The following is a 101240-nucleotide window of genomic DNA, read 5'->3' as shown; positions in this document are numbered from 1 at the left end:
GGATTAACCGGGTGGCCCGCGAGGCGGCCCGGAAACAGAATTTGCCTGGCGGCTGTAGCGCGGTGGTCCCACCTGACCCCATGCCGAACTCAGAAGTGAAACGCCGTAGCGCCGATGGTAGTGTGGGGTCTCCCCATGCGAGAGTAGGGAACTGCCAGGCATCAAATCGGAAACCCCGTACCGCAAGGTACGGGGTTTTTTGTCGTCTGCACGAAACCCTCAGGCCCTGAAACCCTCAGGCCCTGAAACCCTGAAACCCTGAAACCCTGAAACCCTGAAACCCTGAAACCCTGCAACCCTGCAACCCTGAAACCCTGAAACCCTGAAACCCTGCAACCCTCAAACCCTCAAACCCTCAAACCCTGAAACCCTGAAACCCTGCAACCCTCAAACCCTCAAACCCTCAAACCCTCAAACCCTGAAGCCATAAAACCCAAAAACCGACCGGATGGCGGGCAATTAAGGCTTTTCTTTCGGCATATCTCCTGCTTTCAATGTAAATGAGATTTATTATCAGTAATCCTTTACAGCTGGAATTCAAAGTTGTATTTTATATGCATGTTTTAAGTCGGAGGTATTTATGAGCCATCACAGAATCCCTAAAAACTGGACCATCAAACGTTCAACTCCCTTTTTTACGAAAGACAATGTTCCAGCAGCGCTTCTGAGCCACCACAACACCGCAGCCGGTATCTTTGGCCAGCTCTGCGTGATGGAAGGGACAGTGACTTACTACGGCTTCGCCAATGAAGAGGCGACAGAGCCAGAAGTGAAAGTGGTGATTAACGCGGGAACCTTTGCGACCAGCCCACCGCAGTACTGGCACCGTATTGAGATGACCGATGATGCACAATTTAATATCAATTTCTGGGCCGAACCGGCGTTTTCCGGTGATGAAGTTTACAGCGCGAAAAAGGCATAATCTCAATGCTCCCTTATCATTAATAAGGGAGCTCCTTCATACAGTGTGAAAGCATTATGATCCATTTCCTCAGACACTCTTCAACGCGGGTAGACTACGGCGAGCAGGAATCCTGCGGGGAGCTACTTCTGCTTCACGTGGCTGAATATCAGGAGTATCTTTCCTGCAAAGCGCCTTTGTGACCGGATCTTCATCAGGATCAACAGGCTGATACGGGATCAAATGATCCCTCCGCCGGAAGATCGCTATGAAGATCGTCGCTATTGAGGCCAATATCGCTGCAGGAAAAAGCACTCTGCTGGAGCCTCTGGCGGCAGCGTTATCAGATAAAACAGGCGCATACTGGAATGTGCTAAAGGAACCCGTAGATGAAGATCCGGTGTTCCTTGAGTTACTGCAGGTCTTCGTTGAGAACCCGCACGACGCAGACGCCAGGGTGGCTTTTCAGCTCTATATAACCGATTCCCGACAGCGCCTGTTAAACAATCTCCCGGAAGGCAACTACGTTATTGAGCGCTCTCTGTACAGCGATATCGTGTTCTGCCATGTGAATTTTCTAACGACTGAACAGCCATCGGCCCGTTATATGTCCTATTTCTACCAGGTTAAGGAACACCTTAAGAGCTACCCACATATCGATCTGGTGGTCTATATCGATCGTGATGCAGAGTCCTGTTATAACGACTGTATGGCGCGAGGGCGGTCTGGAGAGGATAAGTATACGCTGGACTACTTTGAGGACGTTAAAGCCTTCCACGACGCCTGTCTGCCGCAAATTACCCGCCAGTATGGCTCAAAGCTGCTGACGCATCATGTCCAGTCGGGTTTTGCATGCCCAAAAAAGCTGGCAGATGCGGTGACTGCAAAGCTGGAAGAGAGAGTGCCGTAGTAGTACTGTTTCTCCAAAAGCAAAAAACCACCTTTCGGGCGGACTCTTTAAATAGTGGTGCCCGGACCCGGACTAACGCCGAAGGCGTTGAACAGCGCGCTTGTCGCGCTGGCCCCGAAGGGGTGAGCCACTGGCGGCGAATAATCGAACGTAGTTCGATGAAGAGTTCGGAACCCCAGAAAGCAAAAAACCAGCCCTAAGGCTGGTTTTTCTAAATAGTAGTGCCCGGACCCGGACTAACGCCGAAGGCGTTGAACAGCGCGCTTGTCGCGCTGGCTCCGAAAGGGTAAGCCGCTGGCGGCGAATAATCGAACGTAGTTCGATGGAGAGTTCTGAACCCCAGAAAGCAAAAAACCAGCCCTAAGGCTGGTTTTTCTAAATAGTGGTGCCCGGACTCGGAATCGAACCAAGGACACGGGGATTTTCAATCCCCTGCTCTACCGACTGAGCTATCCGGGCAACGGGGCGAATTAAACCCGATCCGCCTCGTGCCGTCAACGGAATTTGTTGAATTCGCTACCGACCGCACACTCTCTCACCAGTTTGCTGCTATCTCAGGCAAAAAACGCGGTCCACAGGGCAGAAAGAGGCATGGCGATCATCAGCGCTGGCAGCATATTTACCACGGCAAACATCTTAATACCGCATATCCGCAGCCCTGTTGCCAGCAGCAGCAAACCGCCGACAGCGGTGAAGTCTGCCATCATCGCTGGCGTGGTCAGCGGTAAGATTAGCGTGGCGCAGGTTGCGAGGGCGAGCTGAATAAGCAGCATCGGCACGCAAATCGCGGCAACGGCGATACCCAGCGTGGTCGCAAAAATCGTCGCAGTGAAGAAATCCAGGAAGGCTTTGGCGATAAGGATGCTGGGGTCGCCGGTCATCCCCTCCTGCATCGAACCAAAGATCCCCGTGCCGCTGGCGCAAAAAAGAATGATAATGGCAACATAATTCTGGATATAGAAGTCATGAGCGCCGCCCTTATGCTGACCGCGCGAGAGCAGGTTTTTCGCTCTGCTGACGGCGCCGTTAATTCCCTTCTCCAGATAGCAGAACTCGCCAATCAGTGCCCCGAGCAGCGTTGCCAGCACCATCACTGGCAGGTTGGCGCACTTGATGACCAGCAAAATACCAATTCCCAATGAGGCTAGGCCAAAGATAGAGGGCATTGAAGAGCGAATAAGCTCCGGTAATCGCTGGCTGAGCACGGCGCCAAGTACGCCGCCCAGCAGCACGGCTCCCGCATTAATAAACGGTCCAATAACCACTGTGAACTCCTGTTATTTACTCATTGATCTTGCATTATTATTACTCTTTTCAGTGAGTAATCGCCAAGTGTTATCCCGTTTTTTGCATAATGATTCTTTCTTGCGCCCCCTGGCGAAAGGTGACATTATTGCGCGAATTTTCTCCTCTCAGATACGGGGCCGCCGATGAACAGACTCTCTTTTGCTGCGCGAATGGCTGGCCGTATCGACACATCTTATTCTACGCTCACCATGCGGTGAGGGTAATGCAGGCTCACTGCAGGACAACAGTAAAACCAGACGCGTTCTGTTTTTACTGATGTCTGGCTGTCGGAGCTGAACTCCGGTCAGACACATTCGTTGGACAGGGGGACTCCCTGTCCGGGGCTTTTTCTCGCCTTGCACGGGTATTTGCGCTTATGAAATCAATGAAAATTGCCGTCAGCCGTGAGCTGGCGTCCGCGTTGTCCACGCACCGGGAAGTCGTGACGCTGGATAACACCGATTTTACGGATGTGGCGGCAGTCGTCATTACCGTCGCTGACAGTCACAGCGGCATCCTCGCGTTACTGAAACGCACCGGCTTTAACCTGCCTGTATTTATGTTCTCCCCTCAGCCTGTTGAGATCCCTGCGGGCGTCGATGGCGTGATCGACGGCAAAGCGCAGGAGTGGTTAGAGCTGGAAGCCGCAGCCTGTCGCTACGAAGAGAACCTGCTGCCGCCGTTTTTCGACACTCTCAGCCAGTATGTGGCCATGGATAACAGCACCTTTGCCTGTCCTGGGCACCAGCACGGAGCGTTCTTTAAGAAACACCCGGCCGGGCGTCAGTTTTACGATTTCTTTGGTGAAAATGTTTTTCGTGCCGATATGTGCAACGCCGACGTGAAGTTGGGCGATCTGCTGATCCATGAAGGTTCCGCCAAACACGCGCAGAAGTTTGCCGCAAAGGTGTTTAACGCCGACAAGACCTATTTCGTGCTCAACGGGACTTCGGCCGCCAATAAGGTGGTGACCAACGCGCTACTCACCCGTGGCGATCTGGTGCTGTTTGACCGCAACAACCATAAATCTAACCATCACGGTGCGCTGATTCAGGCCGGGGCCACGCCCGTTTATCTCGAAGCGGCACGCAACCCGTTTGGCTTCATTGGCGGTATTGATGACCGTTGCTTTGACGAGACGTACCTGCGGGAGCTGATCCGTGAAGTTGCACCGGAAAAAGCCCGTGACGCGCGTCCGTTCCGTCTGGCAGTGATCCAGCTCGGCACCTATGACGGCACTATCTATAATGCCCGTCAGGTAATCGATAAAATCGGCCAACTGTGCGACTACATCCTGTTTGACTCCGCATGGGTAGGTTACGAGCAGTTTATCCCGATGATGGCCGACAGCTCGCCGCTGTTGCTGGAACTCAACGAGAACGATCCGGGGATCTTTGTCACCCAGTCGGTGCATAAACAGCAGGCCGGTTTCTCCCAGACCTCGCAGATCCACAAAAAGGATAACCATATCCGCGGCCAGGCGCGTTTCTGCCCGCATAAGCGGCTCAACAATGCCTTTATGCTGCATGCCTCGACCAGCCCGTTCTATCCGCTGTTTGCGGCCCTCGACGTGAATGCCAAGATCCATGAAGGGGAGAGCGGGCGTCGACTATGGGCTGAGTGCGTTGCGCTGGGTATCGAAGCGCGCAAGGCGATCATTGCTAACTGCAAAATGATTAAACCTTTTATCCCGCCGGTGGTGGCCGGGCGTCCGTGGCAGGATCATCCTACCCACGCCATTGCCAGCGAGCTGCGTTTCTTCAGCTTTGAGCCGGGTGCGAAATGGCACGGTTTTGAGGGCTATGCCGAGGAACAATACTTTGTCGACCCATGCAAGCTGCTGCTGACCACCCCGGGCATCGATGCTGAAAGCGGGGAGTACACTGACTTTGGCATCCCGGCGACCATTCTGGCGCACTACCTGCGCGAGAAAGGCATTGTGCCGGAGAAGTGCGATCTCAACTCCATTCTCTTCCTGCTCACCCCGGCAGAGAGCGCAGAGAAGATGGCGCAACTGGTGGCGATGCTGGGTCAGTTTGAACAGCACATCGAGGACGACACCCCGCTGGCGGATGTTCTGCCAACCATCTGGAAGAAATACCCGGTGCGCTATCGCGATTACACCCTGCGTCAGCTCTGCCAGGAGATGCACGATCTGTACGTCAGCTTTGACGTGAAGGATCTGCAGAAAGCGATGTTCCGCAAAGAGAGCCTGCCCACCGTGGCAATGAACCCGCAGGATGCTAACCAGGCCTTCATTCGCGGTAATGTCGAGCTGGTGCGCATCAGCGAAGCCGAAGGGCGCATTGCGGCAGAAGGGGCGTTGCCATACCCGCCGGGCGTGCTGTGTGTCGTACCGGGCGAACTGTGGGGCGGGGCGGTGCAGCGTTACTTCCTGGCGCTGGAAGAGGGCGTTAATTTGCTGCCTGGTTTTTCACCGGAATTGCAGGGCGTTTACAGCGAGAAAGATGCGGACGGGATTAAACGGTTGTACGGCTATGTACTGAAGTAAATGTATTGAAGTAAAAAAATTCCCCCCTCAGCAGGAGGGGGGAACGTAACAGATTAATGCGCGATGCTCTGCGCACCTGTTGGAGTACGAACATGTTTGTACTTGAACAACACCATGAAGGCGAAGGCCAGTACCAGTGAGTAGCCTGCAAAGATCAGCCACACCGGCTGCCAGTCAGTAATACCGTTAGTGGTATACATCTCTACAACCTTACCGCTCACCACGCCGCCGAGAATACAGCCGAAGCCGTTGGTCATCATCAGGAACATACCCTGGGCGCTGGCGCGGATTTCCGGGCGAACCTCTTTTTCCACAAACACGGAACCAGAGATGTTGAAGAAGTCGAAGGCGCAGCCATAGACAATCATCGACAGCACCAGCAGCACAGTACCGAAGGCTGACGGGTCGCCGTAGGCAAACAGACCGAAGCGCAGCATCCACGCGAAGATACTGATCATCATTACGTTCTTAATACCGTAGCGGCTCAGGAAGAACGGGATGGTCAGGATGAACAGCGTTTCGGAGATCTGCGAAATCGACATCATTACCGACGCATGCTCGACGATAAAGCTCCCGGAGAACAGCGGGTCGTTATCGAAGCTGTGCAGGAAGGTATTGCCGAACATGTTGGTGATCTGCAGTTCCGCACCCAGCAGCATGGAGAAGATAAAGAAGATCGCCATACGTTTGTTTTTAAACAGCGCGAAAGCATCCAGGCCGAGCATCGCGCTCCAGCTCTGGTTTTTCTGCTGGTTAGAAACCGGAATATGCGGCAGGGTCAGGGTGAACAGCGCCAGCAGGAGAGACAGCGCAGCACCGATATAGAGCTGCATGTGGCTCAGTTCAAAGCCTGCGAAGCTCACTGCCCACATCGCCATAATGAAGCCAATGGTGCCCCAGATACGGATCGGTGGGAAGTCGGTCACGATATCCATACCGGCGTCTTTCAGACGGTAGTAGGAGATGGTGTTAATCAGGCCCAACGTTGGCATATAGGCCAGCGAGTTAAGCAGGATCACCATAAACATCGCCCCTGGCGTAGTGACCTCGGCCGCCATAAATAGTGTACCCGCCCCTACCAGATGGCAAAGCGCGTACACCCACTTGGCGCTTATCCACTTATCCGCCACGATCCCGAGCAGAGTCGGCATCAGGACGGCGGCGATACCCAAAGAACTGTAAACGGCACCGATAGAGGCGCCATCGAACTTGAGCGTGACAAACATGTAGGAGCCGAGCGTGGTTAGCCAGCTCCCCCACAGACAGAACTGCAGAAACGACAAGATTTTAAGCTGCAGCTTAAGGTTCATGTTACTTTCCTCACAAGAGAGCGGGCTGTATGTTGGTGTAGAAACATTTAGGTTTTGTATTTGATGCAATTCTATCAGCGAGTGACGTGATGTTTTGTTACCTCCCGCAAAAAAATGCAATCCACATTAATTTGCAGTTTGGATTGTGATGCAAATAACACTTTCCTATGGATGAGGCAGCGACAGGGGAAGTGAATCTTTACCCTCTCCGGGGAGGAGAGGGTAAAAGAGAGAATGTTACTTTCTACGATAGCCCTTTTGCGCCGTATTGACCTTGTAAAGGTAGCGCCGGGACTCTGCGGAAGGGTGACGGCTGGTCAGGGTCTGGTAAACATCCCCTGGCGTCATGCTGTTGATGATGTTTGCCGCCTGGATTTTGTCGCTGGAGAAGACCCGCAGCACGCTGCCCGCGCCACCGTTATAGGCGGTGATCACCGCATAGCGACGCGAGGTCGGGTTATCGATGCCGCTCAGATAGACGTTATTCAGCATGGCCAGATAGGCGGTGCCGGTATCAATGTTGCTGGCAGGATCAAACAGATAACTGCGGCTTGGTGTGCCCGATCTTCCCTGCGAACGGAACACATCTTTCCCGGCGCTGTGCTGAACAACCTGCATCAGGCCCAGGGCGTCGGACCGGCTCACCGCGTACGGGTTAAACGAGGATTCAGTCTGCATAATCGCCAGGATCAACGATTCGTCCACCCCATATTTACGCGAGGCCTGACGTACCATCCCGACGTATTTATGCGCACGTTTATCAAGGTGGTTGGGTACCAGATTAATGGTCACGCTGTAGATAACGCGCAGACCATTGCTGCGGCTCTTCAGACGCGTTTGCAGCAGGTAGTTGGCAAAGTTATTGGCACGACCTTCCCAGCGAATCGATTGACCGGTTTGGTCCACCACCTGGCCATAGAGGAACGGCTCTTTTGAAATGGTGATGTCGTCAGCGTCGGAGTAGAGGTCGATAGAGCCAGGATCGTCACCCATCAGCAAGGTTTTCACGATCGCTTCGCGTAAACGCGCCGCAGGATCGGTCCCGGCGATGGTTTCGACGGTGATGGTACCCTCGTCAAAGTTGATGTGGCTGCGGGTCTGGTAAGCGTCGGTGTACTTAACATAGTCCTTTGGTCCGGCGATCAGAACCTCGTTAAATCCCCATATATTTTCGATGTTGTGGGCAAACTGCCCCATCAGAATGTCAAAACCGTTGGTGTCCTTGACCCAGGCTTCGTTATAGCTATCGCCTTTATTACTGGAGGAACACGAAACAAGTAACGGTGCAACAAGAGCAAGCGCTAAAAATTTTTTCATCATTCCGGGAGTGCGTGTTGTGTTTGCTTTGGCGCGAGTGGCAGGTGGCGTTACGCTTACCCGGCCTGGTTACCGTAGGCCTATGCAAGCGTAGCGCCGCCGGGCATCAGCCCGCAGGGAATTATTTTTCCGGTGGTGTATAGCCTTCGATGTGAACGTCTTTGCCTTCAAACAGGAAATTCACCATCTCCTGCTCCAGCTGCTTGCGGTGTTCAACGTTCATCATGTTGAGCTTGCGCTCGTTAATCAGCATGGTTTGCTTTTGCTGCCACTGCGCCCATGCCTCTTTTGAGATCTCGTTATAGATGCGCTTACCCAGGTCCCCCGGATAAAGCTGGAAGTCCTGGCCTTCTGCGTCGCGTTGCAGGAAGGTACAAAAAATTGTTCTGGCCATACTGATTCCTCTTTGTCGCCCGGAGCTAAACCGTTGCTCCGACACGTAATTGCTGTAAAAGGCGCTCTACAGGAGCTGCCAGCCCCACTGATGGCGGTTGCGCTAAGTTATACCAGAGAGCGGTGCCTTCATCCATGCACGAGGTGAATGAGGACACGGGAAGCCACATCGGAACAATATCCAGATGGAAGTGGCTGAAGGTATGACGAAACGCCGTGAGCTGCTGAAGAGTATCGGCAGGGATGCCGCGTTGCGCCAGCCAGTCGCGAAGGCTCTCTTCATTCTCGAACTGCGGGAAGCAGAATAAACCGCCCCACAAACCGCTTGGTGGACGCTGAGCGAGGTACACCGTCTCTTCGTGCTGCATCAGCAGAAAATAGCCTGTGCGCTCAGGCAGCGTCTGCTTCGGTTTTTTACCGGGATACTGCGCCCAGCTGTGGTTGGCATAAGCCACACACAGATTATTCAGCGGGCAGAGTTCACATTTGGGCTTCGAGCGGGTGCAGACCATCGCTCCCAGATCCATCATTGCCTGGTTAAAGCGTTCGACGCCGTGAGCGGGGGTCACTGCCTCACTGATTTCCCACAGACGCTTCTCCACCTCTTTTTTGCCCGGCCAGCCGCCAACGGCATAGCAGCGCGCCAGCACGCGTTTCACATTGCCGTCGAGAATAGGAAAGTGTTTACCCAGCGAGAGGGAGAGGATCGCCCCCGCGGTAGATCGCCCGACACCCGGCAGGGCGGCCACCTCCTCGAACGTTTCAGGGAAGATGCCACCGTGCAGCGACACCACCTGCTGGGCGGCTTTATGCAGATTGCGGGCGCGGGCGTAGTAGCCTAGCCCAGTCCACAGATGCAGTACCTCATCAAGCGGGGCGTTAGCCAGATCGGTTACCGTTGGAAAACGCGCCATAAAGCGCTCAAAGTAGGGGATAACAGTCGCGACCTGCGTTTGTTGCAACATCACCTCAGAGAGCCATACTTTGTAGGGTGTTTTTTCAATTTGCCAGGGCAGGGTTTTACGCCCGTATTTGTCGTACCAGTCCAGCACCTGGGCTGAAAATTGAGAGGCTTGCATGGTCTTCGCTTCGCGATATCAGGGACGCAGATTGCAGCACAGAGGCCTGCGGCTGTAAACCGGATCTTTCCCATGCTTGCATCCCATCATTAACTTTGGATAATGCCCGTTTCCCGAACATTCTCACAAGCAGACTACTCTTTTATGAAAAACGACGTCATATCACCGGAATTTGATGAAAACGGCCGCCCGCTGCGCCGTATTCGCAGCTTTGTCCGCCGTCAGGGGCGCCTGACAAAGGGGCAGCAACACGCGCTGGATAACTACTGGCCGGTGATGGGCGTGGAGTTCACCGAACAGCCGCTCGACTTTGTGGAACTGTTTGGCCGCGACGCGCCGATTACGCTGGAGATCGGTTTCGGCATGGGCGCCTCGCTGGTGACAATGGCAAAAGCGCGCCCGGAGCAGAATTTCCTCGGTATTGAGGTTCACTCGCCGGGCGTGGGTGCTTGCCTGGCAACGGCTCATGAAGAGGGTGTCGAGAACCTGCGGGTGATGTGTCATGACGCGGTGGAAGTGCTGCACAAGATGATCCCTGACAATTCTCTGAACATGGTTCAGCTCTTTTTCCCTGACCCATGGCACAAAGCACGCCATAATAAACGCCGTATTGTTCAGGCACCCTTTGCTGAGCTGGTAAAGAGCAAACTGAAGCTGGGTGGTGTTTTCCACATGGCGACCGACTGGGAACAGTATGCGGAGCATATGCTGGAAGTGATGTCGTCACTCGACGGGTATAAAAACCAGTCGGCGAGCAATGATTATGTGCCGCGTCCTGACTCACGTCCGGTAACGAAATTTGAACAGCGTGGCCATCGTCTTGGTCACGGCGTATGGGACTTAATGTTCGAGAGGGTGAAATAATGGCAAAGAACCGTAGCCGTCGTCTGCGTAAGAAAATGCACATCGAAGAATTCCAGGAAATTGGTTTTTCGGTTGCATGGCGTTTCCCGGAAGGCACCAGTGTAGAAAAAATTGATGAAGAGGTAGATGCCTTCATCAATGAAGTTATCGAGCCGAACAAGCTGGCGTTTGACGGCAGTGGCTACCTGGCGTGGGAAGGTTTGATCTGCAAACAAGAGATCGGCCAGTGCACCGAAGAGCATCAGGCCATCGTGCGTAAGTGGCTGGAAGACCGTAAATTCGAAGAGGTACGCATCAGCGAACTTTTCGATATTTGGTGGGACTAATAGAACATAAGGGGCCAGCAATTGCTGGCCCGTTTTGTATAAGGGAGAAGATATGATGCGCAAAACGCTGCTCGCTGCGGCTTTAATGACGACGGCTCTGACCGCTCACGCCGACTACAAATGCGAAGTCACGCCGCGTGATGACGTGATCCTGAGCCCGCAAACCGTGCAGGTAAAAGGGGAGAACGGCAATCTGGTGATCACCCCGGATGGCAATGTCATGTTCAACGGCAAGCAGTACACGCTGAGCGCAGCCCAACGTGAACAGGCAAAAGATTACCAGGCCGATCTGCGTAGCGCGCTGCCGTGGATCGATGAAGGTGCTCTGACACGCGTAGAAAAAGGCCGTGTCGCGCTGGATAAGATCATCGCTAAAGAGGTGGGGGAGAGCAGTAATATGCGCTCGCGCCTGACCAAACTGGATGCCCAGTTAAAAGAGCAGATGAACCGTATTATTGAACATCGTACCGATGGCCTGACGTTCCACTATCAGGCGATCGATCAGGTGCGTGCCGATGGCCAACAGCTGGTTAATCAGGCGATGGGCGGCATTTTGCAGGACAGCATCAACGAGATGGGTGCCAAAGCGGTGCTGAAAGGCGGTGGCAACCCGCTGCAGGGCGTACTGGGTAGCCTGGGCGGCCTGCAAACTTCAATTCAGAACGAGTGGAAAAACCAGGAAGCGGATTTCAAGGCTTTTGGCAAAGACGTGTGCAAACGCGTAGTGTCGCTGGAAGAGAGCCGCAAGGGGCTGGTGGGGTCGCTGAAGTAGTGTAGTGCGGTCTGGACCCCTCACCCTAACCCTCTCCCCAAAGGGGAGAGGGAACCGATCGCTGCCCGAGGTGAGTCCGGGAATGGTTTGGCCTCCTTTCTTCGCAGGGGAGAGGGAACAATTTGCTGCCAGAGGTGAGTCCGGGAAGGGTTTGCCTGCTTTCCCCACAAGGGAGAGGGAACAGTTTGCTGCCAGAGGCGAGTCTGGGAAGAGTTTGCCTGCTTTCCCCACAGAGGCGGGGGAACAGTTTGCTGCCAGAGGTGAGCCCGGGTATGGTTTGCTCTCTCTCCCTTTCAGGAGGAGGGTCGGGGTGAGGGTAAAAGCGTTTGCAGCTTCTCTAAAATTTCATCCAACACCCCTTCCTCGTTATGCCACATTTCGTTGTTCCAGAACCGAATTACCTGCCAGCCTTTTTGATTCAGCCAGGCGGTTCTTTGCCGGTCATATTCTTCTCTTTCATCGTGTTGTCCTCCATCCAGCTCAATAGCCAGGCGGGCTTCGCAACAAACGAAATCCAGAATGTAATTCCCAACAGGATGCTGGCGACGAAATTTATAGTGCGCGAATCGACGACTACGTAACCGATACCAGAGTCGTCTCTCTTCTGTGGTCAGCTCATGGCGGAGCTGTTTTGCATAAGAGCGAATCATGTCCATCCCGTTCTGCCAGCTTTTCCCTCAGCCAGCAGAACGGGATGCAACATCCTGAATCAGGCTTCAGGATTCTTCGGCGAGGAACAGTTCAAGAAGGGAGTTTAAGAACAATTTGCCATGCTCGGTGATCTGCCAGAACTCATCGCATTCGGTCAAATAACCTTGTGCCAGCGCTTCGTCAATCTGAGGACGAATCACCGACTCCGCTAAACCGGTATAGCGTGAAAACTCTGCGCGTGGCGCGGCTTCCAGCAGGCGGAAGCGGTTCATAAAGAACTCAAACGGTTTATCTTCGGCCTCAACGTCATGGCTGCGCTCCAGATAACGTCCTTCCATATAGCCACGCGGATGGCGCGTCTTGGCGGTTCGCAGAATACGTCCGTCCGGGAAGGTCACTTTACCGTGTGCCCCGCAGCCAATCCCCAGATAATCGCCAAAACGCCAGTAGTTCAGGTTGTGCTGACACTGGTAGCCTGGCTTCGCATAGGCCGAGGTTTCGTACTGCTGATACCCGGCGGCAGTCAGTAGCTGGTGGCCCTGCTCGAAAATATCCCACAGCGCGTCGTCATCCGGCAGCACTGGCGGGCGCGAACCAAACAGCGTGTTCGGCTCAATGGTCAGCTGATACCAGGAGAGGTGCGGCGGGTTCAGCTCAATGGCCTGGCGCAGATCGTCCAGCGCTTCGTCCAGAGACTGATCCGGCAGACCGTGCATCAGGTCGAGGTTAAAGCTGCGCAGGCCCAGCCCGGTCGCCAGATGTGCGGCGCGCTTTGCTTCACTCGGGCCATGAATGCGTCCCAGACGCTTTAGCTTCGGCTCGCTGAAGCTCTGTACCCCAATGGAGATACGGTTTACCCCGGCGCGCTGATACTCGACAAAACGGTCGGCCTCAACCGTACCCGGATTGGCCTCCATGGTAATTTCTGCATCCGCTGCCAGATTAAGGCGCGCACGCACGCCATCCAGCAGCGTCTGCATCGCCGGGCCTGAGAGCAGGCTCGGCGTACCGCCACCGATAAAAATGGTCTTAACTTCACGTCCCTGTGCGTAAGCGACGTCGGCGTCCAGATCGGCAAGCAGATGCTGAACGTAATCGTCATGAGGCACTTCGCCTTTCAGCGCATGCGAATTGAAATCGCAGTACGGGCATTTCTGCACGCACCACGGGATGTGAATATAAAGACTCAGAGGTGGCAAATTAGCCATTACGTAACGCTTCCAGTAACAGTTTCAGTGCGCGCCCACGATGGGAAATCGCGCTTTTTTCTTCGCGGGTCAGTTCCGCAGCGGTTTTGCCCTCGGTCGGGACAAAGAAAATCGGATCGTAGCCAAAGCCGCCGTTGCCTGCCGCCTCGCGGGCAATGACACCCGGCCAGCTGCCGTGGCAGACAATTGGCGTAGGATCTTCGGCATGGCGCATATAGACCAGCACGCAGTGGAACTGCGCTTTGCGCTGATCATCGGGTACGTCCTTGAGCGCTTCAAGCAGCTTTTCAAGATTCTGCTGGTCGCTGGCATCGATGCCAGAATAGCGGGCTGAGTAGATCCCCGGCGCACCGCCAAGCACGTCCACCGCCAGACCGGAGTCATCGGCGATGGCCGGCAAACCGGTAACCTGTGCCGCATGGCGCGCTTTCAGAATGGCATTTTCAATAAAGGTCAGGCCGGTCTCTTCAGCAGAGTCCACGCCAAGCTCGGTCTGGGCGACCACATCCAGACCGAAATCATTTAACAGCGAGGCCAGCTCGCGCACTTTACCGGCATTACCGGTAGCGAGAACAACTTTTTGCATGCGTTAGTCCTGTTGTATCAGTGCCGCGACTTCCGTCGGGATTTGTTGCGGATTGAGAATTTTGACCTGCTTGTGACGACCCAGTTCACCCTTCTCGAGCAGTACCTGGCTTTTCGCGACGCGAAACTGCTTTGCCAGATACTTCACCAGATGGGCGTTCGCCTGGCCATCCACAGGAGGGGCGGTGATGGCGACTTTTACTTCGTCGCCATGCAGCCCGATAATGGTGTCACGGCTGGCTTTCGGCTGAATATATAGCCGTAAAACCAGCCCGTCGGCGCAGGTGCTGACAGCACTCATAACGCCATCCACAGCCCCGGCAGCAGAATGTTGCCCGTGGACTGCAGCAGTTCAGCGATGCCCATGTTGATCACGTACAGCAGCAGCACGAGGATCATCGGGGAGAAATCGATTCCGCCCATGGCAGGCAGCAGATTACGGATCGGGCGCAGCAGCGGGTCGGCAAGCTGAATAAGTGAATATTCCACCGGGCTACGGCCCTGGCTCACCCAGCTCATAATTGCCATCAGCAACAGTACCCAGAAAATCAGCAGGCCGATCGTTTTTATCAGGATCAACACCGCCGCGATCCAGATGATCGGCTGGAAGGTAATGACCATAAACAGCACTATCGCTTTCACCACGCACAGGATCAGCGCAACCAGCAGGGAGGCGCTGTCAATCGGCCCCATCGGCGGGATCACCCGACGCAGCGGCCCGATGATGGGCTGGGTGACTTTAACGACAAACTGTGAGAAGGGGTTGTAAAAATCACAACGGGCCCACTGCATCCAGACGCGTAACAAAAGCACCATCGTATACAGTTCAATGACCGTTGAGAGCAGGAAGGTCAACGTCTTCATGGCGTTCCTCAGGTTTCCTTATTATTGGGTGTAATCGCGCGCACCGAAAATTGCTGTGCCGATGCGCACCATGGTGCTGCCAGCCGCAATCGCGGCAGCCATATCGTCCGTCATGCCCAGTGAAAGCGTGTCGACCGTTGGGAAGCGTGTTTTAAGCGCCTCAAATGCTACAGCCATTTGCCGGGCGACGGCAAACTGCCTGTCATAATCTGACTCCGGGGCCGGGATCGCCATTAACCCACGAAGCTTAAGGCCCGGTAGCGCCGCCACCTCATCCGCCAGCTGATCCAGCGCTTCAAGCGCAATGCCGGACTTGCTGTTTTCGTCGCTAATGTTGATTTGAATCAGCACGTTAAGCGGCGGCATCTCGGCCGGACGCTGCTCGCTCAGACGACTGGCGATGCGCAGACGATCGACGGTATGACACCAGTCGAAATGCTCCGCTACCAGTCGGCTTTTGTTCGACTGTAATGGCCCGATGAAATGCCATTGCAGATCCGCGGTGCCTTTCTCCCGGAAGTGGCGGATTTTTTCCACCCCCTCCTGCACGTAGTTTTCACCGAACATGCGCTGGCCTGCATCAATCGCTTCTGCGATGGCGCTCGCAGGCTTGGTTTTACTGACTGCAAGCAACGTAACTTCTTCTGAAGCACGGCCGCAACGTGTTGCCGCGGCTGAGATTTTATCCCTGACCTGTGCCAGGTTATGCGCAATGTCGTTCATTTTCCGAGGATCATTAAATGGATATGGAAGAAATTGTGGCTCTTAGTGTAAAGCATAACGTGTCGGATCTACACCTGTGCAGTAACGCACCACCTCGCTGGCGACGACAAGGAAAGATGGAATTGGCGCCTTTTCCGGGGCCGGATGTGGTGGTGCTGCTGAAAAGCTGGCTCAGCGATGAACAACAGGGGGCATGGTGTGCTCAGGGGCAGGTCGATTTTGCCGTCACTCTGGAGAGCCACCGGCTGCGGGCCAGCGCCTTCGCCCATACGCAAGGGTGTTCGCTGGCGCTCCGGCTGCTGCCAGAACAGTGCCCGCAATTGCATAGTCTGGGTACGCCGCGGGCGATCCCCGAGCTGCTGACCAGGGATAACGGCCTGATTCTGGTGACCGGGGCCACCGGCAGCGGCAAGTCCACCACGCTTGCGGCAATGGTCGACTTTCTCAATCACCACAGTGACGGACATATCCTGACCCTGGAAGATCCGGTGGAGTTTATCCATCAGAGCAAACGTTGCCTGGTGCAGCAGCGGGAGATTGGCCTGCACTGCAACGCCTTTGCCGATGCGCTGCGGGCGGCATTGCGGGAAGATCCCGATGTGATCCTGTTAGGCGAACTGCGCGATAGCGAAACGATCCGCCTTGCGCTTACCGCCGCAGAGACCGGGCATCTGGTGCTGGCGACCCTGCATACTCGTGGCGCAGCCCAGGCGATAGAGCGGCTGGTGGATGCCTTCCCGGCGGAGGAAAAAGAGCCGGTACGCAAGCAACTGGCCGGCAGTTTGCAGGCGGTGCTGGCGCAAAAACTCGAAAGGGACAACAAGCAAGGGCGCGTCGCGCTGTTTGAGTTACTCATTAACACCCCAGCTGCGGCGAATTTGATTCGTGAAGGCAAAACCTATCAACTGCCTGGCGTGATCCAGACCGGGCTGCAGGCAGGGATGCAGAACTTCGAGCAGAGCCGTGCTGAACGCAAGGCGCAGGGGCGGCTTTAAAGCACGGGCAATTTACGGCAAAGAATGATTTTCACGGCCTTGTATCCTTCTGCGCGGGCGGTAAAATCGAGCCTCCGATTGCACACCTTAAAAGCGGCTATGTCATCACAACCGAACCAAAGTCTTATCGACGGCATTCGCTGTCTGCAATATCTGGTTTCCAGCGGCCGCGCCATTGGCTGCCGTGAACTTGCGCGGCTGATGGGGATCAACACCACCCGTGTTAACCGCTTGCTGATGACCATGGCCTCCATTGGCCTGACCATGCAGGATGAGCATCGGCGTTACCTGCCTGGCCCTGGCATTCATGCCCTGGCGGCCCAGTCTATCCGCGGTTCCGAGCTTTTCTCCCGCGCCTTGCCCCGGCTGGAGCGCGATGCACCACGCGATATCGTGGTGGCGCTGGGTGTGTTGTGGGAAGACCAGGTGATCTATATCTGGCACTCCGTGCCCGGCAGCCAGACCACCCAGGCGCTGGCAGGTTTCCACATGCTGCCTGCCTGGCAATCGGTGATTGGTATGTCACTGCTGGCGAGTGAGACGGACGAGGCGCTGATGTTGCGCTTTACGCCTGAGCAGTGGCAAAACCTTGCTCCGCATGTGGCGCAGCAACGCCAGCAGGGACATGTTGTCTGGCACCATGACGACGGCGAAGTATCGATGGCACTACCCGTGGGCGCGCATCACGCCGCGCTGGCCTTTGCCGGGATGTGGAATATTGATGATGAACAGGTTCGCACGCGTCTGGCTGAACTGACGACGCTTAACGCCACCTTGCTGGAACAATAAGAGGTCTTTGCCCGGGAAGCCGGGCAAAGGGAAGGGGGATCAGTAACCCTGCTCGAAGAAGCTTTCAAGGATAATCACCGCCGAAGCGGAATCGACGCTGCCTTTGTTGAGCGCGCGAAAACCGCCGTGCTCAAACAAGCCGGCGCGGGCTTCTACCGTACTCAGTCGTTCATCGTGCAGCTTAATCGCCACGCCAAAGCGGCCATGAATTTTATTGGCAAAATTGCGTGCACGCGCAGTTAATGGCTGTTCGGTGCCATCCATATTCAGCGGCAGCCCGACAATCACCACATCCGGCTGCCACTCTTTCAGCAGGCGTTCAATCAGGTTCCAGTCCGGGGTGCCATTTTGCGCTTTTATCGCCGTCAGCGGGCGAGCGGTGCCGGTGATGCGCTGGCCAATCGCCACGCCGATACTTTTGGTGCCGAAATCAAAGGCGAGAAGCGTGCCGCTCATCAGGCATGCCCCGCTACGCCAGGCATGGTCTGGATATCAATGCCAATCAACTTTGCCGCATCACGCCAGCGATCGGCTATCGGGGTTTTAAACAGGATGTTCAAATCTGCCGGAGCCGTCAGCCAGGCGTTATCGAGGATCTCCTGCTCAAGCTGGCCTTTCTCCCATGAGGAGTAGCCCAGCGCCACCAGCACATCAGCAGGCTGTTTCTCTGTGCCCAGAGTCTCCAGCACGTCACGGGAGGTTGTAATCACGGTGTTGTCAGAGATACGGATACTGGAGGAAAACCCTGGCGGCGTATGCAGTATAAAGCCACGATCTTCTGCCAGCGGGCCACCCAGCATCACAGCTTTGTCGAGACGAATTTCAGGAACACGTTCGTCCTGGGAAATTTTTAATTTTTCCAGAATGCCTTCAACAGTAAGATTTTCCAGCGGTTTATTGATGATAATCCCCATCGCGCCATCTTCGCTGTACTCGCAGATGTAAACCACTGCACGACGGAAAATCGGATCCTGGAGAGCAGGCATGGCAATAAGAAAGTGATGCTGTAAATTCATTGTCAGAGGTTCTGTTTCCTGGTTTAAAAAGCGACAGCACCCAGTATGCGTACAAACCCGGATGCTGTCACTAACAGTATTGGCTGGGTTACTACTGCTTCAGCCGTTTTTCGATCGCATCCATCAGCATGCCGGTAATGGACACCGGGAACGCCGCTTCGATTTCACGAATACAGGTTGGGCTGGTGACGTTCACTTCTGTCAGACGATCGCCAATGATGTCGAGGCCGACGAAGATCAACCCTTTGGCTTTTAGCATCGGGCCAACGCGGCGGGCAATTTCCCAGTCGCTTTCGGTCAGCGGGCGCGGTTCGCCACGGCCACCGGCCGCCAGATTACCACGGGTTTCACCACCCTGTGGAATACGCGCCAGGCAGTATGGCACCGGCTCGCCGTCCACTACCAGCACGCGCTTATCACCATCAACAATGGCCGGAATATAGTTCTGCGCCATGCAGTAGCGAGAGCCATGCTCGGTCAGGGTCTCTGCGATCACACCGAGGTTCGGGTCACCCTCTTTGACGCGGAAGATAGATGCACCACCCATACCGTCCAGCGGTTTCAGGATGATGTCGCCGTGTTTCTGCCAGAAGGCTTTCAACTGCGTTTTGCTGCGCGTCACCAGCGTCTCTGGCGTCAGGTCAGAGAACCAGGCGGTGTAGAGCTTCTCGTTGCAGTCACGCAGGCTCTGCGGTTTGTTGACGATCAGCGTCCCTTTCTCTTCTGCACGTTCAAGGATATAGGTGCAGTAGATGTATTCGGTGTCGAACGGCGGATCTTTACGCATCAGGACGACGTCGAGTTCGGCCAGGGGCAGATCCTGCTCGGAACCAAACTCGTACCATTTATCGTAATTCTGCTCGACGTTGACAATGCGGGTGCGGGCACGCGCTTCGCCGTTAAACAGGTACAGGTCGCTCATCTCCATATAGTGGAGCTGGTAGCCGCGACGTTGCGCTTCCAGCAGCATAGCGAAGCTGGAATCTTTCTTGATATTGATGCTTGTGATGGGATCCATCACGATGCCGAGCTTGATCATTGTCTTCTCCGTTAATGCTTCAACCTAAATCGCCAAAACGCACCTGCAGGGCAGTAATGGCGGTTAGCGCGGTGGTCTCAGTACGCAGAACGCGGGGTCCCAACAGAATATCAGTAAACTGGTAGCGCGCGGTCATGGCAATCTCTTCTGCCGACAACCCGCCTTCCGGGCCAATCAACAGACGCACGCGTTCCACCGGCAGCGGCAGGGTGTTAATGCTGGCGCTGGCGCGGGGATGCAGATTGAGCTTCAGACCCTGCTCCTCTTCCGCACACCAGGCTTCGAGATCCATGACCGGTCGGATCTCCGGGACGCGATTGCGGCCACACTGTTCACAGGCGGCAACGGCGATTTTTTGCCACTGCTGGAGCTTCTTATTCAGACGTTCGGCATCCAGTTTAACGCCACAGCGTTCAGAAAAAAGTGGCGTAATGAGGCTTACACCCAGTTCGATCGATTTCTGGATAGTGAATTCCATTTTTTCGCCGCGTGACATCACCTGGCCTAAATGGATATGCAGCGGTGATTCCCGATCGTCGAGCTCGCCACGCAGGATACTCACCTGCACGCTTTTTTTATCGGCGCGGGTAATTTGTGCGTCAAACACCTGGTTTGATCCATCAAACAGCTGAATCGCCTGGCCTGCGCCCATGCGCAGCACGCGGCCGACGTGGTTGGCGGCCTCTTCAGAGAGGGCAATTTCGCTGCCTGCAACGATCATTTCGGGATGATAAATACGAGGAACACGCATAGTTAAGAAGTCCATCAAGAGCTGAGTCCCTTGCACATTCTGTCTCCTCTCCCCTGAGGGGAGAGGGCGAGGGTGAGGGGTACACAAAGAAACAATTGCCGCTAGTGTAGGTTAGCTCTTTTGCGCCTGGCAAGCGCGCTGGACGTACGGATTGTGATTCCCCTGCACTTTGGCAATACGCTCGTCGCGCAGGCACTCCCAGGCGGTCACCGGATAGAGTTTATCCCAGGCATTGAAAAGCTGGGTTTGCTGGCGGGAAAGAGTCAGTTGATAGCGATCGCGCATGTAGAAGTAGGTGCGGGCGATGCTGCCCCGGGCGCGGGCCGGCGGCTCGGCGAGTTTATCTTTGAAATCGACTTTCATGGCGCACTGGCCATACTGGCCTTCGCCGCCGTTCCACTGGCTGTACATAAAGTTGCCGCGATCGCCATTCACCTCGCCCACGGCGGGCTGCAGGTTATGCATATCGCTCTCTATCTGACGATAGACCGGATCTTTGGCGCAGTTTTTTCGTCCGCCATCCTGCCAGCACTGACGCTGGTGGCCGAACTGCCAGGCCGGTACGACATGCTCCCATTCGATGCGGCTGGCGCGGTTCTCGTTTTTACGCACTTTGTAGCCGCAGGACGCCAGATCCACGACGCCTTTTTTGCCTTGCCAGTTAATTTTACAGCCACAGTAAAAATCGCCGGGGACATCGGCATTGACCTTCACGCCTGCAGTTTTTGCCTGAGAGAAACTATGGATACCTTCGGCCAGCACATGGCCTGAGAACGCCGTCGTCAGAAAAGCGACCGCGAGAGAGAAATTACGGGACATCGTGAGCTCCGTGTCAAAACGAGCCCGCAACGTAACGAAAGTTGTTCCAGTATGCAATCAGCTAGATCAGGAATGTTCCTGTTAGTTCTGCCGCTTACTCCGCCATAAGCGGTTCACCACATTTCACGCAGCGGTAGGTGGCTTCGCCGCGTACCACCCGGTTGTGACGACGCACGGTAAGCTGGTGCTGCTGACACGAGCAACGATAAGGGAAGGTATTGCGCCGTACTGAATCAAGCTCGAACTGATGCGTGCGACGAGCCGGAACGCCCAGCACCGCTTCCATCATCCATTTCCACTCTTTGCCATGATGGGCGACGCGGCCAAAATGTTTCCACACCAGCAGGTGCGCCAGTTCATGCGGGATCACTTCCTCGATAAAAGCCTGCTGGTTTTCCAGCATCAGGATCGGGTTGAGGCGGATCTCATACGCATCCAGCCAGGCGGTGCCCGCTGCGGTGCCGCGCTGCTGCCAGACCAGTTTCGGTTCAGGATAGTTCCGGGCGAGCTTCAGATTGGCCTGCGCCAGGTTGTCACGCAGGCTGCGCATGGCGGCTTGCTGAAGCGCAATGGGGAGACGGGGTGTTTTCATAACGGCAGAGCATAGAGCCTGTCGCGGAGCGGTGCAAGCGGGTTCCTCCCGAGGGGAGGAACCCGGCGGGATCAGTCGTGAGCGCCGATTTCGCGCAGGGGACGACCTTTCATCAGGTTACGTTCAATATGTTCCAGCGACACGTGTTTGGTTTCAGGAACCAGCCACAGGGTCAGCACGATAAACAGCAGGTTCAGACCGCCGTACACCCAGAAGGTATTGGCGTTACCCAGCGTATCGAGCATGGTCAGGAAGGTTGCGCCGACGATCATGTTGGCGATCCAGTTGGTAGCGGTGGAGCAGGTGATACCGAAATCACGCCCTTTCAGCGGCTGGATCTCAGAACACAGCACCCAAATCAGAGGACCTGCGCTCATTGCAAAACCCACGATAAACATCAGCAACATCGCGACGGCGGCATACTGGCCGGTAGTGGAGTGGATGCCCATATGCATCATCGTTCCCAGCACGCCCATGCCGGCGGCCATCACCAGGAAGCCCAGCGTCAGCGTCGGTTTACGGCCCCAGCGATCCACCAGGCCGATGGCGATAAAGGTTGCCAGCACGTTGGTCAGACCGACGATCACCGTGCCCCACATCTGCTCGGTGGTATTGCTGTAGCCCGCCAGTTCAAAGATTTTTGGCGCGTAATACATGATGACGTTCATCCCGGTAAACTGCTGCATCACCTGCAGCAGCACGCCAAGGAACACCGCCCGGCGGAAGTTGCTGTTCTCTTTAAACAGCGCCCAGCCACTCTGTTTGATCTTCAGGCTTTCGCGGATCTCTTCCAGCTCGTGTTTCGCTTCTGCACTGGTATCGCGCAGGCGTAGCAGCACGCGCTCCGCATCGTTAAAGCGCCTTTTGGCCGCAAACCAGCGTGGGCTGTCAGGCAGGAAGAAGACACCGATCAGCAGCAGGATCGCCGGGATAATAATGACGCCCAGCATCCAGCGCCATGCGCCGCTATAGCTGAATGCGGTATCGGAAAGGTAAGCACCCAGAATCCCGATAGTGATCATCAGCTGATACATGGAGATCATGCTGCCGCGAATTTTCTCTGGCGCGATCTCCGACAGGTAAAGCGGCGCGGTGTAAGAGGCGACGCCTACCGCCAGGCCGAGCAGCACGCGGGAGACAATCAGCACTTCCACGTTTGGCGCTGCTGCGGAAAAGAGCGAACCGGCGACAAACAGAATGGCGCCAATCATCAGGCTTTTTTTACGCCCGAGTTTGAAGGAGAGCCAGCCGCTGCCGACTGCGCCGACGGCCGCGCCGAACATCATCGAGCTGACAACCCATTCCTGCGTGTGAGAATTGATCTGGAATTCATCCGTGATAAACGGCAATGCCCCGGCAATAACGCCGATATCAAGACCGAAGAGTAATCCTGCCAGAGCGGCAAGGAAGCAGACGAAGAACGTCATCGTCTTGTTAGACGTCCGCCCCTGTTTTTTATTGTCAGGCATTTTGCCCTCCATTTGGCTTAGCTGTTTCAACAATGTAAAGATTTTATGAGGAGACAGTAAAAATATGTCAGAGGGCCAGGAGTGACAAAGAGAGTATTCCGAAAGGGCCTGATTTTATTTGGGTGTAAGCGATTTCATGGCGGGCGTTGTAAACGCTTAAAACAAAAAGGCCAGCACGGGGCTGGCCTTTCAGAAAGACTGTCAGTCGATTATTTCAGACCGGCAGCTTCACGCAGTTGGGCGGCTTTGTCGGTTTTTTCCCATGGGAAATGTTCGCGACCAAAGTGACCGTATGCAGCGGTTTCTTTGTAGATTGGGTGCAGCAGATCCAGCATCTGGATCAGACCGTATGGACGCAGGTCGAAGAACTCGCGCACCAGCAGGGTCAGCTGCTCAGTTGCCACTTTCTCGGTGCCGAATGTTTCAACCATGATGGAGGTCGGTTCTGCCACGCCAATTGCGTAGGAAACCTGAATCTCACAACGGTCAGCCAGGCCAGCCGCAACGATGTTCTTGGCAACATAACGTGCTGCGTAGGCTGCGGAACGGTCAACTTTAGACGGATCTTTACCGGAGAACGCGCCGCCACCGTGACGGGCCATGCCGCCGTAGGTATCAACGATGATCTTACGACCGGTCAGACCGCAGTCGCCCATTGGTCCACCGATAACAAAGCGGCCGGTTGGGTTGATGAAATATTTAGTAGAAGCATTCAGCCACTCGGTCGGCAGAACCGGCTTGATGATCTCTTCCATCACTGCTTCCTGCAGGGATTTCTGATCAATATCTTCGGCATGCTGAGTGGACAGAACCACCGCGTCGATGCCGACAATTTTGCCGTCATCGTACTGGAAGGTTACCTGGCTTTTCGCATCAGGGCGCAGCCATGGCAGGGTGCCGTTTTTACGCACTTCAGCCTGACGCTGCACCAGACGGTGAGCATAGGTGATAGGGGCTGGCATCAGCACGTCGGTTTCGTTGGTGGCGTAGCCAAACATCAGGCCCTGGTCGCCTGCGCCCTGTTCCAGCGGATCGGCACGGTCAACGCCCTGGTTGATGTCAGGGGACTGTTTGCCGATGGCGCTCAGTACGGCGCAAGAGTTGGCATCAAAGCCCATATCAGAATGCACATAGCCGATTTCACGCACGGTGTTACGGGTGATCTCTTCGATATCAACCCATGCACTGGTGGTGATTTCACCGCCAACCATCACCATGCCTGTTTTGACATAGGTTTCGCAGGCGACGCGCGCTTTTGGATCCTGTTCGAGGATCGCATCCAGCACTGCATCGGAGATCTGGTCAGCAATTTTATCAGGATGTCCTTCTGATACAGACTCGGACGTAAACAGGTGTTTTGCCATGTTTTAATTTACCTAAGGAGAATTTGTTTAGCTCAAACTGTCGTGTGGGATAGCCGCGGCAGGGTTTTCCACCAGGGCTTGCAAACGATGACACTGGCAGTCTGAGTGTTAATCAGTATGGATGGATTAACATCTGGACGGCTATTTTAGGTCACTTCTTCGCCCGATTTCCAGCTTTTTTTGTCGGTGCGCCTACGACCCTGAAAACCCGACTGGAAATTTTTACTGACGGTCCTGGCAATGCACACATTTATATTTTGCATTTTCCCTGTCTTGTCGGTATAAAACGCGGCGCGCGGCTCATACAAAAAAAGCACACGACGTTTCTTCGTGTCGCCACTTCCAGCCGGGTAAAGCAGTGAACTTTTAGCTTTAACTTGTCGCGAGTTTGCTTAAGCTTGCGTGGAGGTGATACGAGATAATGAACCGTCGTTTTCCGCTTAAACAGTTCTGCCTTTCAGGCTGGAACATGCTCCCCGCCATTCGCATTTCTAATCTGCAAACCTGCCGATGTTATACCCATCTCGGCGCTTCTCAGGATTCCAGGGCAGGCACTACGCTTTGTGAAGTCTGAACAAGGGCGCTCTTGTAAATACAAGAGTTTTCTCGTGGTTTCGCCGGACCTTGTCATACAGAGTTCGGATACGTGTTTTACAATGATATGAATAAGAAACCGGTCGCACGCCCCGGCTTTCAGCATTCTGTGCTGGAAATCCGGTCGGATAATGGGTTGTTATCGCAGATTGACGCTGCGATAGTAGTCAACTGTTTTACACTGAATAGTAAGAGTTGAGGTTCGCTATGTCTGACGACATGTCTTCTTTTTCGCCTTCGTCAGCAGGCGAACAGGGTGTACTACGTTCTATGCAGGAGGTTGCGATGAGCTCCCAGGAAGCCAGCAAGATGCTGCGCACTTACAATATTGCCTGGTGGGGCAATAACTACTACGACGTCAATGAACTGGGCCACATCAGCGTTTGCCCGGATCCTGACGTACCGGAAGCGCGCGTCGATCTCGCCAAACTGGTGAAAGCGCGTGAAGCGCAGGGGCAGCGTTTGCCTGCACTGTTCTGCTTCCCACAGATCCTGCAACACCGTCTGCGTTCTATCAACGCCGCCTTCAAGCGCGCGCGTGAATCTTACGGTTACAACGGCGACTATTTCCTGGTTTATCCGATCAAGGTGAATCAGCATCGTCGCGTAATCGAATCCTTAATTCACTCCGGCGAACCGCTGGGGCTGGAAGCCGGTTCCAAAGCCGAGCTGATGGCGGTGCTGGCGCATGCTGGCATGACCCGCTCGGTGATCGTGTGTAACGGCTATAAAGACCGTGAATACATTCGTCTGGCGCTGATTGGCGAGAAGATGGGTCACAAGGTCTATCTGGTCATCGAGAAGATGTCCGAGATTAATATCGTGCTGGAAGAGGCCGAGCGCCTGAACGTGGTGCCGCGTCTTGGCGTGCGTGCGCGTCTGGCCTCGCAAGGCTCCGGTAAATGGCAGTCCTCCGGCGGTGAGAAATCCAAATTCGGCCTCGCGGCGAACCAGGTTCTGCAGCTAGTGGAGATCATGCGTGAACGTGGTCGCCTGGACAGCATCCAGCTCCTGCACTTCCACCTCGGTTCGCAGATGGCCAACATCCGCGATATCGCGACGGGCGTGCGTGAGTCGGCCCGTTTCTACGTCGAGCTGCACAAGCTGGGCGTGAACATCCAGTGCTTTGACGTGGGCGGCGGTCTGGGCGTGGATTACGAAGGGACCCGCTCGAAGTCCGACTGTTCCGTAAACTACGGCCTGAACGAGTACGCCAACAACATTATCTGGGCCATTGGCGATGCGTGTGAAGAGAACGGCCTGCCGCACCCGACGGTGATCACCGAGTCCGGGCGTGCGGTGACCGCGCACCACACGGTGCTGGTGTCTAACATCATCGGCGTCGAGCGCAACGAATACACCGAAGCCACGCCACCGGAAGACGATGCCCCACGCGCGCTGCAAAGCATGTGGGAAACCTGGATTGAGATGCACGAGCCGGGCACCCGTCGTTCCCTGCGTGAATGGCTGCACGACAGCCAGATGGACCTGCACGATATTCACACCGGCTATTCATCCGGCGCGTTCAGCCTGCAGGAGCGTGCCTGGGCAGAGCAGCTGTATCTGAACATGTGCCACGAAGTGCAGAAACAGCTCGACCCGAGCAATCGTGCGCACCGTCCGATTATCGACGAACTGCAGGAGCGAATGGCGGACAAGATGTACGTCAACTTCTCTCTGTTCCAGTCGATGCCGGATGCCTGGGGTATCGATCAGCTGTTCCCGGTCCTCCCGCTCGAAGGGCTGAACCAGGTGCCTGAGCGTCGCGCAGTGCTGCTGGATATTACCTGTGATTCAGACGGGGCTATCGATCACTACATTGACGGTGATGGCATCGCCACCACCATGCCGATGCCGGAGTACGATCCAGAGAGTCCACCTATGCTGGGCTTCTTTATGGTCGGGGCATATCAGGAGATTCTGGGCAACATGCATAACCTGTTCGGGGATACCGAAGCGGTTGACGTGTTTGTCTTCCCTGACGGCAACGTCGAAGTGGAGCTTTCTGACGAGGGCGACACCGTGGCGGATATGTTGCAGTACGTGCAGCTCGATCCGAACAAGCTGCTGACGCAGTTCCGCGATCAGGTGAAAAACACCGATCTTGACGATACGTTGCAGAAGCAGTTCCTGGAAGAGTTTGAAGCGGGTCTGTACGGCTACACGTATCTGGAAGACGAGTAAAGCATTCGCGCTTTCCCCTTTTCCAGCCTGCTTTTTAAAAGGGAGCAGGTGTTCACATCCCCTCTTCTTTTTGGGGAGGGGTAGGGTGAGGAGCAAAGCGCGCGCGATGCTTTATACTCTCTTGAACCCGTATGAATTAGCGGCGATAATCCGCCGCAACAAGCACTATTCGAATCAATCCCTTCCTCGTCGGGTTTAACGACGCGGAAGGGATTTTTTTTCATCTATTTTTAATGTATCGACTTTAAAAAGAGGTCAGGACATGAGCACTTTAGGCCATCAGTACGATAACTCCCTGGTATCTAACGCCTTTGGTTTTTTACGCCTTCCGATGAATTTCCAGCCGTACGACAGCGATGCGGATTGGGTAATTACCGGTGTGCCGTTTGATATGGCGACATCCGGTCGTGCCGGTGGCCGTCATGGCCCGGCGGCCATTCGTCAGGTCTCTACTAACCTGGCCTGGGAGCACAATCGTTTCCCGTGGAACTTCGACATGCGCGAGCGCCTGAACGTGGTTGACTGCGGCGACCTGGTTTATGCCTTCGGTGACGCGCGTGAGATGAGTGAAAAACTGCAGGCCCACGCAGAAAAACTGCTGGCTGCCGGCAAGCGTATGCTCTCCTTCGGGGGTGACCACTTCGTGACCCTGCCGCTGCTGCGCGCCCACGCGAAGCACTTTGGTAAGATGGCGCTGGTGCATTTCGACGCCCATACCGACACTTACGCGAACGGCTGCGAATTTGACCACGGCACCATGTTCTTCACCGCGCCGAAAGAAGGTCTGATCGATCCTAACCACTCCGTGCAGATTGGTATCCGTACCGAGTTCGACAAAGACAACGGCTTCACCGTGCTGGATGCCGGTCAGGTGAACGATCGCGGCGTGGACGACATCATCGCGCAGGTGAAACAGATCGTGGGTGATATGCCGGTATATCTGACCTTCGACATTGACTGCCTGGATCCGGCCTTTGCGCCAGGTACCGGCACCCCGGTCATCGGTGGCCTGACTTCCGATCGCGCCATTAAGCTGGTACGCGGTCTGAAAGATCTGAACATCGTGGGTATGGACGTGGTAGAAGTGGCTCCGGCTTACGATCAGTCTGAGATCACGGCGCTTGCCGCTGCGACGCTGGCGCTGGAAATGCTCTACATCCAGGCTGCGAAAAAAGGCGAGTAATAAAGAAACAGGCCGGGACAGGTTGCCCGGCCTGATGATCGCTGTTACTTAATGCCGTCTGTGGCCATGCGATCGCGAATATGCTGCGCACGTGCTGCAGAGGCAGGGTGGTCGTCAAACATTGAGCTTTGACGGCCTGCTTCCTGTTGAGCCAGTTTTTCGAAGCTGGTGGCTAAACCGGACGGATTGATGCCGCGTTTGCGCAACAGATCGTAAGAGTAGTCATCGGCCTCGGATTCCTGACGCTGGGAGAACTGGGAGTTGACCAGTTTTTCACCGAGATCGCCAAGCTGTGACTGCGACAGGCTCCCGACAATGCCCCCGGCAGATGCCGCCGCCACGCGAACGGCGTTGGTGCCAAGCGCAACCTGCATTCCTTTCTTCACGTGGCCGAGCGCAACGTGACCCATTTCATGCCCGATAACCGCTTCGACTTCGTTGTCGGTCATCATGTCCATCAGCCCGCTGTAAACGCGGATGCAGCCGTTGGCCATGGCGAAGGCGTTGACGTCTTTGGCCATATAAACCTTGTAGTTTACCGGCTGGCCATTGATGTTATTGCCAAGCGCAGAAGCAATCTTATCCAGACGCTGAGCGTAAGTGCTGCCTGCCGGCGCGATGGTAGCTTTACCGTCCATCTCCTTACAGGCCTCATCGCTTAATGTTTTAACCTGAGCATCGCTCAGGGTGTAGGCCTGAAACGCCTCTGCACCGGAGCTCATCAGACCGTTCGAGTCCATATTCTGACATCCGCTCAGCAGGAGCGTTGTTCCCAGAGCCAGCACTATTGCACGCATTTTCATTAGGTTGCTTCCGCACTCGTTAAACACGATAAATTCTGAAAGTACATCACGGCAGCGAGGCCGGAGTATGGCTAAGTATAAAGAATATAAACGACGGCGAGCGAGAAGATTGCGCAACGTGCGAGCGTGTTCCAGAGATTTCTTAACCGGCAAAAGAATGGTCCATGTACATGCTTTGTCGCTTGGGTTACATTGTTGGCACTTTTTTCTGGCGTAGCCCAAAACGCGCTGTCGTCAAGCCGAAACGGGTATGGCCTTCAACATCCGATCTGGAGTCAAAATGTCCTCACGTAAAGAGCTTGCCAATGCTATTCGTGCGCTGAGCATGGATGCTGTACAAAAAGCTAAATCCGGTCACCCGGGTGCCCCAATGGGTATGGCTGACATTGCCGAAGTACTGTGGCGTGATTTCCTGAACCACAACCCGAACAACCCGGCCTGGGCTGACCGTGACCGTTTCGTACTGTCCAACGGCCACGGCTCCATGCTGATCTACAGCCTGCTGCACCTCACCGGCTACGACCTGCCAATCGAAGAGCTGAAAAACTTCCGTCAGCTGCACTCTAAAACCCCAGGCCACCCGGAAGTGGGTTACACCGCAGGTGTAGAAACCACCACCGGTCCGCTGGGTCAGGGTATTGCTAACGCCGTGGGTATGGCGATTGCTGAGAAGACGCTGGCGGCGCAGTTCAACCGTCCGGGTCATGACATTGTTGACCACTTCACCTATGCATTCCTCGGCGACGGCTGCATGATGGAAGGTATCTCTCACGAGGTATGCTCCCTGGCCGGTACCCTGAAGCTGGGCAAACTGGTTGCGTTCTATGACGACAACGGCATCTCCATCGATGGTCACATTGAAGGCTGGTTCACCGACGATACCGCAGCACGTTTCGAAGCCTACGGCTGGCACGTGGTGCGTGGTGTTGATGGCCATGATGCTGAAGCGATTAAACGCGCAGTAGAAGAAGCACGCGCTGTGACCGACAAACCGTCCCTGCTGATGTGCAAAACCATCATCGGTTTCGGTTCCCCGAATAAAGCCGGTACGCACGACTCCCATGGCGCACCGCTGGGTGACGCAGAGATCGTCCTGACCCGCGAACAGCTGGGCTGGAAACACGCCGCGTTTGAGATCCCGTCTGAGATCTACGCGCAGTGGGATGCCAAAGAAGCGGGCCAGGCGAAAGAAGCCGCATGGAACGAGAAATTTGCTGCCTACGCTAAAGCCTTCCCACAGGAAGCGGCTGAATACACCCGTCGTATGAAAGGTGAAATGCCAGCAGACTTCGACGCGAAAGCGAACGAATTCATCGCTAAACTGCAGGCGAACCCGTCCAAAATCGCCAGCCGTAAAGCATCCCAGAATGCCATCGAAGCCTTCGGCCCGTGGCTGCCAGAATTCCTCGGCGGTTCTGCTGACCTGGCGCCAAGCAACCTGACCATCTGGTCCGGTTCCAAAGCGATCAACGAAGATGCTGCCGGTAACTACATCCATTACGGTGTACGTGAATTCGGTATGACCGCGATTGCTAACGGTATCTCTCTGCACGGTGGTTTCCTGCCTTACACCTCTACCTTCCTGATGTTTGTGGAATATGCCCGTAACGCGGTGCGTATGGCTGCGCTGATGAAACAGCGTCAGGTGATGGTGTACACCCACGACTCCATCGGTCTGGGCGAAGATGGCCCGACTCACCAGCCGGTAGAGCAGGTTGCTTCCCTGCGTGTGACCCCGAACATGTCCACATGGCGTCCATGTGACCAGGTTGAATCTGCGGTAGCGTGGAAATATGGCGTTGAGCGTCAGGACGGCCCGACCGCACTGATCCTCTCCCGTCAGAACCTGGCTCAGCAGGATCGTACCGAAGAGCAGCTGGCGAACATCGCCCGCGGTGGTTATGTGCTGAAAGACTGCGACGGTCAGCCTGAGCTGATTTTCATCGCGACCGGTTCTGAAGTTGAACTGGCGGTTGCGGCATGGGATCAGCTGGCAGGCGAAGGCGTTAAAGCGCGCGTGGTTTCCATGCCGTCTACCGACGCCTTCGACAAGCAGGATGCGGCATACCGTGAGTCCGTGCTGCCGAAAGCTGTTTCTGCCCGTGTTGCTATCGAAGCGGGTATCGCTGACTACTGGTTCAAATACGTGGGCCTGAACGGCGCTATCGTCGGCATGACCACCTTCGGTGAGTCTGCGCCGGCTGAGCAGCTGTTCGAAGAGTTCGGCTTCACCGTTGAGAACGTGGTCGCGAAAGCGAAAGAACTGCTGTAATCGTGGTTGATGCGGTGCAGGCAAATGCCTTCACCGCAGCCCTCTCCCTGTAAGAGAAGGCGCAAACCCTAAAAACGGTAACCCTTTGGTTACCGTTTTGCTTTTATCTGCCCACCCGGCTTTTTGTGCATCTTATTCCTCATAAATGTAATACGCCTGTAAGTTATTCCATTCAAAATGTGATATGCGTCATATAGCTGGCTTATTGCTCTGGACGGACATTCCCTTTATTCCATGTTTCGCTTATTCTAGCTGAAGCGTTTCAGTCGATTAAACGTTCGACAAATGACCAATCAGTTGGAGTTTGTGACAGGCGAGGATTCCCCTCAGAGCGTTGCTGGATTACTCTGTCAGCCACCTCGAATCAGGGAAAGCTTTGCAGGAGACTTATGACCGTACGCGTAGCGATTAATGGTTTCGGTCGCATCGGACGCAACGTGGTTCGTGCTTTATATGAATCCGGGCGTCGGGCGGAAATGACCGTGGTGGCCATCAATGAACTGGCGGATGCCGCAGGCATGGCGCATTTATTGAAATATGACACCAGCCATGGGCGCTTTGCCTGGGACGTTCGTCAGGAGAGAGAGCAGCTGTTCGTCGGTGATGACGTGATTCGTGTCCTGCACGAGCAGACGATCGACACCTTACCCTGGCGTGAGCTGGGCGTAGATGTGGTGCTCGACTGTACCGGCGTTTACGGTAATCGCGCGCACGGCGAAGCCCATCTGGCGGCTGGCGCTAAGAAAGTGCTCTTCTCACATCCGGGCAGTAACGATCTCGATGCCACGGTGGTTTACGGCGTGAACCATCATGAGCTGCAAGCGGAACACCGCATCGTCTCCAATGCTTCCTGCACCACCAACTGTATTATTCCGGTCATCAAACTGCTGGACGATGCCTACGGCATTGAATCGGGCACCGTGACCACGATTCATTCCGCTATGCACGATCAGCAGGTCATTGACGCATACCACCCGGACCTGCGACGCACTCGCGCGGCGAGTCAGTCGATTATCCCGGTGGATACCAAACTGGCGGCCGGAATTACCCGAATTTTTCCCCAGTTTGAAGACCGTTTTGAAGCCATTGCCGTACGTGTTCCAACGATCAACGTGACGGCGATTGACCTCAGCGTGACCGTGAAAAAACCGGTAAAAGCCTGTGAGGTCAACCTGTTGCTGCAAAAAGCGGCACAGCAAGCATTTCATGGTATAGTTGACTATACGGAATTACCGTTGGTCTCAGTAGATTTTAACCACGATCCGCATAGCGCCATCGTCGATGGCACCCAAACGCGCGTAAGTGGGGCACATCTGATCAAAACGCTGGTCTGGTGTGATAACGAATGGGGCTTTGCTAACAGGATGCTCGACACCACGTTAGCCATGGCCGCACAAGGTTTCAGGTAAGGCGCCTGTTGCGTCTGCAAAACTTTAAGAATCAACGAGAGGATTCACCATGTCTGTAATTAAGATGACCGATCTGGATCTGGCAGGTAAACGCGTTTTCATCCGTGCGGATCTGAACGTACCGGTTAAAGATGGGAAAGTAACCAGCGACGCGCGTATCCGTGCCTCTCTGCCAACCATCGAACTGGCACTGAAGCAGGGCGCAAAAGTGATGGTAACCTCCCACCTGGGTCGTCCGACCGAAGGCGAGTACAACGAAGAGTTCTCTCTGCTGCCGGTTGTTAATTACCTGAAAGACAAACTGTCCAGCCCGGTACGTCTGGTTAAAGACTACCTGGATGGCGTGGAAGTGGCTGAAGGTGAGCTGGTTGTTCTGGAAAACGTTCGCTTCAACAAAGGCGAAAAGAAAGACGACGAAACTCTGTCCAAAAAATACGCGGCACTGTGCGACGTGTTCGTAATGGATGCTTTCGGTACTGCTCACCGTGCGCAGGCTTCTACCCACGGTATCGGTAAATTCGCCGACGTCGCCTGTGCAGGTCCACTGCTGGCTGACGAACTGGAAGCTCTGGGCAAAGCCCTGAAAGAACCTGCTCGTCCAATGGTTGCTATCGTTGGCGGTTCTAAAGTTTCTACCAAACTGACCGTTCTGGATTCCCTGTCCAAAATCGCTGACCAGCTGATCGTGGGTGGCGGTATCGCTAACACCTTCGTGGCTGCTCAAGGCCATAACGTTGGTAAATCCCTGTACGAAGCAGACCTGGTTGACGAAGCCAAACGCCTGCTGACCACTTGTGATATCCCTGTCCCAACTGACGTTCGCGTGGCGACCGAGTTCTCTGAAACCGCAACCGCTGAACTGAAATCTGTCTCTGACATCAAAAACGAAGAGCAGATTCTGGACCTGGGCGACGCCTCTGCAGAGAAGCTGGCTGAGATCCTGAAGAATGCGAAAACCATTCTGTGGAACGGCCCGGTTGGCGTGTTCGAATTCCCGAACTTCCGTAAAGGTACTGAAATCGTGGCTAACGCGATTGCAGACAGCGAAGCGTTCTCCATTGCTGGTGGCGGTGATACCCTGGCAGCAATCGATCTGTTCGGTATTTCCGACAAGATCTCCTACATCTCCACTGGCGGCGGCGCATTCCTCGAATTCGTGGAAGGCAAAGTTCTGCCAGCAGTAGCCATGCTCGAAGAGCGCGCTAAGAAGTAAGCCATTTTAGGGCAGGGAAACCTGCCCAATTTTCAGCGTGCTTTTAATAGCTCGCCCCTTTCCAAGGCCGAAGATACAGGACTCGCAACATGTCTAAAATTTTTGATTTCGTAAAACCTGGCGTGATCACTGGTGATGACGTTCAGAAGGTGTTCCAGGTAGCAAAAGAAAACAACTTTGCTCTGCCAGCGGTTAACTGCGTCGGTACCGACTCTATCAACGCCGTACTGGAAGCCGCAGCAAAAGTTAAAGCGCCGGTAATCGTTCAGTTCTCCAACGGCGGTGCTGCGTTTATCGCAGGTAAAGGCGTGAAAACTGACGTTCCTCAGGGTGCGGCAATCCTGGGCGCAATCTCTGGCGCACACCACGTTCACCAGATGGCTGAGCACTATGGTGTTCCGGTTATCCTGCACACTGACCACTGCGCGAAGAAACTGCTGCCGTGGATCGACGGTCTGCTGGACGCGGGCGAAAAACACTTCGCTGCAACCGGTAAGCCACTGTTCTCTTCTCACATGATCGACCTGTCTGAAGAGTCTCTGGAAGAGAACATCGAGATCTGCTCTAAATACCTGGCGCGCATGGCCAAAATGGACATGACTCTGGAAATTGAACTGGGTTGCACCGGTGGCGAAGAAGACGGCGTGGACAACAGCCACATGGACGCTTCTGCCCTGTACACTCAGCCAGAAGACGTTGATTACGCTTACACCGAGCTGAGCAAAATCAGCCCGCGTTTCACCATCGCTGCTTCCTTCGGTAACGTACACGGCGTGTACAAGCCAGGCAACGTGGTTCTGACCCCAACCATTCTGCGTGATTCTCAGGAATACGTTTCCAAGAAACATAACCTGCCGCATAACAGCCTGAACTTCGTCTTCCACGGCGGTTCCGGTTCTTCTGCTCAGGAAATCAAAGACTCCGTAAGCTACGGTGTTATCAAAATGAACATCGATACCGATACCCAATGGGCAACCTGGGACGGTATCCTGCAGTACTACAAAACTAACGAAGCTTACCTGCAGGGCCAGCTGGGCAACCCGAAAGGCGAAGACCAGCCGAACAAGAAATACTACGATCCACGTGTATGGCTGCGTTCAGCGCAGACCTCTATGGTGACGCGTCTGGAGCAGGCATTCAAAGAGCTGAACGCGGTTGACGTTCTGTAATTTGCGCTGCTAACAGCCTCAGAAAGCCCGCGTTAATCGCGGGCTTTTTTTATGCCTTTCAACTGTCTACGGACACTATTTATGTGATCTGTTTGGCAAAAACCCCCGCTTTTGTTTACCCTTTACTAACTTGCCTGCCTCGATGGGGGATGCATTTCTATGGTTTGCTTAGATAAGGAATATTGAATGGAAGATCTCGGTGTTGTAGATAGCATCAATAACGCGGGTTCCTGGCTGGTGCGCAACCAGGCGTTGCTGCTGAGTTATGCCGTTAACATTGTGGCGGCCATCGCGATTATCGTCATCGGTATGATCGTGGCGCGCATCATCTCTAACGCCGTTAACCGCGTAATGCGAGCGCGTCATATTGATGCCACGGTGGCAGATTTCCTCTCCGCGCTGGTGCGCTACGGTGTTATCGCGTTTACGCTGATTGCGGCCCTGGGGCGTGTTGGGGTACAAACAGCATCGGTTATCGCAGTACTGGGTGCCGCAGGTCTGGCTATTGGTCTGGCGTTGCAAGGCTCGCTGTCGAACCTGGCCGCAGGCGTGCTGTTAGTAACCTTCCGTCCGTTCCGCTCTGGCGAATATGTTGATCTCGGCGGTGTGGCCGGTACTGTGCTGCAGGTGCAGATCTTCTCTACCACGCTGCGCAGCGCGGATGGTCGTATGGTCGTGATCCCGAACGGCAAAATCATCGCCAATAACATCATCAACTTTTCCCGTGAACCGGTACGTCGTAATGAGTTCATTATTGGCGTGGCGTATGACTCTGATATCGAAAAGGTGAAGCAACTGCTCACCAACATTATCGAATCGGATGATCGCATTCTGAAAGATCGTGAGATGACCGTACGCCTGAATGAACTAGGTGCTTCATCCATCAACTTTGTGGTGCGCGTCTGGAGCAACAGCAGTGATTTGCAGAGCGTTTACTGGGATGTACTGGAACGCATCAAGCGCGACTTTGACGCCAACGGCATCAGCTTCCCATATCCGCAGATGGACGTTAACTTCAAGCGTGTGAAAGAACCGGCAGAATAACGTTTCTCCGTTACCCGGCGCGCGCAATGCGTGCCGGGCTTATTAGCTTCACTTATTACCAATTAATATTATCCATTTCCTCTTATTATCCCCCCGCAGTATAGTTTGCCCTCAGACAGTTTATTGAGATTGATCCCGATGTTATCTTTTTATATTCAAGGGCTTATGATTGGTGCGGCAATGATCCTGCCCCTCGGTCCGCAAAATGCGTTTGTAATGAATCAGGGGATTCGCCGCCAGTATCACCTGATGATTGCCTTGCTCTGCGCGGTAAGCGATATGCTTCTGATCTGTGCCGGTATTTTCGGCGGCAGCGCACTGCTGATGCAGTCACCCTGGCTGCTGGCGCTGGTGACCTGGGGCGGTGTCGCGTTTCTGCTGTGGTATGGTTTTGGTGCCCTGAAAACGGCGATGGGCAGCAATATTGAGTTGGCCAGCGCCGAAGTGATGAAGCAGGGGCGCTGGAAAATTATTGTGACCATGCTGGCGGTGACCTGGCTTAATCCACACGTCTATCTGGATACTTTCGTGGTGCTGGGTAGCCTTGGAGGGCAACTGGATGCCGAGCCGAGACGCTGGTTTGCGCTGGGTACCGTCAGCGCCTCTTTCCTGTGGTTCTTTGGCCTGGCGCTGCTCGCTGCATGGCTGGCTCCCCGTCTGCGCACCGCTAAAGCTCAGCGCATTATCAACGCACTGGTGGGCCTGGTGATGTGGTTTATCGCTTTTCAGCTGGCGAAAGAGGGGATTCATCATATTCGTGAACTATTCTACTAAGCGTTGTCTTATGGACATTCGACCAGCAGGCGCTAAGCTTGCTGGCATGCGCCCTGTTACATGGGCACTCTTCGCAACATGGAGGAATAAAAGTGAAGTTGAATGTAATCGCCCTGGCGGCATTAATGGGTTTTGGCGCAGCATCCGTTCAGGCCAGTGAACTGCCTGATAGCCCGCACATTGTGACCTCTGGTACCGCAAGCGTGGATGCGGCACCCGATATCGCAACCTTAGCCATCGAAGTGAACGTGGCGGCAAAAGATGCGGCCACCGCCAAGAAACAGGCAGACGATCGCGTTGCGCAATATCTCTCTTTCCTGGAGCAGAACGGCGTCGGTAAAAAAGACATCAATTCTGCCAACCTGCGTACCCAACCGGACTATGACTATAAGGATGGCAAAAGCATCCTGAAAGGTTACCGCGCGGTGCGTACCGTGGAAGTGACGGTGCGTCAGCTTGATAAGCTTAACTCTCTGTTAGATGGCGCGCTGAAAGCAGGTCTGAACGAGATCCGTTCTGTGTCCCTGGGTGTTGCGCAACCTGAGAAGTATAAAGATGAAGCGCGTAAAGCGGCAATTGATGATGCCGTGCGTCAGGCGCAGCAACTGGCTTCTGGCTTCAACAGCAAGCTTGGCCCGGTTTACAGCGTGCGTTACCACGTCTCTAACTATCAGCCCAGCCCGATGGTTCGCATGATGAAATCTGAAGCGGCACCGGTCTCTGCGCAGGATACCTACGAACAGCCAACGATTCAGTTCGACGATCAGGTTGATGTGGTGTTCCAGCTGGAGCCAGCTCAGGGCCAGCAGCAGAGCACGCAGGCTCAGCAAAATCAGCAGAACGAGCAGCCTCAGCAGACTCAGGAGCAAAATACGGCGACCAAAGCACCGTAAGTCTTGTTTGTCAGCACAAATACAGGCCGGGTTCGCGTTAATGCGACCCGGCTTTTTTATTAATCCTGGCGCAGGACCTTATGGCCATGGGCCAGCAGTGCATCGGTGACGTTGCGCATCATCCGGCTTTCTGGCGCAAAGCGGTGCCAGTAGAGCATACGGCGCTGGTGTAAGCCTGGCGTCAGGTCGATCAGCTCGCCGCTGTTCAGCTCTTTCTCGATCTGCAGATGTGGGATCATGCAGCAGGTCGTGCCCTGACGTGCCAGCTGCACGAAGGCTTCGGAAGAGTTAACGATATGGCAAGGTACACTGCCGGGTGGCAGGTCGAAGTTCTGCTGTAAAAATGCCTGATGCATATCATCAAGATGGTCAAAAGCCACGGCAGGCGCTTTCAGCAGGGCGGCACGGGTAACGCCGTTCGGGAAGTAACGCTCGGCAAAGGCTTTCGAGGCGACGAACAGGTAATCCAGTGCCCCCAGCTGATCCACCAGGCAGCTTGGCAGCGCCTGAGGCTGGATACTGACCGCCCCGACCACTTCACCGCGGCGCAGGCGCTCCTGGGTACGGGTTTCGTCTTCTACCTGTAAATTTAGCCGGATAGGCGAATCAGCCAGCACCGGGGCGAGGGCAGGGAGAAGCCAGGTTGCCAGACTGTCGGCGTTGACCGCCAGAGAGAGCAGCAGCGGCGTGGAGCCGGTCTGTTCATCGCCCAGCCACTCATCCTCCAGCAACTCAACCTGACGCAGCAGCGCCAGCAGCTTCTGCCCCTGTTCGGTAGGGCGCGGCGGCACGGTACGAACCAGCAGCGGCTGCCCGAACATGTTCTCAAGCTGTTTGATTCGTTGTGAAACAGCGGATTGGGTAATGCACAGCTTTTGTGCTGCGCGTTCGAATCCGCGTTCACGAATAACGGCATCAAGCGCCTGTAATGTTCTGTAGTCCGGACGTTTCATTGCTCTGGCTGACTCCCAAAAAATACGATACTTCGCACTATGACATAAATTTATGTTTGATACAGACGAAATTGGTGACCTCGCAGATCACATGGCGCAGGCGAATGCTCTATAATGCGCGTCACGCAAAATCACCACGGGCAAGAGATCATGACGCAGGATGAACTGAAAAAAGCAGTAGGATGGGCCGCTCTCCAGTATGTACAGCCGGGTACCATTGTCGGCGTGGGCACAGGTTCAACGGCAGCACACTTTATTGATGCGCTGGGCACGATGAAAGGCCAGATCGAGGGCGCCGTTTCAAGCTCCGATGCATCCACGGAAAAACTGAAAAGCCTGGGTATCACCGTGTTCGATCTGAACGAAGTTGACCGTCTGGGGATTTACGTCGACGGCGCGGATGAGATCAACGGCCATATGCAGATGATCAAGGGCGGCGGTGCGGCACTGACGCGCGAGAAAATCATCGCCTCCGTGGCAGACAAGTTTATCTGTATTGCGGATGCCTCCAAGCAGGTTGATATCCTCGGCAACTTCCCACTGCCGGTGGAAGTGATCCCAATGGCGCGCAGCGCGGTTGCCCGCGAACTGGTGAAACTGGGTGGTCGCCCGGAATACCGTCAGGGTGTGGTAACGGACAATGGTAACGTGATTCTGGATGTTCACGGTCTGGAGATCCTCGACGCCGTGGCGCTGGAAAATGCCATCAATGGCCTGCCAGGCGTGGTAACGGTAGGGTTATTCGCTAATCGTGGCGCGGATGTTGCGCTGATCGGCACCGCCGATGGCGTTAAAACCATCGTGAAATGATCTGACGGGGGGAGCCTCCCCCCGCTAACTTTTTTTGCAACAGCGATATTCGGTGACTTGTGTCACATTTCCAACCCTCTCCTGACGATCCTACCGCTTTCGTATTGCTCCACAGCATTTTTCACTGCCAATTGGCGCTGTATGACATTTCTTCAGAGTGCCGACGCAAACGTTCATATTGCTGCAATAGTTTTTTTTGATATGTTGGCGGGAGCGGATTTTAAATCAGCACAACAACAGTTCAGACAATCAGACAGGGTCGGGGAAATGGCAAAGGTATCACTGGAGAAAGACAAGATTAAATTTCTGCTGGTCGAAGGGGTGCATCAGAAAGCACTGGATAGCCTTCGTGCGGCAGGTTATACCAACATCGAATTCCACAAAGGTGCGCTGGATACCGAACAGCTGAAAGAGTCGATCCGTGATGCTCACTTCATCGGCCTGCGATCCCGTACCCACCTGACCGAAGATGTCATTGCCGCAGCAGAAAAACTGGTCGCGATTGGCTGCTTCTGCATCGGCACCAACCAGGTTGATCTCAATGCTGCCGCTAAGCGCGGTATTCCGGTCTTCAACGCGCCATTCTCCAACACCCGTTCCGTGGCGGAGCTGGTCATCGGTGAACTTCTGCTGCTGCTACGCGGCATCCCTGAAGCCAACGCCAAGGCCCACCGTGGGATCTGGAATAAACTGGCATCTGGCTCTTTCGAAGCGCGTGGTAAAAAACTGGGCATTATTGGTTACGGCCACATCGGCACGCAGCTGGGCATTCTGGCGGAATCGCTGGGGATGCACGTCTTTTTCTACGATATCGAAAATAAGCTGCCGCTGGGTAATGCCACCCAGGTTCAGCATCTCTCCGACCTGCTCAATATGAGCGATGTGGTGAGCCTGCACGTGCCGGAAAATGCCTCCACCAAAAACATGATGGGTGCGGAAGAGCTGGCGCTGATGAAGCCGGGTTCACTTCTGATCAACGCCGCGCGCGGTACGGTGGTGGATATCCCTGCGCTGTGCGAAGCTCTGAAAAGCAAACATCTGGCGGGCGCGGCGATTGACGTCTTCCCGACCGAGCCTGCGACCAACAGCGACCCGTTCACTTCGCCGCTGTGCGAGTTCGACAACGTGATCCTGACGCCACACATCGGTGGCTCTACGCAGGAAGCACAGGAAAATATCGGTCTTGAAGTGGCCGGTAAGCTGAGCAAATACTCCGACAACGGTTCAACCCTGTCTGCGGTCAACTTCCCGGAAGTCTCTTTGCCGCTGCACGGCGGGCGTCGCCTGCTGCACATTCATGAAAACCGTCCAGGCGTACTGACGGCCATTAACCAGATCTTCGCTGAGCAGGGTGTGAACATCGCGGCACAGTATCTGCAAACTAACGCGCAGATGGGGTATGTGGTTATTGATATTGAAGCGGATGAAGATGTTGCAGAGAAAGCGTTGCAGGCGATGAAGGCCATTCCGGGCACTATCCGCGCGCGTCTGCTCTACTAAGTGAGTGCCATCTGATCCCCGGCGGCGCTTCGCTTGCCGGGCCTGCGGATCTTACTGGCCGGGTAAGGCGGAGTCGCCACCCGGCTTTTTTCACCACTGCCAGATCTTCGACGGTGTCACTACCGCCGGCAGCGGAATATCCCATTTCTCCACCGGTAACTTTTCAACGCCCTGGCAATCATGTGCGTAGCCCACCGGCTGCAGGCCATGCTGCTGCCAGTTCTGCAACGTGCGATCGTAAAATCCTCCGCCCATACCTAAACGCTGACCGCTTTTATCAAAAGCCACCAGCGGCGTTACCAGCACATCCAGTTGCTCAAGCGGCAACACGTCGCGCACGTCCAGTTTCGGTTCGGTGATTTTCAGACGATTCACCACCAGTTCGCTATGAGGATGGTAGTGCAGAAACAGCAGATTTCCCGGACTGAAAGGGTGCAGTACCGGCAGGTAAACTTTTTTTCCGGTGCGCCAGAGTTCATCGATCAGCGGTTGGGTGTCAAGTTCGCCATCAAAAGATAGAAACAGGGCGACGGTGTGCGCCATTACGACGGGCGGATACGCCATCATGCGGGCCGCGGCTTGTTGCGCAAAATGGGCTTGCTGTTCAGGCGTTAAGGCTCTGCGATGCTGACGAATTAACTGACGAATGTGTTGACGTGAGGCAGGAACTTCAGGAAGTTGCGTCATGGTAGTCGCTGGGTAGAAAGGTGAGGGAATCTCCGAGATGCCGCCGCAGGCTGTAACCCTTGAACCCTTGGTTCAAGGTGAATGTGTCGTCATGATTTTAAGGCTTCTCGGACGAACCGAGCATGCTCACCAACCATGGAGCGCCACATTCTTGTGGTATGAAATATCGGCTCAGGGGACTGGCCCGCATGCGAACATCTCAGAGAAATTTTTCCTTCAGGGTCACTCTACCATAGTAGACCACGAAGTGTTATTCAAAGTTTTGCCCCGGTCTGTCTGTAATGCGACCCTGATCAAGCAATGCCTGTTCAATGGTCTGCTGGAGCATTTTAATGCGTTGTTCCATGCTCGCCGCGTAATCGCGGGTCTTCGCTTTTTCCTGAGCCAGTTCATAACTGATGTTCAACGCGGCGATGAAGACCAGTTGCTCAGTATTTGTGACTCTAGTGCGTTCTTTTAAATCTTGCAACCGCTGATTCAAATCATCCGCAGCCTGATTCAAAGCATCCCTTTGTTCAGGCGGACAATTCACTCGCAGCGAACGGCCAAAAATTTGGATATCGACGGGTTGTGCAGACATGCCACCTTCCTGCTGTTTGACTGCGCTGCCTTCACATCCGCTTCCGGGGGCTGCGAAGGGGCGACACTATAGCTACCCTGGTGCGTAGATACAAGCCCTATTCTGGTTCACCAGGGTCCAAAGTGGTAGCATACCATGAATATTCCTCCCATTGATGACGAATGCCATGTCTATACAGAACGAAATGCCTGGTTACAACGACGTTAGCCAGTTACTGAACCAGCAAGGCGTGGGGTTAACGCCGGCTGAAATGCACGGTCTGATCAGCGGGATGCTGTGTGGTGGAAACAACGACAGCTCATGGCTGCCGCTGGTTCACGACCTGACGAACGAGGGTCTGGCGTTCGGCCACGATCTTGCCCAGGCGTTGCGCAATATGCATGGCGCAACCAGCGATGCGCTCGAAGATGACGGTTTCCTTTTTCAGCTTTATCTGCCTGATGGAGACGGCGTCAGCGTATTCGACCGCGCCGATGCGCTGGCCGGTTGGGTCAACCACTATCTGTTAGGATTGGGTGTGACGCAGCCTAAGCTCGAGAAAGTGACGGGCGAAGCGGGAGAAGCGATCGACGATCTGCGTAACATCGCTCAACTGGGCTACGATGAAGACGAAGATCAGGAAGAGCTGGAGATGTCCCTCGAAGAGATCATCGAGTACGTGCGCGTTGCGTCTCTGCTCTGCCACGATACCTTTACGCGCACACAGCCCACTGCGCCGGAAGTGCGTAAACCAACCTTACACTAATAAAAACTACTGGAGGGTGTCATGACTCAGCAAGAGTATCTTCGCCGCCGTCAGGCGCTGCTGGCTACGATGCAGCCGGGCAGCGCCGCGTTGATTTTTGCCGCACCGGAAGCCACACGCAGCAACGATAGCGAATATCCGTACCGCCAGAGCAGTGATTTCTGGTACTTCACCGGCTTTAACGAGCCGGAGTCGGTGCTGGTGCTGATTAAAAGTCACGATACCCACAACCACTGCGTGCTGTTTAACCGCGTCCGGGATCTCACCGCCGAGATCTGGTTTGGTCGCCGTCTGGGCCAGCAGGCCGCGCCGGAAAAGCTGGGCGTCGATCGCGCCCTGGCGTTCAGCGAAATCAACGAGCAGCTTTACCAGTTGCTCAATGGTCTGGATACGGTCTACCACGCGCAGGGTGAATACGCTTATGCCGACGAGATTGTCTTTGCCGCGCTGGATAAGCTGCGTAAAGGCTCCCGGCAAAACCTGAAGGCACCCGCAACCCTCACCGACTGGCGTCCTGCCGTCCACGAGCTGCGCCTGTTTAAGTCAGACGAAGAGCTGGATGTCATGCGTAAAGCGGGGGAGATTAGCGCCCTGGCCCATACCCGGGCGATGCAAAAGTGCCGTCCGGGGATGTTCGAATATCAGCTGGAAGGCGAAATTCACCATGAGTTTACCCGCCACGGCGCGCGCTATCCGGCGTACAACACCATCGTTGGCGGCGGTGAAAATGGTTGCATTCTGCATTACACCGAAAACGAGTCTGAACTGCGGGATGGCGATCTGGTACTGATTGATGCCGGATGCGAATTTAAAGGCTATGCCGGTGATATCACCCGCACCTTCCCGGTGAACGGCAAATTTACCCCGGCCCAGCGCGAAATCTACGACATCGTGCTGCACTCGCTGGACACCGCGCTGATGCTGTTCCGTCCCGGCACTTCCATTCAGGATGTCACCGGGGAAGTGGTGCGGATTATGGTTAGCGGGCTGGTGGAGCTGGGTATTCTTAACGGCGACGTCGATCAGCTGATTGCTGACAATGCTCACCGTCCCTTCTTTATGCATGGCCTGAGCCACTGGCTGGGGCTGGACGTGCATGACGTGGGCGTGTATGGCCCGGAACGTTCGCGCGTGCTGGAGCCGGGAATGGTGCTGACCGTTGAACCGGGACTCTATATTGCCCCGGATGCCGATGTGCCCGCCCAGTATCGCGGTATCGGCATTCGTATTGAAGATGACATTGTGATCACCGAAACCGGTAACGAAAACCTGACGGCCTCCGTGGTGAAAAATGCCGACGAGATTGAAGCCCTGATGGCGGCGGCACGCTCATGAGCATCATCATTGTTGGCGGAGGCATGACGGGAGCAACGCTGGCGCTGACCCTCTCCACGCTGACCCAGGGTAAGCTTCCGGTCCATCTGGTGGAAGCCGTGGCACCACAATCGACCGGCCATCCGGGGTTTGATGGCCGTGCCATCGCCCTGGCGCAGGGCACCTGCCAGCAGCTGGCCCGCAGTGGTATCTGGCAGGCGATTGCCGATTGCGCCACCGCTATCGAAACCGTTCATGTCAGCGATCGGGGCCACGCCGGGTTTGTCACCCTTGAGGCGCAGGATTATCGCATTGATGCGCTGGGGCAGGTGGTCGAGCTGCACGACGTGGGGCTGCGCCTGTTCCGTCTGTTGCAGGATGCTCCAGGCGTAACGCTACATTGCCCGGCACGTGTCGAGCATTTTACCCGCAGCGAAACGTCGGTCAGCGTCACGCTGAATGACGGCACTACGCTCGATGGACAACTGCTGGTGGCGGCCGATGGCTCCCGTTCGGCGCTCGGCCAGCAGTGCGGAATTCAGTGGCAGCAACAGCCGTACCATCAACTGGCGGTGATTGCTAACGTGGCCACCGCCGAGCCGCACCGTGGCCGCGCCTTTGAACGTTTTACCCAGCATGGCCCGCTGGCCATGCTGCCTATGTCGCAGGGGCGCAGCTCGCTGGTCTGGTGCCATCCGCTGGAAAAAGCGGATGAAGTGCAGGGCTGGTCTGACGAACGCTTCTGCGCCGAACTGCAAAAAGCCTTTGGCTGGCGGCTGGGGCGTATCACCCAGGCCGGGAAGCGTTCAGCCTATCCGCTGGCATTAACCACGGCGTCGCAGTCTGTCTCCCATCGCGTCGCGCTGGTAGGCAATGCGGCGCAGACGTTACACCCTATCGCCGGACAGGGCTTTAACCTCGGGCTGCGCGATGTGATGACCCTTGCCGAAACGCTGGCGCAGGCGTTTGAACAACAGCAGGATTGCGGAGCATATCCGGTGCTGTGCCAGTATCAGAAACGACGTCAGGCAGATAAAGAGGCGACCATCGGCGTGACCGACGGGCTGGTACACCTGTTTGCCAATCGCTGGGCACCGCTGGTTGTCGGGCGTAACCTGGGGTTGATGGCGATGGAATTATTCATTCCGGCACGCGATGTGCTGGCGCAGAGGACTCTCGGTTGGGTCGCTCGCTAAGGAGTAAACAAAGTGCAGAATGTTGATGTTGCCATTGTCGGTGGCGGAATGGTAGGACTGGCGCTGGCCTGTGGTTTGCAGGGCAGCGGTCTGCGCGTGGCGGTGCTGGAGCAGAAACAGCCTCAGCCAGTCGCTTCTGATGCGCCGCCTGAACTCCGTGTTTCGGCGATCAACGCCGCCAGTGAAAAGCTGCTCACGCGGATCGGCGTCTGGTCAGACATTATTGCCCAGCGCGCCAGCCGTTATCACGGCATGGAAGTGTGGGATAAAGACAGCTTCGGGCATATCGCTTTTGATGATGAAAGCATGGGCTACAGCCATCTCGGCCATATCATCGAAAACGCCGTGATTCACCATGCATTGTGGCAGAAAGCGCAACAGTGCAGCGACGTTACCCTGATTGCCCCCGCGCAGCTGCAGCAGGTTGCCTGGGGCGAAAACGATGCGTTCATTACCCTGCAAAGTGGCGATATGCTGACTGCTCGCCTGGTGGTGGGGGCCGACGGGGCAAACTCCTGGCTGCGTAACAAAGCCGACATTCCGCTGACGTACTGGGACTACCGCCACCATGCGCTGGTGGCTACTATTCGCACCGTGGAGCCGCATCAGGCCGTGGCCCGGCAGATTTTCCACAATGATGGCATTCTCGCTTTCCTGCCTCTCAGCGATCCGCGCCTTTGCTCAATCGTCTGGTCGCTTTCACCCGAGAAGGCGCAGCAGATGCAGGAGGCATCAGCCGACGAGTTCAATCAGGCTCTGTGTATGGCCTTCGATAACCGACTGGGACTTTGCGCCGTCGAAAGCGAGCGGCAGGTGTTCCCGTTAACCGGTCGCTATGCGCGCCAGTTCGCGGCGCATCGTCTGGCGCTGGTGGGTGACGCGGCACACACCATTCATCCGCTGGCCGGGCAGGGAGTTAACCTGGGCTTTATGGATGCTGCCGAGCTGGTGAGCGAACTTCGCCGCTTACAGCGTGACGGCAAGGACATCGGCCAGCATCTTTATCTGCGCCGGTACGAGCGCAGCCGTAAACACAGTGCGGCCATGATGCTGGCAGGCATGCAGGGCTTCCGCGAGCTGTTTGCCGGTGCCAACCCGGCGAAAAAACTGCTGCGCGACCTCGGCCTGAAGCTGGCTGATACCCTCCCGGGTGTTAAGCCACAGCTCCTGCGTCAGGCGATGGGTCTTAACGATCTGCCGGACTGGCTGCGCTAAAACATACTGCATCCTTCAGGTTGCCTCTGCGTTGGCTGCGTCTGCTTACTGACCAGAATGAGCTTCTGGGGACGCTGAGGCTTGCCACGTTACCCGGCCTCGCCCCTTTAAGGCCAGTGCCAGCGTTGTTCAAAAACGTTGTAATGGTTTTTGTGCTGCAATCTGAATGACGTTGTCTATTTGACCCCCGTCACACTTTATTCTCCCGGCCTGTGGGCCGGGGGAATTCCTTCGTTTGAAATAATCTAATTTCACCGACTTTTTCGCATTAGATAATCTAATCTCTCGATTTTTATGTTACGGAAATTTCGCGCATTTTTCCGCACTAAATATCACCCTGTGCTGAATCCCATCTTCCCGGCTTTGCGTTTGTGCGGAATGTTTCGCATTTTTGTAGTGAATAACTCTGTACGCTTTGTTGGCATTTTTGACCATAAGCTAATGTGATGGCCCGTTTTTCCTTATGGTTAACCACCGTTTTCAGTGGTAAGTTCAGGTAAAAGAGAACGTTTGCGTCGGTGTCCGGGAGTGATGCCGATGCCGGGTTTTATGGTGAATTTTTCAGCATAAAACGCATGACAGCCCTGCTCATTCAACGAGGATAAGATGGCTCAACAGACGCCTTTGTACGAACAACACACCTTATGCGGTGCTCGCATGGTCGATTTCCATGGCTGGATGATGCCGCTGCATTACGGTTCGCAGATTGATGAGCATCATGCGGTGCGCACCGATGCCGGTATGTTCGACGTCTCGCATATGACCATTGTCGATCTGCACGGCAGCCGCACCCGGGATTTTCTGCGTTATCTGCTGGCGAACGACGTGGCGAAGCTCACGAAGCCGGGCAAAGCGCTCTATTCCGGCATGCTGAATGCCTCCGGCGGCGTGATTGACGACCTGATCGTCTATTACCTCTCCGATGATTTCTTCCGCCTCGTTGTTAACTCTGCCACCCGTGAAAAAGACCTCGCCTGGATCACCCAACACGCTGAACCTTATGCCATCGACATCACCGTGCGTGATGACCTGTCGCTGATTGCGGTGCAAGGGCCGAACGCGCAGGCGAAAGCCGCGTCACTGTTCAGCGATGAACAGCGCCAGGCCACCGACGGCATGAAGCCGTTCTTTGGCGTGCAGACGGGCGATCTGTTTGTGGCTACCACCGGTTACACCGGTGAAGCGGGCTATGAAATTGCGATGCCGAACGAAAAAGCGGCCGACTTCTGGCGTGCCCTGGTGGAAGCGGGCGTTAAGCCAGCTGGTCTGGGCGCGCGCGACACGCTGCGTCTGGAAGCGGGCATGAATTTGTACGGCCAGGAGATGGACGAAGGCGTCTCTCCGCTGGCGGCCAATATGGGCTGGACCATCGCGTGGGAACCGGCCGATCGCGACTTTATCGGTCGTGAGGTGCTGGAGCAGCAGCGTGAGAAGGGCACCGAGCAGCTGGTTGGCCTGGTGATGACCGAGAAAGGCGTGTTGCGCGGCGAGCTGCCGGTGCGTTTCACCGATGCCAATGGCAACCACTGCGAAGGCATTATCACCAGCGGCACCTTCTCACCGACGCTGGGTTACAGTATTGCTCTGGCACGTGTGCCGGCGGGTATTGGCGAGACTGCCGTGGTGCAGATCCGCAACCGCGAAATGCCGGTCCGCGTGACCAAACCGATTTTTGTTCGCGCCGGTAAGCCGGTCGCCTAATCATTTTTATCAGGAGAAATTCAATGAGCAATGTGCCAGCAGAACTGAAATACAGCAAAGAACACGAGTGGCTGCGCAAAGAAGCCGACGGTACTTATACCGTGGGCATCACCGAACACGCCCAGGAGCTGTTGGGTGACATGGTGTTTGTAGATCTGCCCGACGTTGGCGCGACCGTAAGCGCGGGCGATGACTGCGCAGTGGCCGAGTCGGTAAAAGCCGCTTCTGATATCTATGCCCCGGTGAGCGGTGAAATCGTTGCGGTAAACGACGCGCTGAGCGACTCCCCGGAACTGGTTAACAGCGAACCGTATGAAGGCGGCTGGATCTTTAAGATCAAAGCCAGCGACGAAGCGCAGGTTGCCGCGCTGCTGGATGCGACCGCGTACGAAGCATTACTGGAAGACGAATAAGCCTTTTCCCTCTCCCCTGTGGGGAGAGGGTAGGGTGAGGGGAACAGACGACACCTTCACCCCAGCCCTCTCCCTTAGGGAGAGGGAGAAAACACATTCACTGCACGTTTCAGGAACCATCGCTCATGACACAGACTTTAAGCCAGCTTGAAAACCGTGGCGCCTTCATTGAACGTCACATTGGGCCGGATGCTCAGCAACAGCAGGAGATGCTGAAGACGGTTGGCGCGGATTCGTTAAACGCACTGATTTCGCAGATCGTGCCAAAGGATATTCAGCTCGCCACCCCGCCGCAGGTGGGTGAAGCCACGACTGAATTTGCCGCGCTGGCAGAACTGAAGGCCATTGCCGGCCTGAACAAGCGCTTTAAGTCTTACATTGGCATGGGCTACACCAACGTGCAGTTGCCGCCGGTTATTCTGCGCAACATGCTGGAAAACCCGGGCTGGTACACCGCGTACACCCCGTATCAGCCGGAAGTCTCGCAGGGCCGTCTGGAAGCACTGTTGAACTTCCAGCAGGTGACGCTGGATCTGACCGGTCTGGACATCGCCTCCGCCTCGCTGCTGGATGAAGCCACCGCCGCCGCCGAAGCAATGGCGATGGCGAAACGCGTCAGCAAACTGAAGGGGGCGAACCGCTTCTTCGTCGCCGCCGATATTCACCCACAAACCCTCGACGTGGTACGTACGCGTGCCGAAACCTTTGGTTTTGAAGTGATTGTGGATGACGCAGAGAAAGTGCTGGATCACCAGGATGTGTTTGGCGTGCTGTTGCAGCAGGTGGGCACTACCGGTGAAGTTCACGATTACACGACTCTGATTGCCGAGCTGAAAGCGCGCAAAGTTGTCGTCAGCGTGGCGGCTGATTTTATGGCGCTGGTGCTGTTAACTGCCCCGGGCAAACAAGGCGCAGACATTGTCTTCGGCTCCGCACAGCGCTTCGGCGTACCGATGGGCTACGGCGGTCCACACGCGGCCTTCTTCGCCGCTAAAGATGAATTCAAACGCTCCATGCCAGGCCGTATTATCGGTGTGTCGAAAGATGCCGCCGGTAACACCGCCCTGCGCATGGCGATGCAGACGCGCGAGCAGCATATTCGTCGTGAGAAAGCGAACTCCAACATCTGTACCTCACAGGTGCTGCTGGCTAACATCGCCAGCCTGTACGCCGTCTTCCACGGCCCGGTTGGCCTGAAACGTATCGCCAGCCGTATTCACCGTCTGGCCGATATCCTGGCCTGCGGTCTGCAGCAGAAAGGACAAAAACTGCGCCACGCGCACTTCTTCGATACCTTGTGTGTCGAAGTGGCCGACAAAGCGGCGGTGCTGGCACGCGCTGAGGCAGCAGAGATTAACCTGCGTAGCGACATTCTGAATGCCGTCAGCATCACGCTGGATGAGACCACCACCCGTGAAGATGTTCAGGTGCTGTTCAACGTCCTGCTGGGTGATGACCACGGTCTGAACATTGATACCCTGGACAAAGAGGTGGCGCATGACAGCCGCTCTATCCAGGCAACCATGCTGCGCGACGACGCGATCCTGGCCCATCCGGTATTCAACCGCTACCACAGCGAAACCGAGATGATGCGCTATATGCACTCTCTGGAGCGCAAGGATCTGGCGCTGAACCAGGCGATGATCCCGCTGGGTTCCTGCACCATGAAGCTCAACGCCGCCGCCGAGATGATCCCGATCACCTGGCCGGAGTTTGCTGAGCTGCACCCGTTCTGCCCGGCAGATCAGGCGGAAGGCTATCATCAGATGATCAACCAGCTCTCCGACTGGCTGGTGAAACTGACCGGTTACGATGCGCTCTGCATGCAGCCGAACTCTGGCGCACAGGGCGAATACGCGGGTCTGCTGGCAATCCGTCACTACCACGAGAGCCGCAACGAAGGCCATCGTGATATCTGTCTTATCCCAAGCTCCGCCCACGGCACCAACCCGGCTTCTGCACAGATGGCAGGGATGGAAGTGGTGGTCGTGGCCTGTGATAAAAACGGCAACATCGATCTGGCTGATCTGCGCGCTAAAGCGGAACAGACCAGCGATAAACTCTCCTGCATCATGGTGACCTATCCGTCTACACACGGGGTGTACGAAGAGACCATCCGCGAAGTGTGCGAAATTGTGCACCAGCATGGCGGCCAGGTTTACCTCGATGGTGCCAACATGAACGCCCAGGTGGGGATCACCACACCAGGCTTTATCGGCGCAGACGTATCTCACCTGAACCTGCACAAAACCTTCTGCATTCCGCACGGTGGTGGCGGCCCGGGCATGGGTCCGATTGGCGTCAAAGCGCACCTGGCACCGTTCGTACCGGGTCACAGCGTCGTGCAGATCGAAGGCATGCTTACCCGTCAGGGCGCGGTTTCCGCGGCTCCGTTTGGTAGCGCCTCTATTCTGCCAATCAGCTGGATGTACATCCGCATGATGGGCGCAGAAGGGCTGAAGCAGGCAAGCCAGGTGGCGATCCTGAATGCTAACTACATCGCGACTCGCCTGAAATCTGCTTTCCCGGTGCTCTACACCGGTCGCGATGGCCGCGTGGCGCACGAATGTATTCTCGATATTCGCCCGCTGAAAGAGCAGAGTGGCATTAGCGAACTGGACATCGCCAAGCGCCTCATCGACTACGGCTTCCACGCGCCAACCATGTCGTTCCCGGTTGCAGGTACGCTGATGGTGGAGCCAACCGAGTCTGAGAGCAAAGCCGAGCTGGACCGCTTTATTGATGCAATGCTGGCGATCCGCATGGAGATCGATCGCGTGCTGGACGGCGAATGGACGCTGGAAGATAACCCGCTGGTCAATGCGCCACACACGCAGCACGAAATGGTGGCTGAGTGGAACCACGCTTACAGCCGCGAGCTGGCGGTCTTCCCGGCAGGCGTAGCGAACAAATACTGGCCAACCGTGAAACGTCTTGATGACGTCTATGGCGACCGCAACCTGTTCTGCTCCTGTGTACCTATGAGCGAATACCAGTAATCGTTCAGCTAGAGTAAGGTATTGATATAGGCCGGGTAAGGCGAAGCCGCCACCCGGCTTTTTTCTTTCTGGAGGTGTGTAATGGCAATTGCACTTGTAACCGGTGCCAGCCGCGGAATTGGCAAAGCAACTGCGCTGCAACTGGCGAGGGAAGGCTACACCGTGGCGGTGAATTATCACCACAACATCAAAGCTGCAACCGACGTCATCGCACAGATTGTGGAAGAGGGCGGCAAGGCCTTTGCCTTGCGCGCCGACATCAGTGACGAAGCGCAGGTCATGGCAATGTTCGACAGCCTCGATCGTGAAGGCGAACCCCTCACGGCGCTGGTTAACAACGCCGGGATCCTGTTCGAGCAGAGCACTATCGAAAATCTTTCTGCCGAGCGTATCAACCGGGTGCTGGGCACCAACGTGACCGGGTATTTCCTCTGCTGTCGTGAAGCGGTAAAACGCATGGCGCTGAAACATGGCGGTAAGGGCGGGGCGATTGTGAATGTCTCGTCTGCTGCCTCACGGCTTGGTGCGCCGGGGGAATATGTCGATTATGCGGCGTCGAAAGGTGCTGTGGATTCTCTTACTACCGGGTTAGCTCTGGAGGTAGCCGCACAGGGCATTCGGGTTAACTGTGTTCGTCCTGGGCTGATCTACACGGAAATTCATGCTTCTGGCGGTGAGCCGGGCCGTGTGGACCGGGTGAAGTCGATGCTGCCGATGCAGCGCGGCGGCCAACCTGAAGAGGTGGCGCAGGCGATTGTCTGGCTGTTGAGCGAGAAGGCGTCGTACGTGACGGGCAGTTTTATTGAGTTAGCGGGCGGGAAATAACCCTCTCACCTCAAAGGGGAGAGGGGGATCAATCGTAGGCCCGGTAAGCGCAGCGCCACCGGGCAAAAAATTACAATGTCTCGCCGTTGCTGGCAATCACGCCTTTATACCATTCGAAGCTCTTCTTACGGGAACGAGACATATCGCCCGTACCGTCGTCGTGCTTGTTCACGTAGATAAAGCCGTAGCGTTTGCTGTACTGACCGGTGGTGAAGGACACGCAGTCGATGCAGCCCCACGGGGTGTAGCCCATCAGATCCACGCCATCATACGTCACCGCTTTGATCATCTCTTCCACGTGGGCACGCAGGTAGTCGATACGATAGTCATCGTTGATGCTGCCGTCCTTTTCCACTTTGTCATACGCGCCAAATCCGTTTTCGACGATAAACAGCGGCTTCTGGTAACGTTCATACAGCTCGCACAGGGCGTAGCGCAGGCCCACCGGGTCGATCTGCCAGCCCCAGTCAGAAGCTTTGACGTGCGGGTTCGGAACGCTGCCTTCGAAGCCGGAGATCGCATCGCCCGTACCGCCTTCCGCTTTCACCGCGTTGGTCATGTAGTAGCTGAAGCCCAGATAATCACAGGTGCCTTCACGCAGGATCTGCTCATCGCCCGCTTCCATATTGATGGTGAAACCGCGACGCTCCCATTCGTTCAGCACGTAGGATGGGTAGTAACCACGCAGTTGTACGTCGGTAAAGACATAGCGCTCACGCATTGACTCCTGGGCGAACATCACGTCTTCAGGTTTGCAGGAGAACGGATAGAGCGCCACCATTGCCAGCATGCAGCCGACTTTCATTTCCGGGTTGATGCGACGCGCGGCTTTTACCGCCAGGGCGCTGGCCACGAACTGGTGATGCAGCACCTGGTACATGGTCTCTTCCGGGTTTTGATGCTCGGTATAGACCACGCCGGAGCAGCAGTAGCCGAACAGCGGGGCGCGCCAGTTACGCTGGTTGTTGATCTCGTTAAAGGTCATCCAGTATTTGACCTTGCTCTTGTAGCGCTCAAACACCACTTCAGCGAAATTAACGAAGAAATCGACCACCTTACGGTTGGTCCAGCCGCCGTACTCCTGCACCAGATGCAGCGGCATTTCGAAGTGGGAGAGGGTGATCACCGGCTCGATGTTGTACTTCAGCAGCTCATCGAACATGTCGTCGTAGAATTTCAACCCCTCTTCGTTCGGCTGGGTTTCATCACCTTTCGGGAAGATACGGGTCCAGGCGATGGAGGTACGGAAGCATTTGAAGCCCATCTCGGCAAACAGCTTGATGTCTTCTTTATAGTGGCCGTGGAAGTCGATGGCGTCATGGTTTGGGTAGTATTTACCCTCAACCACTTCCTGAGTGATTTCACGCGGCACGCCGTGAGCGCCGCCGGTCAGCACGTCACAAATGCTCGGGCCTTTACCGCCCTTGTTCCAGCCGCCCTCTACCTGGTGCGCCGCCACTGCGCCGCCCCATAAAAAATCTTTTGGTAAGGTGAGTTTTTTCATCTTTGCTAATCTCATTTATTGTCTTATTTGGAGTCTAACAAAGGGGAATAAAAAGTCACGATATAACAATTTGCAGACATTGTGATTTGTTACGGCAAAAAAACAGGGTGTTTTATTCCGTTAATTTCTTCGCCAGTTTGCGTCCCAAAGATTCAAGAATATAAATCACCGGAATTTGCGTGGTAATATCGTAGACACCCGCGATACGCGTTTGCGGCACATGCCACGAGAGATTAAAGTCTGCCAGTTTTGCCAGCCGTGAATGTTCGTGGCTGGTGATGGAGAGCACCTTGCAATGATGCAGGCTGAACTGGCTGGCGAAGCGCAGGATCTCTTCGGTTTCGCCAGAGACGGAGAGCACAATCGCCAGGGCGTTTTTCGCCATATCGTTGGTCACCGGGAAATAAGGATCGTCGATATGGTTGCTGAATTTACCAATATTGGAAAAGAAACGTGCACCATATTTTGCCAGCGAACCTGACGTGCCTGCGCCGACAAATATAATACGCTCCGAGGATAAGATAATATCCACGGCGTTATTTAAAAGCGTATCAAACTCGTCGTTGTTTACGCTTTTGAAAAAACTGATAATCTCACTGGCACCAAAATTGGCCTGCTGCGGTTCGTTTTGTTCAAGATATAATTTAAAACGGACGCGGAATTCAGAATAGCCATCGCATTTCAGCTTGCGGCAGAAGCGCAGCACGGTGGTGGTGGAAACCCCCGCCGCATCAGCCAGTTCGCGAATGGTCATGTACATCACCTGGTCACGGTTTTTAATGACGGTGTTGTAGACCATCATCTCCAGATTATTGAGACTGGCAATGGCGGAATGGGAGAACATGCTCACAGTGGCTAAACTCACTCATCAGACTTCATCTTCAGGGAATAATAACATGCAGCCAAACGACATTACTTTTTTTCAGCGCTTTCAGGATGACATTCTGGCCGGACGTAAGACCATCACCATCCGTGATGAGAGCGAGGCGCACTTCAAAGCGGGCGATGTTTTGCGGGTGGGGCGTTATGAAGATGACGGCTACTTTTGCACCATTGAGGTAACAGGCACTTCAACCGTGACGCTGGACACGCTGACCGAAAAACATGCCCAGCAGGAGAACATGACCCTCGGTGAACTTAAGCGGGTGATCGCAGAGATCTACCCGAATCAGCGTCAGTTTTATGTTATTGATTTTAAATGCGTTTAATGTTTATCGTGAACATCCGTTAGCTGAAAATGTCATTCAACTATATGATTAAATTAAATAAATATCTGGAGGATATTTATTTTAGCTAACAGGTGTTCACTGGAATCATTCTCAGTTAGCATAGTCAGCGATGCAGTATTCACTTATGTTTTCCCGGAGTTATCTATGGTTAGCAAACCATTAACCACACAGGGATATTCGCTGGCTGAGGAAATAGCCAACAGTATTAGTCACGGGGTAGGTCTGGTGTTTGGCATCGTCGGGCTGGTATTACTCCTGGTTCAGGCCGTCGACACGAACGCCAGCGCGCTGGCGATCACCAGTTACAGCCTGTATGGCGGAAGCATGATTCTGCTGTTCCTGGCGTCCACTCTTTATCATGCCATTCCGTATCAGCGGGCCAAGATCTGGCTGAAAAAATTCGACCACTGCGCCATCTATCTGCTGATTGCCGGGACTTACACACCGTTTTTGCTGGTGGGGTTGGATTCACCGCTGGCGCGCGGATTAATGATTGTTATCTGGAGCCTGGCGCTACTGGGGATCCTGTTTAAGCTGACCATCGCGCACCGTTTCAAGGTGCTGTCGCTGGTGACCTACCTGACCATGGGCTGGCTGTCGCTGATTGTCATCTATGAGCTGGCGGTAAAACTCGCGGCGGGTGGGGTGACGCTGCTGGCGGTGGGCGGAATTGTCTATTCGCTGGGGGTGATTTTTTACGTCTGTAAGCGCATACCCTATAACCACGCGATCTGGCACGGGTTTGTGCTGGGCGGCAGCGTGTGTCACTTCCTGGCGATTTATCTGTACGTTGGACAGGTTTAATTAAGATTGTTGGGTGCGGCCTGATGTCCTCACGCCAACCCTCTCCTGCGGATAGCGGCGCAAACATTAAAAACGGTAACCCTGGGGTTACCGTTTTGCTTTTACCTTTGCCACCCGGTACTCACAACATCACTCTTCCAGGGAATATGGCAGCGGCTCAATGCTCAGGGTATTGACATCTTCACGCACGCGGAAAACGCTGTCTGGCTCCATATCATTGTTCATGACGGCCTGTACAAGCAGACGGCCATCATCAAGCTGAACGGCGGCAAGCACGGTGCCGGTACGGCGCCAGTTGTCACCCATTTTCAGCTCCAGATCTTCGCCGGCTTCCGGTACGCGGCTGGCCTGGCCCGCCAGGTACCACAGCGCACGTTTGTTGGCGCCGCGGAACTTCGCGCGAGCCACCATCTCCTGGCCGGTGTAACAGCCTTTTTTAAAGCTGATCCCACCGAGCGCCTGCAGGTTAGTGGCCTGCGGAATAAACTGCCCGCTGTTGGCGGCATCGATAACTGGAATGCCCGCTTCAATGTTCAGTGACAGCCACTGCTGGCTATTATTCAGCTGTGCTTCGCCACGCAGGGCCTGGGTTACGCGCTCTGCGGTGGCGACATCGGTCACCAGCAGGAAGCGTTCCGCCGGGTGTTCAAACCACAGCAGCGAAGTAACACCGTCGTGAGTGACCTGGTTGTCAGCATCAGGAAGGTCGCTGAACAGGTTTTTCAAGGCTGCGCGCGCCTGGAATCCGGCCACGCCCAGCAGCACCAGTTCGTCATCGGCAGCGATGGTGACCTTGGAGAACACCGCATACTTTTTCAGCTCGGTAAGCTGCGCGTCACGCAGGCTGCGGCGCTCGATCAGGGCAAAGCCGTCCTGACGGCGGAAAATGCGCAGGTTGCTCCACATCTTGCCTTTCGGATCGCAGTGCGCGGCCAGCAGATGTTGGTGTTCGGTCATTTGACTGACATCAGCGGTCACCTGGCCCTGCAGGTACTTTTCGCTGTCCACGCCGACAACGGTTGCCAGCGCCCAGTCATCAAGAGTCATAAGCGTCAGCGGCAGACGCGCAGAGGCGACAGGCTGGCGCGGAGAAAACGGTGTAAATGCCATAGTGAGGTCCTGAATTGCATAACGCTTTGTTGATGCCTAATGGTAAAAGAGACTGTAGCCATTGCAAGCGGTTTCAACAGGCTATTCGTGCCCTTGCGCCATTCTGCATAACGCTACGCAAAACGGATGAATACCCGTATTTGTTGTGGTTTTTTCTGGAAGAGTGCGCCAGGAACATAATATTCCAGTAATGAAACAGCAAAAAACACGTTACACTAAGAGCCGTTTCTTCCCGGTGGACTCTCTTTCTCAGCCGATACGAACGGAACACTGCCTGAACTCAACGTTATGCAGGAAAATACACATGGACATTACTAACAAAGCCCGCATTCATTGGGCATGCCGTCGCGGTATGCGCGAACTCGATATCTCCATCATGCCGTTCTTCGAATACGAATACGACACCCTGAGCGATGAGGATAAAAAGCTGTTTATCCGCCTGCTGGAGAACGACGATCCTGATTTATTTAACTGGTTAATGAATCACGGCGAACCCGCCGACGCCGAACTGCAACGGATGGTGCTTTTAATTCAAACACGGAATCGGGAACGTGGTCCTGTGGCAATCTGATTTACGCGTCTCGTGGCGCGCCCAGTGGATGTCTCTTTTGCTCCACGGCCTGGTTGCGGCTTGCATCCTGTTGATACCATGGCCGCTAAGCTACACCCCGTTATGGTTAATTTTACTGTCGCTGGTGGTGTTTGACAGCGTACGCAGCCAACGGCGCATCAATTCCCGTCAGGGCGAAATCAAGCTGTTCATGGATTCCCGCCTGCAGTGGCAGGGTAGCGAGTGGGAGATTATCGGTACGCCGTGGATGCTCAATTCCGGCATGATGCTCCGCTTACGCAAGGGCGACGGGAAACGCTACCAGCATTTGTGGTTGTCGGCAGACAGCATGGATGAAGGGGAGTGGCGGGATCTGCGCCGGATGCTTTCGCAGCAACCGACGCACGGGCGGTAGGGGATTAGCTGAACTGCTCCGCCATTTCGCCAAGGATCTGCTCGCACCAGCTCTGCAGGCGCTCTTCGCTCAGATCGTATTGATTCGTCTCATCAAGGGCCAGCCCGACAAACAGCTGGCCGTCGGCAATGATCGGTTTCTTACTGGTAAACTCATAGCCCTCGGTCGGCCAGTAACCGATGAAGGTCACGCCTTTCGGCGCCAGCTTATCGTGCAGCATCCCCAGCGCATCAAGGAACCACTCGCCGTAGCCTAACTGGTCGCCCATGCCGTACAGCGCGATAATTTTGCCTTCCAGCTTCAGGGAATCAAGCTGATCCCAGATGGCTTCCCAGTCTTCCTGCAGTTCACCAAAATCCCAGGTTGGGATGCCCAGAATCAGTACGTCGTACTGTTCCATCATCGTCGGGGCGTCGTCTTTGAGATTATGGAGGGTGATCAGTTCCGGACCGATAATGTCGCGAATTTTCTCTGCCGCCATCTCGGTGTAGCAGGTGCTGGAACCATAAAACAGACCAATATTCATCGCTAAAATGTCTCAATACTTGCTATGACTTTGCGTGTAGTGTACCAGAAACAACCCGCATTCAGGCATAATGCACCCATTGCAGAACGAAAGAGGCTGACGTGGAAAAGGATCTCGCACTCATCGAGCAGTTTCTCGATGCGCTGTGGCTTGAGAAGAATCTTGCCGAAAATACCCTCAGCGCCTACCGACGCGATCTGGGCATGCTGGTGGCCTGGTTGCATCACCATCAACTCTCTCTTGCGACGGCCCAAAGCGACGATCTGCAGGCGCTGCTTGCCGAGCGTATGGAGGGAGGCTATAAAGCTACCAGTTCCGCGCGACTGCTAAGCGCCATGCGGCGTCTGTTTCAGCATCTGTATCGTGAGAAATTACGTCCCGACGATCCCAGCGCCGTACTGGCGTCGCCAAAACTGCCGCAGCGTCTGCCGAAGGATCTCAGCGAAGCACAAGTTGAGAGATTATTACAGGCGCCGGTGGTTGACCAACCGCTGGAGTTACGCGATAAAGCGATGCTTGAAGTGTTGTACGCGACGGGACTGCGCGTCTCTGAACTGGTTGGGCTGACGATGAGCGATATCAGCCTGCGTCAGGGCGTGGTACGAGTGATCGGTAAAGGCAACAAAGAACGTCTGGTGCCGCTGGGGGAAGAGGCGGTTTACTGGCTGGAGAACTATCTTCAGCATGGGCGTCCGTGGTTGCTTAACGGTGTCTCCATCGATGTGCTGTTTCCGAGCCAGCGTGCGCAACAGATGACGCGCCAAACCTTCTGGCATCGCATCAAACATTACGCCACACTGGCGGGTATCGACAGTGAAAAACTTTCGCCGCACGTTCTGCGTCACGCTTTTGCGACCCATCTTCTGAACCATGGCGCCGACCTGCGCGTGGTCCAGATGCTGCTTGGGCACAGTGACCTTTCAACGACGCAAATCTACACGCATGTCGCCACGGAACGCCTGCGACAGCTCCACCAACAGCATCACCCACGCGCGTGAGTGGTGACGTGTAACAGGAATCAATATGAAAAAGACTTTAGTGCTGTTCTCTCTGCTGGCAGCCTCATTATCCGGCCTGGCGCATGCAGACGATGCAGCCATCAAACAATCTCTGGCGAAGCTTGGCGTCACCAGCAGCGATATTCAGCCTGCGCCAATTCCTGGGATGAAAACCGTGATGACCAGCGGCGGTGTGTTGTACGTTACCGAAGACGGTAAACATTTTCTGCAAGGGCCGCTGTATGACGTAAGCGGCGCCCAGCCGGTTAACGTGACGAACCAGATGCTGATGAAAAACCTGAACGCGCTGGAAAAAGAGATGATTGTCTACAAAGCGGCGCAGGAAAAACATGTCATCACCGTGTTTACCGACATCACCTGCGGCTACTGCCACAAGCTGCACGAAGAGATGAAAGACTACAACGCGCTGGGGATCACCGTGCGTTACCTCGCTTTCCCGCGTGCGGGCGTGCAGAGCCAGCCTGAGCAGGACATGAAGGCCATCTGGTGTGCGAAAGATCGCAACAAAGCCTTTGATGATGCCATGAGCGGCAAAGGCATTCAGCCAGCCTCCTGCGATATCGACATTGCCAACCACTACGCGCTGGGCGTGCAGTTTGGCGTGACCGGTACGCCAGCTATCGTACTCAGCAACGGTTACGTGGTGCCAGGTTACCAGGGGCCGAAAGAGATGAAAGCCTTCCTCGACGAGCACCAGAAACAGTTTGGCGGTAAATAATTCGCGTGAAATCTTCGATACAACTCCGTCGTCGTGAAGTGAACGACAGCGCCGCGTTACCCGCGGATCTGTCGCCCCTGTTGCGTCGACTGTATGCCAGCCGTGGCGTGCAAACGGCAGACGACCTTGAGCGAAGCGTAAAAGGCATGTTGCCCTGGCAGCAACTGAGTGGCGTCGATACGGCCACGGAGCTGCTGTATAACGCCTTTCGCGAAGGGACGCGCATCATCGTGGTGGGGGATTTCGACGCCGATGGTGCCACCAGTACCGCGCTGAGCGTGCTCAGCCTGCGAGCGATGGGGTGCGATAACGTCTCTTACCTGGTGCCGAACCGCTTTGAGGATGGCTATGGCCTCAGTCCTGAAGTGGTTGATCAAGCGCATGCCCGTGGCGCTCAAATGATCCTGACGGTCGACAATGGGATCTCATCCCACAACGGTGTCGATCGTGCACACTCGCTGGGGATCCCGGTGCTGGTCACCGATCACCATCTGCCCGGCGACACGCTGCCGGCGGCGGAAGCGATCATCAACCCTAACCTGCGAGACTGCGCCTTCCCGTCGAAATCCCTGGCAGGCGTGGGGGTGGCGTTTTACCTGATGCTGGCGCTGCGCACGAAGCTGCGGGATAAAGGCTGGTTCGAGGCGCAGGGCATTGCGCCGCCGAATCTGGCGGAATTCCTCGATCTGGTGGCGCTGGGCACTGTGGCGGACGTCGTGCCGCTGGATGCCAATAACCGCATTCTCACCTGGCAGGGTTTAAACCGCATTCGGGCGGGCAAATGCCGTCCGGGCATTAAGGCGCTGCTGGAGATCTCCAACCGGGATCAACAGCGGCTGGCGGCCAGCGACTTAGGTTTTGCCCTTGGCCCGCGTCTTAACGCCGCCGGGCGTCTGGATGATATGTCAGTCGGAGTGGCGCTGTTGTTGTGCGATAACATCGCGGAAGCGCGCGTGCTGGCCAACGAACTGGACGCGCTGAACCAGACCCGTAAAGAGATCGAGCAGGGAATGCAGGCCGAAGCGCTGACCCTGTGCGAAAAGCTGGAGCGCAGCGGCGAAACGCTGCCCGGCGGGCTGGCGATGTATCATCCTGAGTGGCATCAGGGCGTGGTCGGGATTTTGGCCTCGCGTATCAAAGAGCGTTTTCACCGCCCGGTGATTGCCTTTGCTCCCGCAGGCGACGGCACGCTGAAAGGATCGGGCCGATCCATTCAGGGGCTGCATATGCGCGATGCGCTGGAGCGGCTGGACACGCTACATCCGGGGCTGATGATCAAATTTGGCGGTCACGCGATGGCGGCGGGTCTGTCACTGGAGGAGGCGAAGTTCGATCAGTTCCAGCGCCTGTTCAGCGAGCTGGTCACCGACTGGCTGGATCCGGCCCTGTTGCAGGGCGAAGTGGTCTCCGACGGCCCGTTAACGCCAGCCGAAATGACCATGGAAGTGGCACAGATGCTGCGCGATGCCGGTCCGTGGGGGCAGATGTTCCCGGAGCCGCTGTTCGATGGCCGCTTCCGTCTGCTGCAACAGCGGCTGGTGGGTGAACGCCACCTGAAAGTGATGGTAGAACCGGTAGGCGGCGGCCCGCTGCTGGACGGTATCGCCTTTAACGTCGATACCACCATCTGGCCGGACAACGGCGTGCGCGAAGTCGAACTGGCCTACAAACTGGATATCAACGAGTTTCGCGGCAACCGCACGCTGCAAATCATCATCGACCATATCTGGCCACTTTAGCATCACTATTCCGCTATAAAAAAGGGCGTGAATCCGGTACAATTCCGCCCTTATAACCGCATTTTGACTCGTCCATAAAAGAAAACAGACCATGTTTGAAATTAATCCGGTAAAAAACCGCATTCAGGACCTCACGGAGCGCTCCGACGTTCTTAGGGGGTATCTTTGACTACGATGCCAAGAAAGAGCGTCTCGAAGAAGTAAACGCCGAGCTGGAACAGCCGGACGTCTGGAACGAACCTGAACGCGCACAGGCGCTGGGTAAAGAGCGTTCCTCTCTGGAAGCTATCGTTGATACGCTGGATCAGATGGCACAGGGTCTGGATGACGTTTCCGGGCTGCTGGAACTGGCCGTTGAGGCCGACGACGAAGAGACCTTCAACGAAGCCGTAGCAGAACTCGACGGTCTGGAAGAGAAGCTGGCACAGCTGGAATTCCGTCGTATGTTCTCCGGTGAATACGACAGCGCCGACTGCTACCTGGATATTCAGGCAGGTTCCGGCGGTACAGAAGCACAGGACTGGGCCAGCATGCTGACCCGTATGTACCTGCGTTGGGCTGAAGCCCGCGGCTTCAAGACCGAGATCATCGAAGAGTCTGAAGGTGAAGTGGCAGGCCTGAAATCTGTCACCGTCAAAATCATTGGCGATTACGCCTACGGCTGGCTGCGTACGGAAACCGGCGTTCACCGCCTGGTGCGTAAAAGCCCGTTCGACTCCGGCGGTCGCCGTCACACCTCTTTCAGTTCCGCGTTTGTCTACCCGGAAGTGAAGGACGATATCGACATCGAAATCAACCCAGCGGATCTGCGTATCGACGTTTATCGCGCCTCCGGTGCGGGTGGTCAGCACGTTAACCGTACGGAATCCGCGGTGCGTATTACCCACATTCCGACCGGGCTGGTAACACAGTGCCAGAACGACCGTTCCCAGCATAAAAACAAAGACCAGGCCATGAAGCAGATGAAAGCGAAGCTTTATGAACTGGAGATGCAAAAGAAAAATGCTGAGAAGCAGGCGATGGAAGATAACAAATCCGACATCGGCTGGGGCAGCCAGATCCGTTCTTACGTCCTTGATGACTCCCGCATCAAAGACCTGCGTACCGGTGTCGAAACCCGTAACACGCAGGCGGTGCTGGACGGCAGCCTGGACCAATTTATCGAAGCAAGTCTGAAAGCAGGGTTATGAGGAACCAACATGTCTGAACAACAAGCACAGGGCGCTGACGCGGTCGTCGATCTTAACAATGAACTGAAAACCCGCCGCGAGAAGCTGGCTGCACTGCGCGAGCAGGGTGTGCCGTTCCCGAACGATTTTCGTCGCGATCATACCTCAGACCAACTGCACGCTGACTTCGACGCTAAAGAGAACGAAGAGCTGGAAGCGCTGAACATCGAAGTGGCCGTTGCAGGCCGCATGATGACCCGTCGTATCATGGGTAAAGCGTCTTTCATCACCCTGCAGGACGTTGGCGGCCGCATTCAGCTGTACGTCTCCCGCGACGATCTGCCGGAAGGGATCTACAACGAGCAGTTCAAGAAGTGGGACCTGGGCGATATCCTGGGCGCTAAAGGCAAGCTGTTCAAAACCAAGACCGGCGAGCTGTCCATCCACTGCACCGAGCTGCGCCTGCTGACCAAAGCCCTGCGCCCGCTGCCGGACAAGTTCCACGGTCTGCAGGATCAGGAAGCGCGTTATCGTCAGCGTTACCTGGATCTCATCTCTAACGATGAATCCCGCAAGACCTTCAAAATTCGCTCCCAGATTATGGCTGGCATCCGTCAGTTCATGGTGGGCCGCGACTTTATGGAAGTGGAAACCCCAATGATGCAGGTGATCCCGGGCGGTGCGTCTGCGCGTCCATTTATCACGCATCACAACGCCCTGGACCTGGACATGTACCTGCGTATCGCGCCGGAACTGTACCTGAAGCGTCTGGTGGTGGGCGGTTTCGATCGCGTATTCGAGATCAACCGTAACTTCCGTAACGAAGGCATCTCCGTACGTCATAACCCAGAGTTCACCATGATGGAACTCTATATGGCTTACGCGGATTACAAAGATCTGATCGAGCTGACCGAATCCCTGTTCCGTACGCTGGCGCAGGATATTCTGGGTACCACTGAAGTGCCTTACGGCGAAGAAGTCTTCGACTTCGGCAAGCCGTTCGTTAAGCTGACCATGCGCGAAGCGATCAAGAAATACCGTCCTGAAACCGAGATGGCTGACCTGGATAACTTCGACTCTGCGAAAGCGATCGCTGAAAGCATCGGTATCAAGGTTGAGAAGAGCTGGGGTCTGGGCCGTATCGTGACCGAGATCTTCGAAGAAGTGGCGGAAGCGCACCTGATTCAGCCTACCTTCATCACCGAATACCCGGCAGAAGTTTCTCCGCTGGCGCGTCGTAACGACGAGAACCCGGAGATCACTGACCGCTTTGAATTCTTCATCGGTGGCCGCGAAATCGGCAACGGCTTTAGCGAGCTGAACGATGCAGAAGATCAGGCGCAGCGCTTCCAGGATCAGGTTGATGCGAAAGCGGCGGGTGACGACGAAGCCATGTTCTTCGATGAAGACTACGTGACCGCGCTGGAACACGGCCTGCCGCCAACAGCGGGCCTGGGCATTGGTATCGACCGTATGGTGATGCTGTTTACCAACAGCCACACCATCCGTGATGTGATCCTGTTCCCGGCGATGCGTCCGGTTAAGTAAGCCACAGCTACCAGAAAGCCCCGGCGTTAATCGCGTCGGGGCTTTTTTATTGCTTCGCGTCTGCTGCGAAGCGGACCAAACCCTCTTCTGCCGCTCTCGCTTCCATCACCATCCACGGGCTAAAGGCCCAAGGGGTGGCTTCCAGCGCGCGTAACAGTGCTTCAAGCGTTACCCACTGATACTCCATCACTTCGTCGCGATTGATGTTTACGTCGTTGACAGCATGTGCCGCGAAGACCGGGCATATTTCGTTTTCAACAATCCCGGAGGGATCGGTTTCGCAGTAGCGGAATGCGGGTGCGACCGGAATAATCCCGGCAATCTCGACGCCCACTTCGTAGCGGCAGCGGCGGATTATGGCCTGTTCTGACGTTTCACCCTGTTGCGGATGGCCGCAAACGGAGTTGGTCCAGACACCGGGCCAGGCTTTTTTGCTCATGGCGCGACGGGTGACCAGACACTCACCCTTGTCGTTGAAAAGCCAGCAAGAGAAGGCCAGATGTAGTGGGGTGTGAGAGGTGTGTGCAGCGTACTTTTCCTGAGTGCCGATTATCTTTCCCAGGTCGTTGACCAAAATGACGTGTTCGTGTGTGTCCATTGTAACTCCGTGCTGAAATCGTCAGGCGATACTGACTTGTTAGTGTTCCACTAAGTTCAGCGCGGCCTGACCCGGGCGATTATATCGCAATCGGCATTAAACTGTTTGTCGCATAGGGTGCTCTTGGGCATCCGCGGTGGGGCTGCTATGATAGCGCGGCCATTCACGTTGACCGAGGAACTGTTTTGTTTGCAGGAAGCCCGACGAAAAACCCTGTTTCTGCTCTGTTTTGCCTGATCCTGGCCCTGTTGCTGGCGGGATGCGCAGGCAATCAGTCATCGGATTCTGGTGCTGTGTATACCGTTAAACGCGGCGATACGCTGTACCGCATCTCGCGTGCGACTGGCACCAGCGTGAAGGACTTGGCGCGCCTGAACAATATTTCGCCGCCTTACACCATTGAAGTGGGGCAAAAGCTGAAGGTTAACGGCAGCAGCGCCACAGCTAAAAAATCCTCTTCACGTAGCAAAGGTAAAACCGCCGCAGTCACTCCTTCTTACGTCGTGCCTAAGTCCTCCTGGCCACCCGTCGGACAGCGCTGCTGGATCTGGCCCGCCAGCGGCAAAGTGGTGATACCGTACTCCACCTCGGAAGGGGGCAACAAAGGGATTGATATCGCGGGCACCCGCGGATCGCCGGTCTACGCCTCCGATGCGGGCAAGGTGGTCTATGTCGGCAACCAGCTGCGCGGCTATGGCAACCTGATCATGATTAAGCATGGCGAGGATTACATCACCGCCTATGCACATAATGACACCCTGCTGGTGAATAACGGACAAAACGTGAAGGCCGGGCAGAAGATCGCCACCATGGGCAGCACCGGCTCCAACACCGTGGCGCTTCATTTCCAGATTCGTTATAAGGCAACCGCCATCGACCCGGTACGCTATTTACCGGCGCCGGGCGGCAAACCGAAGTGCTAAGTGGTTATTTAATCGCCGGTTAGCGCAGGGGAGTCTTGTCAGAAGGGGCGTAAGGTCTATAATGCTTTACGCACCTCAAAGCGGGCGTAGTTCAATGGTAGAACGAGAGCTTCCCAAGCTCTATACGAGGGTTCGATTCCCTTCGCCCGCTCCAGCATCTCTTCTTACGTTCCCTTATTTCCTGCCAATTTACACCAGTAAGATCTGAATCAGTATCCGTACGAAATAGAGCGCACAGGCGATCTGTATTATCCGAAAACCCCATCTGACATAGCGCCATGCCTGGCGTTCCTGGGCATCAGCGTGTGCAATGGCGGGATCCGCAGGCTGCTTTTTGCGTTTTGCTCTAATGATATCCCACGCCCATAAGGCGAGCAGTAAAACAACTAATCCTTTTAAAAGTAGTGGGTTATCCATGGTGTTTCAGACGCTCCGGGTAGTCTGCTGATAAAAAAACAGACTACCTGAAAGACACCACCTTAACGTTGATTAATAGCATGCTTTCTCAGTCAGAATTCTGCCCCGCTTAAGGCACTGGATCATTCTATTAAATAAATGTTAACTTTTTGGTTCTCACAGCCAGCATCATCCCTATTCCCGAAAGCATAATAACGACAGAGGCAATGTCATGGATAACGATCTCCTGCAAGCCGGGTACCGGGCCTATACCGGTGAGAAAATTGATGTCTACTTCAACACCGGTATCTGTCAGCACGCGGGAAACTGCGTGCGCGGCAGCGCCAAACTCTTCAACCTGAAACGTAAGCCGTGGATCATCCCTGATGAAGTGGATGTTGATACGGTCGTGCGTGTGATTGACACCTGCCCAAGCGGCGCACTTAAATACCGCCATAAATAAGCGAGAAAACATGGAAATTCAGGAAGGTCATAACAAGTTTTATGTGAATGATGCCGACGGTAACCAGGTCGCGGAGATCGTTTTTGTTCCCACCGGCGAACACCTCAGCATTATTGAGCACACCGATGTCGATCCCATCCTGAAAGGGCAGGGCGTGGGCAAACAGCTGGTCGCGAAGGTGGTGGAAAAGATGCGTGCAGAAAACCGCAAAATCATCCCCCTGTGCCCGTTCGCGAAACATGAATTTGATAACAACCGCGAGTATGACAGTATCCGCGCTTAACGTTGAACAGCACGCTGCCGCAAACCAGCGTGCTGCCTCCTGGTCAGGCGATAAACATCACCGACACGCATAACACCCCCACGATCAGCGTCAGCACGTTGCCAATAGAGCGGTAAGGTTTCAGGGCCGGAATAAGGAAGGTGGACAGGGTCGGCATGATAAACAGGATCATGGCGATAAGCGGTCCGCTGATGGCATAGATCATCGAGATAGCATTGGGATTAATACAGCACACCGCAAAGGTGATCAGCGAAACCCCCATCACCGACACGGCCCGATTGAAGGCCCGGCTTTTCTTTACGCCAACCTGATTTAACGCCGATTTCACCATCTCCGTTGCCCCCTCAATCACCCCAAAATAGGTGCCGAGAAACGACTTCGACATCGCGATGATAGCTACCACAATGCCGGAGATCCCAAGCCATGACGGGGAGGAGGGCATCATCGAGAGGGCAGAGAGAATGGTAACCCCTTGCTCTTTAGCGGCCACGATGTAAGACGGAGGGATCGACAGCAGGCAGCTGAAGACAAAGAACAGCACGCTCAGACAGATAATCAGATACGCCACCTTCATGATGCGGGTACATTTGCCCATCGCGGCGTCGCCATATTTCTCGCGCCGGTCAACGGCAAAGGTCGAAATAATCGGGGTATGGCTGAAGGCGAATACCATTACCGGAATGGAGATCCACACCTGGTGCAAGGTGTGCTGATCAACGCTCATCTGGCTAGTGAGCAGCGAAGGCTGCCAGCTCTGGGTGAGATACAGCGACACCAGCAGGAAGTAAGCGATCAGCGGGAAGACCAGAAAACCCATCACCCGGATGGTGACGTGACGCCCCATCAGAAAGATCAAATTTAACGTCAGCACGACGCCCAGGCTGACCAGCACCCGCACGGTCATGTCTACCGGGATATGCTTCGCCAGCTGCTCAGTCAGGGAGTTGGTGATCGCCACGGCATAGATCTGCACTACTACAAAAAAGGCGACAAAGTAGAGCGTGGTGATCAGATTGCCGATCTTTTTCCCGTAGTAGTGCGTCACCGCACCGGTGATCCCTTCGCTGCCTTTCGTTTTCGCTGAGAGGATAAACTGACATAACGCTTTGTGGGGCCAGTAGGTGAATGGATACGCCACAAGGGCGGTGATGAACAGGACGACAGCGCCCGCAGATCCTAACTGGATGGGCAGAAACAGGGTTCCTGCGCCCACGGCTGTGCCGTACAGGGCAAAGCTCCAGAGGGTCTCTTCTTTAGACCAGATTTTCGACATGAGAGAAACGTATCAACTATGAAACCAACAAAAAGGAGACTATTTTACCATAATTACCCGTAGGGGTCGCAGTTGGCGCTGAAGGGAGCGGGCCGGAAAGCATTTCCGGCCGGAGGGATTAAGACGTGGCAGCGTGCTGCTGCTGGCGGCGCTTCATGATGCGATCGCGCAGGGTGTCGTACGCCCAGTTATAGACCATGGTGTACGGCAGGAAGAAGATGAAGAAGCCAATCTCTAAGGTTAACGCCTGCAACAGGCTCACGCCCAGCACCAGCGATACAATACCGACGCCGATAAAAATAAACCCGACTTCGAATCCAAGGGCGTGCAGGGCACGAACTTTGGCGGTGCGGGTAACGATATGCCGCGGCCACAGTCTGTCAAAACCGGCGTTATAGATGATGTTCCAGATCATCGCCGTCGTGGCGAGAAGAATGGTTAACCCGCCCATCTCGAGCACCGGACGTTGCATCAGCCAGGCGGTGGTGGGGGCAAGGATCGCCGTGGCGATCCCTTCGAATAAGACGGCGTGGAAGATGCGTTCCGGCAGTTTTCTGCGTTGAATATCGTTGTGCTGCATAACCTGATACCTCATTAACCTGCCAGGATGGGCAGAGCCAGGGCGCTATTTTTATCGCTAAAACTGATATATTAAAGTTAGATTCCATCGATAAAGTAGATACATTATGCGCTACTCACCCGAAGCCTTAACGGCATTTGTCGAGACGGTTTCCGCAGGCTCGTTCTCCGCCGCCGCCCGCCGCCTGCGTAAAAGCCAATCCACCATCAGTACCGCCATCGCCCATCTGGAAGATGACCTCGGCTTTGCGCTGTTCGATCGCAGCGCCCGCCAGCCGGTGCTCACCCCCCAGGGCAAGCAGGTGCTGGGCTATGTCCAGTCGATCCTCGCGGCCAGCGCAAGGCTCGATGAACTGGCGGTCTCCCTCAGCGAAGAGACCGAAGCGCACCTGACCTTTGTTCTCTCGGACACCCTGCACCCGGACGTGCTGGAGGAGATGCTGTTTCGTTTTGACGCGCGATTTCCCCATACCGAGTTCGAATGCCTGATTGGTGAGGAGGAAGATGTTATCGACCTGCTACAAAAGGGGCGGGCGCATATCGGCCTCACCGAGGCGCGGGAAAGTTATCCTACCGACATTGCCGCTATCCGCCTGCCGATGCAGACCCATATGGCGATCTATACCTCCGCCACGCATCCCCTCGCCGCGCAAAGCCGTATCGAAGCCGACGAACTGCACGGTTGGCGGGAACTGCGCCTGAACACCTATCTGGAGCGCGAACCGGTGCTGGCGCAGGGGCCGGTGTGGTCGGCACCCAACTACCTGCTATTGCTCAGCATGGCGGTGCAGGGCTTCGGCTGGTGCGCGCTGCCCTCTGCGCTGGTGGAGGAGTTTGCGCCTGCAAAAACGCTGGTGCAGCTCAACGTGTCGGGCTGGCCGCGTTCGGTGGCGATCGATCTGGTATGGAATAAACGCTCCCCGCCAGGCACGGCGGGAAACTGGCTGCGGCACTATCTGCAGCACAAGGCGGATCCCGTGTGACGAATACGACATTTTCCTGATCGGTAGCAAAATCTAAAAGGTCTACACTGAATGGGGTAAATTAACCGACTGAGAAGAGACATGGCCGCTTACAACCAGATAACGCCCCGGGTGTTGATGCTCTCGTCAAAAGACTGGGTGCCGAATAATCCCCATCTGCCGGTGCTGATTTATAAAGGGGCAGTTACGGATGGCGATTTTGCCAGTCAGTTTGAACAACGCTTTGCCGACAATGGCTGGCCGCCTCAGTGGCGCGATGGGATTTTTGATTATCACCATTACCACTCCACTGCGCATGAAGTCCTGGGGGTTTCCCGCGGCGCGGCGCGCCTGGTCATCGGCGGTCCTGGGGGAGAAGAGATGGAGGTCGAAGCCGGGGACGCCCTTTTATTGCCTGCGGGAACCGGACACTGCCGCTTATCGGCGACGCTCGATTTTCAGGTAGTGGGCGCTTATCCGCCGGGTATGGAGTTCGATCTGTGTAAGCAGGCGGCGACGCCCGCAGTCCTGTCGCGTATCGTCTCGCTGCCGTTTCCTGAGCAGGATCCGGTGCATGGCAACTCGCTCCCCTTAACCCAGTTCTGGAAAACCCCGCCCTTCAGCCCGTGAAGGGCGGGATAGCATTACTTGCCGGTATAAATATCAAAACTAAAGTATTTGGCAGCAAGCTTTTTGTAGGTTCCGTCGGCCAGGATCGCCGCGATCGCCCCGTTCAGCTCCTGGCGCAGCTGATCATCCTCTTTGCGCAGACCAATGGCTGCCCCGGCACCAAACAGCGCATCGTCCTGGAGCGCGCCGCCAACAAAGGCGAAATCTTTCCCCTGCGGTTTGTTGAGGAAGCTGTATTCTGCCATCACCCCGGAGAGCACCGCGCCGTCAATACGCCCGGATTCGAGGTCGCGGATCACCTGGTCAGCGCCCTGATAGGCCACGACGTTGACACCCTTGCCGCGCCACTGTTCATTAGCATAGGTTTCCTGAGCAGAACCTTGCTCCACGCCGATGGTTTTCCCTTTCAGCTGATCCACGCTGGCGCTGGTAAGGCTGTTTTTACGCGCCACCAGGAAGGCCGGGCCGCTGTAAATTTTATCGCTGAAGGCAATCTGCTCTTTACGTTTCTCAGTGATGTACATCCCTGAGAGGATGGCATCAAATTTACGCGCCTTCAGGGACGGAATAATGCCGTCGAAGTTGCTTTCAACCCAGACGCATTTGGCCTGTAGCTGCTGACAAATGGCATTGCCCAAATCAATATCAAAACCGACCACCTCGCCCTGCGGGTTTTTCGACTCGAAGGGTGCAAAGGTGGGATCTACGCCAAAACGCAGCTCTTTCGTCTCGGCTGCAAAGGCAGACGACGCTGCCAGTAACGCGACCAGCGGTAAAAGGTATTTTTTCATTTCAGGTCCCTGTTTTAACGGCAGTAGTTTTCAACCAAACGGGCAAAGAAGGAGGCCCCGGTCGTGATGATCTCATCATTGAAGTCGTAGCCGGGGTTATGCACCATGCAGCCGCCTTTTTCCCCTTTCTCGCCGTTGCCGAGCAGGAAATAGCTGCCCGGACGTTGCTGAAGCATAAAGGCGAAATCTTCACTGCCGTTGGACGGCGAGACGCTGTCGAGTACCGCATCTTCACCAAAAAATTCGACGGCCAGCTGGCGGGCGAAGGCAGTCTGCTCGGCATCGTTCACCAGTACCGGGTAGGAGTCATAGATCTCCACTTCGCTGGTGGCACCGTAGCTGCGGGCGGTGAAATCGGTAAGCTCCTGAATGCGTCGGATCAGCAGGTCGCGGATCTCCGGCTTCATTGAACGCACCGTCAGTTCCATCACCGCGCTGTCCGGGATCACGTTGGAGGCAATGCCCGCCTGGAAAGTCCCTACGGTCACCACGGCGGTTTCACCCGGCGGCACGTTACGCGCCACAATGCTCTGCAGGGACATGATCAGGGCGGCCCCGGTGACAATCGGATCTACGGTGCGTTCCGGGTGTGCGCCATGCCCACCGTACCCTTGCAGGGTAATTTTCACGGTATCGGCAGAGGCCATAAAGTTGCCTTCATAGAAGCCAAACTTACCGGTCGGCAGATAAGGCATATTGTGCAGGGCAAAAATACGATCGCAGGGGAAGCGGTCAAACAGCCCGTCTTTAATCATTAAATCAGCGCCGCCAATTGCTTCTTCGGCAGGCTGAAAAATAAGGTGTACGGTGCCATTAAACTGGCAGGCATCAGAGGCAATATATTTCGCCGCAGCCAGTAAAATCGCCGTGTGGCCATCGTGACCGCAGGCGTGCATTTTACCCGGCACGGTACTGGCCCAGGGTAAATTGGTGGCTTCAAAGATGGGTAAGGCGTCCATATCGGCGCGCAGGCCAATGGATTTGCTGCCCTGGCCTTTGCTGAGCGAGCCGACAACGCCGGTTTTCCCGATCTCCCGGGTCACCTGATAACCCCAGCCTTCCAGCTGGCGGGCAACCAGGTTACTGGTATTAAACTCTTCGAGGCTTAATTCAGGGTTGGCATGTAAATGACGGCGGATGGCGATGATTTCGTCTTCTGATTCTTTTATTTCTGGAATGATACAGTCGGACATTTGTTACTCCAGTGTTAACGCGTGTTTGCATCTCCTAACTTATCGCCGCGCCGTCCCAATGCCAATGAGTTATCTAATAATTACCGTGAAAATCATAATTGGCGTGAATGCATACGGCAGCCCCGGCCCACACCCACGCGATGCTTTGTGATAAAACTCACTATTTTTAAACAATTACATCATTAATTGATAACAATCCTCTACTATGTGCGGTGTCATTTTGCGCAGAGGTTGAGATGAAAGACGTCGTGATAGTGGGTGCGTTGCGCACAGCAATTGGCTGTTTCCAGGGAGCGCTCTCACGCCACTCGGCGGTAGATCTGGGCAGCGTGGTGGTTCGCGCGCTGGTGGAGCGCAGTGGCGTTGAGGCCCACGAGATCGACGAGGTGATCCTCGGCCAGGTGCTGACCGCCGGAGCCGGGCAAAACCCGGCCCGTCAGGCCGCGCTGAAAGGTGGCTTACCCAACACTGTCTCTGCGATTACCATCAACGACGTATGCGGCTCCGGGCTGAAGGCGCTGCACCTGGCAACCCAGGCGATCCAGTGCGGTGAAGCGGATGTGGTGATCGCCGGCGGCCAGGAGAATATGAGCCGTGCGCCTCACGTCCTGACCGATAGCCGCACGGGTGCTCAACTGGGCAACAGCCAGCTTATCGACAGCCTGGTGCATGACGGGCTATGGGATGCGTTCAACGATTATCATATGGGCGTCACGGCTGAAAACCTGGCACGAGAATATGGTATCTCCCGTGAACGGCAGGACGCCTATGCGCTTAGCTCGCAGCAGAAAGCCCGGGCCGCCATTGACGCGGGCCGCTTCCGGGATGAGATTGTCCCGGTTAACGCGCAGAAGCAGAACGGTGAGCCTCTGTTGGTCGATACCGATGAACAGCCGCGCACCGACACCAGCGCCGAAGGGCTGGCGTTACTCAATCCTGCCTTTGATATCACCGGTTCGGTCACCGTCGGGAATGCTTCTTCCATCAACGACGGCGCCGCCGCGGTGATGATGATGAGCGAGAGTAAAGCTGAAGCGCTGAACCTGCCGGTGCTGGCGCGCATTAAAGCCTTTGCCAGCGTTGGCGTGGATCCTGCTTTAATGGGTATCGCGCCGGTGCATGCCACGCGTCGCTGTCTGGAGCGGGCAGGGTGGCAGCTGGCGGATGTCGATCTGATCGAAGTGAACGAAGCCTTTGCTGCTCAGGCGTTGTCGGTGGGCAAAATGCTGGAGTGGGATGAGCGCCGGGTCAATGTCAACGGCGGGGCGATTGCGCTGGGACACCCCATCGGCGCGTCAGGTTGCCGTATTCTGGTCTCGCTGGTGCATGAGATGGTGAAACGCGATGCCCGTAAAGGGCTGGCGACGCTGTGCATTGGCGGCGGGCAGGGCGTGGCCTTAGCCATAGAACGATAATATGTTTTGATATATATCAACCCAAATAAGCCTCCCGTCGCGGAGGCTTATTTGTTTGTGAGCCGCGTCATATTTTTCCCCTTGTAAGTAAATTCTCAAACACCCTCGAAATAATTATTGCATTCGCTAAATCAAAAATAAGATTTTAGTGTGATCCCGATCCGTTAAATTCCGCTTAAAACCCCTCTTTTGTTGATATTGCTCACGCCTGACTTTACCAAAAAAAATGAAACAAATAATTACGATCGCGATCACTAAAATTACGTATTTAAAAAAATAAAATGCAATTCCATAAAAACGAAACATCATTTTAAACGAGGGTTATTCCATGTTTAAGAAATCTCTGGTCCTTGCTTCACTTATTGGCGCTTCTTTCGCAGCTCAGGCTGTCACCGTGGATCTGCGTCACGAATATATTGATACCGGCACGAACGCAGACCGCGCGTCAGTTTCGCACCGTTTTGAAAATGGTTTTGGTTTTTCAGTAGAAGCGAAATGGAAATCTGGTGGCGATAAGGCTGACCAACCCTTTTCGGATGTGGTCGGCAATGGTCACGAAGATCAGATCAGCTGGCGCTGGAAAGCAACCCCGAATATTGCCTTAACCCCAGGCTTTACGGTTGAAAGTAAAGACAGTTTCACCATTTATAAACCGTATCTGCATGCGCAATATAGCTTTGATAATGGCTTCTACGTCGCCGCGCGTTATCGTTATGACTACACCCGTTATCCGTCAAGTGCCGATAAGGACGACGATAAAGTTAACCGTGGCGATGCATGGGTTGGCTGGGTGATGGGCGACTGGCGTACCGAGCTTAACTACGTATACGCGAAAAGCACCGAAGGCACTATCCGTAATAACAACAAAGATTATTCCCAGGAATATAACGTAAAGCTGGCGTATAAAATCGACAAAAACTGGGCCCCGTATGGTGAAGTGGGCAACATTGGTGTGAAAGAGACCGATGAGCGTCAGACCCGTCTCCGTGTCGGTGTAGCTTATTCCTTCTAATAATAAACAGTATCTCCGGGATTAACCGGCTCGAAAGAGCCGGTTTTTTTATGTCTGCTATTTATTGCTGAAGCCATACGCAGATAAAAAAAAAGCCCTCCATAAAGGAGGGCAAGGCCAGTTACAGGAACACAAACACAAACATTTATTCACGCAACAGTTCAGGTTGCTCAGGAAGCTTCGCAATATAAAGAGCCGGTTTACCGTCTTTATCGGAGCTAAACAGTACCGCTTTATCATCCGGGGTAAAGGATGGATGCGGATGGGTAACCTGGCGGCTGTTCGCCACGGTTGCCCAGGAGGTATCATGGCGGGCGATGCGGAAGTAAGCCTTCTTCGCCACGTCGAATGCATAGAGATAAGGATCGTTGTCGATGGTGTAACCGCTGGTGTCCTTCACATCTACCGGCGTACCGGAACCATCGCCGACCAGGAGGGTGCCGTCAAAGTTACTCATCAGGTGCGAACAGGCCGGCATTTTCATTACCGCGCTATTTTCGCCAGTGTCCGGGTTGAAGCTATACACGGTACGGCCTTGCTCACCTTTCAGGTAAGAGACATACACCAGCGCCGAGCCGTTCGGTACCCAGAACTCATGGGTGCAGCTTTCACCTTCCGCATGCTCTTTTACCTTGCGCACGTTGCTGCCGTCTTCGTTGACCATCCACATACGGGCATCCACCAGATCGTGTGGGCCTTCATGACAGAACGCGACGGTGTTGTCGTCAAACGGACGGTAGATAGGGTGGCCGAGCCAGTTTTTCTCTTCGTGGATCACGCTGCTTTCGCCGGTCTGCAGATCGACGCGCAGCAGGCGGCAGTGTGGGCCTTTATGGAAGAAATCATGGAAGATTTGCCAGTCGTTCAGCGGCGTCCAGTCACTTTTCGCAATTTCGATGCCGACCAGTTTAGTGCAGTCTGAGTTGGCAACCCATGTACCGTAGCCGACCCAGTCATCGCTGACGCGATAGACTTCGCGTTCCTCGAAGGTGGTCAGATTGACTTCCCGCAGAGTGCGATCATTCTTAACGTAGTAGAGCGATTTATCATCCGGTGACAGGAAACCGCCAAAGGTGTTATCGCCCGCGCCTTCGGTTAACTGCACCGCTTCGGCCTTTTCCAGATCCAGCAGATAGTAGTTCCAGTGGCCATCGAATTCACCGGCAAACAGCAGATGGCTACCGTCGTTGAAAAAGCATTTTTGATAGAAGTAGTTACGATGACAAGTAACTTCAGGTGGTGTCAGGCGGGTTACTTCCACACCTGTATCCGGGTCGCGACTGACATCATAGTTCAGTTTGACCCGCATGCCTTTTGCCATAATGCGCTCCTTGAATTCGACGGCAGGATTTCCCTGCGGTTCACTCGGTATAATATGAGTTTAAAAACTGGGTGTTAAATTATCAAAACATCGTTTCAGTATGTGTGACTGGTGGCGCACTTCTGAAGAAAAAGCCCGCAAAATCATCATCCTCTTTATATCTGTTCAGATTTGTATCATATCGGTATCGCTTTTTTTTCTTTATTAACCTGTTGTTAAATTTGAAAATTAAAAATGTCCGGTTAAAAAATCGTTTAAACAACGCGATGTCAACTCCCTGACAATCGTGATCGCAACTGCAATTTTGAGATTAACTGACAGAAAAAGTGAAACATCGTTTTAAATGTAATTGAAAACCCATTTCACAGCAGATAATATGTGCCCATCATGAAAACGGAACACCGTTTTGTTAATTATCCAGGCCTTCGGGGCCGATAAATTCTGGAGGTTAATGTGGAAGTCAGACAAAGCATCCACAGCGCGCATGCAAAAACGCTGGATACCCAGGGACTGCGCGATGAGTTTTTAGTCGAGAAAGTGTTTGTCGCGGATGAGTACACCATGGTGTACAGCCACATTGACCGCATCATTGTTGGCGGCATCATGCCGGTGGCAAAAACGGTCTCTGTTGGGGGTGAAGTGGGCAAGCAGCTTGGCGTCAGCTTCTTCCTGGAGCGTCGTGAGCTGGGCGTGATTAACATTGGCGGCCCGGGCACCATCACCGTTGACGGTCAATGCTATGAGATCGGCCATCGCGATGCCCTGTACGTCGGAAAAGGCGCGCAGGAAGTGGTCTTCGCCAGCGTCGATAGCGGCAAACCGGCGAAGTTCTACTACAACTGCGCCCCGGCACACACCACCTATCCAACCAAAAAAGTGACCCCGGCGGAGGTCTCTCCGGTCACCCTGGGTGACAACCTCACCAGCAACCGTCGCACCATCAACAAATACTTCGTTCCTGATGTGCTGGAAACCTGCCAGCTCAGCATGGGCCTGACCGAGCTGGAGCCGGGCAACCTGTGGAACACCATGCCGTGCCATACCCACGAGCGCCGCATGGAAGTGTACTTCTACTTCAATATGGAAGAGGACGCCTGTGTATTCCACATGATGGGACAGCCGCAGGAAACTCGCCATATCGTCATGCATAACGAGCAGGCGGTGATCTCGCCAAGCTGGTCTATTCACTCTGGCGTGGGTACGCGTGCCTACACCTTCATCTGGGGCATGGTGGGTGAAAACCAGGTCTTCGATGATATGGACCATGTTGCCGTTAAGGATCTGCGCTAGTCGCGGACAGTTAAGCATAAACTTGCCTGTTCGTTCAGGCGCTGAAAGATAAAGGATAAAAAATGATTCTGGATGCATTTTCTCTGCAAGGTAAAGTTGCGGTCGTCACCGGTTGTGATACCGGTCTGGGCCAGGGCATGGCAGTGGGTCTGGCGGAAGCTGGCTGTGATATCGTCGGGATCAACATCGTTGAGCCGCAGGAGACCATTGAGCGTGTGACCGCGCTGGGCCGTCGTTTCCTGAGCCTGACCGCTGACCTGCGTAAAATCGACGCCATCCCTGAGCTGCTGGAGCGTGCGGTTGCTGAGTTCGGTAAAATCGACATTCTGGTTAACAACGCAGGTCTGATCCGTCGTGAAGACGCGATCAACTTCAGCGAGCAGGACTGGGATGACGTCATGAACCTGAACATCAAGAGCGTGTTCTTCATGTCTCAGGCAGCAGCGAAACACTTTATCGCGCAGGGCAACGGCGGCAAAATCATCAACATCGCCTCTATGCTCTCCTTCCAGGGCGGCATCCGTGTGCCTTCTTACACCGCGTCAAAAAGCGGCGTAATGGGCGTTACCCGCCTGCTGGCGAACGAATGGGCGCAGCACAACATCAACGTGAACGCCATCGCACCGGGTTACATGGCGACCAACAACACCCAGCAGCTGCGTGCAGACGAAGAGCGTAGCGCAGCGATCCTCGAGCGTATCCCGGCGGGTCGTTGGGGTCTGCCAAGCGATCTGATGGGGCCGGTTGTGTTCCTGGCTTCCAGCGCATCTGACTACATCAACGGCTACACCGTTGCCGTTGACGGTGGTTGGCTGGCGCGTTAATTCTCGCCCCTGCCAAAAGACCTCTGCCCCCGGGCGGAGGTTTTTTTTTGCCCTGAATTAGTCATTGTCCATATCAATAAAAGAGAAAAATCCATAGTCTTTTTACGAAAAGGACGTGTATCACATTTTTAATTCATATAAATCATCTTGTTAACTAAAAGTGGTGAAACTTCATCTTTGTTTTAAAGTGTAATGTCCATCACAGATCGCCCTCTACCAGCCAATAAATCCATATTTTCACGTTATACGACCTGACACTTTTTCAGGGTTTCTCGTAATTTCATTTAACGTCTTACGCTGTTCAGGCAGGAAAATATGACATCTATTAACGACTCTACCTTTATGCCCCGCGCCCTTCGTGATACCCGAAGGATGAACATGTTTGTTTCTGTTTCCGCGGCGGTAGCCGGTTTACTGTTTGGGCTGGACATCGGCGTTATTGCCGGTGCGTTACCTTTTATCACCGACCACTTTACGCTGAGTAATCGCCTGCAGGAGTGGGTGGTGAGCAGCATGATGCTGGGCGCAGCAGTGGGTGCCTTGTTCAATGGCTGGCTCTCGTTCCGCCTGGGCCGAAAATACAGCCTGATGGTGGGTGCCATTCTGTTTGTGGCGGGGTCATTAGGCTCCGCGTTTGCCACAGGGGTTGAAGCTTTACTGCTTTCTCGCGTGCTGCTGGGCGTGGCCGTGGGGATTGCGTCCTACACCGCGCCGCTTTATCTCTCGGAAATGGCGAGCGAAAACGTGCGCGGAAAAATGATCAGCATGTACCAGCTGATGGTGACGCTGGGTATCGTGCTGGCCTTTTTGTCTGATACCTATTTCAGCTACAGCGGCAACTGGCGTGCAATGCTGGGGGTACTGGCATTACCGGCGGTACTGCTGATTGTGCTGGTGATCTTTTTGCCCAACAGCCCACGCTGGCTGGCGCAGAAAGGGCGTCACGTCGAGGCGGAAGAAGTGCTGCGGATGCTGCGCGATACCTCTGAAAAAGCGCGTGAAGAGCTGAATGAGATCCGTGAAAGCCTCAAGCTGAAACAGGGGGGCTGGTCCTTATTCAAAATAAACCGCAACGTCCGTCGCGCGGTATTTCTCGGCATGCTGTTGCAGGCGATGCAGCAGTTTACCGGCATGAACATCATCATGTATTACGCCCCCCGTATTTTCAAAATGGCGGGGTTCACAACGACCGAACAACAGATGATCGCCACGCTGGTGGTTGGGCTGACATTTATGTTTGCCACCTTCATTGCGGTCTTTACCGTCGATAAAGCAGGCCGTAAACCAGCCCTCAAGATTGGTTTTAGCGTGATGGCGCTGGGGACGCTAATCCTCGGTTACTGCCTGATGCAATTTGATAACGGTACGGCGTCCAGCAGCTTATCCTGGCTGTCTGTGGGGATGACCATGATGTGCATTGCGGGTTACGCGATGAGTGCTGCCCCGGTAGTGTGGATCCTGTGCTCTGAAATTCAGCCCCTGAAATGCCGCGACTTCGGGATCACCTGTTCTACCACCACCAACTGGGTGTCGAACATGATCATTGGGGCCACCTTCCTGACCTTGCTGGATTCTATCGGTGCTGCGGGAACCTTCTGGCTCTATACGGTGCTGAACGTGGCATTTGTTGGCATCACCTTCTGGCTGATTCCAGAAACCAAAGGCGTTACCCTGGAGCACATCGAGCGCAAGCTGATGGCCGGGGAGAAGTTAAGAAACATTGGCGTGTGAGGATAATGCCCGGCGGCGCGCCGCTCGCCGGGCCTGGAAGGTCAAAAGCCTTTATTCGTAGGCCGGGAAGGCGTAGCCGCCACCCGGCTTTTTTTACACCTGCGCGAGATACAGGGCTGGCATCCCTTCTTCGTCGGAGGTATACAGCACCCACTTATTATCCGGTGAAAACGACGGATGCGGATGCGTCACCTGGCGATCGCCATCCAGCACTTTCCAGCTGGTATTGTGCTGGCAGATGGCTTTTTGCGTCCCGTTTTTAATGTCGAACACCCAGATAAAGGGATCGTTGAGGCTAATATCGCCGGTATTGTGCGGGGCACCATCGCCCACAATCAGCGAGCCGTCGTGGTTGCTCATCAGGTGGGAACAGGGTGGGATCGCCATCAGCTGGCGGTTTTCCAGCGTCGCGGGATCGGCGCTGAACAGATAGCGCTGCGGATCGTTCTCTTTGTGCGCCACGTAATAGAGCGCCGAGCCATCTGGCACCCAGAATTCGTGGGTAAAACTCTCGCCCGCGTCATGCTGGCGCACCTTGCGCAGGTTGCTGCCGTCCTGATTAATCAGCCACATGCGTGCATCGATCGCATCGCGCGGGCCTTCATGGCAAAACGCCACGGTATTGTCGTCGAATGGCCGGTAAATCGGATGTCCGAGCCAGCGTTTTTCCTGCAAAATCACCTGCCGTTCGCCGGTGTGCAGATCGATGTTGATCAGGCGGCATTCCGGGTTAGTGAAGTAAAACGCGCGGAACTTACTCCAGTCGGTGAGCGGCTGCCAGTCACTTTTCTTGATTTCGATACCCACCAGCTTCGTGCAGTCCGAGTTAGCCACCCAGGTACCGTAGGCCACCCACTCCTCATCGACCTCATACACCACATACTCTTCCAGGCTATGGAGATCCACGCGGCGCAGTTCGCGGCTGTTTTTCACGTACCACAGGGACTGGTCATCCTCAGAGAGAAAACCGCCAAAGGTGTTATCCCCGGCGCCGTCGGTCAGTTGGGTCGCCTGCTGTTGGTCGATATCTAACAGATAGTAGTTCCAGTGCCCCTCAAAGGCGCCACCAAAAAGGATCTTGCTACCCTCGCGGGTAAAGCATTTCTGATAGAAGTAATTACGATGACAAATAATGTGTGGGGGCGTCATCCGTATCACGGTGTGGCCGGTCTGGCTGTCCTGACGGGTACGGAAGTTCAGGGGGATGATTTTTCCTTTCATTGTATGTTCCTTCAGATAAAAAAATACCCCACCGCGGAACGGTAGGGTATTGATAACCTAAGCTAATTAGCGCATTGCGCGTTTCAGGATACGTTCAGCCTGACGCTGGAAGTCAGCGGCAGTCTCTTCCACGGTTTTCTGGCCGTAGTCGATGTACTGCAGGGAGGTGCCGAACTGAGCCACGATCTGCGGATCGTCAAAGTATGGCGATACGGAGAGTTTGGCTGGCAGGGACTGCGCCAGACGCAGGCCGGAAACCGCCGGATCGTCCTCTTTAATGGTGCCGTTTTCGGTCAGGTATTTCACCGCCACTTTACTCAGCGGCACGCCACGCTCCAGACCCAGCGTCTCAACGCCTTCTTTGCTGTTCAGCAGGAAGTTGATGACTTTCGCTGCCGCTTCCGGGTTCTTGGTGGATTTACCGATAGAGAGCATCTGGGCTGGTTTGAAGAACAGACCGGCATCCGTTGCACCCGGCAGCATTGGGTAGCTACCCAGCTCCAGCTTCGCAGGTGGCTTCAGGTTGTCGGAGTATTTCTTGATGGTGGAGTTCCACATGTAGGTTCCGCCCCATTCACCCTCGATCCACGGCTTCATCTCGTACATGTTGCTCTTACCGAACGACGCATAGTACTTGGTGTCCGGCATTACGTGGCTATCCACCAGGCTTTTATAGGTCTGGAAGAACTCAACCCACTGCTCTTTGCTGTAGGAGAATTTCTTCGTTTTCTCGTCTACCGCCGGGATGTTGTACTTCTGGATCATGTAGGAGTTCAGCAGCGCCAGGGTATCCTGGTGCTCCAGGACCACCGGATAATACTGTTTGCCCAGTTTGCTCTCGAAGGCTTTACCGGCCGCTTTCAGCTCATCCCAGGTTTTCGGGTATTCAACGCCCGCTTTTTTCCAGGCTTCATCATTGAAGTAGAACACGCGCGCGGTCACGGAGATCGGGATCCCGTTCAGCTTGCCGTTCACGGTGGTGGACTGTAGCTCTTTCGGATCGAACTGCGTCAGATCGATCACGTCCTTCATTTTGTTCAGGTCGTAGAAGCCGTCGCCGGTTTTGGAGAAGATCGGCAGCCAGTTCCAGTTGGTCTGCATCACGTCCGGCTCGGTGCCGCCCGCAATCTGCGTGGTCAGACGTGACAGGTGACCGTCCCAGCCGGTGTATTCCGCCTTAACGTTAATATCCGGATTCTGTTTGTGGAACTCTTCCAGAGCCTTCAGTGTGACCTGGTGACGGCCATTGCCGCCCCACCAGGACATACGCAAATCTGTGCTATCCGCAGCAAAAGTGGGTAGGGCACTCATTCCAAAAGTAGCGGAGATAACGGCGCTTAAAAGCACTTTTTTCATTTTTATAACTCCATTAGAGAGAGATGTTCTGTTCAGTTTTCGCGTCAAAAATATGACACTTATTCATATCAAACTTAAAGTACACCTGACGGTGAAGGCCCTTGTTGATCATAGGTTTAGCTTCATCGGAAGGAATTCGGGCAGTCAGTTCATACTCGCCAACTTTCAGGTAAACGAAGAATTCATGTCCCATGTTTTCGGCGCGAACCATCTCGCCGCTGCAGCAGCCCTGCGCGAAAGGCTCATCAGAGATCGAGACGAAGTCAGGACGAATACCGTAGAAAATATCCTGATTGACGTAGCTGGCGACTTTCTCTTTCAGCTCCGGGCTTAACGGCATGGTCTGGTTGCCGATGGTCAGGGAGAGCTGGCCATCCTGTTCCACCAGCTTGCTGGCGCGGATGTTCATCTCCGGCGAGCCGATAAAGCCAGCAACGAACATGTTTTTCGGTTTGTGGTACAGGTTATCCGGGGTATCCACCTGCATGATGTGGCCGAGCTTCATCACGCAGATGCGGTCGCCCATGGTCATCGCTTCGGTCTGATCGTGCGTCACGTAGACCGTGGTTGCCGGTTTGCCGGAGGCCTTTAGCTGCTTGTGCAGGTCAGAGATACGGATACGCATCGAGGCACGCAGTTTGGCATCAAGGTTAGACAGCGGTTCGTCGAACAGGAACACGTCCGGCTTTTTCACAATCGCACGGCCTACGGCCACACGCTGGGCCTGACCACCGGAGAGCTGGCGCGGCAGACGATCCAGCAGTTCATCCAGTTCCAGGATTTTGGCCGCTTCGTTAACCTGAGCCTCAATCTGCGCTTTCGGCAGCTTGCTCAGCTTCAGGCCAAAGGCCAGGTTTTCACGCACGGTCATGTGTGGGTAGAGCGCATAGTTCTGGAATACCATCGCAATCCCACGCTCTTTCGGCGCGAGGTTGTTGACGATCTTGTCGCCGATACGCACTTCGCCGCCGCTGATGGTCTCAAGGCCGGCCAGCATACGCAGGGTGGTGGACTTCGCGCAGCCGGATGGGCCGACGATCACCATGAACTCACCTTCAGCGATTTTCAGGTCGATAGCATGTACCGCTTTGAAGCCGTTGGAGTAAACCTTTTCCAGTTTGTTGAAAATAACTTCAGCCATGATATTTCCCTCTTAACCTTTAATTCCGCTGCTGGTTACGCCCTGTACGAAGTAGCGCTGTGCCAGGAAGAAGACAATGATGGATGGCAGAATGGAGATGCTCGCCATTGCCAGAATTTCGTTCCACGGCGCACCTTCGGTGACGTCGATGGACATTTTCAGAGCCAGTGCAATCGGGTATTTGTCCACGCTGTAGACGTAAATCAGCGGCCCGATAAAGTCGTTCATTGACCACATAAACTGGAACAGTGCGACAGAGATGATGGCCGGTTTCAGGATCGGCACCACCACGTACCACAGCACCTGGATGGAGTTACAGCCGTCGATCTGTGCGGCTTCTTCCATGTCACGCGGTACGCCGCGCAGGAACTGGATCAGCATGAAGACGAAGAACCCTTGCGTGGCGAAGGCCAGCGGCAGGTACAGCGGCATGTAGCTGTTCAGCATGCCCATTTCACGGAACATCAGGTACTGAGGGATCAGCAGCACGGTGCTTGGTAGCAACATGGTGGTGATGAGCGTCGCGAACCAGAATTTCTTCCACGGGATCTCGAAGCGGGCAAAGCCGTACGCCACGATGGTGGAGGAGATAATGGTCAGGATCACTTTCGGGATCACATACTTAAAGGTGTTCAGCATGTAATGACCGAAGTTGTACTCGGTCCCGGTCTTCCAGCCATTGATAAAGCCGTCCCAGGTGGCATGGGCTGGCCACAGGCTCAGGGTGGTGAAGATCTCGTGGTTCGGTTTGAACGACGCCGAGAACATCCACACCAGCGGATAGAGCATCAGCAGGCCGACAAACAGCAGGATCACATAGCGAATGCTGGCGCTTATTTTTTCACGACGCAGCGTCCGGGCCACTTCACGTTCTGCGATGCTTCTCGCCGTGGAGAGTTGTTGAATATCAGCCATTTTTGCCTCCCTTATCGGCGGAGTAGAACACCCAGTATTTCGAAGACTTAAAGGCGATAGCGGCGAAGACAGCAACTACCAGGAACAGGACCCAGGCCAGTGCAGCGCCGTAACCCATGTCAAAGTACTTGAATGCGGTGTCGTAGATGTACAGTGAGAACAGGTAGGTGGAGTAGGTTGGTCCACCGCCGGTAATAACATACGGCCCGGTAAATTCCTGGAACGCCTGAGTGGTCTGCATGATGAAGTTGAAGAAGATCACCGGGGTAATCAGCGGCACGGTGACTTTCATGAACATCTGCCATTTGGACGCGCCGTCGATCATCGCGGCTTCATACTGCGACTGCGGAACGTTCTGCAGGGCGGCGAGGAAGATCACCATCGCGGAGCCGAACTGCCAGACACGCAGCAGCGTCACGGACATCAGCGCCAGAGAGGGTTCGCCAAGCCAGTTCACTGCATCAAAACCGAACACGCCAATAAAGCTGTTGAGCAGGCCATCAATGGCAAAGAGTGCGCGCCACAGCACGGCAATGGCGACGGAGCTGCCGAGGATCGACGGAATATAATACGCCGTACGGAAGAAGCCGATGCCGCGCAGTTTAAAGTTCAGAACAAATGCAATTCCCAGCGCAAAGGCCAGCTTCAATGGGATGGTTAAAAAGACGTAGGCAAAGGTCACGCCCATGGATTTCCAGAAGAGGGTATCTTCCGTAAACATGTAGCGATAGTTTTCAATGCCGTTAAATACCGGCGGGCTCATCAAATCGTACTCAGTAAAACTGAGGAAGAACGATGAAACGAAGGGGAAGGCGGTGAAGAGTATCAGCCCAATTATGTAGGGTGATATCCACGCCAGCCCCAGCATCTTGTTTTCATTCATACATACCTACCTGGTAATTAATGGTTTAAAACGGAATCTGTGCGGTGAGCCATTTTTAAAACATATGAACCGGTGTTTTCAATTTGTAAAACATCGTTTTAATTTATTTTATTGCGATTTAAATCCACGTCATTCGATAAATAGTGGAAATGTGATCGCGGTCGAAACAGCGTTTCAATAAGGTGAGATGGGTGGCATTTTTATCGGCTTGCGAAGAAAGGCGATGAGAAAAAACCAGTTAAACAGGGACTTTACGCCCGTATTCTGGAAACTATCGGCGGCAGTTACAAACTACTAACATTTGTAGCAAGCGGGGGGCTACAAATAAGGTAGCGGGGATATAATTTACTTGTTGAATGATTGGGGCATAAGGCGCGGACCAAAAAAGCGATGCCGAAGCATCGCCTTTTCATTATTTCAGGAAGTCTTCACGAACCGGGGTAAAGGTATCCAGCAGAGTGCCCGGCTTCAGGCAAACGCAGCCGTGCATGACATGAGGCTCTTTATATAGCGTGTCTCCGGCAGTGACGACATGTTTCTCTTCACCAATGGTAAATTCGAATTCACCGGATAATACGTAGGTCAGCTGCTCGTGCGGGTGGTTATGCATCGGGCCAACGGCACCTTCTTCGAAATTGACTTCCACCGCCATCATTTTGCCGTCATGGGCCAGAATGCGACGTGAAACGCCATTACCCAAATCCTGAAGCGTGGTCTCTTTGTGGAAAATAAACATGCTCATATCCTGTTATATAGTGAAACACCGTTTCATTTAATTTATCCCAGTGCCGGGTAAAAGGAAATGTGAAACCAGAGAACTGGAAACTCGATCACAAGTTTGCTTCACTGGGTAAAACCGGAAAGGAGAGCGCGATGAAAACGATTGGCCTGTTGGGAGGAATGAGTTGGGAATCCACCATTCCGTATTACCGTCTGATTAACGAGGGGGTGAAGCAGCGCCTGGGGGGATTACACTCGGCCAGCCTGCTGCTGCACAGCGTCGATTTTCATGAGATAGAAGCCTGCCAGTCCAGCGGTGACTGGGAGAAGGCTGGCGCGATCCTGGCGGAGGCAGCGCTGGGGTTGCAGGGAGCAGGGGCGGAGGCCATTCTGCTTTGTACCAATACCATGCACAAAGTCGCCGGGCAGATTGAAGCGCGCTGCTCGCTGCCGTTCCTGCATATCGCCGATGCCACCGGGCGGGCCATTACCGCAGCGGGCATGAACCGTGTGGCGCTGCTCGGCACCCGCTACACTATGGAACAGGATTTCTACCGCGGGAGGCTGACGGACCAGTACGGCATCGAGAGCCTGATCCCGGACGAGGCAGATCGGGCGCGCATCAATCAGATTATCTTTGAGGAGCTGTGCCTCGGCACCTTCAGCGACGCATCGCGGCACTACTACCTGAGCGTTATCCAGAAGCTGGCCGATCGCGGGGCGCAGGGGGTGATCTTTGGCTGCACCGAGATCGGCCTGCTGATCCCGGCGGATGAAAGCCCGATCCCGGTGTTCGATACCGCTGCGATCCACGCCGCCGATGCGGTGACGTTTATGCTTTCGTAGCGGGCGAAGTTAAAAGCCGCTCCAGCGGGTCAATAAGGGTGCTCAAGCCCTGTTGCAAATGGGCGCTAAAGGCATCCACCAGCGCCGAGGCCGGGCGGTGCAGGGGGCGGATCAGGCTCACCGTAAAGGGCACCGAAATACTGAACCGGCGGATCGCAATTCCGCTGTCGGCATAATCCAGCGCCGTCAGCGGATTCACCACTGATATCCCCACTCCCGCCCGCACCATCGCACAGATCGAGGCGGCGCTGTGCGTCTCCACCACCATGCGTCGTTTCACCTGATGTTCGGCAAACAGGGTATCCAGCAACTGCCGGTAACTGTCGGTGCGCGACAGGCTGATGTAGTTCTCGCCCTGAAAGTCTGCCGGCGTCAGCACCGCTCTGGCAGCAAGCGGATGCCCGGCGGGCAAAACGCACACTTCATCTAATGACAGCAGTTCGTGGCGCGCGGTACCCGCCGGGGTCGCGAGGGTTTCGGTCAGGCCCAGATCGTGGCGCTGGGCCGAGAGCCATTCCTCCAGCAGGGGCGACTCCTGCGGGACGATAGTCAGGTTCACGTCCGGGTAGCGGGCGAGAAACGGCTGCAGCAGGGCAGGCAAAAACGACTGGGAGAAGACCGGCAGACAGACGACAGACAGCTCGCCCTGGCGAAATTCTCGCAGGCTATCGGCGGCACTGACGATGCGATCCAGCCCGTACCAGGAGCGCTGCACCTCTTCGAACAGCCGTAACCCCTGCACGGTGGGATGCAGCCGCCCGCGTGTGCGCTCAAACAGCGTCAGGCCGATCACCTTCTCGAAGCGCGCCAGCTCGCGGCTCACCGTCGGCTGCGAGGTGTGCAGCAGGCGCGCGGCTTCGGTGAGGTTTCCGGCGGTCATCACGGCGTGGAAAATTTCAATATGGCGTAAGTTTACTGCGGGCATGGAAGGCGACCTGGTTGCGCGTAATCCATATCATTTTTGCATAGACTGCCGATAAAACGATATTTTTTATTCTCTTCGGGCTGTGGCGTAATCATAAAAAATTGATTTCCCGGAGAGCACCATGCCACGCCCGCTGAACAACACCGATACCGATCTGAACGCCAACAATTTGCTGCGCCTGCCTGCGGAGTTTGGCTGCCCGGTCTGGGTCTATGACGCGCAGATTATCCGCGACAAAATTGCGGCACTGCATCAGTTTGACGTGGTGCGCTTTGCCCAGAAAGCCTGCTCCAACATCCACATTCTGCGCCTGATGCGTGAGCAGGGCGTCAAGGTCGACTCCGTGTCGCTCGGTGAAATCGAGCGTGCGCTGGCGGCAGGCTACGATCCACAGGCCGACCAGGATTCCATCGTCTTTACCGCCGATCTGATCGACAGCGCCACCCTTGCCCGGGTGCATGAGCTGCAGATCCCGGTCAACGCCGGTTCGGTGGATATGCTGGAGCAACTGGGGCAGGTATCGCCGGGCCATCGCGTCTGGCTGCGCGTCAATCCGGGCTTTGGTCACGGTCATAGCCAGAAGACCAACACCGGCGGCGAAAACAGCAAACACGGTATCTGGTACAGCGATCTGCCCGCGGCACTGGAAGTATTGCAGCGCTATAACCTGAAGCTGGTGGGTATCCACATGCACATTGGCTCCGGCGTGGATTACGGTCACCTTGAGCAGGTGTGCGGCGCGATGGTGCGCCAGGTGATTGAGTTTGGTCAGGATCTGGAGGCGATCTCCGCGGGCGGTGGGTTATCCATTCCGTATCGCGAAGGGGAAGAGGCGATCGATACCGATCACTACTTCGGTTTATGGAACGGCGCGCGAGACAAAATTGCCGCCCATCTGGGTCACCCTGTGAAGCTGGAGATCGAGCCGGGGCGTTTCCTGGTGGCGGAATCGGGCGTGCTGGTGGCCCAGGTGCGCAGCGTGAAGGCGATGGGGAGCCGTCACTTCGTGCTGATCGACGCGGGCTTTAACGATCTGATGCGTCCGTCCATGTACGGCAGCTATCACCACATTACCGCCCTGGCGGCGGACGGCCGGGATTTAACCCAGGCACCGGTGGTGGAGACGGTGGTGGCCGGGCCGCTGTGCGAATCCGGGGATGTCTTTACCCAGCAGGAGGGCGGGAAAGTGGAAACCCGCGCACTGCCGCAGGTGGTGCCGGGGGATTATCTGGTGCTGCACGATACTGGCGCGTACGGTGCGTCGATGTCCTCAAACTACAACAGCCGTCCGCTGCTGCCGGAAGTGCTGTTTGATAAGGGCGAGGCGCGGCTGATCCGCCGTCGCCAGACCATTCAGGAACTGCTCTCGCTCGAACTGTTCTGATCGAACCAGGGTCCCGTCGCCACCGAATCGCGCAGTACCAGCGTGCCGGTAAACGGCGGGATCGCTTCGATCGGCTCGTTCTTGGTCAGCCGGATCGCCTGATCGATAGCGGTGGTAATCATGTTGTCGATCGGCAGATAGACGGTAGACAGCGCCGGTTCCAGCCACTTCGCGCAGGGCGCATCATCAAACCCGAATAACGACACGTCCTGCGGAATGCGCAGCCCGGCCTGGTGCAGCGCCTTCGAGGCTCCGAGAGCCATATCATCATTACAGGCAAACAGGGCGCTGAACGGCACCTTGTCGTTCAGTAACTCCTGACACAGCTCATACCCGCGGGTCATCCCCGAATCGCCATATTTTACCCGGCTCTCATCCCAGGGAATGCCGTGCTTTTCCAGCGCCTTGCGATAGCCGGCCAGTCGCGCCTTGCCGGTGGGGGTGTGGATCGGCACCGTCATACAGGCGATCTCCCGGTGCCCCTGGCTTATCAGGTACTCCACAGCACTGAAGGCCGCCGTCTGCTGCTCGAAGAACACGCAGCGCTCCCGGGCCTGGCTGACGTCGCGGTTGATCGCGATAAGCGGCATCTGCACGCTGTTGATGAGCTTCATGATCGCTTTTTCGCTCATGTAACGGGTATAAAGCACGATGGCATCGCACTGGCGATCGGCCAGCATCTGCACCGCTTCCTCTTCCCGCTCCGGGGTATCGTGACCGTCGGTGACAATCAACTGTTTGCCGTGCGTTTCGGTCTGACGCGAGGCCTGCTGCAGCAGGCGGCCAAAGTAAAAACCGTCAAAGGTCGAGACCACCAGACCAATGCTGTTGCTGGTCCGGTTCGCCAGCGATCGCGCCAGAAAATTGGGGCGATAGCCCAGCTCTTCCATCGCGTTAAACACCTGCTGACGGGTACTCTCTTTGACCTGACCTGTGCCGTTCAGTACGCGCGACACCGTGGCTTTCGACACGCCCGCGCGCAGTGAGACATCCAGCATTGTTGCCATTTGTTCTTCCTGCTTCCACGTTATGCTCGCAAGTTTATCACAGACGTTCAGGGGCATAAGCCGGACGGGAAGGGCAAAACCCCCATCAGGATCACGCTTTCTGGCAACGGGTTGCGGACCACGTAAAAGTGGCATACCAAAGTGATTATAAATTACTCTCTGGGATACCTCTTCCCGCGTTGGGAGCTTAATCACAGAACAAATCGTGACTGGAAGCTATTTTTGGTATGCCAATAGAAGCCGGCTGTACACCTTATCCCAATAAAGGCCCTTTTACTGAGGTATTACCCCATGGCATTACAGGAAAAACTGATCAACTCTCTGGGCAGTTTCGCCACTAAGTTCAACAGTTATCGCTACATCATGGCGATAAAGTCCGCCTTCATCACCTTAATGCCGGTCATCATCGTGGGCGCGTTTTCGGTGCTGATCTCCAACATGGTGCTGGATCCGAAAAATGGCTTAGCCAGCTTTCAGTCGCTCTCGTTTCTTGCCACGCTAAAACCGATCACCAGCGCCCTGAACTACGCCACGCTGAACTTCCTTAATATCGGAGCCGTGTTCTTAATCGGCATCGAGCTGGGGCGCATCAACGGCATTAAGTCCCTGTTCCCGGGGCTGCTGGCGGTGATCTGCTTTATCTGCGTCACCCCCACCACCGTTGAGATGATGGTCGATGGCGAAATACACATCGTAAAAGATGTGCTGCTGCGCCAGTTCTCCGATACCCGCAGCCTGTTCCTCGGCATGTTTATCGCCATCCTGTCGGTGGAGATTTACTGCTGGCTGGAGGGACGCCCGGGGCTGAAAATCAGAATGCCTGACACCGTGCCGCCGAACGTGTCGGCCTCGTTTTCGGCGCTGATCCCGGCGATCATTACTACTACCCTCATCGCCACCTTTGGTTTTGTGTTCCATCAGGTGACCGGCATGTACCTGTACGATGCGGTCTACCAGGTGGTGCAGCAGCCGCTGGAGCGGGTGGTACAAAGCCTGCCGGGGATCCTGCTGCTGATGTTCGTCGCTCAGTTGTTCTGGGTGATTGGTATCCACGGTAACCAGATGATCAAACCGATCCGCGAGCCGCTGCTGCTGGGGGCGATCACCGTCAACATGAGCGCCTTTGAGCAGGGCAAAGAGATCCCGAACATCATCACCATGCCGTTCTGGGATGTGTACATGAGCATCGGCGGCTCGGGCCTGACCATCGGCCTGCTGATCGCCGTGATGATCGGTACCAAACGCAAAGAGATGAAGGAGATCGCCAAGCTCTCCATCGGCCCGGGGATCTTTAACATCAATGAGCCGGTGATCTTCGGTATGCCAATCATGCTCAACCCGATTCTGGCGATCCCATTCATCATCACCCCGCTGGTGACCGGCTCCATCGGTTACTTCGCCACCGTCACCGGTTTTGCCGGTAAAGCCGTGGTGATGGTGCCCTGGACCACACCGCCGCTGATCAACGCCTGGCTCTCCACCGCCGGTTCGATGGGTGCGGTGGTCACGCAGGGTATCTGCATCATTACTGCCGTCCTGATCTACCTGCCGTTTGTGAAAATTGCTTCACGCCGCGCTGAGCAGGCTGCGATTCAGGCCGCCAACAAGGAGGCGACAAATAACGCATGAGCATAAAACAGATGACTATCCCCGAGGATTTTATCCTTGGGGCGGCGGCCTCCGCCTGGCAAACCGAGGGCTGGAGCGGCAAGAAAGCCGGGCAGGATTCGTGGATCGATCTCTGGTACAAAAACGATCGTCAGGTGTGGCATAACGGCTACGGCCCGGCGGTCGCGACCGATTTCATCAACCGGTTCCGTGAAGACGTGGCGCTGATGAAGCAGGCCGGCCTGACCCACTACCGCACCTCGATCAACTGGTCGCGTTTTCTTACCGATTACGAAAACGCCACCGTGGATGAGGAGTACGCCGCCTATTACGACGCGCTGTTTGCGGAGATGCACCGCCAGGGCATTGAGCCGATGATCTGCCTTGAGCACTACGAGCTGCCGGGCGTCTTGCTGGAAACCTACGGCGGCTGGGCGTCAAAGCATGTGGTGGAACTGTTCGTGCGCTATGCCGAAAAAGTGTTTGCCCGCTATCACCATCAGGTGAAGCGCTGGTTCAGCTTCAACGAGCCGATTGTGGTCCAGACCCGGGTCTATCTCGACGCGCTGCGCTGGCCGTATGAACAGAACACCAGCACCTGGATGCAGTGGAATCACCATAAGGTGCTGGCGACGGCGAAGGTGGTGAAGCTGTTCCGTGAAAAAGGTTATCGCGGTAGCGTGGGCTGCATTCTTAACCCGGAGGTGACCTATCCGCGGTCGCGCGCGGCCCATGATGTGAAGGCCGCTGAGATCTACGACCTGTTCTACAACCGGGTATTCCTCGATCCGCTGGTACACGGCCACTACCCGCAAGAACTGTTTACCCTGCTGGAGAAACATCAGGTGCAGTGGGACTACAGCGCCGAAGAGCTGGCGCTGATAGCGGACAACACCGTCGATGAGCTGGGGATCAACCTCTATTATCCGCATCGGGTCAAGGCCCCGTCCCGGGCATGGCATCCTGACACACCTTTCCATCCGGCCTGGTACTACGAACCCTTTGAACTGCCGGGGCGGCGGATGAACCCCTCCCGTGGCTGGGAGATCGCCCCGCGGATTATTTACGACATGGCGATGCGGATCAAAAACGACTACCGCAACATCGACTGGTTTGTCGCCGAAAGCGGGATGGGAGTGGAAAACGAAGGCCAGTACCGCAACCGCGACGGGATCATTGAGGACAGCTACCGCATTAACTTCATCAGCGAGCATCTCTATTACACGCTGCTGGCGCGGGAGGAGGGGGCAAACTGCCACGGCTTCATGCTGTGGGCCTTCACCGATAACGTCTCGCCAATGAACGCCTTTAAAAACCGCTACGGCCTGATTGAGATCGATCTGGCGGATAACCGCGCCCGACGCCCCAAAAAGTCGGCCAGCTGGTTCCGGCAACTGCGTGATGAGCGTGTGCTGACTCTGACCATTGATGACGAATGGAAGTAGCCGCAGATCGCGACGCTTCTGGTAACATAGTGCGCAAACTGGCCGGGAGGATGCCCGGCCCGCGCATTAACTCACAGTACAGGTGATAACGTGGATAAGGCTGTCGTCCCGGCGGAAAAGAAGCAGTACCAGGAGATTGGCGAAGATTTACGCGCCCAGATCATCCATGGGCACTATCCCGTAGGCTCGCGTCTGCCGCCGGAGCGCAATATCGCGGAAACCTACGGCGTCAGCCGCACCATCGTGCGGGAAGCGCTGCTGATGCTGGAGCTACAGGGCACCGTGGATATTCGTCAGGGGTCCGGCGTCTACGTGATGCGCATCCCCGAAGAGCATGAAAACGAGGAAGAGCGTCTGTTAAAAAGCGACGTTGGCCCGTTTGAAATCTTACAGGCGCGCCAGCTGCTCGAAAGCAACATCGCCGCTTTTGCTGCCAAAATGGCGACCCGCGCCGACATCGACAACCTGCGTCGCATCATCGAGCAGGAGCAGCGGGCGATCGCCGCCAATGACAACAGCCAGGACAACAGCAAGATGTTTCATCTGGTGCTGGCAGCCGCCACGCAGAATCAGATGCTGCTGGCGACGGTTGAAAGCGTCTGGCACCACATGGACAGCAGTCCGCTGTGGCAGCAGTTCAACGTCCATATTGCCAGCCGGGCATATCGCCTGAAGTGGCTGGGCGACAGACAAACCATTCTCGCCGCCCTCCGCCGCCGCGACGTAATGGGAGCCTGGCAGGCCATGTTCCAGCATCTGGAAAATGTCAAAAAGAGCCTGCTGGAGTTCTCCGATGAAGACGCCCCGGACTTTGACGGTTATCTGTTTGAGTCGGTGCCCCTTTTCCAGGGGAAGCTGGTGTGAAGATCCAACCGCTGTACGCCGCCCCGCAGCATGCGGAGCAGGTGATCGACTGGCTGTGGCAGGCCTTTGGCGACGGCCTGTCGCGCGATTTTTTCGCCAGCGTCGTGACCTACAGTCAGACTCCGGGCGCGCTGCCGCTCACCTTTATTGCCACCGAGGGCGAGCAGTTACTTGGCACGGTGGGGTTATGGCGCTGCGATCTGATCACCCGCCAGGATCTCTACCCCTGGCTGGCGGCGCTCTATGTGGATGAAGCGGCGCGCGGGCAGGGGCTGGCGGGCAAATTACAGCATCATGTGCAGAGGTATGCCGCAGAGAACGGACATCGCGAGCTGCATCTCTGGTCAGCCTGCCGCGATTTCTATGAACGCTACGGCTGGCACTACATCGGTGACGGCCTGGAGTACCCGGACAAAACCGTGCACCTGTACCGCTATTCGCTGGTGGACTCTGCCGGCGGCGTGACCGAGTGACGGCGCACCAGCGTCGGGCTGAACACGTGGGTGATCTCCGGCGGCTGGCGTTTATCCGCCAGTGACAGCGCCAGCTCCGCCGCCTGGGTCGCCATTGTGACAATCGGGTAGCGCACCGTGGTCAGCTGCGGGCGAACATAGCGGGAGATAAGAATGTCATCGAAGCCGATTAGCGAAATATCTCCCGGCACGTCAATCCCGTTATCGTTTAATACGCCCATCGCCCCGGCCGCCATTGAGTCGTTATAGCAGGCAATCGCCGTAAAGTTACGCCCGCGTCCCAGCAACTCCGTCATGGCCTGCTCGCCGCCGCGCTCATCGGGTTCGCCATAGGTGACCAGACGATCGTTGCAGGGCAGGTCGTTTTCGCGCAGCGCATCGTAATAACCCTGTAGCCGGTCTTCGGCATCAGAGATAGGGTGGTTAGAGCAGAGGTAGCCGATGCGGGTATGGCCCTGCTGGATCAAGTGGCGAGTGGCAAGCCAGGCGCCATAGCGATCGTCCAGAGCCACGCAGCGCTGTTCATAGCCGGGAATAATGCGGTTCACAATGACCATGCCGGGGATCTGCTTCATCAGATGGACGAGCTCATCATCCGGCAGCTTCTTCGCATGCACCACCAGCGCCGCGCAACGGTGACGAATCAACTGCTCAATCGCCTGACGCTCTTTCTGTTCGTTGTGGTAGCCATTGCCGATCAGCAGAAAATTGCCGGTGTGGTAGGCGACCTGCTCCACGGCTTTCACCATCGCGCCGAAAAAGGGATCTGACACATCGCCCACCACCAGCCCGACGGTGTCGGTAGACTGCTGGGCCAGCGCCCGGGCGTTGGCATTAGGGTGATAGTTCAGTGATTCCATCGCAGCCAGCACCGCCTGACGGGAGGTTTCGCTGGCTTTGGGTGAATTGTTGATGACGCGTGAAACCGTGGCAACAGAAACACCCGCCAGTCGGGCCACATCCTTAATTGTCGCCATTCTCTACCTTCTCATTGGGGTAAGCGTTTACACACTAATTAGTGTTGCGGAAAAGTCAGGTGTATTCAAGCGCAGGGCGGTGAGGCATTTCACAAAGGTGATACAGGGCTGCGGAAATTGTGTAATCGTTACACAGCGAAGCGTGACAAAGGCGGGTGAATTTGAATCTTTGGTTACACTTTGCCTCAGGCTGTTGCGATTGTCTGCTGGCAGGGAAAGAGTCGCCATTGCTACATTTGAGATCCCAGAGGTATTGATAGGTGACGTTAACCCGCGGTTAACTGCCAAGCTTTACACCAGCCTGCGTTCTTACGCAGGTTTTTTTTGCTTGTTGTTCAACATGTAACAGCCGCAGATAAAATTCACACCTGGTTGCACTTCGGCTCATTCGCTTGCTTTTTAGCACTGGAGAAGTCGGGTGCCAGACGCCACAATCAAGATCCCAGAGGTATTGATTGGTGAGAATTCTTAGTACGTACTGCGTACTCATCTCTTGCACCAACCTGCGCAGATGCGCAGGTTTTTTTTTGTCTCTATCCGGCTGTCGCTCCTGCTGCACTTCTCGTGTAATCTGCCACAATTTACCGTAACCCGACAAATTGAAAGGCAAAGGGAGTTGAGATGTTATTTGGGTTCTTCCGCACGCTGTTCCGTATTCTTTTTCGTGTCCGTCTGACGGGCGACACCCAGGCATTGCACGCCGGGCGCGTTCTTATCACCCCCAATCATGTCTCCTTTATTGACGGCATTCTGCTGGCGCTGTTTTTACCCGTGCGGCCGGTGTTCGCGGTCTATACCTCTGTCAGCAAGCAGTGGTACATGCGCTGGCTGACATCACTGATTGATTTTGTTCCGCTCGACCCGACCAAACCGATGATGATCAAAAACCTGGTGCGTCTGATTGAGCAGGGGCGTCCGGTGGTGATCTTCCCGGAAGGGCGCATATCTATCACCGGCTCGCTGATGAAAATCTATGACGGCGCGGGTTTTGTGGCGGCGAAATCCGGTGCCACCGTGGTGCCGGTGCGCATTGAAGGCGCGGAGCTGACCTTTTTCAGCCGTCTGAAAGGGCTGGTGAAACAGCGCTTGTTCCCCCGCATTACCCTGCATCTGCTGCCGCCGACCACTTTGCCGATGCCCGATGCACCTCGCGCCCGCGATCGACGTAAAATCGCCGGGGAGATGCTGCATCAGGTCATGATGGAAGCCCGGATGGCGGTGCGCCCTCGCGAAACCCTGTACGAGTCGTTGTTGTCGGCGATGTACCGCTATGGCGCAAAGAAACACTGCATCGACGATATCAATTTTGCTCCTGACAGCTATCACAAGCTGCTGACCAAAACCCTGTTTGTTGGCCGTATCCTTGAAAAATACAGCAAGCAAGGGGAAAAGATCGGCCTGCTGCTGCCGAATGCCGGGATCAGCGCCGCGGTGATCTTTGGTGCCGTCTCCCGCGGGCGTATTCCGGCGATGCTGAACTACACCGCAGGGGTGAAAGGACTGAGCAGCGCCTTCACCGCCGCGCAAATCAATACTGTGTTTACCTCACGCACGTTTCTCGATAAAGGCAAACTCTGGCATCTGCCTGAGCAGCTCACCCAGGTGCGCTGGGTCTTCCTCGAAGATCTGAAAGCAGAGGTCACCGCGGGCGATAAGCTTTGGATTTTTGCTCACCTGCTGATGCCGCACCTGGCGCAGGTGAAACAGCAGCCGGAAGATGCCGCCGTGATCCTCTTTACCTCCGGCTCGGAGGGGAACCCGAAAGGGGTGGTCCACAGCCATAAAAGCCTGCTGGCCAACGTCGAGCAGATTAAAACTATCGCTGACTTCACCGCCCGGGATCGCTTTATGTCGGCGCTGCCGCTGTTCCACTCCTTTGGACTGACGGTGGGGCTGTTCACGCCGCTGCTTACCGGTGCCGAAGTGTTCCTCTATCCTAGCCCGCTGCACTATCGCATTGTGCCTGAGCTGACCTATGACCGTAACTGTACGGTGATCTTTGGCACCTCGACCTTCCTCGGCAACTACGCCCGTTTCGCCAATCCGTATGATTTTCACCGCGTGCGTTACGTGGTGGCCGGGGCGGAGAAATTACAGGAGAGCACCCGCCAGCTGTGGCAGGACAAGTTTGGCCTGCGCATCCTGGAAGGCTACGGCGTGACCGAGTGCGCGCCGGTGGTCTCTATTAACGTGCCGATGGCGGCGAAGCCCGGCACCGTCGGGCGCATTCTACCGGGGATGGACGCGCGTCTGCTCGCCGTTCCGGGCATTGAAGAGGGCGGACGCCTGCAGCTGAAAGGGCCGAACGTCATGAACGGCTACCTGCGGGTAGAAAACCCGGGCGTGCTGGAAGCGCCAACGGCAGAAAATATCAACGGCGAGGTCGAAACCGGCTGGTACGACACCGGCGATATCGTACGCTTTGACGAGCAGGGCTATGTGCAGATCCAGGGCCGCGCAAAACGCTTTGCCAAAATCGCCGGGGAAATGGTGTCGCTGGAGATGGTTGAACAGCTGGCGCTGGCCGTTTCGGCGGACAAAATGCACGCCACTGCAGTGAAAACCGATGCCAGTAAAGGCGAGGCGCTGGTGCTCTTTACCACCGATAGCGAGCTGAAGCGCGAGCAGTTGCTTCAGAAGGCGCGAGAGCATGGCATTCCTGAGCTGGCGGTACCGCGCGATATTCGCTACTTAAAACAGCTTCCGGTGCTGGGCAGCGGCAAGCCGGATTTTGTCACCCTCAAAGGCATGGTTGACCAGGCGGAGCCGCATAATGAGTGAGTCAGTACACACTAACACCTCAATCTGGTCGAAAGGAATGATGGCGGTCACCGCCGCCCAGTTCCTCTCTGCCTTTGGCGATAACGCACTGCTGTTTGCCACCTTGGCGCTGCTCAAATCCCAGTTTTACCCGGACTGGAGTCAACCGATCCTGCAGATGGTGTTTGTGGGCGCTTACATCGTTTTCGCCCCCTTTGTGGGTCAGGTCGCGGATAGCTTCGCGAAAGGGCGAGTGATGATGTTCGCCAATAGCCTGAAACTGCTGGGTGCTGCCAGCATCTGTTTTGGCGTGAACCCGTTTATTGGCTATACGCTGGTAGGGATTGGGGCGGCAGCCTACTCACCGGCTAAATACGGCATCCTCGGCGAGCTGACGACCGGGGATAAGCTGGTCAAAGCTAACGGGCTGATGGAAGCGTCAACCATTGCGGCGATCCTGTTGGGTTCCATGGCGGGTGGGGTGCTGGCAGACTGGCATGTGCTGGCGGCGCTAGGCGTTTGTGCCGTGGTGTATGGCGGTGCGGTGATCGCCAACGTCTTCATCCCGAAACTGCCGGTGGCGCGTCCGGGGCAGTCCTGGCGTTTTACCCCGATGACCGCCAGCTTCTTTAACGCCTGCCGCGTACTGTGGCAAAACGGTGAAACCCGCTTCTCGCTGATGGGGACCAGCATGTTCTGGGGCGCAGGGGTCACGCTGCGCTTCCTGCTGGTGCTGTGGGTGCCCACAGCGCTGGGCATTACCGATAACGCCACGCCAACCTATCTCAACGCAATGGTGGCGGTGGGGATCGTTCTCGGCGCGGGTGCCGCGGCGAAGCTGGTGACACTGCAAACGGTGGCCCGCTGTATGCCTGCCGGGATCCTGATTGGCGTGGTGGTGCTGATCTTCGCCCTGCAACATGCGCTGTTACCGGCCTATGCGCTGCTGTTCCTGATGGGGATCTGCGGGGGCTTCTTCGTGGTACCGCTCAATGCGCTGCTGCAGGAGCGCGGGAAACATACCGTTGGCGCAGGCAATGCCATTGCGGTGCAAAACCTCGGTGAAAACGCCGCCATGCTGCTGATGCTCGGGCTTTACTCGCTGGCCGTGAAGGTGGGGGTGCCGGTGGTGGGCATTGGCGTTGGATTTGGTGGCCTGTTTGCGCTGGCGATTGCGGCGCTGTGGGTGTGGCAGCGTCGGTGGTAATACCGCGCCGGGCTGTCCGGTCTGATGCCCTCATCCTGAGCCACTCTCTTTGAGAGAGGGCGCAAATATTAAAAAAGGCAACTCAGGTTGTAATGCCAGTCAGTTAAACGATTCGGTATTTATAAGTGACTGAAGTGGACAGGTTCCGTTCACTAAAGCACCTCTGCTTTATGCCCCCTCCGCTGCGGTGAACGTGCCAGGGGGGCTCGCCGCCTCCCTCCTGGCTACCCCGGCTCCCGGCCAGGAAAATCGCCGCTTCGCGGTGCACTCAGCTTATCCCTTCAGGCTTTCGGGTCGGGCACCAGCCTGCATCCCTGCAGGCTATGCCCTCCCGGCGCGTCCCTGCGCCTCGCCCCGGCCTGCGGTCAACGCTTCGGCGATTTTCAGCCGGATTCACGCTCCCTCACGCTTCTCAGCTATCTGAATATGGCACCGGTGTTGAGTCCCCGCTGAAACCGGCGAACCGGAGACCGGATGACAA

At 55.4% G+C, this 101240-nt stretch carries 98 protein-coding genes, 2 tRNA genes, 1 rRNA gene and 1 other RNA gene; 57 read left to right on the top strand and 45 right to left on the bottom strand.

The genetic code is table 11. The annotated features are described in order from the left end of the window. Positions 1–44 precede the first annotated feature (44 nt). The 3 genes from rrf to ACF8PE_RS23235 all read left to right on the top strand — a co-directional run bounded on the left by rrf (position 45) and on the right by ACF8PE_RS23235 (position 1811). A 5S ribosomal RNA gene (rrf, locus tag ACF8PE_RS23245) occupies positions 45–160 on the top strand. Between the two features lie 420 nt (positions 161–580). Next, positions 581–922, top strand: a complete 342-nt coding sequence (locus ACF8PE_RS23240) for a DUF1971 domain-containing protein (protein ID WP_032614074.1) — start codon at positions 581–583, stop codon at positions 920–922. A 247-nt stretch (positions 923–1169) separates the two neighbouring features. Then, positions 1170–1811 carry a deoxynucleoside kinase gene (locus tag ACF8PE_RS23235; protein WP_059307221.1) on the top strand — a complete coding sequence of 214 codons (642 nt, stop codon included), beginning with the start codon at positions 1170–1172 and terminating at the stop codon, positions 1809–1811. A 383-nt stretch (positions 1812–2194) separates the two neighbouring features. Here ACF8PE_RS23235 and ACF8PE_RS23230 read toward each other — a convergent pair. Together ACF8PE_RS23230 and ACF8PE_RS23225 are read right to left on the bottom strand one after the other, a co-directional pair. After that, positions 2195–2270: transfer RNA gene (locus tag ACF8PE_RS23230), tRNA-Phe, on the bottom strand. Between the two features lie 95 nt (positions 2271–2365). Then, entirely contained in the window at positions 2366–3076 is a 711-nt protein-coding gene (locus ACF8PE_RS23225; protein ID WP_392495326.1) for a DUF554 domain-containing protein, read from the bottom strand. A gap of 398 nt (positions 3077–3474) precedes the next feature. Between ACF8PE_RS23225 and ACF8PE_RS23220 the strand changes: the two genes are divergently transcribed. Then, a complete protein-coding gene (locus tag ACF8PE_RS23220) occupies positions 3475–5610 on the top strand; it encodes an ornithine decarboxylase (RefSeq protein ID WP_032613980.1) in 2136 nt (711 codons plus the stop codon). Between the two features lie 53 nt (positions 5611–5663). Here the strand turns inward: ACF8PE_RS23220 and ACF8PE_RS23215 are convergent, their stop codons facing one another. The 4 genes from ACF8PE_RS23215 to mutY all read right to left on the bottom strand — a co-directional run bounded on the left by ACF8PE_RS23215 (position 5664) and on the right by mutY (position 9709). Next, on the bottom strand, positions 5664–6920 hold the full coding sequence (locus tag ACF8PE_RS23215; protein WP_032613978.1) for a nucleoside permease: 1257 nt from the start codon (positions 6918–6920) through the stop codon (positions 5664–5666). A gap of 237 nt (positions 6921–7157) precedes the next feature. Continuing rightward, positions 7158–8237, bottom strand: a complete 1080-nt coding sequence (gene mltC / locus ACF8PE_RS23210) for a membrane-bound lytic murein transglycosylase MltC (RefSeq protein ID WP_032613975.1) — start codon at positions 8235–8237, stop codon at positions 7158–7160. A gap of 121 nt (positions 8238–8358) precedes the next feature. Then, complete coding sequence (locus ACF8PE_RS23205) at positions 8359–8631, bottom strand: oxidative damage protection protein (RefSeq protein WP_032613973.1); 273 nt, start codon at positions 8629–8631, stop codon at positions 8359–8361. 25 nt (positions 8632–8656) lie between these two features. Then, positions 8657–9709, bottom strand: a complete 1053-nt coding sequence (gene mutY, locus ACF8PE_RS23200; RefSeq protein ID WP_148569571.1) for an A/G-specific adenine glycosylase — start codon at positions 9707–9709, stop codon at positions 8657–8659. 144 nt (positions 9710–9853) lie between these two features. On the opposite strand from mutY, the gene trmB reads away from it, so the two are divergent. From trmB to ACF8PE_RS23185, 3 genes are read left to right on the top strand one after another with little or no spacing between them, the layout of a single operon-like run. Then, the gene (gene trmB / locus ACF8PE_RS23195) at positions 9854–10573 is read left to right on the top strand and encodes a tRNA (guanosine(46)-N7)-methyltransferase TrmB (protein ID WP_032613969.1); all 720 of its coding nucleotides are present in this window, start codon (positions 9854–9856) and stop codon (positions 10571–10573) included. Further along, a complete protein-coding gene (locus ACF8PE_RS23190; protein ID WP_059307224.1) occupies positions 10573–10899 on the top strand; it encodes a YggL family protein in 327 nt (108 codons plus the stop codon). The genes trmB and ACF8PE_RS23190 overlap by 1 nt, the downstream gene beginning before the upstream one ends. Positions 10900–10951: 52 nt before the next feature. Further along, entirely contained in the window at positions 10952–11671 is a 720-nt protein-coding gene (locus tag ACF8PE_RS23185; RefSeq protein ID WP_103792620.1) for a DUF2884 domain-containing protein, read from the top strand. Between the two features lie 293 nt (positions 11672–11964). Here ACF8PE_RS23185 and ACF8PE_RS23180 read toward each other — a convergent pair whose 3' ends face one another. The 6 genes from ACF8PE_RS23180 to ACF8PE_RS23155 are packed head-to-tail and all read right to left on the bottom strand — an operon-like array spanning position 11965 to position 15702. Beyond that, on the bottom strand, positions 11965–12327 hold the full coding sequence (locus ACF8PE_RS23180) for a DUF559 domain-containing protein (RefSeq protein WP_392495325.1): 363 nt from the start codon (positions 12325–12327) through the stop codon (positions 11965–11967). 60 nt (positions 12328–12387) lie between these two features. Beyond that, entirely contained in the window at positions 12388–13530 is a 1143-nt protein-coding gene (gene hemW, locus ACF8PE_RS23175) for a radical SAM family heme chaperone HemW (RefSeq protein ID WP_155167282.1), read from the bottom strand. Next, entirely contained in the window at positions 13523–14116 is a 594-nt protein-coding gene (locus ACF8PE_RS23170) for an XTP/dITP diphosphatase (protein ID WP_059307228.1), read from the bottom strand. Before ACF8PE_RS23170 ends, hemW begins: the two co-directional genes overlap by 8 nt. Before the next feature lie 3 nt (positions 14117–14119). Then, complete coding sequence (yggU, locus tag ACF8PE_RS23165; RefSeq protein WP_032613939.1) at positions 14120–14416, bottom strand: DUF167 family protein YggU; 297 nt, start codon at positions 14414–14416, stop codon at positions 14120–14122. After that, entirely contained in the window at positions 14413–14979 is a 567-nt protein-coding gene (locus tag ACF8PE_RS23160) for a YggT family protein (RefSeq protein ID WP_032613937.1), read from the bottom strand. The genes yggU and ACF8PE_RS23160 overlap by 4 nt, the downstream gene beginning before the upstream one ends. Positions 14980–15000: 21 nt before the next feature. Next, a complete protein-coding gene (locus ACF8PE_RS23155; RefSeq protein WP_032613935.1) occupies positions 15001–15702 on the bottom strand; it encodes a YggS family pyridoxal phosphate-dependent enzyme in 702 nt (233 codons plus the stop codon). 17 nt (positions 15703–15719) lie between these two features. Between ACF8PE_RS23155 and ACF8PE_RS23150 the strand changes: the two genes are divergently transcribed. Both ACF8PE_RS23150 and ACF8PE_RS23145 read left to right on the top strand, forming a co-directional pair. After that, a complete protein-coding gene (locus ACF8PE_RS23150; protein WP_155167280.1) occupies positions 15720–16697 on the top strand; it encodes a type IV pilus twitching motility protein PilT in 978 nt (325 codons plus the stop codon). A gap of 99 nt (positions 16698–16796) precedes the next feature. After that, a complete protein-coding gene (locus tag ACF8PE_RS23145) occupies positions 16797–17486 on the top strand; it encodes a hypothetical protein (protein WP_032613957.1) in 690 nt (229 codons plus the stop codon). Between the two features lie 39 nt (positions 17487–17525). Here ACF8PE_RS23145 and ruvX read toward each other — a convergent pair whose 3' ends face one another. From ruvX to metK, 8 genes are all read right to left on the bottom strand, one after another. Next, positions 17526–17942, bottom strand: coding sequence for a Holliday junction resolvase RuvX (gene ruvX, locus ACF8PE_RS23140; protein ID WP_130588229.1), 417 nt, complete (start codon positions 17940–17942; stop codon positions 17526–17528). Next, entirely contained in the window at positions 17942–18502 is a 561-nt protein-coding gene (locus ACF8PE_RS23135) for a YqgE/AlgH family protein (RefSeq protein ID WP_032613928.1), read from the bottom strand. The genes ruvX and ACF8PE_RS23135 overlap by 1 nt, the downstream gene beginning before the upstream one ends. Before the next feature lie 91 nt (positions 18503–18593). Beyond that, positions 18594–19541, bottom strand: a complete 948-nt coding sequence (gene gshB / locus ACF8PE_RS23130) for a glutathione synthase (RefSeq protein WP_392495324.1) — start codon at positions 19539–19541, stop codon at positions 18594–18596. A 19-nt stretch (positions 19542–19560) separates the two neighbouring features. Continuing rightward, positions 19561–20292 carry a 16S rRNA (uracil(1498)-N(3))-methyltransferase gene (gene rsmE / locus ACF8PE_RS23125; protein WP_032613955.1) on the bottom strand — a complete coding sequence of 244 codons (732 nt, stop codon included), beginning with the start codon at positions 20290–20292 and terminating at the stop codon, positions 19561–19563. Between the two features lie 111 nt (positions 20293–20403). Then, the gene (gene endA, locus ACF8PE_RS23120; protein ID WP_032613924.1) at positions 20404–21111 is read right to left on the bottom strand and encodes a deoxyribonuclease I; all 708 of its coding nucleotides are present in this window, start codon (positions 21109–21111) and stop codon (positions 20404–20406) included. Positions 21112–21205: 94 nt separating this feature from the next. Further along, positions 21206–21703 carry a SprT family zinc-dependent metalloprotease gene (locus ACF8PE_RS23115; RefSeq protein WP_392495323.1) on the bottom strand — a complete coding sequence of 166 codons (498 nt, stop codon included), beginning with the start codon at positions 21701–21703 and terminating at the stop codon, positions 21206–21208. Positions 21704–21774: 71 nt separating this feature from the next. Next, positions 21775–23172, bottom strand: a complete 1398-nt coding sequence (gene galP / locus ACF8PE_RS23110; protein ID WP_032613920.1) for a galactose/proton symporter — start codon at positions 23170–23172, stop codon at positions 21775–21777. Between the two features lie 209 nt (positions 23173–23381). After that, the gene (gene metK, locus ACF8PE_RS23105; protein ID WP_032613918.1) at positions 23382–24536 is read right to left on the bottom strand and encodes a methionine adenosyltransferase; all 1155 of its coding nucleotides are present in this window, start codon (positions 24534–24536) and stop codon (positions 23382–23384) included. Positions 24537–25197: 661 nt separating this feature from the next. Here metK and yqgB point away from each other — a divergent pair. The 3 genes from yqgB to speB all read left to right on the top strand — a co-directional run bounded on the left by yqgB (position 25198) and on the right by speB (position 28497). Further along, a complete protein-coding gene (gene yqgB, locus ACF8PE_RS23100) occupies positions 25198–25329 on the top strand; it encodes an acid stress response protein YqgB (RefSeq protein WP_127472193.1) in 132 nt (43 codons plus the stop codon). Between the two features lie 8 nt (positions 25330–25337). Next, positions 25338–27314 carry a biosynthetic arginine decarboxylase gene (gene speA, locus ACF8PE_RS23095; RefSeq protein WP_032613916.1) on the top strand — a complete coding sequence of 659 codons (1977 nt, stop codon included), beginning with the start codon at positions 25338–25340 and terminating at the stop codon, positions 27312–27314. A 262-nt stretch (positions 27315–27576) separates the two neighbouring features. Further along, positions 27577–28497 carry an agmatinase gene (gene speB / locus ACF8PE_RS23090; RefSeq protein ID WP_059307233.1) on the top strand — a complete coding sequence of 307 codons (921 nt, stop codon included), beginning with the start codon at positions 27577–27579 and terminating at the stop codon, positions 28495–28497. 44 nt (positions 28498–28541) lie between these two features. On the opposite strand, the gene ACF8PE_RS23085 is transcribed toward speB, so the two are convergent. Then, positions 28542–29300 (bottom strand): M48 family metallopeptidase, encoded by a 759-nt coding sequence (locus ACF8PE_RS23085; protein WP_032613911.1) that lies wholly within the window; start codon positions 29298–29300, stop codon positions 28542–28544. Between the two features lie 280 nt (positions 29301–29580). Here ACF8PE_RS23085 and tkt point away from each other — a divergent pair, with 280 nt between their 5' ends. The 7 genes from tkt (at position 29581) to ACF8PE_RS23050 (ending at position 38074) form a co-directional block, all read left to right on the top strand. Next, on the top strand, positions 29581–31572 hold the full coding sequence (tkt, locus tag ACF8PE_RS23080) for a transketolase (RefSeq protein ID WP_032613909.1): 1992 nt from the start codon (positions 29581–29583) through the stop codon (positions 31570–31572). A gap of 389 nt (positions 31573–31961) precedes the next feature. Continuing rightward, positions 31962–32981 (top strand): erythrose-4-phosphate dehydrogenase, encoded by a 1020-nt coding sequence (gene epd / locus ACF8PE_RS23075; RefSeq protein ID WP_032613907.1) that lies wholly within the window; start codon positions 31962–31964, stop codon positions 32979–32981. Between the two features lie 49 nt (positions 32982–33030). Then, entirely contained in the window at positions 33031–34194 is a 1164-nt protein-coding gene (gene pgk, locus ACF8PE_RS23070; RefSeq protein WP_032613905.1) for a phosphoglycerate kinase, read from the top strand. A gap of 89 nt (positions 34195–34283) precedes the next feature. Next, entirely contained in the window at positions 34284–35363 is a 1080-nt protein-coding gene (gene fbaA, locus ACF8PE_RS23065; protein WP_032613902.1) for a class II fructose-bisphosphate aldolase, read from the top strand. Positions 35364–35549: 186 nt separating this feature from the next. Further along, positions 35550–36407 (top strand): small-conductance mechanosensitive channel MscS, encoded by an 858-nt coding sequence (locus tag ACF8PE_RS23060; RefSeq protein ID WP_130588233.1) that lies wholly within the window; start codon positions 35550–35552, stop codon positions 36405–36407. A 138-nt stretch (positions 36408–36545) separates the two neighbouring features. After that, on the top strand, positions 36546–37181 hold the full coding sequence (gene argO, locus ACF8PE_RS23055; RefSeq protein ID WP_032613898.1) for an arginine exporter ArgO: 636 nt from the start codon (positions 36546–36548) through the stop codon (positions 37179–37181). A gap of 92 nt (positions 37182–37273) precedes the next feature. After that, on the top strand, positions 37274–38074 hold the full coding sequence (locus ACF8PE_RS23050) for an oxidative stress defense protein (protein WP_117386683.1): 801 nt from the start codon (positions 37274–37276) through the stop codon (positions 38072–38074). Positions 38075–38133: 59 nt separating this feature from the next. Here ACF8PE_RS23050 and argP read toward each other — a convergent pair whose 3' ends face one another. Beyond that, positions 38134–39027, bottom strand: coding sequence for a DNA-binding transcriptional regulator ArgP (gene argP / locus ACF8PE_RS23045; RefSeq protein WP_032613896.1), 894 nt, complete (start codon positions 39025–39027; stop codon positions 38134–38136). 150 nt (positions 39028–39177) lie between these two features. On the opposite strand from argP, the gene rpiA reads away from it, so the two are divergent. Beyond that, the gene (gene rpiA / locus ACF8PE_RS23040) at positions 39178–39837 is read left to right on the top strand and encodes a ribose-5-phosphate isomerase RpiA (RefSeq protein WP_032613951.1); all 660 of its coding nucleotides are present in this window, start codon (positions 39178–39180) and stop codon (positions 39835–39837) included. Between the two features lie 267 nt (positions 39838–40104). Then, the gene (gene serA / locus ACF8PE_RS23035; protein ID WP_032613894.1) at positions 40105–41337 is read left to right on the top strand and encodes a phosphoglycerate dehydrogenase; all 1233 of its coding nucleotides are present in this window, start codon (positions 40105–40107) and stop codon (positions 41335–41337) included. Between the two features lie 90 nt (positions 41338–41427). On the opposite strand, the gene ACF8PE_RS23030 is transcribed toward serA, so the two are convergent. The 3 genes from ACF8PE_RS23030 to zapA form a co-directional block, all read right to left on the bottom strand. Then, on the bottom strand, positions 41428–42024 hold the full coding sequence (locus tag ACF8PE_RS23030; protein WP_032613892.1) for a 5-formyltetrahydrofolate cyclo-ligase: 597 nt from the start codon (positions 42022–42024) through the stop codon (positions 41428–41430). Between the two features lie 25 nt (positions 42025–42049). Next, a non-coding RNA gene (gene ssrS / locus ACF8PE_RS23025) (6S RNA) lies at positions 42050–42233 on the bottom strand. A 41-nt stretch (positions 42234–42274) separates the two neighbouring features. Further along, a complete protein-coding gene (gene zapA / locus ACF8PE_RS23020) occupies positions 42275–42604 on the bottom strand; it encodes a cell division protein ZapA (RefSeq protein ID WP_032613890.1) in 330 nt (109 codons plus the stop codon). 166 nt (positions 42605–42770) lie between these two features. On the opposite strand from zapA, the gene ACF8PE_RS23015 reads away from it, so the two are divergent. From ACF8PE_RS23015 to ACF8PE_RS22980, 8 genes are all read left to right on the top strand, one after another. After that, complete coding sequence (locus ACF8PE_RS23015) at positions 42771–43349, top strand: YecA family protein (protein WP_059307235.1); 579 nt, start codon at positions 42771–42773, stop codon at positions 43347–43349. A gap of 21 nt (positions 43350–43370) precedes the next feature. Continuing rightward, positions 43371–44684 (top strand): Xaa-Pro aminopeptidase, encoded by a 1314-nt coding sequence (gene pepP, locus ACF8PE_RS23010; RefSeq protein ID WP_392495322.1) that lies wholly within the window; start codon positions 43371–43373, stop codon positions 44682–44684. After that, a complete protein-coding gene (gene ubiH / locus ACF8PE_RS23005) occupies positions 44681–45859 on the top strand; it encodes a 2-octaprenyl-6-methoxyphenyl hydroxylase (RefSeq protein WP_032613884.1) in 1179 nt (392 codons plus the stop codon). Before pepP ends, ubiH begins: the two co-directional genes overlap by 4 nt. Positions 45860–45871: 12 nt before the next feature. Next, entirely contained in the window at positions 45872–47074 is a 1203-nt protein-coding gene (gene ubiI / locus ACF8PE_RS23000) for an FAD-dependent 2-octaprenylphenol hydroxylase (RefSeq protein ID WP_164541031.1), read from the top strand. A gap of 606 nt (positions 47075–47680) precedes the next feature. Further along, positions 47681–48775, top strand: coding sequence for a glycine cleavage system aminomethyltransferase GcvT (gene gcvT, locus ACF8PE_RS22995; protein WP_032613879.1), 1095 nt, complete (start codon positions 47681–47683; stop codon positions 48773–48775). 23 nt (positions 48776–48798) lie between these two features. After that, entirely contained in the window at positions 48799–49188 is a 390-nt protein-coding gene (gene gcvH / locus ACF8PE_RS22990; protein ID WP_032613877.1) for a glycine cleavage system protein GcvH, read from the top strand. Between the two features lie 125 nt (positions 49189–49313). Continuing rightward, positions 49314–52187: an aminomethyl-transferring glycine dehydrogenase gene (gene gcvP, locus ACF8PE_RS22985; protein ID WP_032613875.1), complete on the top strand. Its 2874-nt coding sequence runs from the start codon at positions 49314–49316 to the stop codon at positions 52185–52187. 81 nt (positions 52188–52268) lie between these two features. Continuing rightward, a complete protein-coding gene (locus ACF8PE_RS22980; RefSeq protein ID WP_032613873.1) occupies positions 52269–53012 on the top strand; it encodes an SDR family oxidoreductase in 744 nt (247 codons plus the stop codon). Positions 53013–53082: 70 nt separating this feature from the next. On the opposite strand, the gene ACF8PE_RS22975 is transcribed toward ACF8PE_RS22980, so the two are convergent. Further along, positions 53083–54516 (bottom strand): 6-phospho-beta-glucosidase, encoded by a 1434-nt coding sequence (locus ACF8PE_RS22975; protein ID WP_392495321.1) that lies wholly within the window; start codon positions 54514–54516, stop codon positions 53083–53085. A gap of 112 nt (positions 54517–54628) precedes the next feature. Beyond that, the gene (locus tag ACF8PE_RS22970; RefSeq protein WP_032613869.1) at positions 54629–55360 is read right to left on the bottom strand and encodes a MurR/RpiR family transcriptional regulator; all 732 of its coding nucleotides are present in this window, start codon (positions 55358–55360) and stop codon (positions 54629–54631) included. 52 nt (positions 55361–55412) lie between these two features. Between ACF8PE_RS22970 and yqfB the strand changes: the two genes are divergently transcribed. Then, complete coding sequence (gene yqfB, locus ACF8PE_RS22965) at positions 55413–55724, top strand: N(4)-acetylcytidine aminohydrolase (protein ID WP_032613867.1); 312 nt, start codon at positions 55413–55415, stop codon at positions 55722–55724. 165 nt (positions 55725–55889) lie between these two features. After that, positions 55890–56549, top strand: a complete 660-nt coding sequence (locus tag ACF8PE_RS22960) for a hemolysin III family protein (protein WP_032613865.1) — start codon at positions 55890–55892, stop codon at positions 56547–56549. Between the two features lie 129 nt (positions 56550–56678). Here ACF8PE_RS22960 and ygfZ read toward each other — a convergent pair whose 3' ends face one another. Beyond that, the gene (gene ygfZ / locus ACF8PE_RS22955) at positions 56679–57659 is read right to left on the bottom strand and encodes a tRNA-modifying protein YgfZ (protein WP_032613862.1); all 981 of its coding nucleotides are present in this window, start codon (positions 57657–57659) and stop codon (positions 56679–56681) included. A 304-nt stretch (positions 57660–57963) separates the two neighbouring features. On the opposite strand from ygfZ, the gene sdhE reads away from it, so the two are divergent. Continuing rightward, positions 57964–58230 carry an FAD assembly factor SdhE gene (gene sdhE / locus ACF8PE_RS22950; protein WP_032613860.1) on the top strand — a complete coding sequence of 89 codons (267 nt, stop codon included), beginning with the start codon at positions 57964–57966 and terminating at the stop codon, positions 58228–58230. Continuing rightward, positions 58211–58624: a protein YgfX gene (locus ACF8PE_RS22945; protein WP_032613858.1), complete on the top strand. Its 414-nt coding sequence runs from the start codon at positions 58211–58213 to the stop codon at positions 58622–58624. Before sdhE ends, ACF8PE_RS22945 begins: the two co-directional genes overlap by 20 nt. 4 nt (positions 58625–58628) lie before the next feature. On the opposite strand, the gene fldB is transcribed toward ACF8PE_RS22945, so the two are convergent. Next, positions 58629–59150 (bottom strand): flavodoxin FldB, encoded by a 522-nt coding sequence (gene fldB, locus ACF8PE_RS22940; RefSeq protein ID WP_164541027.1) that lies wholly within the window; start codon positions 59148–59150, stop codon positions 58629–58631. A 101-nt stretch (positions 59151–59251) separates the two neighbouring features. On the opposite strand from fldB, the gene xerD reads away from it, so the two are divergent. The 5 genes from xerD to lysS all read left to right on the top strand — a co-directional run bounded on the left by xerD (position 59252) and on the right by lysS (position 65343). After that, positions 59252–60148: a site-specific tyrosine recombinase XerD gene (xerD, locus tag ACF8PE_RS22935; RefSeq protein WP_032613854.1), complete on the top strand. Its 897-nt coding sequence runs from the start codon at positions 59252–59254 to the stop codon at positions 60146–60148. 25 nt (positions 60149–60173) lie between these two features. Further along, positions 60174–60887, top strand: a complete 714-nt coding sequence (gene dsbC, locus ACF8PE_RS22930) for a bifunctional protein-disulfide isomerase/oxidoreductase DsbC (RefSeq protein ID WP_032613852.1) — start codon at positions 60174–60176, stop codon at positions 60885–60887. A gap of 5 nt (positions 60888–60892) precedes the next feature. Next, positions 60893–62626, top strand: a complete 1734-nt coding sequence (gene recJ / locus ACF8PE_RS22925; protein WP_130588241.1) for a single-stranded-DNA-specific exonuclease RecJ — start codon at positions 60893–60895, stop codon at positions 62624–62626. A 91-nt stretch (positions 62627–62717) separates the two neighbouring features. Continuing rightward, a protein-coding gene (gene prfB, locus ACF8PE_RS22920) for a peptide chain release factor 2 (RefSeq protein ID WP_103792602.1) occupies positions 62718–63816 on the top strand; the annotation gives its coding sequence in 2 pieces (ribosomal slippage) (positions 62718–62792 and positions 62794–63816; 1098 coding nt in all). 9 nt (positions 63817–63825) lie between these two features. After that, the gene (gene lysS / locus ACF8PE_RS22915; protein WP_032613846.1) at positions 63826–65343 is read left to right on the top strand and encodes a lysine--tRNA ligase; all 1518 of its coding nucleotides are present in this window, start codon (positions 63826–63828) and stop codon (positions 65341–65343) included. A 46-nt stretch (positions 65344–65389) separates the two neighbouring features. Here the strand turns inward: lysS and idi are convergent, their stop codons facing one another. Then, complete coding sequence (idi, locus tag ACF8PE_RS22910; protein ID WP_200142750.1) at positions 65390–65941, bottom strand: isopentenyl-diphosphate Delta-isomerase; 552 nt, start codon at positions 65939–65941, stop codon at positions 65390–65392. Between the two features lie 161 nt (positions 65942–66102). Here idi and actS point away from each other — a divergent pair, with 161 nt between their 5' ends. Together actS and ACF8PE_RS22900 are read left to right on the top strand one after the other, a co-directional pair. Then, a complete protein-coding gene (actS, locus tag ACF8PE_RS22905) occupies positions 66103–66864 on the top strand; it encodes an amidase activator ActS (protein ID WP_373407781.1) in 762 nt (253 codons plus the stop codon). Positions 66865–66944: 80 nt separating this feature from the next. Continuing rightward, positions 66945–67018, top strand: a tRNA-Gly gene (locus tag ACF8PE_RS22900). Between the two features lie 35 nt (positions 67019–67053). On the opposite strand, the gene ACF8PE_RS22895 is transcribed toward ACF8PE_RS22900, so the two are convergent. After that, positions 67054–67281, bottom strand: a complete 228-nt coding sequence (locus ACF8PE_RS22895; protein ID WP_392495320.1) for a hypothetical protein — start codon at positions 67279–67281, stop codon at positions 67054–67056. A 211-nt stretch (positions 67282–67492) separates the two neighbouring features. Between ACF8PE_RS22895 and yjdI the strand changes: the two genes are divergently transcribed. Both yjdI and ACF8PE_RS22885 read left to right on the top strand, forming a co-directional pair. Then, positions 67493–67723: a 4Fe-4S mono-cluster protein YjdI gene (yjdI, locus tag ACF8PE_RS22890; RefSeq protein WP_032613838.1), complete on the top strand. Its 231-nt coding sequence runs from the start codon at positions 67493–67495 to the stop codon at positions 67721–67723. Between the two features lie 10 nt (positions 67724–67733). Continuing rightward, the gene (locus ACF8PE_RS22885; protein WP_103792597.1) at positions 67734–68006 is read left to right on the top strand and encodes a GNAT family N-acetyltransferase; all 273 of its coding nucleotides are present in this window, start codon (positions 67734–67736) and stop codon (positions 68004–68006) included. Positions 68007–68049: 43 nt separating this feature from the next. On the opposite strand, the gene ACF8PE_RS22880 is transcribed toward ACF8PE_RS22885, so the two are convergent. Beyond that, positions 68050–69279, bottom strand: a complete 1230-nt coding sequence (locus tag ACF8PE_RS22880; RefSeq protein WP_059307251.1) for an amino acid permease — start codon at positions 69277–69279, stop codon at positions 68050–68052. Positions 69280–69397: 118 nt separating this feature from the next. After that, positions 69398–69859 (bottom strand): multidrug/biocide efflux PACE transporter, encoded by a 462-nt coding sequence (locus ACF8PE_RS22875; RefSeq protein ID WP_059307252.1) that lies wholly within the window; start codon positions 69857–69859, stop codon positions 69398–69400. Positions 69860–69965: 106 nt separating this feature from the next. On the opposite strand from ACF8PE_RS22875, the gene ACF8PE_RS22870 reads away from it, so the two are divergent. Together ACF8PE_RS22870 and ACF8PE_RS22865 are read left to right on the top strand one after the other, a co-directional pair. Beyond that, on the top strand, positions 69966–70841 hold the full coding sequence (locus ACF8PE_RS22870) for a LysR family transcriptional regulator (RefSeq protein ID WP_270735630.1): 876 nt from the start codon (positions 69966–69968) through the stop codon (positions 70839–70841). 81 nt (positions 70842–70922) lie between these two features. Beyond that, positions 70923–71450, top strand: a complete 528-nt coding sequence (locus tag ACF8PE_RS22865; protein WP_392495319.1) for a cupin — start codon at positions 70923–70925, stop codon at positions 71448–71450. A gap of 14 nt (positions 71451–71464) precedes the next feature. Here ACF8PE_RS22865 and ACF8PE_RS22860 read toward each other — a convergent pair whose 3' ends face one another. Together ACF8PE_RS22860 and ACF8PE_RS22855 are read right to left on the bottom strand one after the other, a co-directional pair. Continuing rightward, entirely contained in the window at positions 71465–72241 is a 777-nt protein-coding gene (locus ACF8PE_RS22860; RefSeq protein WP_032613826.1) for an ABC transporter substrate-binding protein, read from the bottom strand. Positions 72242–72255: 14 nt separating this feature from the next. Next, positions 72256–73434 (bottom strand): M20 aminoacylase family protein, encoded by a 1179-nt coding sequence (locus ACF8PE_RS22855; protein WP_032613824.1) that lies wholly within the window; start codon positions 73432–73434, stop codon positions 72256–72258. Between the two features lie 236 nt (positions 73435–73670). Here ACF8PE_RS22855 and ACF8PE_RS22850 point away from each other — a divergent pair, with 236 nt between their 5' ends. Together ACF8PE_RS22850 and ACF8PE_RS22845 are read left to right on the top strand one after the other, a co-directional pair. Beyond that, positions 73671–74849: an acetyl-CoA C-acetyltransferase gene (locus ACF8PE_RS22850; RefSeq protein ID WP_392495318.1), complete on the top strand. Its 1179-nt coding sequence runs from the start codon at positions 73671–73673 to the stop codon at positions 74847–74849. Positions 74850–75177: 328 nt separating this feature from the next. Then, the gene (locus ACF8PE_RS22845; protein ID WP_059307255.1) at positions 75178–75861 is read left to right on the top strand and encodes a porin; all 684 of its coding nucleotides are present in this window, start codon (positions 75178–75180) and stop codon (positions 75859–75861) included. Positions 75862–76006: 145 nt separating this feature from the next. Here the strand turns inward: ACF8PE_RS22845 and ACF8PE_RS22840 are convergent, their stop codons facing one another. Beyond that, positions 76007–77182: an oligogalacturonate lyase family protein gene (locus ACF8PE_RS22840; protein ID WP_032613815.1), complete on the bottom strand. Its 1176-nt coding sequence runs from the start codon at positions 77180–77182 to the stop codon at positions 76007–76009. A 453-nt stretch (positions 77183–77635) separates the two neighbouring features. On the opposite strand from ACF8PE_RS22840, the gene kduI reads away from it, so the two are divergent. The 3 genes from kduI (at position 77636) to ACF8PE_RS22825 (ending at position 81027) form a co-directional block, all read left to right on the top strand. Further along, complete coding sequence (kduI, locus tag ACF8PE_RS22835) at positions 77636–78472, top strand: 5-dehydro-4-deoxy-D-glucuronate isomerase (protein WP_077227196.1); 837 nt, start codon at positions 77636–77638, stop codon at positions 78470–78472. Positions 78473–78534: 62 nt separating this feature from the next. Next, positions 78535–79296, top strand: a complete 762-nt coding sequence (gene kduD / locus ACF8PE_RS22830) for a 2-dehydro-3-deoxy-D-gluconate 5-dehydrogenase KduD (protein WP_103792592.1) — start codon at positions 78535–78537, stop codon at positions 79294–79296. A gap of 297 nt (positions 79297–79593) precedes the next feature. Next, positions 79594–81027 (top strand): sugar porter family MFS transporter, encoded by a 1434-nt coding sequence (locus ACF8PE_RS22825; protein WP_223263958.1) that lies wholly within the window; start codon positions 79594–79596, stop codon positions 81025–81027. A gap of 93 nt (positions 81028–81120) precedes the next feature. On the opposite strand, the gene ACF8PE_RS22820 is transcribed toward ACF8PE_RS22825, so the two are convergent. From ACF8PE_RS22820 to ACF8PE_RS22795, 6 genes are all read right to left on the bottom strand, one after another. After that, a complete protein-coding gene (locus ACF8PE_RS22820; protein WP_032613806.1) occupies positions 81121–82248 on the bottom strand; it encodes an oligogalacturonate lyase family protein in 1128 nt (375 codons plus the stop codon). A 66-nt stretch (positions 82249–82314) separates the two neighbouring features. Next, positions 82315–83604 (bottom strand): ABC transporter substrate-binding protein, encoded by a 1290-nt coding sequence (locus ACF8PE_RS22815; protein WP_059307258.1) that lies wholly within the window; start codon positions 83602–83604, stop codon positions 82315–82317. A gap of 13 nt (positions 83605–83617) precedes the next feature. Then, positions 83618–84745: an ABC transporter ATP-binding protein gene (locus tag ACF8PE_RS22810; RefSeq protein ID WP_032613802.1), complete on the bottom strand. Its 1128-nt coding sequence runs from the start codon at positions 84743–84745 to the stop codon at positions 83618–83620. A 12-nt stretch (positions 84746–84757) separates the two neighbouring features. Next, the gene (locus ACF8PE_RS22805; RefSeq protein WP_032613800.1) at positions 84758–85660 is read right to left on the bottom strand and encodes a carbohydrate ABC transporter permease; all 903 of its coding nucleotides are present in this window, start codon (positions 85658–85660) and stop codon (positions 84758–84760) included. Next, on the bottom strand, positions 85653–86543 hold the full coding sequence (locus tag ACF8PE_RS22800) for a carbohydrate ABC transporter permease (protein WP_032613798.1): 891 nt from the start codon (positions 86541–86543) through the stop codon (positions 85653–85655). Before ACF8PE_RS22800 ends, ACF8PE_RS22805 begins: the two co-directional genes overlap by 8 nt. Positions 86544–86955: 412 nt before the next feature. Further along, on the bottom strand, positions 86956–87279 hold the full coding sequence (locus tag ACF8PE_RS22795) for a cupin domain-containing protein (protein ID WP_032613796.1): 324 nt from the start codon (positions 87277–87279) through the stop codon (positions 86956–86958). Between the two features lie 137 nt (positions 87280–87416). On the opposite strand from ACF8PE_RS22795, the gene ACF8PE_RS22790 reads away from it, so the two are divergent. Continuing rightward, a complete protein-coding gene (locus tag ACF8PE_RS22790) occupies positions 87417–88109 on the top strand; it encodes an aspartate/glutamate racemase (RefSeq protein WP_032613794.1) in 693 nt (230 codons plus the stop codon). On the opposite strand, the gene ACF8PE_RS22785 is transcribed toward ACF8PE_RS22790, so the two are convergent. Continuing rightward, the gene (locus tag ACF8PE_RS22785; RefSeq protein ID WP_150872336.1) at positions 88096–89034 is read right to left on the bottom strand and encodes a LysR family transcriptional regulator; all 939 of its coding nucleotides are present in this window, start codon (positions 89032–89034) and stop codon (positions 88096–88098) included. The genes ACF8PE_RS22790 and ACF8PE_RS22785 overlap by 14 nt on opposite strands. A 121-nt stretch (positions 89035–89155) precedes the next feature. On the opposite strand from ACF8PE_RS22785, the gene lysA reads away from it, so the two are divergent. Further along, positions 89156–90418, top strand: coding sequence for a diaminopimelate decarboxylase (gene lysA / locus ACF8PE_RS22780; protein WP_150872334.1), 1263 nt, complete (start codon positions 89156–89158; stop codon positions 90416–90418). Here the strand turns inward: lysA and ACF8PE_RS22775 are convergent. Continuing rightward, the gene (locus tag ACF8PE_RS22775) at positions 90388–91425 is read right to left on the bottom strand and encodes a LacI family DNA-binding transcriptional regulator (RefSeq protein WP_150872332.1); all 1038 of its coding nucleotides are present in this window, start codon (positions 91423–91425) and stop codon (positions 90388–90390) included. The genes lysA and ACF8PE_RS22775 overlap by 31 nt on opposite strands. A gap of 291 nt (positions 91426–91716) precedes the next feature. Here ACF8PE_RS22775 and ACF8PE_RS22770 point away from each other — a divergent pair, with 291 nt between their 5' ends. The 4 genes from ACF8PE_RS22770 (at position 91717) to ACF8PE_RS22755 (ending at position 95815) form a co-directional block, all read left to right on the top strand. Next, positions 91717–93054, top strand: coding sequence for a PTS transporter subunit EIIC (locus ACF8PE_RS22770; protein WP_336995087.1), 1338 nt, complete (start codon positions 91717–91719; stop codon positions 93052–93054). Next, positions 93051–94478 carry a glycoside hydrolase family 1 protein gene (locus ACF8PE_RS22765; protein WP_032613784.1) on the top strand — a complete coding sequence of 476 codons (1428 nt, stop codon included), beginning with the start codon at positions 93051–93053 and terminating at the stop codon, positions 94476–94478. The genes ACF8PE_RS22770 and ACF8PE_RS22765 overlap by 4 nt, the downstream gene beginning before the upstream one ends. A gap of 90 nt (positions 94479–94568) precedes the next feature. Next, positions 94569–95342 (top strand): GntR family transcriptional regulator, encoded by a 774-nt coding sequence (locus ACF8PE_RS22760; RefSeq protein ID WP_032613782.1) that lies wholly within the window; start codon positions 94569–94571, stop codon positions 95340–95342. Beyond that, the gene (locus tag ACF8PE_RS22755; protein WP_032613780.1) at positions 95339–95815 is read left to right on the top strand and encodes a GNAT family N-acetyltransferase; all 477 of its coding nucleotides are present in this window, start codon (positions 95339–95341) and stop codon (positions 95813–95815) included. Before ACF8PE_RS22760 ends, ACF8PE_RS22755 begins: the two co-directional genes overlap by 4 nt. Here ACF8PE_RS22755 and galR read toward each other — a convergent pair. Continuing rightward, the gene (gene galR / locus ACF8PE_RS22750) at positions 95776–96792 is read right to left on the bottom strand and encodes an HTH-type transcriptional regulator GalR (RefSeq protein WP_392495317.1); all 1017 of its coding nucleotides are present in this window, start codon (positions 96790–96792) and stop codon (positions 95776–95778) included. The two genes, ACF8PE_RS22755 and galR, sit on opposite strands and share 40 nt — an antisense overlap. Before the next feature lie 621 nt (positions 96793–97413). Here galR and aas point away from each other — a divergent pair. Both aas and lplT read left to right on the top strand, forming a co-directional pair. Continuing rightward, positions 97414–99573 carry a bifunctional acyl-ACP--phospholipid O-acyltransferase/long-chain-fatty-acid--ACP ligase gene (gene aas / locus ACF8PE_RS22745; protein WP_150872328.1) on the top strand — a complete coding sequence of 720 codons (2160 nt, stop codon included), beginning with the start codon at positions 97414–97416 and terminating at the stop codon, positions 99571–99573. Then, positions 99566–100759, top strand: coding sequence for a lysophospholipid transporter LplT (gene lplT, locus ACF8PE_RS22740; protein ID WP_392495316.1), 1194 nt, complete (start codon positions 99566–99568; stop codon positions 100757–100759). Before aas ends, lplT begins: the two co-directional genes overlap by 8 nt. Positions 100760–101240: the final 481 nt, after the last annotated feature.

The organism is Leclercia sp. GLN_9 (assembly GCF_043105735.1).
Taxonomy (GTDB): domain Bacteria; phylum Pseudomonadota; class Gammaproteobacteria; order Enterobacterales; family Enterobacteriaceae; genus Enterobacter; species Enterobacter adecarboxylatus.
Note: the sequence above shows the minus strand (reverse complement) of the source record. Positions and strands in the feature narration are given on the sequence as shown.

Bases quoted from the DNA above. Each gene is read 5' to 3' on its own strand.
- ACF8PE_RS23155 (WP_032613935.1), bottom strand. From the start codon at position 15,702: ATGAACGACATTGCGCATAACCTGGCACAGGTCAGGGATAAAATCTCA.
- ACF8PE_RS23190 (WP_059307224.1), top strand. From the start codon at position 10,573: ATGGCAAAGAACCGTAGCCGTCGTCTGCGTAAGAAAATGCACATCGAA.
- gcvH (WP_032613877.1), top strand. From the start codon at position 48,799: ATGAGCAATGTGCCAGCAGAACTGAAATACAGCAAAGAACACGAGTGG.
- trmB (WP_032613969.1), top strand. From the start codon at position 9,854: ATGAAAAACGACGTCATATCACCGGAATTTGATGAAAACGGCCGCCCG.
- ACF8PE_RS23145 (WP_032613957.1), top strand. From the start codon at position 16,797: ATGTCATCACAACCGAACCAAAGTCTTATCGACGGCATTCGCTGTCTG.
- ACF8PE_RS23030 (WP_032613892.1), bottom strand. From the start codon at position 42,024: ATGACGCAACTTCCTGAAGTTCCTGCCTCACGTCAACACATTCGTCAG.
- ACF8PE_RS22815 (WP_059307258.1), bottom strand. From the start codon at position 83,604: ATGAAAAAAGTGCTTTTAAGCGCCGTTATCTCCGCTACTTTTGGAATG.
- ACF8PE_RS23170 (WP_059307228.1), bottom strand. From the start codon at position 14,116: ATGCAAAAAGTTGTTCTCGCTACCGGTAATGCCGGTAAAGTGCGCGAG.
- rsmE (WP_032613955.1), bottom strand. From the start codon at position 20,292: ATGCGTGTTCCTCGTATTTATCATCCCGAAATGATCGTTGCAGGCAGC.
- serA (WP_032613894.1), top strand. From the start codon at position 40,105: ATGGCAAAGGTATCACTGGAGAAAGACAAGATTAAATTTCTGCTGGTC.
- yggU (WP_032613939.1), bottom strand. From the start codon at position 14,416: ATGAGTGCTGTCAGCACCTGCGCCGACGGGCTGGTTTTACGGCTATAT.
- ACF8PE_RS22875 (WP_059307252.1), bottom strand. From the start codon at position 69,859: ATGCAGCACAACGATATTCAACGCAGAAAACTGCCGGAACGCATCTTC.
- gshB (WP_392495324.1), bottom strand. From the start codon at position 19,541: ATGATCAAGCTCGGCATCGTGATGGATCCCATCACAAGCATCAATATC.
- ruvX (WP_130588229.1), bottom strand. From the start codon at position 17,942: ATGAGCGGCACGCTTCTCGCCTTTGATTTCGGCACCAAAAGTATCGGC.
- argO (WP_032613898.1), top strand. From the start codon at position 36,546: ATGTTATCTTTTTATATTCAAGGGCTTATGATTGGTGCGGCAATGATC.
- yjdI (WP_032613838.1), top strand. From the start codon at position 67,493: ATGGATAACGATCTCCTGCAAGCCGGGTACCGGGCCTATACCGGTGAG.
- ACF8PE_RS22895 (WP_392495320.1), bottom strand. From the start codon at position 67,281: ATGGATAACCCACTACTTTTAAAAGGATTAGTTGTTTTACTGCTCGCC.
- ACF8PE_RS22800 (WP_032613798.1), bottom strand. From the start codon at position 86,543: ATGAATGAAAACAAGATGCTGGGGCTGGCGTGGATATCACCCTACATA.
- ACF8PE_RS22775 (WP_150872332.1), bottom strand. From the start codon at position 91,425: ATGGCAACAATGCTGGATGTCTCACTGCGCGCGGGCGTGTCGAAAGCC.
- ACF8PE_RS22970 (WP_032613869.1), bottom strand. From the start codon at position 55,360: ATGTTCTCCCATTCCGCCATTGCCAGTCTCAATAATCTGGAGATGATG.
- idi (WP_200142750.1), bottom strand. From the start codon at position 65,941: ATGGACACACACGAACACGTCATTTTGGTCAACGACCTGGGAAAGATA.
- ACF8PE_RS22850 (WP_392495318.1), top strand. From the start codon at position 73,671: ATGAAAGACGTCGTGATAGTGGGTGCGTTGCGCACAGCAATTGGCTGT.
- ACF8PE_RS22795 (WP_032613796.1), bottom strand. From the start codon at position 87,279: ATGTTTATTTTCCACAAAGAGACCACGCTTCAGGATTTGGGTAATGGC.
- ygfZ (WP_032613862.1), bottom strand. From the start codon at position 57,659: ATGGCATTTACACCGTTTTCTCCGCGCCAGCCTGTCGCCTCTGCGCGT.
- ACF8PE_RS22785 (WP_150872336.1), bottom strand. From the start codon at position 89,034: ATGCCCGCAGTAAACTTACGCCATATTGAAATTTTCCACGCCGTGATG.
- speA (WP_032613916.1), top strand. From the start codon at position 25,338: ATGTCTGACGACATGTCTTCTTTTTCGCCTTCGTCAGCAGGCGAACAG.
- yqgB (WP_127472193.1), top strand. From the start codon at position 25,198: ATGAATAAGAAACCGGTCGCACGCCCCGGCTTTCAGCATTCTGTGCTG.
- gcvT (WP_032613879.1), top strand. From the start codon at position 47,681: ATGGCTCAACAGACGCCTTTGTACGAACAACACACCTTATGCGGTGCT.
- ACF8PE_RS22960 (WP_032613865.1), top strand. From the start codon at position 55,890: ATGGTTAGCAAACCATTAACCACACAGGGATATTCGCTGGCTGAGGAA.
- kduD (WP_103792592.1), top strand. From the start codon at position 78,535: ATGATTCTGGATGCATTTTCTCTGCAAGGTAAAGTTGCGGTCGTCACC.
- ACF8PE_RS22810 (WP_032613802.1), bottom strand. From the start codon at position 84,745: ATGGCTGAAGTTATTTTCAACAAACTGGAAAAGGTTTACTCCAACGGC.
- ACF8PE_RS22770 (WP_336995087.1), top strand. From the start codon at position 91,717: ATGGCATTACAGGAAAAACTGATCAACTCTCTGGGCAGTTTCGCCACT.
- ACF8PE_RS22860 (WP_032613826.1), bottom strand. From the start codon at position 72,241: ATGAAAAAATACCTTTTACCGCTGGTCGCGTTACTGGCAGCGTCGTCT.
- ACF8PE_RS22865 (WP_392495319.1), top strand. From the start codon at position 70,923: ATGGCCGCTTACAACCAGATAACGCCCCGGGTGTTGATGCTCTCGTCA.
- galR (WP_392495317.1), bottom strand. From the start codon at position 96,792: ATGGCGACAATTAAGGATGTGGCCCGACTGGCGGGTGTTTCTGTTGCC.
- ACF8PE_RS23205 (WP_032613973.1), bottom strand. From the start codon at position 8,631: ATGGCCAGAACAATTTTTTGTACCTTCCTGCAACGCGACGCAGAAGGC.
- ACF8PE_RS22880 (WP_059307251.1), bottom strand. From the start codon at position 69,279: ATGTCGAAAATCTGGTCTAAAGAAGAGACCCTCTGGAGCTTTGCCCTG.
- zapA (WP_032613890.1), bottom strand. From the start codon at position 42,604: ATGTCTGCACAACCCGTCGATATCCAAATTTTTGGCCGTTCGCTGCGA.
- galP (WP_032613920.1), bottom strand. From the start codon at position 23,172: ATGCCTGACAATAAAAAACAGGGGCGGACGTCTAACAAGACGATGACG.
- epd (WP_032613907.1), top strand. From the start codon at position 31,962: ATGACCGTACGCGTAGCGATTAATGGTTTCGGTCGCATCGGACGCAAC.
- ACF8PE_RS23180 (WP_392495325.1), bottom strand. From the start codon at position 12,327: ATGGACATGATTCGCTCTTATGCAAAACAGCTCCGCCATGAGCTGACC.
- ACF8PE_RS22980 (WP_032613873.1), top strand. From the start codon at position 52,269: ATGGCAATTGCACTTGTAACCGGTGCCAGCCGCGGAATTGGCAAAGCA.
- ACF8PE_RS23015 (WP_059307235.1), top strand. From the start codon at position 42,771: ATGTCTATACAGAACGAAATGCCTGGTTACAACGACGTTAGCCAGTTA.
- ACF8PE_RS22805 (WP_032613800.1), bottom strand. From the start codon at position 85,660: ATGGCTGATATTCAACAACTCTCCACGGCGAGAAGCATCGCAGAACGT.
- mltC (WP_032613975.1), bottom strand. From the start codon at position 8,237: ATGAAAAAATTTTTAGCGCTTGCTCTTGTTGCACCGTTACTTGTTTCG.
- tkt (WP_032613909.1), top strand. From the start codon at position 29,581: ATGTCCTCACGTAAAGAGCTTGCCAATGCTATTCGTGCGCTGAGCATG.
- fbaA (WP_032613902.1), top strand. From the start codon at position 34,284: ATGTCTAAAATTTTTGATTTCGTAAAACCTGGCGTGATCACTGGTGAT.
- gcvP (WP_032613875.1), top strand. From the start codon at position 49,314: ATGACACAGACTTTAAGCCAGCTTGAAAACCGTGGCGCCTTCATTGAA.
- lplT (WP_392495316.1), top strand. From the start codon at position 99,566: ATGAGTGAGTCAGTACACACTAACACCTCAATCTGGTCGAAAGGAATG.
- ACF8PE_RS22845 (WP_059307255.1), top strand. From the start codon at position 75,178: ATGTTTAAGAAATCTCTGGTCCTTGCTTCACTTATTGGCGCTTCTTTC.
- ACF8PE_RS22765 (WP_032613784.1), top strand. From the start codon at position 93,051: ATGAGCATAAAACAGATGACTATCCCCGAGGATTTTATCCTTGGGGCG.
- pepP (WP_392495322.1), top strand. From the start codon at position 43,371: ATGACTCAGCAAGAGTATCTTCGCCGCCGTCAGGCGCTGCTGGCTACG.
- ACF8PE_RS22840 (WP_032613815.1), bottom strand. From the start codon at position 77,182: ATGGCAAAAGGCATGCGGGTCAAACTGAACTATGATGTCAGTCGCGAC.
- ACF8PE_RS23185 (WP_103792620.1), top strand. From the start codon at position 10,952: ATGATGCGCAAAACGCTGCTCGCTGCGGCTTTAATGACGACGGCTCTG.
- ACF8PE_RS22855 (WP_032613824.1), bottom strand. From the start codon at position 73,434: ATGTCCGACTGTATCATTCCAGAAATAAAAGAATCAGAAGACGAAATC.
- argP (WP_032613896.1), bottom strand. From the start codon at position 39,027: ATGAAACGTCCGGACTACAGAACATTACAGGCGCTTGATGCCGTTATT.
- ACF8PE_RS22975 (WP_392495321.1), bottom strand. From the start codon at position 54,516: ATGAAAAAACTCACCTTACCAAAAGATTTTTTATGGGGCGGCGCAGTG.
- ACF8PE_RS22820 (WP_032613806.1), bottom strand. From the start codon at position 82,248: ATGAAAGGAAAAATCATCCCCCTGAACTTCCGTACCCGTCAGGACAGC.
- endA (WP_032613924.1), bottom strand. From the start codon at position 21,111: ATGTCCCGTAATTTCTCTCTCGCGGTCGCTTTTCTGACGACGGCGTTC.
- mutY (WP_148569571.1), bottom strand. From the start codon at position 9,709: ATGCAAGCCTCTCAATTTTCAGCCCAGGTGCTGGACTGGTACGACAAA.
- ACF8PE_RS23135 (WP_032613928.1), bottom strand. From the start codon at position 18,502: ATGAATTTACAGCATCACTTTCTTATTGCCATGCCTGCTCTCCAGGAT.
- aas (WP_150872328.1), top strand. From the start codon at position 97,414: ATGTTATTTGGGTTCTTCCGCACGCTGTTCCGTATTCTTTTTCGTGTC.
- pgk (WP_032613905.1), top strand. From the start codon at position 33,031: ATGTCTGTAATTAAGATGACCGATCTGGATCTGGCAGGTAAACGCGTT.
- ACF8PE_RS23240 (WP_032614074.1), top strand. From the start codon at position 581: ATGAGCCATCACAGAATCCCTAAAAACTGGACCATCAAACGTTCAACT.
- ACF8PE_RS23115 (WP_392495323.1), bottom strand. From the start codon at position 21,703: ATGAAAACACCCCGTCTCCCCATTGCGCTTCAGCAAGCCGCCATGCGC.
- ACF8PE_RS23220 (WP_032613980.1), top strand. From the start codon at position 3,475: ATGAAATCAATGAAAATTGCCGTCAGCCGTGAGCTGGCGTCCGCGTTG.
- dsbC (WP_032613852.1), top strand. From the start codon at position 60,174: ATGAAAAAGACTTTAGTGCTGTTCTCTCTGCTGGCAGCCTCATTATCC.
- ubiH (WP_032613884.1), top strand. From the start codon at position 44,681: ATGAGCATCATCATTGTTGGCGGAGGCATGACGGGAGCAACGCTGGCG.
- sdhE (WP_032613860.1), top strand. From the start codon at position 57,964: ATGGACATTACTAACAAAGCCCGCATTCATTGGGCATGCCGTCGCGGT.
- lysA (WP_150872334.1), top strand. From the start codon at position 89,156: ATGCCACGCCCGCTGAACAACACCGATACCGATCTGAACGCCAACAAT.
- ACF8PE_RS23235 (WP_059307221.1), top strand. From the start codon at position 1,170: ATGAAGATCGTCGCTATTGAGGCCAATATCGCTGCAGGAAAAAGCACT.
- ACF8PE_RS22870 (WP_270735630.1), top strand. From the start codon at position 69,966: ATGCGCTACTCACCCGAAGCCTTAACGGCATTTGTCGAGACGGTTTCC.
- ACF8PE_RS23085 (WP_032613911.1), bottom strand. From the start codon at position 29,300: ATGAAAATGCGTGCAATAGTGCTGGCTCTGGGAACAACGCTCCTGCTG.
- rpiA (WP_032613951.1), top strand. From the start codon at position 39,178: ATGACGCAGGATGAACTGAAAAAAGCAGTAGGATGGGCCGCTCTCCAG.
- ACF8PE_RS23150 (WP_155167280.1), top strand. From the start codon at position 15,720: ATGGATATGGAAGAAATTGTGGCTCTTAGTGTAAAGCATAACGTGTCG.
- lysS (WP_032613846.1), top strand. From the start codon at position 63,826: ATGTCTGAACAACAAGCACAGGGCGCTGACGCGGTCGTCGATCTTAAC.
- hemW (WP_155167282.1), bottom strand. From the start codon at position 13,530: ATGGCTAATTTGCCACCTCTGAGTCTTTATATTCACATCCCGTGGTGC.
- speB (WP_059307233.1), top strand. From the start codon at position 27,577: ATGAGCACTTTAGGCCATCAGTACGATAACTCCCTGGTATCTAACGCC.
- metK (WP_032613918.1), bottom strand. From the start codon at position 24,536: ATGGCAAAACACCTGTTTACGTCCGAGTCTGTATCAGAAGGACATCCT.
- ACF8PE_RS23160 (WP_032613937.1), bottom strand. From the start codon at position 14,979: ATGAAGACGTTGACCTTCCTGCTCTCAACGGTCATTGAACTGTATACG.
- fldB (WP_164541027.1), bottom strand. From the start codon at position 59,150: ATGAATATTGGTCTGTTTTATGGTTCCAGCACCTGCTACACCGAGATG.
- yqfB (WP_032613867.1), top strand. From the start codon at position 55,413: ATGCAGCCAAACGACATTACTTTTTTTCAGCGCTTTCAGGATGACATT.
- ACF8PE_RS23215 (WP_032613978.1), bottom strand. From the start codon at position 6,920: ATGAACCTTAAGCTGCAGCTTAAAATCTTGTCGTTTCTGCAGTTCTGT.
- ACF8PE_RS22790 (WP_032613794.1), top strand. From the start codon at position 87,417: ATGAAAACGATTGGCCTGTTGGGAGGAATGAGTTGGGAATCCACCATT.
- ACF8PE_RS22885 (WP_103792597.1), top strand. From the start codon at position 67,734: ATGGAAATTCAGGAAGGTCATAACAAGTTTTATGTGAATGATGCCGAC.
- ACF8PE_RS23060 (WP_130588233.1), top strand. From the start codon at position 35,550: ATGGAAGATCTCGGTGTTGTAGATAGCATCAATAACGCGGGTTCCTGG.